88 protein-coding genes and 13 pseudogenes (2 of these 101 only partly in view) are annotated in these 115343 nt (G+C 68.2%); 53 read left to right on the forward strand and 48 right to left on the reverse strand.

Going from position 1 to position 115343, the window contains the following annotated elements; all coding sequences use genetic code 11:
* A protein-coding gene (locus ABKA17_RS42325) for a lytic polysaccharide monooxygenase (RefSeq protein ID WP_353697745.1) crosses the window boundary here: on the forward strand, nucleotides 1-836 show its 3' portion. It extends 241 nt beyond the left edge of the window; the window shows 836 of its 1077 coding nt (coding positions 242-1077); the start codon falls outside the window, past its left edge; its stop codon occupies nucleotides 834-836.
* 72 nt (nucleotides 837-908) lie between these two features.
* On the opposite strand, the pseudogene ABKA17_RS42330 reads toward ABKA17_RS42325, so the two are convergent.
* Together ABKA17_RS42330 and ABKA17_RS42335 are read right to left on the reverse strand one after the other, a co-directional pair.
* Nucleotides 909-1958 (reverse strand): annotated as a pseudogene (locus ABKA17_RS42330) (glycoside hydrolase family 10 protein); the annotation flags it as partial.
* 51 nt (nucleotides 1959-2009) lie between these two features.
* Nucleotides 2010-3623, reverse strand: a complete 1614-nt coding sequence (locus ABKA17_RS42335; protein ID WP_353697746.1) for a glycoside hydrolase family 43 protein — start codon at nucleotides 3621-3623, stop codon at nucleotides 2010-2012.
* Between the two features lie 359 nt (nucleotides 3624-3982).
* On the opposite strand from ABKA17_RS42335, the gene ABKA17_RS42340 reads away from it, so the two are divergent.
* The 4 genes and pseudogenes from ABKA17_RS42340 to ABKA17_RS42355 all read left to right on the forward strand — a co-directional run bounded on the left by ABKA17_RS42340 (nucleotide 3983) and on the right by ABKA17_RS42355 (nucleotide 8433).
* Nucleotides 3983-5626 (forward strand): glycoside hydrolase family 27 protein, encoded by a 1644-nt coding sequence (locus ABKA17_RS42340; RefSeq protein WP_353697747.1) that lies wholly within the window; start codon nucleotides 3983-3985, stop codon nucleotides 5624-5626.
* Nucleotides 5627-5684: 58 nt separating this feature from the next.
* Nucleotides 5685-6260, forward strand: a pseudogene (locus ABKA17_RS42345) (family 43 glycosylhydrolase); the annotation flags it as partial.
* Between the two features lie 146 nt (nucleotides 6261-6406).
* Nucleotides 6407-7113: pseudogene (locus ABKA17_RS42350) on the forward strand (carbohydrate-binding protein).
* Nucleotides 7114-7131: 18 nt separating this feature from the next.
* A complete protein-coding gene (locus ABKA17_RS42355; protein WP_353697748.1) occupies nucleotides 7132-8433 on the forward strand; it encodes a CE1 family esterase in 1302 nt (433 codons plus the stop codon).
* Nucleotides 8434-8523: 90 nt separating this feature from the next.
* On the opposite strand, the gene ABKA17_RS42360 is transcribed toward ABKA17_RS42355, so the two are convergent.
* Nucleotides 8524-8898: a winged helix-turn-helix transcriptional regulator gene (locus ABKA17_RS42360; RefSeq protein WP_353697749.1), complete on the reverse strand. Its 375-nt coding sequence runs from the start codon at nucleotides 8896-8898 to the stop codon at nucleotides 8524-8526.
* Between the two features lie 90 nt (nucleotides 8899-8988).
* On the opposite strand from ABKA17_RS42360, the gene ABKA17_RS42365 reads away from it, so the two are divergent.
* The 3 genes from ABKA17_RS42365 (at nucleotide 8989) to ABKA17_RS42375 (ending at nucleotide 11020) form a co-directional block, all read left to right on the forward strand.
* Complete coding sequence (locus tag ABKA17_RS42365) at nucleotides 8989-9801, forward strand: MBL fold metallo-hydrolase (protein WP_353697750.1); 813 nt, start codon at nucleotides 8989-8991, stop codon at nucleotides 9799-9801.
* 246 nt (nucleotides 9802-10047) lie between these two features.
* Nucleotides 10048-10398, forward strand: a complete 351-nt coding sequence (locus ABKA17_RS42370; RefSeq protein WP_353697751.1) for a YybH family protein — start codon at nucleotides 10048-10050, stop codon at nucleotides 10396-10398.
* Nucleotides 10399-10669: 271 nt separating this feature from the next.
* Nucleotides 10670-11020, forward strand: coding sequence for a YybH family protein (locus ABKA17_RS42375; protein WP_353697752.1), 351 nt, complete (start codon nucleotides 10670-10672; stop codon nucleotides 11018-11020).
* A 253-nt stretch (nucleotides 11021-11273) separates the two neighbouring features.
* On the opposite strand, the gene ABKA17_RS42380 is transcribed toward ABKA17_RS42375, so the two are convergent.
* Entirely contained in the window at nucleotides 11274-11513 is a 240-nt protein-coding gene (locus ABKA17_RS42380; protein ID WP_353697753.1) for a helix-turn-helix domain-containing protein, read from the reverse strand.
* 404 nt (nucleotides 11514-11917) lie between these two features.
* Nucleotides 11918-12934, reverse strand: a complete 1017-nt coding sequence (locus tag ABKA17_RS42385; protein ID WP_353697754.1) for a LacI family DNA-binding transcriptional regulator — start codon at nucleotides 12932-12934, stop codon at nucleotides 11918-11920.
* Nucleotides 12935-13217: 283 nt separating this feature from the next.
* Here ABKA17_RS42385 and ABKA17_RS42390 point away from each other — a divergent pair, with 283 nt between their 5' ends.
* The 4 genes from ABKA17_RS42390 (at nucleotide 13218) to ABKA17_RS42405 (ending at nucleotide 18087) form a co-directional block, all read left to right on the forward strand.
* Nucleotides 13218-14528 carry an extracellular solute-binding protein gene (locus ABKA17_RS42390; RefSeq protein WP_353697755.1) on the forward strand — a complete coding sequence of 437 codons (1311 nt, stop codon included), beginning with the start codon at nucleotides 13218-13220 and terminating at the stop codon, nucleotides 14526-14528.
* 101 nt (nucleotides 14529-14629) lie between these two features.
* Complete coding sequence (locus tag ABKA17_RS42395) at nucleotides 14630-15601, forward strand: carbohydrate ABC transporter permease (protein ID WP_502994532.1); 972 nt, start codon at nucleotides 14630-14632, stop codon at nucleotides 15599-15601.
* Between the two features lie 13 nt (nucleotides 15602-15614).
* Complete coding sequence (locus ABKA17_RS42400) at nucleotides 15615-16556, forward strand: carbohydrate ABC transporter permease (RefSeq protein ID WP_353697756.1); 942 nt, start codon at nucleotides 15615-15617, stop codon at nucleotides 16554-16556.
* A gap of 91 nt (nucleotides 16557-16647) precedes the next feature.
* Nucleotides 16648-18087 carry a GH1 family beta-glucosidase gene (locus ABKA17_RS42405; RefSeq protein WP_353697757.1) on the forward strand — a complete coding sequence of 480 codons (1440 nt, stop codon included), beginning with the start codon at nucleotides 16648-16650 and terminating at the stop codon, nucleotides 18085-18087.
* A gap of 691 nt (nucleotides 18088-18778) precedes the next feature.
* Here the strand turns inward: ABKA17_RS42405 and ABKA17_RS42410 are convergent.
* Nucleotides 18779-20167, reverse strand: a complete 1389-nt coding sequence (locus ABKA17_RS42410) for a M1 family metallopeptidase (RefSeq protein ID WP_353697758.1) — start codon at nucleotides 20165-20167, stop codon at nucleotides 18779-18781.
* 206 nt (nucleotides 20168-20373) lie between these two features.
* On the reverse strand, nucleotides 20374-21339 hold the full coding sequence (locus ABKA17_RS42415) for an AraC family transcriptional regulator (protein ID WP_502994536.1): 966 nt from the start codon (nucleotides 21337-21339) through the stop codon (nucleotides 20374-20376).
* A 114-nt stretch (nucleotides 21340-21453) separates the two neighbouring features.
* Here ABKA17_RS42415 and ABKA17_RS42420 point away from each other — a divergent pair, with 114 nt between their 5' ends.
* Nucleotides 21454-22134: an NAD(P)H oxidoreductase gene (locus tag ABKA17_RS42420; protein ID WP_353697759.1), complete on the forward strand. Its 681-nt coding sequence runs from the start codon at nucleotides 21454-21456 to the stop codon at nucleotides 22132-22134.
* 197 nt (nucleotides 22135-22331) lie between these two features.
* A complete protein-coding gene (locus tag ABKA17_RS42425; RefSeq protein ID WP_353697760.1) occupies nucleotides 22332-22742 on the forward strand; it encodes a PPOX class F420-dependent oxidoreductase in 411 nt (136 codons plus the stop codon).
* A gap of 635 nt (nucleotides 22743-23377) precedes the next feature.
* On the opposite strand, the gene ABKA17_RS42430 is transcribed toward ABKA17_RS42425, so the two are convergent.
* The 7 genes from ABKA17_RS42430 to ABKA17_RS42460 all read right to left on the reverse strand — a co-directional run bounded on the left by ABKA17_RS42430 (nucleotide 23378) and on the right by ABKA17_RS42460 (nucleotide 34092).
* Complete coding sequence (locus ABKA17_RS42430) at nucleotides 23378-24823, reverse strand: polysaccharide deacetylase family protein (protein WP_353697761.1); 1446 nt, start codon at nucleotides 24821-24823, stop codon at nucleotides 23378-23380.
* Nucleotides 24824-24992: 169 nt separating this feature from the next.
* On the reverse strand, nucleotides 24993-28757 hold the full coding sequence (locus ABKA17_RS42435; protein ID WP_353697762.1) for an nSTAND1 domain-containing NTPase: 3765 nt from the start codon (nucleotides 28755-28757) through the stop codon (nucleotides 24993-24995).
* 124 nt (nucleotides 28758-28881) lie between these two features.
* Nucleotides 28882-29517: a molybdopterin-binding protein gene (locus ABKA17_RS42440; RefSeq protein WP_353697763.1), complete on the reverse strand. Its 636-nt coding sequence runs from the start codon at nucleotides 29515-29517 to the stop codon at nucleotides 28882-28884.
* Nucleotides 29518-29741: 224 nt separating this feature from the next.
* Complete coding sequence (locus tag ABKA17_RS42445) at nucleotides 29742-30038, reverse strand: S8 family serine peptidase (RefSeq protein WP_353697764.1); 297 nt, start codon at nucleotides 30036-30038, stop codon at nucleotides 29742-29744.
* Nucleotides 30039-30098: 60 nt separating this feature from the next.
* Nucleotides 30099-31064, reverse strand: a complete 966-nt coding sequence (locus tag ABKA17_RS42450) for a sigma-70 family RNA polymerase sigma factor (RefSeq protein ID WP_353697765.1) — start codon at nucleotides 31062-31064, stop codon at nucleotides 30099-30101.
* Between the two features lie 18 nt (nucleotides 31065-31082).
* Nucleotides 31083-32303, reverse strand: a complete 1221-nt coding sequence (locus tag ABKA17_RS42455) for an NAD(P)/FAD-dependent oxidoreductase (RefSeq protein ID WP_353697853.1) — start codon at nucleotides 32301-32303, stop codon at nucleotides 31083-31085.
* A gap of 649 nt (nucleotides 32304-32952) precedes the next feature.
* Nucleotides 32953-34092 carry an ABC transporter substrate-binding protein gene (locus ABKA17_RS42460; RefSeq protein WP_353697766.1) on the reverse strand — a complete coding sequence of 380 codons (1140 nt, stop codon included), beginning with the start codon at nucleotides 34090-34092 and terminating at the stop codon, nucleotides 32953-32955.
* A gap of 366 nt (nucleotides 34093-34458) precedes the next feature.
* On the opposite strand from ABKA17_RS42460, the gene ABKA17_RS42465 reads away from it, so the two are divergent.
* A complete protein-coding gene (locus ABKA17_RS42465; protein ID WP_353697767.1) occupies nucleotides 34459-34743 on the forward strand; it encodes a hypothetical protein in 285 nt (94 codons plus the stop codon).
* Between the two features lie 231 nt (nucleotides 34744-34974).
* On the opposite strand, the gene ABKA17_RS42470 is transcribed toward ABKA17_RS42465, so the two are convergent.
* The 4 genes and pseudogenes from ABKA17_RS42470 to ABKA17_RS42485 form a co-directional block, all read right to left on the reverse strand.
* Entirely contained in the window at nucleotides 34975-37944 is a 2970-nt protein-coding gene (locus ABKA17_RS42470; protein ID WP_353697768.1) for an aminotransferase, read from the reverse strand.
* Between the two features lie 51 nt (nucleotides 37945-37995).
* Nucleotides 37996-38436, reverse strand: a complete 441-nt coding sequence (locus tag ABKA17_RS42475) for an Lrp/AsnC family transcriptional regulator (protein WP_353697769.1) — start codon at nucleotides 38434-38436, stop codon at nucleotides 37996-37998.
* A 171-nt stretch (nucleotides 38437-38607) separates the two neighbouring features.
* Nucleotides 38608-38827: pseudogene (locus tag ABKA17_RS42480) on the reverse strand (FAD-dependent oxidoreductase); the annotation flags it as partial.
* A complete protein-coding gene (locus ABKA17_RS42485) occupies nucleotides 38824-39201 on the reverse strand; it encodes a MerR family transcriptional regulator (RefSeq protein ID WP_353697770.1) in 378 nt (125 codons plus the stop codon). The pseudogene ABKA17_RS42480 and the gene ABKA17_RS42485, both read right to left, overlap by 4 nt.
* Nucleotides 39202-39324: 123 nt before the next feature.
* Here ABKA17_RS42485 and ABKA17_RS42490 point away from each other — a divergent pair, with 123 nt between their 5' ends.
* The gene (locus ABKA17_RS42490) at nucleotides 39325-40266 is read left to right on the forward strand and encodes an aromatic alcohol reductase (RefSeq protein WP_353697771.1); all 942 of its coding nucleotides are present in this window, start codon (nucleotides 39325-39327) and stop codon (nucleotides 40264-40266) included.
* A gap of 509 nt (nucleotides 40267-40775) precedes the next feature.
* Nucleotides 40776-41063 (forward strand): annotated as a pseudogene (locus tag ABKA17_RS42495) (transposase family protein); the annotation flags it as partial.
* A gap of 108 nt (nucleotides 41064-41171) precedes the next feature.
* On the opposite strand, the gene ABKA17_RS42500 reads toward ABKA17_RS42495, so the two are convergent.
* On the reverse strand, nucleotides 41172-42548 hold the full coding sequence (locus ABKA17_RS42500; RefSeq protein ID WP_353697772.1) for an amidohydrolase family protein: 1377 nt from the start codon (nucleotides 42546-42548) through the stop codon (nucleotides 41172-41174).
* A gap of 150 nt (nucleotides 42549-42698) precedes the next feature.
* On the opposite strand from ABKA17_RS42500, the gene ABKA17_RS42505 reads away from it, so the two are divergent.
* The 4 genes and pseudogenes from ABKA17_RS42505 to ABKA17_RS42520 form a co-directional block, all read left to right on the forward strand.
* Nucleotides 42699-43172: a transposase gene (locus tag ABKA17_RS42505; protein ID WP_353697773.1), complete on the forward strand. Its 474-nt coding sequence runs from the start codon at nucleotides 42699-42701 to the stop codon at nucleotides 43170-43172.
* On the forward strand, nucleotides 43160-43450 hold the full coding sequence (locus tag ABKA17_RS42510) for a S26 family signal peptidase (RefSeq protein WP_353697774.1): 291 nt from the start codon (nucleotides 43160-43162) through the stop codon (nucleotides 43448-43450). Before ABKA17_RS42505 ends, ABKA17_RS42510 begins: the two co-directional genes overlap by 13 nt.
* Nucleotides 43451-43578: 128 nt before the next feature.
* Nucleotides 43579-43716, forward strand: a pseudogene (locus ABKA17_RS42515) (IS630 family transposase); the annotation flags it as partial.
* Between the two features lie 54 nt (nucleotides 43717-43770).
* Nucleotides 43771-44085, forward strand: a pseudogene (locus ABKA17_RS42520) (DinB/UmuC family translesion DNA polymerase); the annotation flags it as partial.
* Nucleotides 44086-44430: 345 nt separating this feature from the next.
* On the opposite strand, the gene ABKA17_RS42525 reads toward ABKA17_RS42520, so the two are convergent.
* A complete protein-coding gene (locus ABKA17_RS42525; protein WP_353697775.1) occupies nucleotides 44431-46137 on the reverse strand; it encodes a SpoIIE family protein phosphatase in 1707 nt (568 codons plus the stop codon).
* Between the two features lie 179 nt (nucleotides 46138-46316).
* On the opposite strand from ABKA17_RS42525, the gene ABKA17_RS42530 reads away from it, so the two are divergent.
* On the forward strand, nucleotides 46317-46766 hold the full coding sequence (locus ABKA17_RS42530) for an SCO4402 family protein (RefSeq protein WP_353697776.1): 450 nt from the start codon (nucleotides 46317-46319) through the stop codon (nucleotides 46764-46766).
* A 68-nt stretch (nucleotides 46767-46834) separates the two neighbouring features.
* On the opposite strand, the gene ABKA17_RS42535 is transcribed toward ABKA17_RS42530, so the two are convergent.
* From ABKA17_RS42535 to ABKA17_RS42545, 3 genes are all read right to left on the reverse strand, one after another.
* Nucleotides 46835-47113, reverse strand: coding sequence for a hypothetical protein (locus ABKA17_RS42535; RefSeq protein WP_353697864.1), 279 nt, complete (start codon nucleotides 47111-47113; stop codon nucleotides 46835-46837).
* A 969-nt stretch (nucleotides 47114-48082) separates the two neighbouring features.
* Nucleotides 48083-49102 (reverse strand): aldo/keto reductase, encoded by a 1020-nt coding sequence (locus ABKA17_RS42540; protein ID WP_353697777.1) that lies wholly within the window; start codon nucleotides 49100-49102, stop codon nucleotides 48083-48085.
* A gap of 28 nt (nucleotides 49103-49130) precedes the next feature.
* A complete protein-coding gene (locus tag ABKA17_RS42545) occupies nucleotides 49131-50003 on the reverse strand; it encodes a helix-turn-helix transcriptional regulator (protein ID WP_353697855.1) in 873 nt (290 codons plus the stop codon).
* Nucleotides 50004-50311: 308 nt separating this feature from the next.
* Here ABKA17_RS42545 and ABKA17_RS42550 point away from each other — a divergent pair.
* From ABKA17_RS42550 to ABKA17_RS42560, 3 genes and pseudogenes are all read left to right on the forward strand, one after another.
* A pseudogene (locus tag ABKA17_RS42550) lies at nucleotides 50312-50455 on the forward strand (MFS transporter); the annotation flags it as partial.
* A 508-nt stretch (nucleotides 50456-50963) separates the two neighbouring features.
* Nucleotides 50964-51230, forward strand: a complete 267-nt coding sequence (locus ABKA17_RS42555) for a hypothetical protein (protein ID WP_353697778.1) — start codon at nucleotides 50964-50966, stop codon at nucleotides 51228-51230.
* Nucleotides 51230-51865: a Gfo/Idh/MocA family protein gene (locus tag ABKA17_RS42560; RefSeq protein WP_353697779.1), complete on the forward strand. Its 636-nt coding sequence runs from the start codon at nucleotides 51230-51232 to the stop codon at nucleotides 51863-51865. The genes ABKA17_RS42555 and ABKA17_RS42560 overlap by 1 nt, the downstream gene beginning before the upstream one ends.
* Here the strand turns inward: ABKA17_RS42560 and ABKA17_RS42565 are convergent.
* Together ABKA17_RS42565 and ABKA17_RS42570 are read right to left on the reverse strand one after the other, a co-directional pair.
* Nucleotides 51852-52316, reverse strand: coding sequence for a hypothetical protein (locus ABKA17_RS42565; RefSeq protein WP_353697780.1), 465 nt, complete (start codon nucleotides 52314-52316; stop codon nucleotides 51852-51854). The genes ABKA17_RS42560 and ABKA17_RS42565 overlap by 14 nt on opposite strands.
* Nucleotides 52317-52341: 25 nt before the next feature.
* Nucleotides 52342-52845, reverse strand: coding sequence for a hypothetical protein (locus ABKA17_RS42570; protein ID WP_353697781.1), 504 nt, complete (start codon nucleotides 52843-52845; stop codon nucleotides 52342-52344).
* 210 nt (nucleotides 52846-53055) lie between these two features.
* Here ABKA17_RS42570 and ABKA17_RS42575 point away from each other — a divergent pair, with 210 nt between their 5' ends.
* Complete coding sequence (locus ABKA17_RS42575) at nucleotides 53056-53556, forward strand: SDR family oxidoreductase (RefSeq protein WP_353697856.1); 501 nt, start codon at nucleotides 53056-53058, stop codon at nucleotides 53554-53556.
* 412 nt (nucleotides 53557-53968) lie between these two features.
* Here ABKA17_RS42575 and ABKA17_RS42580 read toward each other — a convergent pair whose 3' ends face one another.
* A complete protein-coding gene (locus tag ABKA17_RS42580) occupies nucleotides 53969-54883 on the reverse strand; it encodes an SDR family NAD(P)-dependent oxidoreductase (RefSeq protein ID WP_353697782.1) in 915 nt (304 codons plus the stop codon).
* 148 nt (nucleotides 54884-55031) lie between these two features.
* On the opposite strand from ABKA17_RS42580, the gene ABKA17_RS42585 reads away from it, so the two are divergent.
* Together ABKA17_RS42585 and ABKA17_RS42590 are read left to right on the forward strand one after the other, a co-directional pair.
* On the forward strand, nucleotides 55032-55898 hold the full coding sequence (locus ABKA17_RS42585; RefSeq protein ID WP_353697783.1) for a helix-turn-helix transcriptional regulator: 867 nt from the start codon (nucleotides 55032-55034) through the stop codon (nucleotides 55896-55898).
* 215 nt (nucleotides 55899-56113) lie between these two features.
* Nucleotides 56114-56437 (forward strand): DUF6422 family protein, encoded by a 324-nt coding sequence (locus tag ABKA17_RS42590; protein WP_353697857.1) that lies wholly within the window; start codon nucleotides 56114-56116, stop codon nucleotides 56435-56437.
* A 675-nt stretch (nucleotides 56438-57112) separates the two neighbouring features.
* Here ABKA17_RS42590 and ABKA17_RS42595 read toward each other — a convergent pair.
* Nucleotides 57113-59017 (reverse strand): rhamnogalacturonan lyase, encoded by a 1905-nt coding sequence (locus ABKA17_RS42595; protein WP_502994533.1) that lies wholly within the window; start codon nucleotides 59015-59017, stop codon nucleotides 57113-57115.
* Between the two features lie 684 nt (nucleotides 59018-59701).
* Between ABKA17_RS42595 and ABKA17_RS42600 the strand changes: the two genes are divergently transcribed.
* The 10 genes from ABKA17_RS42600 to ABKA17_RS42650 all read left to right on the forward strand — a co-directional run bounded on the left by ABKA17_RS42600 (nucleotide 59702) and on the right by ABKA17_RS42650 (nucleotide 73716).
* On the forward strand, nucleotides 59702-60760 hold the full coding sequence (locus tag ABKA17_RS42600; RefSeq protein ID WP_353697784.1) for a glycosyl hydrolase 53 family protein: 1059 nt from the start codon (nucleotides 59702-59704) through the stop codon (nucleotides 60758-60760).
* 111 nt (nucleotides 60761-60871) lie between these two features.
* Nucleotides 60872-61900, forward strand: coding sequence for a rhamnogalacturonan acetylesterase (locus ABKA17_RS42605; RefSeq protein WP_353697785.1), 1029 nt, complete (start codon nucleotides 60872-60874; stop codon nucleotides 61898-61900).
* Between the two features lie 34 nt (nucleotides 61901-61934).
* Nucleotides 61935-62819: an SGNH/GDSL hydrolase family protein gene (locus ABKA17_RS42610; RefSeq protein WP_353697786.1), complete on the forward strand. Its 885-nt coding sequence runs from the start codon at nucleotides 61935-61937 to the stop codon at nucleotides 62817-62819.
* A 466-nt stretch (nucleotides 62820-63285) separates the two neighbouring features.
* Nucleotides 63286-64569 carry an ABC transporter substrate-binding protein gene (locus ABKA17_RS42615; protein ID WP_353697787.1) on the forward strand — a complete coding sequence of 428 codons (1284 nt, stop codon included), beginning with the start codon at nucleotides 63286-63288 and terminating at the stop codon, nucleotides 64567-64569.
* A complete protein-coding gene (locus ABKA17_RS42620; RefSeq protein WP_353697788.1) occupies nucleotides 64570-65565 on the forward strand; it encodes a carbohydrate ABC transporter permease in 996 nt (331 codons plus the stop codon).
* A complete protein-coding gene (locus ABKA17_RS42625; protein ID WP_502994534.1) occupies nucleotides 65555-66391 on the forward strand; it encodes a carbohydrate ABC transporter permease in 837 nt (278 codons plus the stop codon). The genes ABKA17_RS42620 and ABKA17_RS42625 overlap by 11 nt, the downstream gene beginning before the upstream one ends.
* Nucleotides 66392-66509: 118 nt before the next feature.
* Nucleotides 66510-67853, forward strand: a complete 1344-nt coding sequence (locus ABKA17_RS42630) for a right-handed parallel beta-helix repeat-containing protein (RefSeq protein WP_353697789.1) — start codon at nucleotides 66510-66512, stop codon at nucleotides 67851-67853.
* Nucleotides 67854-67857: 4 nt separating this feature from the next.
* Nucleotides 67858-70035, forward strand: a complete 2178-nt coding sequence (locus ABKA17_RS48020; protein WP_502994535.1) for a family 43 glycosylhydrolase — start codon at nucleotides 67858-67860, stop codon at nucleotides 70033-70035.
* A 91-nt stretch (nucleotides 70036-70126) separates the two neighbouring features.
* Nucleotides 70127-72058 carry a glycosyl hydrolase 53 family protein gene (locus tag ABKA17_RS42645; RefSeq protein WP_353697790.1) on the forward strand — a complete coding sequence of 644 codons (1932 nt, stop codon included), beginning with the start codon at nucleotides 70127-70129 and terminating at the stop codon, nucleotides 72056-72058.
* A gap of 347 nt (nucleotides 72059-72405) precedes the next feature.
* A complete protein-coding gene (locus ABKA17_RS42650; protein WP_353697791.1) occupies nucleotides 72406-73716 on the forward strand; it encodes an RICIN domain-containing protein in 1311 nt (436 codons plus the stop codon).
* Between the two features lie 478 nt (nucleotides 73717-74194).
* Here the strand turns inward: ABKA17_RS42650 and ABKA17_RS48025 are convergent.
* Nucleotides 74195-75190: pseudogene (locus ABKA17_RS48025) on the reverse strand (IS630 family transposase).
* 324 nt (nucleotides 75191-75514) lie between these two features.
* Complete coding sequence (locus tag ABKA17_RS42665) at nucleotides 75515-75802, reverse strand: hypothetical protein (protein WP_353697794.1); 288 nt, start codon at nucleotides 75800-75802, stop codon at nucleotides 75515-75517.
* 59 nt (nucleotides 75803-75861) lie between these two features.
* Here ABKA17_RS42665 and ABKA17_RS42670 point away from each other — a divergent pair, with 59 nt between their 5' ends.
* Entirely contained in the window at nucleotides 75862-76143 is a 282-nt protein-coding gene (locus ABKA17_RS42670) for a winged helix-turn-helix transcriptional regulator (protein WP_353697860.1), read from the forward strand.
* An 80-nt stretch (nucleotides 76144-76223) separates the two neighbouring features.
* Nucleotides 76224-76651: pseudogene (locus ABKA17_RS42675) on the forward strand (transposase); the annotation flags it as partial.
* A gap of 79 nt (nucleotides 76652-76730) precedes the next feature.
* On the opposite strand, the pseudogene ABKA17_RS48030 reads toward ABKA17_RS42675, so the two are convergent.
* The 4 genes and pseudogenes from ABKA17_RS48030 to ABKA17_RS42690 form a co-directional block, all read right to left on the reverse strand.
* Nucleotides 76731-76868, reverse strand: a pseudogene (locus ABKA17_RS48030) (IS701 family transposase); the annotation flags it as partial.
* Nucleotides 76869-76927: 59 nt separating this feature from the next.
* The gene (locus ABKA17_RS42680; protein WP_353697795.1) at nucleotides 76928-77605 is read right to left on the reverse strand and encodes a response regulator transcription factor; all 678 of its coding nucleotides are present in this window, start codon (nucleotides 77603-77605) and stop codon (nucleotides 76928-76930) included.
* 22 nt (nucleotides 77606-77627) lie between these two features.
* Complete coding sequence (locus ABKA17_RS42685; protein ID WP_353697796.1) at nucleotides 77628-78812, reverse strand: sensor histidine kinase; 1185 nt, start codon at nucleotides 78810-78812, stop codon at nucleotides 77628-77630.
* Nucleotides 78813-78902: 90 nt separating this feature from the next.
* Nucleotides 78903-81098, reverse strand: coding sequence for an MMPL family transporter (locus ABKA17_RS42690; protein WP_353697797.1), 2196 nt, complete (start codon nucleotides 81096-81098; stop codon nucleotides 78903-78905).
* A 616-nt stretch (nucleotides 81099-81714) separates the two neighbouring features.
* Between ABKA17_RS42690 and ABKA17_RS42695 the strand changes: the two genes are divergently transcribed.
* From ABKA17_RS42695 to ABKA17_RS42715, 5 genes and pseudogenes are all read left to right on the forward strand, one after another.
* On the forward strand, nucleotides 81715-82953 hold the full coding sequence (locus ABKA17_RS42695; protein ID WP_353697861.1) for a PucR family transcriptional regulator: 1239 nt from the start codon (nucleotides 81715-81717) through the stop codon (nucleotides 82951-82953).
* A 242-nt stretch (nucleotides 82954-83195) separates the two neighbouring features.
* Nucleotides 83196-83474 (forward strand): annotated as a pseudogene (locus ABKA17_RS42700) (AMP-binding protein); the annotation flags it as partial.
* A 124-nt stretch (nucleotides 83475-83598) separates the two neighbouring features.
* Nucleotides 83599-84045, forward strand: coding sequence for an AMP-binding protein (locus tag ABKA17_RS42705; RefSeq protein WP_353697798.1), 447 nt, complete (start codon nucleotides 83599-83601; stop codon nucleotides 84043-84045).
* On the forward strand, nucleotides 83990-84838 hold the full coding sequence (locus ABKA17_RS42710; protein WP_353697799.1) for an AMP-binding protein: 849 nt from the start codon (nucleotides 83990-83992) through the stop codon (nucleotides 84836-84838). Before ABKA17_RS42705 ends, ABKA17_RS42710 begins: the two co-directional genes overlap by 56 nt.
* A 258-nt stretch (nucleotides 84839-85096) precedes the next feature.
* Nucleotides 85097-86545 carry a tannase/feruloyl esterase family alpha/beta hydrolase gene (locus ABKA17_RS42715; protein WP_353697800.1) on the forward strand — a complete coding sequence of 483 codons (1449 nt, stop codon included), beginning with the start codon at nucleotides 85097-85099 and terminating at the stop codon, nucleotides 86543-86545.
* A gap of 347 nt (nucleotides 86546-86892) precedes the next feature.
* Here the strand turns inward: ABKA17_RS42715 and ABKA17_RS42720 are convergent, their stop codons facing one another.
* From ABKA17_RS42720 to ABKA17_RS42745, 6 genes are all read right to left on the reverse strand, one after another.
* A complete protein-coding gene (locus ABKA17_RS42720; protein ID WP_353697801.1) occupies nucleotides 86893-88422 on the reverse strand; it encodes a hypothetical protein in 1530 nt (509 codons plus the stop codon).
* Between the two features lie 158 nt (nucleotides 88423-88580).
* Nucleotides 88581-90374 carry a beta-glucuronidase gene (uidA, locus tag ABKA17_RS42725; RefSeq protein ID WP_353697802.1) on the reverse strand — a complete coding sequence of 598 codons (1794 nt, stop codon included), beginning with the start codon at nucleotides 90372-90374 and terminating at the stop codon, nucleotides 88581-88583.
* A gap of 88 nt (nucleotides 90375-90462) precedes the next feature.
* Nucleotides 90463-91356 carry an ATP-binding cassette domain-containing protein gene (locus ABKA17_RS42730; RefSeq protein WP_353697803.1) on the reverse strand — a complete coding sequence of 298 codons (894 nt, stop codon included), beginning with the start codon at nucleotides 91354-91356 and terminating at the stop codon, nucleotides 90463-90465.
* On the reverse strand, nucleotides 91353-93167 hold the full coding sequence (locus tag ABKA17_RS42735) for a dipeptide/oligopeptide/nickel ABC transporter permease/ATP-binding protein (RefSeq protein WP_353697804.1): 1815 nt from the start codon (nucleotides 93165-93167) through the stop codon (nucleotides 91353-91355). The genes ABKA17_RS42730 and ABKA17_RS42735 overlap by 4 nt, the downstream gene beginning before the upstream one ends.
* On the reverse strand, nucleotides 93164-94105 hold the full coding sequence (locus ABKA17_RS42740; RefSeq protein WP_353697805.1) for an ABC transporter permease: 942 nt from the start codon (nucleotides 94103-94105) through the stop codon (nucleotides 93164-93166). Before ABKA17_RS42740 ends, ABKA17_RS42735 begins: the two co-directional genes overlap by 4 nt.
* An 8-nt stretch (nucleotides 94106-94113) precedes the next feature.
* Nucleotides 94114-95670 (reverse strand): ABC transporter substrate-binding protein, encoded by a 1557-nt coding sequence (locus ABKA17_RS42745; protein WP_353697806.1) that lies wholly within the window; start codon nucleotides 95668-95670, stop codon nucleotides 94114-94116.
* Nucleotides 95671-95943: 273 nt separating this feature from the next.
* On the opposite strand from ABKA17_RS42745, the gene ABKA17_RS42750 reads away from it, so the two are divergent.
* A complete protein-coding gene (locus ABKA17_RS42750; protein WP_353697807.1) occupies nucleotides 95944-96546 on the forward strand; it encodes a TetR/AcrR family transcriptional regulator in 603 nt (200 codons plus the stop codon).
* Nucleotides 96547-97084: 538 nt separating this feature from the next.
* Here ABKA17_RS42750 and ABKA17_RS42755 read toward each other — a convergent pair.
* Both ABKA17_RS42755 and ABKA17_RS42760 read right to left on the reverse strand, forming a co-directional pair.
* Nucleotides 97085-97237: a hypothetical protein gene (locus ABKA17_RS42755; RefSeq protein WP_353697808.1), complete on the reverse strand. Its 153-nt coding sequence runs from the start codon at nucleotides 97235-97237 to the stop codon at nucleotides 97085-97087.
* 175 nt (nucleotides 97238-97412) lie between these two features.
* Nucleotides 97413-97958: a TetR family transcriptional regulator gene (locus ABKA17_RS42760; RefSeq protein WP_353697809.1), complete on the reverse strand. Its 546-nt coding sequence runs from the start codon at nucleotides 97956-97958 to the stop codon at nucleotides 97413-97415.
* A gap of 99 nt (nucleotides 97959-98057) precedes the next feature.
* Between ABKA17_RS42760 and ABKA17_RS42765 the strand changes: the two genes are divergently transcribed.
* Complete coding sequence (locus ABKA17_RS42765; protein WP_353697810.1) at nucleotides 98058-98402, forward strand: hypothetical protein; 345 nt, start codon at nucleotides 98058-98060, stop codon at nucleotides 98400-98402.
* A gap of 589 nt (nucleotides 98403-98991) precedes the next feature.
* Here ABKA17_RS42765 and ABKA17_RS42770 read toward each other — a convergent pair.
* The 7 genes and pseudogenes from ABKA17_RS42770 to ABKA17_RS42800 all read right to left on the reverse strand — a co-directional run.
* Nucleotides 98992-99204: pseudogene (locus tag ABKA17_RS42770) on the reverse strand (family 43 glycosylhydrolase); the annotation flags it as partial.
* Nucleotides 99205-99461: 257 nt separating this feature from the next.
* A complete protein-coding gene (locus ABKA17_RS42775) occupies nucleotides 99462-99755 on the reverse strand; it encodes a family 43 glycosylhydrolase (protein WP_353697811.1) in 294 nt (97 codons plus the stop codon).
* On the reverse strand, nucleotides 99752-100477 hold the full coding sequence (locus tag ABKA17_RS42780) for a cupin domain-containing protein (RefSeq protein ID WP_353697812.1): 726 nt from the start codon (nucleotides 100475-100477) through the stop codon (nucleotides 99752-99754). Before ABKA17_RS42780 ends, ABKA17_RS42775 begins: the two co-directional genes overlap by 4 nt.
* Complete coding sequence (locus ABKA17_RS42785) at nucleotides 100474-101397, reverse strand: DUF6807 domain-containing protein (RefSeq protein WP_353697813.1); 924 nt, start codon at nucleotides 101395-101397, stop codon at nucleotides 100474-100476. Before ABKA17_RS42785 ends, ABKA17_RS42780 begins: the two co-directional genes overlap by 4 nt.
* A complete protein-coding gene (locus ABKA17_RS42790; protein WP_353697814.1) occupies nucleotides 101390-102517 on the reverse strand; it encodes a Gfo/Idh/MocA family protein in 1128 nt (375 codons plus the stop codon). Before ABKA17_RS42790 ends, ABKA17_RS42785 begins: the two co-directional genes overlap by 8 nt.
* A 276-nt stretch (nucleotides 102518-102793) precedes the next feature.
* Complete coding sequence (locus ABKA17_RS42795; protein ID WP_353697815.1) at nucleotides 102794-104509, reverse strand: substrate-binding domain-containing protein; 1716 nt, start codon at nucleotides 104507-104509, stop codon at nucleotides 102794-102796.
* Between the two features lie 89 nt (nucleotides 104510-104598).
* Nucleotides 104599-106599 (reverse strand): RICIN domain-containing protein, encoded by a 2001-nt coding sequence (locus ABKA17_RS42800; protein ID WP_353697816.1) that lies wholly within the window; start codon nucleotides 106597-106599, stop codon nucleotides 104599-104601.
* A 470-nt stretch (nucleotides 106600-107069) separates the two neighbouring features.
* Here ABKA17_RS42800 and ABKA17_RS42805 point away from each other — a divergent pair, with 470 nt between their 5' ends.
* The 6 genes from ABKA17_RS42805 to ABKA17_RS42830 form a co-directional block, all read left to right on the forward strand.
* Nucleotides 107070-108881, forward strand: a complete 1812-nt coding sequence (locus ABKA17_RS42805; RefSeq protein WP_353697817.1) for an RICIN domain-containing protein — start codon at nucleotides 107070-107072, stop codon at nucleotides 108879-108881.
* A gap of 106 nt (nucleotides 108882-108987) precedes the next feature.
* Nucleotides 108988-110073 carry a LacI family DNA-binding transcriptional regulator gene (locus tag ABKA17_RS42810; protein ID WP_353697818.1) on the forward strand — a complete coding sequence of 362 codons (1086 nt, stop codon included), beginning with the start codon at nucleotides 108988-108990 and terminating at the stop codon, nucleotides 110071-110073.
* 547 nt (nucleotides 110074-110620) lie between these two features.
* Nucleotides 110621-111934 (forward strand): extracellular solute-binding protein, encoded by a 1314-nt coding sequence (locus ABKA17_RS42815; protein WP_353697819.1) that lies wholly within the window; start codon nucleotides 110621-110623, stop codon nucleotides 111932-111934.
* Nucleotides 111935-111989: 55 nt separating this feature from the next.
* Nucleotides 111990-114050, forward strand: a complete 2061-nt coding sequence (locus ABKA17_RS42820; protein ID WP_353697820.1) for a beta-galactosidase — start codon at nucleotides 111990-111992, stop codon at nucleotides 114048-114050.
* A 31-nt stretch (nucleotides 114051-114081) separates the two neighbouring features.
* Nucleotides 114082-114993 (forward strand): carbohydrate ABC transporter permease, encoded by a 912-nt coding sequence (locus ABKA17_RS42825; RefSeq protein ID WP_353697821.1) that lies wholly within the window; start codon nucleotides 114082-114084, stop codon nucleotides 114991-114993.
* A gap of 106 nt (nucleotides 114994-115099) precedes the next feature.
* Nucleotides 115100-115343 carry the beginning of a carbohydrate ABC transporter permease gene (locus ABKA17_RS42830; RefSeq protein ID WP_353697822.1) on the forward strand. 551 nt of this gene lie beyond the right edge of the window, so the window shows 244 of its 795 coding nt (coding positions 1-244); its start codon is at nucleotides 115100-115102; its stop codon lies beyond the right edge, outside the window.

The raw sequence follows: 115343 nt of genomic DNA on the forward strand, positions 1-115343 counted from the left end.
GGTTCGCCGTGCTCGACTCCAACGCGGGCGGGCGCGGCGCCGGTTACGTCCCCGACGGCAAGCTGTGCAGCGCCGGTGACCGCTCCCCGTACAACTTCACCGGCTACAACGCCGCCCGCGCCGACTGGCCCCGCACACATCTGACCTCCGGGAAGAGCATGCAGGTCCGGTACAGCAACTGGGCGGCGCACCCGGGCGACTTCCGGGTGTACCTGTCCAAGCCCGGCTACTCACCCGGCTCCCCGCTGGGCTGGGGCGACCTGGAGCTCATCCAGACCGTCACCAACCCCGCCCAGTCCGGCTCGCCCGGCAGCGAGTCCGGCCACTACTACTGGAACCTGAACCTGCCTGCGGGCCGTTCGGGCGACGCGGTGCTGTTCATCCAGTGGGTGCGCTCGGACAGCCAGGAGAACTTCTTCTCCTGTTCCGACATCGTCTTCGACGGCGGCAACGGCGAGGTGACCGGCATCCGCGGCTCGGGCGGCACCCCGACGCCCACGCCGACCCCCACCCCGACCGACCCGCACACCGGCTGCATGGCCGTCTACTCGGTGACGAACGCATGGAACGGCGGCTTCCAGGGCTCCGTCCAGGTGATGAACCACAACACGGCACCGATGAACGGCTGGGCCGTGCGCTGGCAGCCGGGCACCGGCACCCGGCTCAGCCAGGTCTGGAACGGCACGCTCAGTACCGGGACGGACGGCACGGTCACGGTCAGAAACGTCGACCACAACCGGACCATCGCGCCGGACGGCAGCGTGACCTTCGGATTCACCGCCACCTCCACCGGCAACGACCATCCGGTCGGCTCGATCGGCTGCGTGACCCCGTAAGAAGTCCTGCCGAGACGCCGACTCCCGCACCGCCGGGAGCCGGCGTTCTCGTGTGCGCGGAACTCAGCGGGCGGATGAGGGCGTACCGCCAGTGGCAGCGGGCGTACCGCCCAGCGTCGTCAGCACCGCGTTGTACGCGGGCTTCTTGTTGCCGCCCCGGTCGAAGAGCAGCGGGTTCTCCGAGGCCCGCCAGGAGTCGCTGTCGCGGATGCCCCAGACCGTGATGCCGTTGCAGCGCGCGACGTTCATGCAGGCCCTGACGGTGTTCGTGTACGCGGTCGGCGATGCCTGCGCGATGTCCAGTTCGGTGATCTGGACGTCCACGCCGAGGGCGGCGAAGTTGGACAGTGTGCTCTGGAAACTGGCGGGCGGGCCGCCGGTGCCGAAGTGGGCCTGGAAGCCGACGCAGTCGATGGGCACGCCGCGCGCCTTGAAGTCGCGCACCATGCGGTAGACGCCCTGGGTCTTGGCGTCGCTCCAGTTTTCGATGCTGTAGTCGTTGTAGCAGAGCTTGGCCGCCGGGTCGGCCGACCGCGCGGTGCGGAAGGCCTGCTCGATGAAGCCGTCGCCCAGCAGGTTCTGGAACACCGAGGGGCGGTGCTGGCCGCTGCCGCCGTCCGCGAAGGCCTCGTTGACCACGTCCCAGGCGAACACCTTTCCCTTGTAGTGGTTCATCACGGTGGTGATGTGGTTGTTCATCACGCCGCGCAGGGTGTTCGCATCCCTGATGGAGTTGACCCAGCCGGGCAGTTGGGAGTGCCAGACGAGGGTGTGTCCGCGCAGCCGCTGCCCGCGGGCCTGTGCGCGGTTCGCGATCTGGTCGCCGGGGCCGAAGTTGAACGCGCCGCGGGACGGCTCGGTGGTGTCCCACTTCATCTCGTTCTCGGGTGTGACCGAGTTGAACTCGCGGTTCAGGATCGTGCTGTACGTGCCGTCGCCGAGCCTGCCGGCGGCCACGGCGGCTCCGAAGTACCGCCCGGACTGGGCGGCTTGGGCGCCCAGCGTGGAGGCCTTGACGGCATCTGGTGCGCCGGTCGCGGTTCCTGGCGTCAGCAGGGTGGCCGCGGTCAGGAGGGACAGCACCGTGGCTCGTCGACGGCCGAGTCGCTTCAGCGGGTTCATGGTTCTCCTCGTACGGTCGGGTGGGGGGTGGGTGTGCGAACCTCCGATCGTTCAGGGGGTGGACAGCTCGAACCGCGTGACGCGGACCGTGCCGCCGAGCGCCTGTGTGGCGTGGTTGAAGAGGGCGAACCGGTAGCCCATGAAGAACCGCCAGTCGTTGCCCAGGGAGAAGGCCGGTCCGAGGCGGGTGAAGGTGGTGCCGTCGATGCTGTAGGAGAAGGTGCCGGGGCGTGCCGTGCCGGGGCGGATGTCCGCGGCCGCGCGCAGCCAGATGCGGCTGCCCGAAACGGGCGCGCTCGCCACCTCGTTGCCCGTGCCGGTGGTGTTCCAGTTGCCGTCCATGGTCAGCCCGTTGACCATGACCACTCGCGTCTCGCCGCTGTCGCGCTTGAGGCCGATCCAGGCGGAGGAGTCACGCAGCAGCGCGAGTCCGGCACGGTCGCCGTCCCGCATCGCGGAGTGGTCGAGCTGGACCGTGGCGGTGGAGGTGGGGCCCTGGATGCGGTGCGTGAGGGTGTTGCGGGCCCAGTAGAGGTCGTTGGTGACGGTCGCGGTCCGCAGGGTCAGGCCGCCGGCGACCGACCATTTGGTGTTGTCCGGGTTGTGGTTCCACTCCCATCTCGGTTTGAGGGTCGTGCCGTCGAAGGTGTCCACGCCGGTCATGGCGGTGACCTCGCGGGGTGGCGTGGGCACGACCGGGCTGGGGTACGAGGTGCCCCATGCGCCGTCTACGAGTTGCACGACGGGCCAGCCGTCCGAGGTCCAGGTGACGGGTGCCAGGGCGGGCATCCGGCCGCCGGGGTAAGCGTCGACGAAGGCCATGTAGTACCAGGCACCGCTCTGCGTCTGCACCAGCCCGCCCTGGTGCGGGACGCCGCCGCCGGGGATCGGCCCGCGCAGGTCGAGGAGGACCTGCCGCATCGTGTACGGACCGAAGGGGCCGCTCGACGACTTCAGGATGTACTGGCCGTTCGCGGGGCGGGTCAGGAAGATGTAGTACTGCCCGTTGATCTTGTAGAAGCGGGATCCCTCGAGGGTGCCGACATTCGACGGTGTCGTGAACACCTGCTGGGTGCGGACCTGGCTGCGGCCGTCGGGCGAGAGCTGGGCCACGCTGATGGTGGTGTTCCCGTAGGCCACGTACAGGGTGTCGTCGGTGTCGACGAGCAGCCCGGCGTCGTAGTACGGGGTGCTGATCGTCGTCAGCCTGTTCCACGGCCCCTCGGCGGCGGTCGCGGTGTAGACGTACGTGCGGGCGAAGTCGATCTGGCCCAGCCAGTAGAACGTCCTGTTGCTCGGACGGTAGGCCAGTGACGACGCCCAGATCCCTCTGACGTAGCCGCGGGCGCCGTTGAGGTCGTACTTGGCGCCGAAGTCGAGGACCGGCACCGAGTGACCGGCGATCTCCCAGTGCACCAGGTCGTACGAGCGCAGGACGGGTGCCCCTGGCGAGTAGTGCATCGTCGAGGCCGAGGCGTAGAAGGTGTCGCCGACGCGGATGACGTCGATGTCCGCGAAGTCCTGCCAGATCACCGGGTTCGCGTAGGACGTGGCGGCGGCGCGGGAGGTTCCGGTCAGCGGAAGGATGGAGCCGGCGGCGAGGCCGGTGGCGGCCGCCAGCGCGCGGCGACGAGGCCAATGTTGATCAGAGCATGACAGATTCATGTGTGGCGCTCTCCGATGGTGTTCGTGGTGTCGAACATAGATCGGGTCGTCGAGCATTCTGGATGATAGGAGGCTGGTTGAATGCGTCAATCCCTCTCGCATGATTCGCAAGGGTCGTCGAAAGATTCGAAGGCCCCCGTGCCGGGTTGCTGTGCGCCGGCTGGCCGAATAGCCCAGATCGTGGGCGGTTTTCGCCATTGAGGACAGGGGTCGAACTTTGATGACCCTATGGTGTTGACATGTTCGGGCGGCTCTCTAGGATCCCTGGGGCCACAAGTTTTCCGAATGGCATTCGAAATTTTGTCGCTCCCAGAAGCCTCCCGCGTCCATGTCATGGACCTGACTTACAGGGGCCCCAAATGCTCAGACGATCGGGCAGACGACTGTTCCATCTCCTCGCGGCCGCCGCGCTGACGGTCACCGCTTCCGTGACAGCCTCCGTCGGCACGACCGCCGAGGCGGCACCGGGCAGCCCGGCGCTGACCCCTCCGCTGGGCTGGAACAGCTGGAACAGTTTCGGGTGCGGGATCACCGAGGCGCAGGTCCGTCAGGCCGCGGACGCGATGGTGTCCTCGGGCATGCGGGAGGCCGGCTACCGCTATGTCGTGGTGGACGACTGTTGGTTCGACCCGCAGCGTGACAGCGCGGGCAACCTGCGGGCCAACCCGACCAAGTTCCCCAGCGGAATGAAGGCGCTAGGCGACTACATCCACGGCAAGGGCCTGAAGTTCGGCATCTACCAAGTGCCGGGCGACCGCACCTGCGCGCAGACCACCGGCGCCTACCCGGGGTCCACGGGCAGCCGAGGGCACGAGGTCCAGGACGCCAGGACGTTCGCCTCGTGGGGCGTGGACTACCTCAAGTACGACTGGTGTTCCTCCAGCGGAACCCGTGACGAGCAGGTCGCCCGGTTCTCGCTGATGCGCGATGCCCTGCGGGCCACCGGCCGGCCGATCGTCTACAGCATCAACCCGAACAGCTTCCACGCGATCACCGGCGCCACCTACAACTGGGGTGAGGTCGCCGACCTGTGGCGGACGACCGAGGACCTGCTCGACATCTGGCAGAACGGCAACACCAACAGCTACCCGATGGGTGTGGGCAACGTCCTGGACGTCACCGCGCCGCTGGCCGCGCAGTCGGGGCCGGGACATTGGAACGACCCCGACATGCTGGTTGTCGGCCGCCCCGGTCTGACGCTGACCGAGTCCCGCTCCCACTTCGCCCTGTGGTCGCTGATGAGTGCCCCCCTCATGGCCGGCAACGACATCCGCACCATGTCCGCCGACGTGGGCGCCATCCTGCGCAACCCGCGCCTGCTGGCCGTCAACCAGGACTTGCTCGGCGCGGGCGGACGCCGGGTCCGCGACGACGGCACCACCGAGGTGTTCGGCAAGCCCTTGTCCGACGGCTCGGTCGCAGTCGGCCTGTTCAACCGTGGGAGCGGCACCGCGACGGTCACCACCACAGCCGCGCAAGTGGGCCTGTCCGGTGCCTCGTTCACCCTCACGGACCTGTGGACCGGCGGCACGTCGAGCACCTCCGGCCAGATCTCCGCCGCCGTCCCCGCCCACGGTGTCGCCGTGTTCAAGGTGACCGGTGGCAGCCCCTTGGCCTCCACCACCGCCCGCCTGCGCGGCGCCGCCTCCGGCCGCTGCCTGGACGTCGACACCGCCTCCACCGCAGCCGGGACCAAGACACTGATCTGGGACTGCCACACCGCCGCCAACCAGCTCTGGACCACCTGGGCCGGAGGCGAGATCCGCGTCTACGGCGACAAGTGCCTGGACGCCTTTGACCAGGGCACCACCAACGGCACGCCGGTCATCATCTGGCCCTGCAACGGCCAGGACAACCAGAAGTGGACTACGCAGGCCGACGGATCGATCCGCAACGTCCGCGCAGGACTGTGCCTCGACGCCAACGGCGCCACCACCAACGGCACCCCGCTGGTCCTGTGGACCTGCAACGGCCAGGCCGGTCAGAAGTGGAGCCGCGCATGAGGGACGTCGCACACCCGCCGCCGGCTCACCCGCCCGCCGACTGCCGGGGGAGGCCATGATGGTCCCGGCTCGGCCATGGCCCACCACCGGCACGGGGCTCACCCGGGCGGTCGCCTGGACCGTGGGCCTCCTGCTGGCGTTCGCCGTCGTCCCCGCCGCGGTGCAGCCCACGCAGGCGAGGGCCGACAACCCCATCGTCCAGCACGTCTACACCGCCGACCCGGCCCCGCTCGTCCACAACGGACGGGTCTACCTCTACACCGGGCACGACGAGGACGGCTCCACCTACTTCACCATGAAGGACTGGCGGGTGTGGTCCTCCGCCGACATGGTCAACTGGACCGATCACGGCTCCCCGCTCAGCCTGGCCACCTTCAGCTGGGCGTCCGCCGACGCGTGGGCGGGACAGGCCGTGGAGCGAGGCGGCCGGTTCTACTGGTACGTGCCCGTGAAGAACCGGGCGACCGGCCGCATGGCCATCGGCGTGGCGGTCTCGGACAGCCCCACCGGCCCGTTCCGGGACGCCATCGGCCGTCCGCTGGTGGAGAACGGCGAGATCGACCCGAGCGTGTTCATCGACGACGACGGCCAGGTCTACCTGTACTGGGGCAACCCGAACCTGTCGTACGTCAGGCTGAACGCCGACATGACCTCCTACTCGGGCGGCGTCAACAGAATCCCGCTCACCACCGCAGGGTTCGGCACCCGCACCGGTGACCCCAACCGTCCCACGCTGTACGAGGAGGACCCTGGGTCTACAAGCGGAACGGCCTGTACTACATGGTGTTCGCGGCCAAGTGCTGCTCGGAGTTCATCGCCTACTCCACCGCGCCGGGCCCGACCGGGCCCTGGACCTACCGCGGGACGGTCATGCCCACCCAGGGCCGCAGCTTCACCAACCACCCCGGGATCGTGGATTTCAAGGGCAGTTCGTACTTCTTCTACCACAACGGCGCCCTTGCGGGCGGAGGCGGCTTCACGCGCTCGGTCGCGGTGGAGCGGTTCACCTACAACGCCGACGGCACGATCCCGGTGATCAACATGACGAGCGGCGGGGCGCCCCAGATCGGCACGCTCAACCCGTACATACGCCAGGAGGCCGAGACGGTCGCCTGGGGGTCCGGGGTCGAGACCGAACCGGCCGGCGAAGGCGGAATGAACGTCGGCTGGATCGACAACGGCGACTACCTCAAGGTCAAGGGAGTGGCCTTCGGGGCGGGGGCGTCCTCCTTCACCGCGCGTGTGGCCTCGGGCAGCGGGGCGGCACCGTCGAACTGCGCCTGGGCTCGCCCAGCGGGACGGTCGTCGGCCGGTGCGGTGTGCCGAACACCGGGGGCTGGCAGAGCTGGACGACGGTGACCTGCCCGGTCACCGGCGGGACCGGGACCCAGGACCTCTACCTGCGGTTCAGCGGCGGCAGCGGCTACCTGCTCAACATCAACTGGTGGCAGTTCACCCCCGCCACCACCGTGACGACAACGAGGTAATCAAAGAAGGGCAGTTGCATGCGGACAAGGACAAGATCCCTCTTATGGCCCGCCGTGGTCGCGGTCCTGCTCGTCCCGAGCATGGCCGGCACGGCACTGGGCCGCGGCCAGGGCGAGAACACAGCGCTCGCCGCCTCCGGCACGGCTGCCGCGCCCCTCGGCACCGCCGCCGCGAGCCCCGGATGCGGCAAGACACCCACCCTGACGAGCGGCACGTACACGATCCAGAGCGGCGGCAAGAGCCGGACCTTCATCCTGCGGATCCCGGACGGCTACGACCGCAACCGCGCCTACCGGCTGGTCTTCGGGTTCCACTGGCTGGGCGGCACCTCCACCGACGTCGCCACCGGCCGCACCGTGGAGACGGGCACCTGGGCCTACTACGGGCTCCAGCGACTGGCGAACAGCAGCGCCGTCTTCGTCGCCCCCCAAGGCCTCAACAACGGCTGGGCCAACAACGGCGGTGAGGACGTCACCTTCGTCGACGACATGCTCAGGCGCATCGAGTCCGACCTGTGCGTCGACACGACACAGCGCTTCGCCCTGGGATTCAGCTACGGCGCCGCCATGTCGTACGCCCTCGCATGTTCCCGCGCGACGGTCTTCCGCGCGGTCGCGGTGCAGAGCGGCGGGCAGCTCAGTGGATGCAGCGGCGGCACCCAGCCGATCGCCTACCTCGGAGTGCACGGTCTCAGGGACAACGTCCTCGGTATCTCGGGTGGACGGGCACTGCGGGACAGGTTCGTCAGGAACAACGGCTGCACGCCCCAGAACCCGCCGGAACCGGCGCAGGGCAGCCTGACGCACCGGGTCACCACCTACGCGGGGTGCTCGGCCGGGCATCCGGTCGCCTGGGCGGCGTTCGACGAAGGGCACATTGCCGCACCGCAGGACGGGGCCCCCGGTGACAGCGGCAGGACCTGGGTGCCGCAAGAGGTGTGGAAGTTCTTCACGCAGTTCCAGACCTCCGACCCACCTCCGAACACGACGACCTGCCGGGTCACCGGCACGGTCAACGCGTGGAACACCGGCCTGACGTCGAACATCACGATCGCCAACACCGGCACCACCGCGATCGACGGCTGGTCCCTCGCCTTCACCCTGCCCGACGGCCAGACCATCACCTCCGGCTGGAACGCGGACTACACGGCCGCCGCCGGCCGGGTGACGGCCAGGAACGTCTCCCACAACGCCACCATTGCTCCGGGCGCTTCGGTCGACATCGGCTTCCAGGCAACCCACACGGGCAATCCCGCCCCGCCGACGTCCTACAGCCTCAACGGCACCGCCTGCGCTGTCACCGGGAGTGCACCGAACTAGCCCTGTGCTTTGCCTGCAGTTCGTGGTCAGGGCGCTCGCTCGTACGGCAGAAGCACGGTGGCGTGTGCTGTGCACGCCGAGCCTGTCTTGTCAGGGTGTTGGGTCGGTGGTGTGGGTGTGTAGGTGGTGGGCGTAGTCGCTGGTGTGTTCTTCGGCCCAGTTCTGCAGGTGTTGTAGTGCGGCGGTGACGCCGCGGGCGAGGTCGGTCAGGGCGTACTGCACCGTCGGTGGGCGGCTGGTGTGCACGGTGCGGGTGATCAGTCCGCCGGCTTCGAGGTCGCGCAGGGTCTGGGCGAGCATCTTGTCGCTGACGCCGCCGGCCCGTCGGCGCAGCTCGGACCAGCGTTGCGGGCCGTCCATGAGATCGACCAGGACCAGGGTGGCCCACCGGGCGGTGACCAGGTCGAACAGCTGCCTGCTGGGGCAGGCGGGATTGCGGACGTTGCCTCGGGTGCTTTCCTGCACGTGCTCACCTCACCTAAAGGTATGTACTTCCCTTGAGAAAGTAACTCGGTCAGAGTGAGGGAGCCACCCCCTGATCGTCAAGGAGTACCTGTGGTAACCGATGTTGCCGTGAACCGCGCCGCGCCCACCGTGACGGTGCTCGGCGGCCCCACCGCGCTGATCCGCCTGGCCGGCTGGACGCTGCTGACCGACCCGACCTTCGACGCCGCCGGCACCGAATACCAGGACGGCCCGGTCCCGGTGCGCAAGACCGCCGACCCGGCGCTGACGCCCTCCCAACTGCCCGCTCTCGACGCCGCCCTGGTCAGCCACACCGGGCATCTGGACAACCTCGACACCGCCGGGCGTACGGTGGCCTCCACTGCCCCGGAGGTGTTCACCACGGTCGCCGGCGCCACCGATCTCGGGGGCGCAGCTGTTGGCCTGGAGCCCTGGCAGACCCGGACCCTGTCGACGCCGGGCCGCACGCCGCTGAACATCACCGCCGTCCCCGCCCGTCACGGTCCCGTCGGCACCGAGGACCTCACCGGTCCGGTCACCGGCTTCCTCCTGCACACCGACGACGGCTCCACACCCAGCGTGTATGTCTCCGGTGACACCGTGGACCTGGACGCGATGAGCGACCTGGCCGGCCGGTACCGCGTCGACGTGGCGCTGCTGCACCTGGGCGCGGCCGGCTTCGAGGCATTCGGTGACGTACGGCTGTCGCTGAGCGCGGTCCAGGCCGTCGAGGCCCGCCGCCTGCTCGGCGACCCCCTCGTGGTGGCCGTGCACGCCGAGGGCTGGGCGCACTACACCGAAGACCGCGGCCACGTCCAGCAGGTCTTCGACGCCGCCGGCGTCCCGCTGCACTGGCCCACCCCCGGCGAGCCCCTCACCCTGCCCGCCCCGCACACCCGCTGACACCTCACCCGGTGCCGCCGCCGGCGCACCGGCCGGCTCCTTCCACACCACCGCAGTCGACGCGGGAGCAGCAGGCGCCACCGCACTGCACGAGGGCCCCGCCACCGTGCCGGACAGGATCATCAGCGCGCACGACAGCGCCCAGCAGTTTCTGGGGCTGACACCGCGCACCCACTAATCGCGCACGCAGATCGGCCTGCAGCCGGTCCGTCCGCAACGAAGAAACGAAGAGAAAGAGGAAAGACCATGAAGCCGGAAGTCGTGCACGAGCGTTTCGCCCAGTACCTCAAGGACCGGGACCTCGACGGACTGGGTTCCCTGTTCGCCCAAGACGCCATGTTCGTACCGGGACCGGGACAGGAGCCCGTCTACGGCAGGGAAAACATCAAGGAAGCGCTGAAGCCCTACCTCGCCTCGCCCAGCACCATGAAGGTGCTGGCCACATCGGTCCACCAGAACGGCGACCTGGCGATGGTCCAGCCGTCCTGGCGGATCACGAGCGAGAGCGGCATCGTCGAAGGAAAGGCGATCGAGGTGATGAAGAGGACGAGCGAAGGGGACTGGGTCTACATCATCGACAACCCCTACGGCGTCTGAATTCCCGCCATCCCGGCATCCCCGTCGGGCGACAGAACCTCCTCACGGCAGCGGCGACCGCATCGACGTTCTCGATGCGGCCGCCGGGTCACCGCACTGTACGAGGGCCTCGCCACCGTGCCGGACCACACCATCAGCGCGTACGACGACAGCGCCCAGCAGTTTCTGGGGCTGACACCGCGCACCCACCACCGGTCAAAGGCTCACGCAGATCGGCCTGTAGCCGACCCGCCCGTCCGCAACGAAGAAACGAAAAGAAAAAGGAAAGAACATGAAGCCGGAAGACGTGCACGAGCGCTTCGCCCAGTACCTCAAGGACCGGGACCTCGACGGACTGGGTTCCCTGTTCGACGAAGACGCCATGTTCGTACCGGGACCGGGACAGGAGCCCGTCTACGGCAGGGAAAACATCAAGGAAGCGCTGAAGCCCTACCTCGCCTCGCCCGGCACCTTTGAGATGGGGGCCGCGTCGGTCCATCAGAACGGCGACCTGGCGATGGTCCAGGTGCCCTGGCAGATCACAGGCGAGGACGGCACTCTGGAAGGAAAGTCGGTCGAGGTGATGAAGAGGACGAGCGAGGGGGACTGGGTCTACATCATCGAAAACCCCTACGCCGTCTGATTCCCGTCACCCCGGCATCCCCGTCGGGCGACGGAACCTCCTCACGGCAGCGGCGGCCGCATCGACGTTCTCGATGCGGCCCCCGCTGCACTGGCCCACCCCGGGCCGGCCCATCACCCTGCCCGCGCCGCACACCCGCTGACACCTCGCCCGGTGCCGCCGTCGGCGTACCGGCCCGCTCTTTCTAGGCCAGCGGAGCCGTGGGAGCGGCTGCGGTCACCGCACTACCTCGCCGTCGTGCCGGACAAGATCATCAGTGCGCAGCCTTGTTGCGCCGTGGTTCCCGACCGACCGTCGAGGGCGTGTGGCCCAGCCGCCTGGCCATCTCCCCGGTCGCCAGGCCGCGTTCGCGCAGCGACGCGATCCGTTGCCGCTCGAACAGGGAAGGTACCTGCCTGATTGGGAAGACTCCGGCAGGTACTCCGGTGGCAGGCCGACGTTCTCGGACCGCCACCGGTATCCGGTCTTCCTTCCGATCCCGAGCTGCCTGCATGCTTCGACCGAGTCCATCCCGGCCGCGAGCAGCCCAGTACTCCGCCTCGAGTTCCAGCCTGCGCTTGGGCCCCGCCTCGCGATCAGCCAAGCCTGGGGAACTGACGCCTCGACAAGAATTGGCTGCGGCGACCTGCCCCCGTACGGCTACCGATGGCTTCGCGTCGGCACCCCGGCGGGCGACCCCGACAGCACCGCGTCCGGCTGAGCCCCATGAGTGTGGTCCTGACCCATCGGCGGGGCCCCGAGTGCGCCGTGCCCGGGGTCCGGTAGCGGCACACCCGGCCCACCGGCACCAGAGCCGCGGTACAGACAGAGGCGGGCCGGGCACCTACGCGTCAAGCCGGAAGGGGCAGGCCGAGGTTCGGGGTGTGGGCAGGTGTTTCTGCAGCACACGTCATGGACTCAAGACGATTCGCGTACGACGAGTTCCGTGGGAAGTGTGACGCGCCTGCGCGGCATTTCGGGATCGCTGATCTCCTCCAGGAGGATGCGTCCGATCATGGCGCCGATCTCCTCGACGGGCTGGCGCACGGTGCTGAGGGGCGGATTGGTGTGCCGGGCGATGATGGAGTCGTCGAACCCGACCACGGCCACGTCGTCGGGGACGCTCCTGCCCTGCCTGCGCAGCTCCGCCAGAGCCCCCGCCGCCATGACGTCCGAGGCGACGAAGACGGCGTCGAGCTCGGGGACTCGTTCAAGGAGTGAACGCATCGCCGCCCCGCCGCCCTCCTCGGTGAAGTCGGCCGAGGCCACGAGCCGGTCCGTGCCTTGGTGGCCGGCCTTCTCGAGGGCCTCGCGCCATCCCTGGAGCCTGCTGCGGCCTACCTCCATGTCGAGCGGTCCGCTGATCGTGGCGACGGTGCGCCGCCCCCGCGCGAGGAGGTGGTTGACGGCCGTCGTGGCCCCGCCGGTGTTGTCGGAGTGCACGTGGCTGAGCGACTCGTCGGGGGAGCGGCGTCCGGCGAGCACTGTGGGCAGTCCCATGTCCTCCAGCAGCCCCGGCAGCGGGTCGTGCTCGTGCACGGAGACGAGGAGGACTCCGTCGACACGCCGTTCCGCGACCGACTGGGTGAGCTGGTCGCGCTCTGCCTGGTCGCGGATGAGCACCAGTTGGAGCTGCGTGCGGGTCTCCGCGAGGGCGGTGCTGACACCGCGGATGACGGCCGAGAAGTAAGGTTCCGAGCCCAGCTTGCTCTCCGACTCGGGGATCACGAGAGCCACGGAGTTCGTCCGGCTCGTCACCAGGCCCCGGGCAACGGAGTTCGGGACGTAGTTCAGCTCGGCGATGGCGGCGAGGACGGCGGCTCGCGCTTTCTCGCTGACGAGTTCGGAGCCGTTGATGACTCGTGAAACCGTGGTGCGTCCGACGCCGGCGCGGGCTGCCACGGTGATGATGGTCGGGCGTTGCCGTTCCCCCATGGCGCCTCCCTCGCTCGGCTCTGCCTGGACGGCTTTCACCTGCGCATTGTGCCAGATCTGAGGAGGGCGTCCGCAGGGCGTGGGTGAGGGCTCGCGACATCTCTCCGCAACGAAGTGGATTCAACTTCTTGACAGACCCCTTCCGGGGCGGCGAGGCTGCGGGCTCCTGAGTGGGCACGTTCCCACCACCAAATGGGAACGTACCCACCGAACAAATCGTGCCTTCGGAGCGGACCGCAGGGCGCGATCTCCGGTGCGTCAGCGCCGCCGCTAGGAGGATGAAATGAACAAGTTCCGAAGCGTCTTGCGTACGAAAGTCGTGGCCGCCGTGTCGGTCGCCTCGGCTCTCGGTCTGGTCGTGGGCTGCGGGGGCAGCGACGGAGGCACCGGTGGGGGCAAGAAGGACGGCAAGGTCACCATCACCATGGGGCTCTTCGGCGTCATGGGCTTCAAGGAGACCGGCCTGCTCGACAAGTACATGAAGGAACACCCGAACGTCATCATCAAGGCGGACGTCGCGGGCGACGAACAGACCTACTACACCGCCCTGCAGACCCACCTGGCCGCCGGCAGCGGACTGAAGGACATTCAGGGCATAGAAATTGGTAGGGCCAAGGAACTGTCCGACACCCAGAAGGACAAGTTCGTCGACCTCGCCGGAGTGGCCGGGACGGACCACTTCCTTCCGTGGAAGCAGAGCCAGGTCACCACCACCGACAACAAGGTCATCGGCCTCGGCACCGACATCGGCCCCATGGCCGTCTGCTACCGCAAGGACCTCTTCGAGCAGGCCGGCCTGCCCACCGACCGCGACGAGGTCGCCAAGCTGTGGGAGGGCGACTGGTCGAAGTACGTCACCGCCGGCAAGCGGTTCAAGCAGGGCTCCAAGGACGACAAGGTCGCCTTCATGGACAGCTCCAGCGGACTGTTCAACGCCATGATCTACGGCAACTCCCAGCAGTTCTACGACAAGCAGGGCAAGCTGATCTACGCCACCAACCCGGTCGTGAAGGACGCGTGGAAGCTGGCCTCCGAAGCGGCCACGTCCGACCTGACGGCCAAACTCCGCCAGTTCCAGCCCGGTTGGGACCCCGGCCTGGCCAACAGCACGTTCGCCAGCACTGTTTGCCCGGCGTGGATGCTCGCGCACATCAGTGAGAAGGCGGGACCGAAGAACAAGGGCAAGTGGGATGTCGCCAAGGCGCCCAAGGGCGCCAACTGGGGCGGATCGTTCCTCGGGGTGATGGAAAAGAGCCCCGTCAAGAAGGAGGCGCAGGACCTCGTCGCCTGGCTCACCGCCCCCGAGCAGCAGGCCTACCTCTTCGAGAAGATCGGCAACTTCCCCTCATCGCAGACTGCGTTGGAGATGCCCGAAGTCGTCGATGCCACATCGGACTACTTCAGCGGCGCGCCCATCGGAAAGATCTTCGGCGCTGCGGCCCAGGAGATCCCCGACGAGCAGGTGCTCGGTCGCAAGGACGGCACCATCAAGGACATCTTCTCGCAGGGTCTGACCTTGATCGAGGCGCAGAACAAGAGCCCGAACGAGGCGTGGGAGACCACTGACGAGCGCATCGAGAAGGCCGCCGGCTGACCTGGGGCCCCTTTCCGCCGCCCGGCGCTCCCGCGCGTGACCCGCATGGGGGCGCCGGGCCCCTGCCCGCCTCTCCAACCCCCCAGGAAGGACGCCTTCCGGTGGCCATCTCCACCTCGACACCCCCCAAAGGTGCGCCCGGTATCGCAGCGGAGCGTCAGCGCCGCCGTACGCTGCTGCACCGCCTCGACGTCCGCGGCGCCCCGTACGCCTTCGTCGCCCCGTTCTTCATCGTCTTCGCCGCCTTCAGCTTCTACCCGCTCATCTACACCTCGTGGATCTCGCTTCACCGCGTCGAACTGTCGACCCTGAACCTCATGGAGTGGGTCGGTTTCGACAACTACACGGCGCTGTGGGAGGACGACCGCTTCTGGAACGCGCTGCTCAACACCTTCACCATCGGCGTTCTGTCGACCGTGCCGCAGCTGCTGATGGCGCTCGGACTGGCGCACCTTCTCAACTACCGGATGCGCGGGTCGACGTTCTTCCGCGTCGCCGCCCTGACGCCGTACGCCACCTCGGTCGGTGCAGCCGCCCTCGTGTTCACGATGCTCTTCGAACGCGACTTCGGCATGATCAACTGGATGTTGAGCCTCGTCGGCGTGGACAACCTCGACTGGGAGAACAACAAGTGGGCCGCGCAGACGGCGATTTCCTCCATCGTGATCTGGCGCTGGACCGGCTACAACGCGCTGCTCTACCTCGCCGCGATGCAGGCGATCCCGCGCGACCGCTACGAGGCCGCGGCCATCGACGGCGCCTCGCGGTGGCAGCAGTTCCTGAAGGTCACCGTTCCCGGTATCCGTTCCACCATCGTGTTCACCATCGTGCTGTCCACGATCGGCGCCACGCAGCTCTTCGGTGAACCCCTGATCTTCGGCCAGGGCCCGAACGGCATCACGGGGGGAGCCGACAACCAGTACCAGACGCTGGGTCTGCTGCTGTACGAGGAGGGCTGGAAGAACTACCAGATGGGGCGGGCCGCCACGGTCGCCTGGGCGATGTTCTTGCTGCTCATCGTCGTGTTCGTCGTCCAACGCATCGTCAAGCGCTTCACCACGCGCAGGACCTGACCGGGAGATCTTCATGACCACAGACAGCATCCCGGCCCGGGCGACGGACGCACCTGCGGGGGCCGTGCGCAAGACCCGCAAGTCCACCCCGCCCGGTGGACGGCCACTGCGACTGTTCCGGCACCCTGGTGCCGGACGCCAGCACCACGCGGGACCCGTCGCCTACATCCTGCTGGGGCTCGCGGCGCTCGTCTCACTGTTCCCGCTGTACTGGACGATGGTGGCGGCCTCGACCGACAACACGCGCGTCACCCAGACACCTCCGCCCTTCCTGCCGGGACCCCATCTGCTGGAGAACCTCGGCAAGGCCTGGCAGGACGCCGCGCTGGGCAAGGCCATGCTCAACAGCCTGATCGTGGCCGGTGTGATCGCCCTGTCCACGGTCCTGTTCGCCACCCTCGCCGGCTTCGCGTTCGCCAAACTCCGCTTCAAGGGCCGCAACGTCCTGCTGATGCTCGTGATCGGCACGATGATGGTGCCGCCGCAACTGGGCGTCGTACCGCTGTTCATGATGATGACGGAACTGGGCTGGGGCCAGAAACTGCCCGCCGTCATCTTCCCCACCCTCGTCAGCGCCGTCGGCGTGTTCTTCATGCGGCAGTACCTGTCAGAAGCGCTGCCCGACGAACTCGTCGAGGCCGGACGAGTGGACGGCGCGCACTCCCTGCGCATCTTCTGGAGCATCGTGCTGCCGATCGCCCGGGCTCCCATGGCCGTACTGTTCATGATCACGTTCGTGCACGCGTGGAACGACTTCTTCTGGCCCTTCATCGTGCTCGACATGACCAACCCCACGGTGCCCGTCGCCCTCACCCAGCTCAGCGCGGGCTATGTGCGCGATCAGTCGCTGATCATGGCGGGCGCACTGCTCGGCACGCTGCCTCTGCTCGCCCTGTTCATCGTCTTCGGCCGCCAGATCGTCGGCGGAATCATGCAAGGCGCGGTCAAGGGGTGAAGTCCGCACCGTCCCTTTGCTGCCGCGGTTCATCGACGCCCCTTTCCCCACTTCGCCCCTCCCTGCCCGCACATCATCTGGAAGGACCCACGTGAGCACCGCAACCCGACGCCTCGCGCCCGCCCCGGAGACCAGCACCGTCCGCACCTTCCCACCGGGATTCACCTGGGGCACGGCGACCGCCGCCTACCAGATCGAGGGTGCCGCCTCCGCGGACGGACGCACTCCTTCGATCTGGGACACCTACTCGCACACCCCCGGCAGGGTGCGCAACGGTGACACCGGCGACGTCGCCACCGACCACTACCACCGCTGGCGCGAGGACGTCGAGATCATGGCCGACCTCGGAGTGAGCGCGTACCGCTTCTCACTGTCCTGGTCGCGCGTACAGCCGACCGGCCGCGGCCCGGCCGTCGAAAAGGGACTCGACTTCTATCGCGCCCTCACCGACGCACTGCTGGAAAAGGGCATCGAACCGGTAGTCACGCTGTATCACTGGGACCTGCCGCAGGAGCTGGAGGACGCCGGCGGTTGGCCCGAGCGTGCCACCAGTGACCGGTTCGCCGACTACGCGGCCCTGGCGGCTCGGGCGCTGGGAGACCGGGTGAAGACCTGGATCACCCTTAACGAGCCCTGGTGCAGCGCCTTCCTCGGATACGGCTCCGGCGTCCACGCGCCCGGCCGCACGGACCCGGTCGCGGCCCTGCGCGCGGCGCACCACCTCAACCTCGCCCACGGCAAAGCCGTACAGGCGCTGCGCGCCGAACTGCCCGCACGCGCGCAGGCATCCATCACCCTCAACATCCACCACGTCCGCGCGTTGACCGATGCGGCCGAGGACGTCGACGCGGCCCGGCGGATCGACGCCCTGGCCAACCGTGTCTTCACCGGCCCACTCCTGCAAGGCCAATACCCCCAAGACCTCTTCCAGGACACGGCGAGCCTGACCGACTGGTCCTTCGTACGGGACGGCGACACCGCCACCATCCACCAGCCGCTGGACTTCCTGGGCGTCAACTACTACACGCCGACGCTCGTCTCCACGGCCACCGGCGAGGCCAGTCACGGTTCCGACGGCCACGGCGTGAGCGAGCACAGCCCGTGGCCCGGAGCCGACAACGTCGCCTTCCACCGTCCGCCGGGCAGCACCACGGCGATGGGCTGGGCGGTCGACCCCAGCGGCCTGTACGACCTGCTGACCCGTCTCAAAGCGGATTTCCCCGCGATGCCCCTCATGATCACGGAGAACGGGGCCGCCTTCGACGACTACGTCAACCCGGAGGGCGAGGTGGTCGACCCCGAGCGCATCGCCTACCTCCACGGCCACCTGTCGGCCGTCCACCAGGCGATCAAGGCCGGTGTCGATGTCCGGGGCTACTTCCTGTGGTCCCTGCTGGACAACTTCGAGTGGGGTTACGGCTACAGCAAGCGCTTCGGTGCGGTCTACGTCGACTACCCGACCGGCAAGCGCATCCCCAAGTCCAGCGCGCGATGGTACGCCGAGGTGGTCCGTACCGGCGGCCTGCCGTAGGGGCGCGGCTGGAACCGGTGAGGGCCGGGAGCCGCATGCCCGCCCGATGCGCTCAGAGCCTGGCCGCAGATGCACAGGGGCGGCCGCCGGCGAGTGGCGGAGGAAGTCCGAGTCGAGGATCGTCTTCGGGACGAAGATCGAGAGGATGGATGTCATCGGGTGATGCTGGCGGGATGGAAAGTCGGCAGGGCCTTGTCAGGCTTGAGTTGTGGGCCAATCGTCAACCTGCTTGGGCGGGTTCGGCGTGCTCGCCACGGTCGACGCCACGGCGGTAGACGGCGAGCGCCTCGTCCTCAGTGCTGGTGACGCGAGTTCACCGCAGAGGGCCGGGCCTGGACAAGCACCGTGGTAACTGGTGCAGGTGCGCTGGGTGCACCGGCATGGCCCGTCGGCACGACGCAGGAGTGGGCGAGGCTTGTTCGGCGCCGCCGGGGCCTCGCTCCTCACCGGCCATAGCTGCGCAGCTGTCAGGGGCGCCCCGTCTCAGAGCGTCGTGGGCGGGCGCGAGCGGGCCCTGTGAGTCTGACCGGTGATACCTGCCGGTCGCGTCGGCGTCCGAACGGTCCAGCCGATGTGCCTCAGGGAACGCTCGCGGAATCGGGCAGTTCAACACTGGCGAGTATGAAGACGGCTGCGGCCGGCACACACCGCGTCCCTGAGTGATGCGTCGGTATCGCGACGACCCGTCGACTCACCGAATGCGATGCTGCGCCCAGAAGGGGGCCAGGTCGAGGTCGGTCACGGACTGCGCGGCCTGCTTGAAGTCGGCGGTGGTGGAGATGCCGTACCAGTGGTCGTGGGCGTAGAGACGAAGGAGTCGCAGCATCGTGTCCGGTCCGATGGTGCGCTCCAGGTCGGCCAGGGCGCAGGGGCCGGCCGTGTAGACGAGGTGGTACTCGCCTGGATGCGTACTCCAGTAGGCCATCGAGTTGGTGATCGCGGCCTCCTCGCTCGGCCAGTACACCTCCGGCCAGCAGTCGCGTGTGTCCCAGCCGTAAAAACGTGCGTTGGCATACTGGGCGAAACTCTCGTCCAGCCAGGGTGAGCCGTACTCGTCGTTGCCCACGATGCCGTACCACCACTGGTGCGCCACTTCGTGGACGACGGCGCTGCCCTCCTCGGTGGTGCCCAGGAGGACCAGGCCGGGGTACTCCATACCGCCGCCGAAGTCCTTGGTCATCACCAGGTCGAGCTCGCCGTAGGGGTAGCGGCCGAACTCCTCGCCGAACCGGTCGACGGCCGCGACGCCGTCCTTGCGGCTGAGGCGTACACCGGCCGCGGGCGTGTTCGGCGCCCAGTACATCTTCACGCGCACACCATGTGGCGAGGTTTCCGTTGCCGTGCGGAACGGGCCCGCTGCCCATGCGAAGTCCCGGACCCGGTGCGCGGTGCTGTGTGTGACGGTACGACCTGGCCCGCCGGGACTGGTACGAGTGCGGCCCGTAGCCGGAACCTTGAGGGCTGAGGGGTGATCGAGGCGCACATGGAAGTCGCCGGCCAGGGCATAGAAGCTCTCGCCGGTCGACACGTATGGGTCGAGGTGCCATCCGTTCGTGTCGTGCACGGCGAGTACCGGCAGCGCGTTGCCCAGGAAGCGGAATGCGCCCTCGCGGCCGAAGCGGGCGTTGCGTTGGGGCACGGATATGGACACGTCGAAGGAGAGGGACGTCCGCTGGCCGCGTGCGAGGGGCTTCGGCAAAGTGATGCGCAGTTCGGTGCAGTTCTGGGTGAGCTGGTCGGCTGTGCCGCCGTGGAGGTTGGACACGTCGACCGGTTGCGGACTGCCGGGTGCGCCACACGTGTCCTCGCCATTGCCCCACAGGCGTACGTACACCTCGCGCAAGGGCCGGTCGGAGACATTGCTGAACGACACCCGCTGGCGGCCTGTCCAGTGGGAGCCGTCGACGTCGCTGCGCAGGGCCACGTCGTAGCGAAGCCGGTCGGGTGTCGCGGCATCTGCGCTGTCTGCCGGTGCCGGCGAGGCACTGGTGGCGCCTGTCGTCACCAGCACGGTGAGGGGGACAACGAGCAGACTCCGTACGGCCTTTGACCACCACGCACGTGCACGAGTCGATGGCATGACAGCGGATCATGCCACACCGGTCCGACAATCGGCAGTTGCCGTGCAGCCCTTTGTGGTGCCGTGTCAGCGGTGTCTACGCGGGGGTGATGGTGTCGGCCGGCGTTCGGCACGGATCGTGATCTCGCAGCCAAGATCCTCGATATCGACTGCTGTGCACTGCCCGAGCCCTTGGCCGCGGGACGACCAGTACCGCGAACGAGCGATCATGAACCGAGCCGGGAGGGACGTCGCGCCCTTTCAGGGGTTGTTGCGGCGCGGAAGGCGCTGGGGCTCACGCCCCGATGGCGTTTGAAGGCGGCACTGAAGCCGAAGGCATCCGCGTAGCCGACCGACTTGGCGATCAGAGCGATGGAGGAGTCGGTGTCGGACAGGAGGGCCGCAGCCTCGTCCATACGGCATTCCGTGAGGTAGGCCAACGGTGGGCGACCCATCACCTCGGTGAAGCGTTTGGCGAACAGCGCCCGGGAGACACCGGATTCGGTGGCGAGCGTCTCTACCGTCCACCCCTTGGAGGGCCGGGCGTGGAACGCTTCCAGGGCCGGGGCGAGGACCGGGTCGGACAGTCCGCGATACCAGTGGGGGGCTTCTGGGCCCGCCCGGTCGAACCAGGTACGCAGCGTGCACACCAGGGCCCAGTCCAGCAGTCGGTCCATCAGCGCCTGGGAGCCGGCCGAGCGCAGGGCGGCATCGGCGGCGGCCGTCTCCAGCCAGGCGCAGACTTCTGTGTCCTCGTTGATCACGAGTACGGGCGGCAACGCACGGAGAAGCCGTTCATGGCGATGGCCTGAGGCACGGTAGGCGCCCACGATCAGCGCGGTTGCTCCGTCCGGTTCGTTGCCCCAACGGATGCCGCCGAGGTCTTGGGCAGTGCATTCGGCATCCGCTGCGAAGCATGCGATTTCGTACTCGATGTGTGGGCGGTCGAGGGTGGCCGGCTGGTCCACGAGGTGAAAGGTGTCGGGGCCTCGCACGATGACCGTGTCGCCGACGCCGACTGCTTGTTCGGCACCGTCGGGCAGCAACAGGACGCCGCCGCCCCGCAATACGGTGACCATCGTGAGCGGGGCGCCGTCGGCGAAGCGGATGCTCCAGGGTGCTTCCAGCACGGCGTGACTGACGACCGAGCCCTCGGCCCGGATGCCGCTGAGAAGCGTACTCAAAGGATCCACGGCTGAGATCGTAGACGAACTCCTATGCAGCGGAGCGTTTCTCCCATGGATCATCTAATTGATCACGGGTGTACTGGACTGGTCGAACTGACCGAGACCAGCCAGGAGAGACCCGTGTCGCACCGCAGCAGCGCTGCCAGGACCGCCCTTGTGGTCATCGCACATCATCGGACCGATTCCCTCACCGCGCACACCGCCCGCCGTACGGCCGCGCGACTCGAGACCGGCGGATACCGCGTCGACCTGCTCGACCTGCACGCCGAAGGGTTCGACCCGCGAATGAACGTGGCGGACCAGCCGGACTGGGGCAACCGGGAGAAGCCGTACTCGGACGAAGTACAGGCCCATATGCAGCGTGTTCTCGACGCCGATGTCGTCGTCGCCGTGTTCCCCGTGTACTGGCAGAGCGTGCCCGCCCTCCTCAAGGGCTGGATCGATCGTGTGTGGAACTACGGATTCGCCTACGGCCGCAGCAAGCCCCGCCTGGCGGGCAAACGCATGCTGTGGCTGGGCCTGGCCGGCGCCACCTCTGACGACCCCATCACCGAGGGAATGCAGACCGTGCTGGAGACCAACCTGAGCGAGGGCATCGCCTATTACTGCGGATTCTCCTACTCCTCCGTCGCCCTGCTCCCCGACGCCGAGGAGCGCCCGCAGCGCATTGACGCCGAGGGCAATCTGCTGATCGGCGACGCGGTTGCGGGAACCGAACGCGAGGCGCAGTACGCCGAGTTCGACAGCCGCGCGCGGAAGGCCCTGGAAGGGTTCCTTTCGGCGGAACTGGTGACGGCCTGAGTACGGGCGCGAGCTCTAGCGCCGCCGGTTGCCACGCGGACCCCACCTGATCGACACGACGGCTCGCATCGACGAAGCGGCGATGCGAGCCGTCGTCTCGCGGTCCGCGACCTTGGTCGGTAGGGAGCGTTGAGCGTGCGTATGGGCACGGGATATCTCGGTCGACACTGTCTGGAGGCCTGACTAGGGTCACGGGCGTGACGATTCAGTTGAACGATGCCGCCCGCAGGCTTCTTGACGATGTGAACCCCGCGGTATTGGCCACCGTCAACCCCGATGGCAGTCCGCAGAGTTCGGTGGTCTGGGTCGCCCGGGACGGCGATGAGCTGCTGCTCTCTTCGGCTGCCGGTCGCCGCAAGGTCACCAACGTGGAGCGCGACGGACGTGTCAGTCTGACGGTCTACGACCGGGCCGACCCGCTGCGATACCTGGAGGTGCGCGGCACCGCGACGGTGGTCGAGGACCTGGGCCGGGAGCTGGCCGTCGCTCTGGCCGAGCAGTATGAGGGGGCCGGTGCGGGGGAGGAGTACCTGGAACTGCCGACGGCGGTGGTGCGGGTGGTCATCAGGATCACCCCGCAGCGACTGGTCGGCACCTTCGCCGACTGACTGACCGTTCCCACGAACGTCTTCAGCGGATGTCGTCCCAGCCGTCCAGCTAAGAGCTCTGCACCGGCTCCACTCGAGCGGGTTCGCGATCGCTGTTGCCGGCCAGCGATTCCTGACCGAATGAGGCTTTCGGACCTCGGGAATGACGGTATGTCAGTTCTCGTTGAGGCTGGCCGAAGGGCGGAGCCAGTCGGACGAGGTAGACCGCTGCCGTTCCGTTTTTGGTAGAGCCAGTAGAACTACGGGTGGTGTCCGGCGCCGACGCTGGAGGCAGGCGTCCCCATCGCGGCTCGACCGAGGTCGATTCCGGGTGCTGTCAGCTGGTTCACAGCCTGATCAACGCCGTCTGACCTGGGCCGACTCGGACCAAAACAGAAGACGAATGCCTCAGACTGACTCCGAGCAGCTCGGTTCGAATCGGGGTCGAATCAGAGGGGTTTCCTCTGACTGCCTCCGGTCGCCTCTGCTACCCGACCTGGCAGGTCACAACCGATGCGCCCACGAAAGTGCAGGTCAGGAAGGTGCTCCAGGAATACCCGGCGTACAGCCCGACCCGTCTGCCATTAGAGGCTTGACCTGGGGTCATGCTGTGCGTAGCCCCTCTTTTCGGGCAGAGCCCGCCTGGCTGAGTGCGCTCAGAGGGTGGCGCGCAAGTGGCTGACGGTGACGAAGTGGTAGCCGCGGGCGGTCAGGGTGCGCAGGATCTCGGGGACCGCCGCGACCGAGGTGGGATGGATGTCGTGCATGAGGACGACACTGTTGCGCTGCGCCTTGTCGATGACGGTCCGGGCGACCTTGTCGGCGTCGCGGTACTTCCAGTCCTCGGTGTCCACGTCCCACAGCACGGGCGAGAGCGTGGTCGTGGCCTTCACCTGGGCGTTGACCGCACCGTAGGGCGGCCGGAAGAGGGTGGGGGCCTTGCCGGTGGCGGCTTTGATGGCGGCGCTGGTGCGGTTGAGCTGGGAGGCGACCTGCTCGGGGGTGAGCTTGGTGAGATCGGGGTGGTTCCAGGAGTGGTTGCCGACCTCGTGTCCGGCGCGGGCCTCGGCGCGGACCAGCTCGGGGTGGGCGGCGACGTTCTGGCCGACGGTGAAGAAGGTGACGCGCGCCTTGTACTGCGCCAGGGAGGTCAGCAAGGTCGCGGTCTCCGGCGCCGCCGGTCCGTCGTCGAAGGTCAGCGCGATGCACGTGACCTTTTTGCAGTCGGTGTCGTCGTCGCCGGAGGCGGTGTGGGTGGGGACGGCCGGTGTGGGGATGTGCTCCGCGCCCAGGTCGAGCGAACGGTCGGGCGTCATGGTCTGCCGCTGGACACGCTGGCCGAACCCGGAGAGCCAGGGGGTGATCATCTTCTTGGGGAAGGTCACCATGTAGGTCCCGGCGGCCGGGGCACCTACCTCGCCGCGGTCGAGAGTCACTCGCAGTCCGCCGCTGGTGGTGAAGGCCATGTCGTCCAGGGCGGCGGTGCGGGAGGCCGGGTCGGAGAACGTGGTGTCGAGGGCGGCGGCGTCGATGCCTTCGCGCCCCTTGAGCTGATCCTTCAACGCTGCGATGAAGTCGTCCTGGGAGCCGTCGGCGACGAGGCCGAGAGCCTTGCGGGAGGCGCCGGCCTTGCCGTCGTACCAGTAGGTGCTGGTCGACAGCCCGGACCCGGCGCCACTGTGGTCCTGGGTGCTGAGCCGGACGCCCAGGACGTCGCCGGAGGCGACCAGGAACTGATGGCTGACGTTGAGCTCGCGGCCCTCCGCGCCGCCCGAGCCTCCGTTGCAGACCCCCGAGCGGAACCCGGCCAGGCGCTCCTCCACGTCCTTCTTCATCGCGGCCGTCATCGCCTCCGCCCCGGGCACGTCCGGATAGCTCGCCGCGAAGGGGCAGGAGCTCTGCTCGCTGCTGTCGCTGACGATCTCCAGGCCCTTGATCTTCGACGGGTCGACGCTGCGGACCGGCGAGGCGGTGGGGGCGGCCCCGGGCCGGGCGTCGGCGGATGACGTACCCGAGGAGGCGTCCGATCCGGACGAGCAGGCCGCCGTGAGGGAGAGGGCGCTGAGCAGAACGAGCGAGGTGGCGAGGGTGCGAGTGCGCATGAGACCAGAACCTGACTGACCAGAGGGAGGAGGAGATGTCCGGACGCCGCCGGCGGGGCGCCGCGGTCGTTCTGGTCACTGATCGTGCAGGTCAGAGGAGTTTTTCAGCGACGTACAGAGCCACTCTGAACAATTCGACCACCAAGAATTTCTTCCTGTTTCAGTCACTTCATCCGCTTTTGGCGCACGGGTTCTCGTACGGGGCGTCAGGGACATAGGTCCGCCACTGCGCCTCGGTCAGCCCTCCGCCGGTACGGGCGCAGATGGTGCGGACGGCCTGGTCCGGTGCGATGGGGAGACGTTGGAGCGGTACGTACGGGCTGCTGACGTAGACCGTGCCGCCGTCCTCGGCGAAGGCGAGGGAGCGGATCTCGTCGCCGGACGTGGGCAGGTCCGTCCCGAGGAGCTGCTGTCCCGCGGTGTCCCACAGCCGCAGGGTCCCGTTCGTGCCGCCCACGGCCAGTGTGCCGCCGTCGGAGGAGAAGGCGAGCGCACCCACCGCCTCCGGCTCGCCCTGGGATGCCGTGTCGGAGGTACCGGTCAGCGCACCTGTACGGTGCCGGACCTCGCCGTCCCACAGCGTGACGTGCCCGGTGGAGTCACCGACGGCGAGCCGGGTTCCGTCGTGGCTGAACGCCAGCGCGGTGACCTCCCGGCCGTCGGCGAGCGCGCGCCCGGTGACGTCTCCGGTTCCCGGATCGGCGTACTGATCGTCCGAGCTCACGAGCAGACCCCCGTCCGGCCGTACGGCCAGTTCCTCCCCGGAGAGACCACGCACGACACCGGACCGCCGGTGGTCGCGGGTGTCCCAGACCTCCGTCGTGTTGTTGCCGGCGGTGGCGCGGACGACCAGCAGCGTGAGGCCGTCGGGACCCAGGGCGAGGGCGATGGCCGGGCGGTCGGCCGCGCCGGAGGTCTCGAGGACCGTACGCACCCGGTGCGTCCGTACATCCCACACGGTGGAGCGCAGCCGCAGCGAACCGTGCGAGGACACGGTGTCGGCGACGGCCAGCGAGCCGCCGTCCGGGCTGAAGGCGAGCCGGGGGACGTCGTCGTCGGACATGCTCGGCAGCGCGCCGAGCATCGCGCGGGCCCGGACGCCACCCGTGCGCGTGGAACGCAGCTCGAGACGGTAGCCGCTGCCGGACCGGGTGACGGTGGCCAGGGCGGCGCCGTCCGGGCTGAGCACGCTCGCGTCGGCCGGAGTGCTCTGCCACCGCGGGGTGAGGCGGTCGGCCAGGTCGAAGGTGTGGACCGTGGCGCCGTCGAGGTAGCGCAGGAGACGAGGTTCGCGCGGGTCCCAGGTCAGGCCGGCGGCCTCGTCCTTGGAGAGCGGTCGGCGGAAGACCTGGGTGCCACCGGTGGCCAGTCGCCACACGGCGAGTTCGTGGTCGTCCGCCGTGGCCAGGAACTCGCCGTCGGGGGAGAGCGCGGCCTGTGTGAAGCCGGTGGCCCCGCCACTGCCGAAGTCGGCGAGCGCGCGTCCGCCGGGCACGTCCCAGATCATGGCACGCGTGCCGTAGGCGGCGGCCAGCCGCCTGCCGTCCGCGCTGAATCCCAGCAGACGCGAGCCACCGTCCGCGCCGGAGCCGGTGCCGCACAGGGTCTTGTCCGCCTTCTCCCAGGCTCCCGGCAGCCGCTTGCCGGCGGTGGTGTCCCACAACTGGAGCGGCCCTTCGGCGGGACAGAGAGCGAGCAGACGGCCGCCCGGGCCGACGGCCGCCGAAGAGAGGGTGCGCGAGAGGTCGGTGCTGAAGAGGACCTTGCCGTCATCCGTCCGGTGCAGTCGGACCGCGCCCGGGCCGTCCGGCGGTCCGGTGAGATACGCGCTGCCATCGGGTGCGCGACCCTTCAGCGACGCTTCGCCCAGTTCGGCGGCGGATCTGCTCAGCGGGAGGTTCCACAGCTTTTCGCCTCCGTCCGGCCCGATGACGTCGAGGAACCGGGAGCCAGGACCGACGTCGCCCACCTCTGTCCCGCCCGGCAGGTGATAGGTGGCGGTGAGCCTGTGGGTGGCCACGTTCCAGGCGGTCACCGTGCTGCCGTCGATACTGAGCAGGGTCCGGCCGCCGTCGGTGAGGAAACGCCGGACGTCCTTTCCGGTCCGGGGGTCGGTGAAGGCATCGCGTTCCGGCTGTGCCAAGGCGCCCAGCAGCGCCGAGCGGGACTCGGTGAGCGGGGCGATCCGCCACGCTTCGACTCCGAGCAGGGCGGCGGTTCGCGGATCGGTCGAGCGCAGACTGTCGGCCACGGTGGCCAGGCGCCGGGCGGCGGCCTTGGCGGCCTCCGTCTCGCTCACCCGGTCGCGCTGCCAGGCCACCAGGCCGGCGGCCAGCGCGAGGACGAGGAACACGGACAGACCGACAGTCAGGGACCGCGTCCGTCGTGCGGTGCGGGTCTCGGCCTCCCGCTCCGTCTTCCGGGCCGTGAGGGAAGCGGTGAGGAAGGACCGCTCCAGGCCTGTGAGGTCGTCGTCCGATGGCTCAGGATCGTCGTCCGACGGCTCCAGCCGGTCCTCGTTCTCCGGCCGGGCGAACAGTTCCTCGGCCCGGTCCAGCCGTGTGCCCCGGTACAGCGCGCCGGGGTCGCGTCCCAGCTCCTCCCAGCCATGAGCCGCCTCGCCGAGCCGGCGCTGCGCGCGCAGTCGGTCCCGGCCCTCCTCGATCCACCCGGCGAGGCGCGGCCAGCCGGTGATCAGCGCCTCGTGTGCGAGCTCCACCGTGTCGCCGTCCAGGGTGACCAGACGGGCGGCGGCGAGGCGTTCCAGCACATCCCGCGCACCGCTGCCGAGTTCGGTGCGGGACGCCGGACGGCGCGTGTCGGCCGTGCCGTCGCCGGGTGCGATCAGCCGCAGCAGGATGCGCCGGGCGGCACGGCTCTGCTCCGCGGGCAGCCCTCCGTACACGCCCTCGGCGGTGGCGGCGATCGCACCTCGAACGCCGCCCGTCTCCTCGTATGCCGCGAGGGTCAGCAGCCGTCCCCGGCGGCGGTGCCAGGTCTCCAGCAGGGCGTGGGAGAGCATGGGCAGCGCACCGGGCTGGTCGACGACCTCGTCGATGATCCGGGCGGTGAGGGCGCGTTCCACGTTCAGGCCGGCGGCGGCGGCCGGGCCGGTGATCGCCTCGCGCAGCTCGTCCCGGCTCAGCGGCCCGACCAGGAGGCCGGCCCGGCTGACGGCCCCGGCCAGCTCACGGTGGTCGGCGCAGTGGCCGTAGAAGTCACCGCGGACCGCGATCACCACGCGCAGCCGGCTCTCCGGCCGTCGGGCCGAAAGCAGCAGGTCCAGGAACCGGTCGCGTTCCGCGCGGTCCGTGCAGAGGGTGAACAGCTCCTCGAACTGATCGACGATCACCCAGGTCTCCCCGTTGTCGTCGCGTGGGACGAGCGCCTTCTCGTGTGTGCGCGCGGGCCGATCCCCTGGGGTCAGCACGCGGATCACCGCTGGCCGCCGCGCACCCGCCGCCTGCCGCAACCCCGGGATCAGTCCCGCGCGCAGCAGCGACGACTTGCCGCTGCCCGACGGCCCGAAAACCGCCGCGAACCGGTGCTCACGCACAAGCTCCACCAGGTCGGCGACGAGCGTGTCCCGGCCGAAGAACAGATCGCTGTCGCCCGGCTCGAAACGGGCCAGCCCCCGGTACGGCGGTCTCTCGTCCGGCGCGGGCACCCGGACCTCGGTGTCCGCCTCCCGCCAACGCCGTTCCCACACCTCCGGGTCGGCGTCCAGCGCCTCGGCGTACGCCCGCACCACCGCCAGGGACGGCAGCTGATCGCCGGCGGCGGCCTGGGACATCGCGGTGACGGAGTAGCCCGCCCGCTGGGCCATCTCCCGGTACGGCGGCTTCCCGGCCTTCTCCCGAAGGACCCGCAGATCGTGCGCGAACCGCTGGACGGGGCCGGCGTTGGGGTCGACCGGCTTCTCACGTCGTCCCACCGGGACACCTTTCACCTGCATCAACTCGAACAACAGGCGTACAAGCTATGGATCCGCTCATCCCCCCGCAATCCTGCCCGAGCTGTGAGACTGCCTACGGGTGCCCCGGTGGCCTGCGGTCACGTCACCTGACCGTCCGGTACGCACTCGGCAGGGTCTCGGTCACCGTGTTGCCCCCGCGGTCGACGAGAGTTGCCTTGAGGCCGACTGTGGTGGGCCGGGTCGGGTGGGTGAGGGTCAGGTACCGCTTGCCGTTCGCCGCGGTGTGCACGGTGGCGGGTTTCCAGGTGCGGCCGCTGTCGTACGACACCTTCACGGTCAGGGACCTGACCGTGCCCTTCTTCGCCGCCGGCCCCTGGATGCCGACCGGGACGGTGAATCGCGTTCCCGCCTTCGCCGTGCTGGTCAGGGACAGCTTCGGGGTGAAGCGGACCACGGAGAGGGGGAGGCGTTCGACCTGGCTGTCGGCCGTGGGGGACGAGGTGAAGGTCCACTCCGCCGAGACCCGGCCGCCGACGCTCACGGAACCGGCCGGATGGGAACTGTCGATGCTGAGGTGATACGTGGCTTTGTGCGGCAGTAGGCCGGCGAGCGGGATTCCGCAGGTATCCCGCGGTATGTCGATGACGGTGGTGGAGCCGGAGGTGAGACGGAAGCGCGTCTTCGCGTCGGAGAAGTTGGCGTGGCCCGCTCCGTCGGAGAGCAGGGGGATGCACACCGCGTAGGAGGTGCCCGCGCGGACGGCACCGGGGCCGCCCACGGTGGTGGCGTGAGGGCCTTGGCGACCGGCTTGTCGTCGGTGTGCGGCCACCGCTTCTGGCCGAAGGAGAGGGACGGGGTGTCCGCGATCACCGTCTGGCGGATGGCGCGGGCCAGGTCGACCCGGCCCGTGCCCTGCTCGTACGGGGAGTACGAGCCGTCCAGCCGAACCGTCGAGCCCATCAGCGCGGCCTTGATGCGCTGTCCCGGCCAGTCGGGGTGCTCCTACGCGAGGATCGCGGCGGCACCGGAGACGTGCGGGGTCGCCATCGACGTACTGCTCATGCGCACATAGCCGGGGGAGACTGGGTCGCCCTGGTCGCCGTGTGCCGCCTTCGCTCCGACGATGTCCACGCCGGGGGCGGAGATGTCGGGCTTCAGCTCCTGGCTTGCGTCCGGGCCGCGGCTGGAGAAGTCGGCGAGTCGGTCCTGTGAGTCCACGGCGGCCACGGAGAGCGCTGCGGAGGCGGCGCCGGGCGTGTCGACGGTCTCGGGGCCCGGGTTCTCATTGCCCGCGGCCATATAGGCGGTCAGTGGCGACCAGGAAACGCGAGTACTGCGCCTGGCCGCAGTCGGCGTCGGTCACCACTGGGTCATGAGCGGGGTGTCCGTTCCGTGCTGTCGCCAGGCTTCGGTGAGACGGACGAGGCGGGCGGGGGCGGCGATGCCGCGCACGGTTGCGATCTTGCCGCCGGTGACGTCGAACGTCACGGCGCCTACGACCTGGTCGCCGAGAACGAAGAGGAGGGCGGGGGCGCCGTTGACGAGCGCGTAGTGGACGGCGGGCGTGCCGCCGGCGAGCCGTCGTTTCACGGGTGTGGGCTTGAGACCGGCCCGTGCGATGGCGGCGATGCGCTCCGGTGTGTCGTACTGCAGCAGCGTCTTGGCCAGGCCGGCACCGTTGGAGTCGGCGATCGCGATCGCGTCGTCTGTGAGCAGCGCCACCAGTCGTTCGACACAGCCCGAGGAGGCAGCGGCGAGGAATTCCTCGACGATGCGGCGGGCGGATGTCGGGTCGACTTCGCCTCCGCCGCCGCGGCGGCGTGCGGTGGTGATGCGGCGCTGGGCCCGGTGGAGGTGCTGCTGGCTTGCGGATTCGGTGATGCCGAGGATCTCGGCGATCTCGGCGTGGTTGTAGGAGAACGCTTCGCGCAGGATGTAGACGGCCCGCTGGAGGGGTGACAGGCGCTCCATCAGGGTCAGCATGGCCAGGGAGACTGATTCGCGCTGCTCGAACGTGTCGGCCGGGCCGAGCATCGGGTCGCCGTCGAGGAGTGGTTCGGGCAGCCATGCGCCGGCGGTGCGTTCGCGGCGGGCCTGTGCCGAGCGGAGCCGGTCGAGGCACAGGTTGGTGACGACCTTGGTCAGCCATGCTTCCGGACCCTTGATCCGCTGCCGGTCGGTGGCCTGCCAGCGCAGGAACGCGTCCTGTACGGCGTCTTCGGCGTCGGTGGCCGAACCCAGCAGACGGTACGCCAGGGAGGCCAGCCGGTTGCGGCTGGCCTCGAACCGGCTGGTGTCGAAGCGATCAGTGGCGGTGCTGTCCACGCGAGCCACCCTAGGCGGCTACGCGACCGTGTTTTCGGGGTACACGATCGCCTTCTCGGCTGACGCATCCGGTACGGCGGCCAGGTGGTGCTTGCGCTTGGGCAGGCCGAACGTCGGGTGCGAGGTGGTCCACAGCGACATCTTGAGGATGCCCGCCTTGATTCGCGCGGCCTTCCGGCCGCCCACATATTTCGGCTTTGCCTGTCCATCGTCATCGACCATCTGCAGGATCGCGTCCCGCCGTCCGAGGCTGATGTGGTTGCCCAGGTACTCCAGCTTCGTGGTTGCGATCTTGCGGCCGGTCAGGCGTCCCACGATCGCGGCCGTGGCCTGCATGCCGGTGTAGCCGGCCGAAGCGCAGGACATCGGCAGCGGCCGGCCGTTGTCGCCGATGGCGTAGGCGCTGTCGCCGGCGGCGTAGACGTTCGGGTGTGAGACCGACTGCATGGTGCGATCGACGACGATCCGACCGTTCTCGGTAACCTCCAGGCCGCCAGCTGCGGCGATGGGGCTGACGGCGAACCCGGCCGTCCACACGGTTGCCTCGGACGCCAGGGCTGTGCCGTCGGCGCACAGCACCTGTGCCGCTTCGACGGCTTCGACCTCGGTGTGCTCCAGGACTGTGATGCCCAGCCGGTCGCAAGCCTGGCGCAGGTGCCTGCGTGCCCCGGCGGAGAGCCGGGCGCCCAGCTCTCCGCGGGCGACCAGCGTCACCGACAGGCCGGGCCGGGATTCGGCGATCTCGGTGGCGGTCTCGATGCCGGTCAATCCGTCGCCGACGACCAGCACACTCCCGCCTTCGCCTCGCCTGTTCAGGTTGTCCAGACGCTCGCGCAGGCGCAGCGCGGAGGGCCGGCTGGCGACATCGAAGGCGTGCTCCGCCACCCCCGGGACGCCATGGGTGGTGACGCGGCTGCCGAGGGCGTAGACAAGCGTGCCGTAGCCGAGTTCGTCGCCGCCGTCGGCGTCGGCCACGGTGACGACCTGGCGCTCGGGGTGGATGGCGGTGACACGGGCCGGGCGCAGCCGTATCCCCGTGCCCGCGAAGACGTCGGCCAGCTGTGGAGCCTCGATCTCCCGACCGGCCGCGAGGTGGTGCAGCCGCAGCCGCTGGACGAAGTCCGACGCGGCGTTGACCACGGTGATCTCGGTGTCCTCCGGGGACAGCCGGCGGGCTAGGGTCCCGGCTACGTAGGCCCCGGCGTAGCCGGCACCGAGGACGACGATGCGGTGCTTCATGTGTCGCTCCTGTCTGTTCGCTTGCCCTTCGTGACTTGAGCGGAATAGCGCCCCGATTGCTGACAGGAACTGCATGTGGCGTGGGTCACAGAGGGGCAGGAGCGTTGCCCAGGGGCGCTCACGACGCCGAGGCGGCGCAGATGCAGGGCGGGAAGACAGGCCTCTGCCTGATGATGCGGCCGGGCCCATCACGGCGCTGACCTGGGGTGCCTTCGTGACCGCCGCCTCGGACCCGGAGATGGCCGCGGTGTAGGGGGCCTCGGTGATGCGGTGGCCCGCGGGCGCGGTGACGACGATCTGGGCGTCGGCTCCGGAGGCTTCGGGCAGCGTCTTGCCGAGCGTGTCCAGCGCGCGCTGTGACTCGGTGCCCGGCACGGTGAAGCGGTCGTCGAGCTTGCCGCCGAAGATGGCGGCGCACGTGATGAGCGCGGTAAGGACCGCGAGCCAGATGCCGAGCACCAGCTTGACGTCACCAACGACTTGGCGCTGGACGGGCGGCGACTTCACCAGCGGCTCGAACGTGAAGCTGTGGGGGACGGTTGACCACAACAGCCTTTCGTGGCAAGCGATCGCAGGGTCACCGCGGCGGTGAAGGAGATGCCGCACCCCGAGACCGCGGGGCCCCGGGTGCGGCACAAGGCCTGGCAGGTCAGGCCCCGGGGTGCAGGCCGAGCCAACCGGGTGTCGGGTCACCCTTGACCTCGCCGAAGTACAGGGCGAAGGTCTGCTTGAGCCGCTCGACCTTGGCGCGGTCCTCCATGAAGCGGGGGAAGCCGTCCAGGTTGGCGTTGGGGTACTCCCAGACGGGCCGGAGGCCGGTGGGTGCGGCGATGTCCGTACGCACCGACCAGCTGTTGGAAGTCTGGCGCTCGGTGGAGATCTGCCAGTTCAGGAAGAGCTTGGCCGCGGTCGGGTTGGCGGCCTGCTTGAAGATGGCCAGGCGTTGGCCCCAGGCCATGAAGGGGTGCTCGTCGGGCATGCCCATACGGATCCCGGTGGTGGCCGTCGCACTGGCTCCGGTACCGAGACCGACGACTGCTGTCTTGTTGTTGATCGCGGTGCTGGGCGAGAACGAACCACGAGCGAACTGCGGCTGCTGGGCGGCGAGGGCCGCCATCCAGTCCCAGCCGTACTTCTCCGCGTAGAGGGCGTAGAGGTAGAGGACCGCATCGTCGTCGTGCGGGTAGGAGGAGGCGACCTTGCCTTTCCAGCGTGGGTCGATCAGGTCCAGCGGAGACTGAGGCGCGTTCGCACCGGCTGCCGCGATGTCGTAGACGTAGCTGAAGGCGATGACCGCCGCAGAGATCCAGGCGCCGTCAGCGTCCCGGAACTTCTTGTACAGCTTGCTGAAGCCGGCGGGCTTGTAGTGCAGCAGCCGGCCCTCACGCTTCCAGCGGGTGAAGTCCTGCAGCGTCTGCAGCTGGGCAACGTCGGGGACGAGGGTGTCGGTCGCGAACTGGTTGTCGATCCGGACGTCGTGGTACTTGCTGTAGTCCACGATCAGTTGGAGGTCTATCTCCGGGAACCGTGCGCGGAAGGCGGTGCGCGCGTTCGCACCGCTGCCCGAGTTGGCGAGGTCGCCGCCCGCGTAGACGACGAGCTTGCCGCCCTCGGCGAGGGCGTCCTGGTACAGCTCGTCAAGGGTTCTGGTCTCCTCGGAGCCGCTGCCGGTCGCGGACTTTGCGGGGGTGGCCGAGGCGGGGGATGCGGTGGCGCCGAGTGCGCCGAGGCTGAGCGCGGCCCCCGCTCCGGTGGTGAGAAGGCGTCGTCGGCTGGGCCAGCTGGTCATGGGATTTCGCTCTCTGTGTGGGGGCAGGGTGATCTCCGGTGAGGAAGTTACCTGATGTAGCAGTATCTGACGGGTCAGTAATGCAATCAATGTGCTGTCAATCCGAGCCTCGGACAGGCACTCTCCGCCGCTCGCGGATCGTGTGCCCGGCGTCGGTCACGGGCTCGAACCCGGCCCTGCTGTACCCCGCTGTCGGTCGAGTCCGGAGGTACGGCACTCTCCCCCTTGCCGGTACGTTGCGCCGCCGCCGCGCACAGCCGGTACGTGCGGCCGGACGCATCAGGACGAACACCAGGGGAATCAGGCCGACCAGGTCGTACCGGATTCGCGCGGGCGGTCGCCGTCACCAGACAGGCCCTGCTGCGGATGGGCCCCGTCGACGCCACCCCCCGTTGGTTCATCTGCTCCAACCCCGAGCTGGCCGAGCTCTTCGAACCCGGCCCTGAGACGCCCGAGTTCATGGTCTGTGTACGCCGCGACATCAGGCGGTACGCCGGGTACCTGAAACTCGACCACGACAAGGGAGAGATCGCCGGGATTCTCGCCCCCGACCATCGAGGCCAGGGCCTCGAAACGCTGAACTGTTCCTGGCGGCCGCGGAGTTCGCCCACGGCCGTGCCGGTCTGCCGACGGTACGGGCGGGTACGGTGACGGCGAACCTCGCGTGCCGCCGCTCCCTGGAACGCGCTGGTTTCGTGTCGGCCCCCGGTCCGGCCCGCCACGTCCTGCGGGACGGCCGTGAGCTGGACAGCGTCTGGTACCGGCACGAGGGTGCCGTGTCTGTGTGCACGAGGCCTTGAGGCAGGAGTGGGAAGTGGCCGGGGGCCCGGGCGTCCGGCCGAGCCGTTGGATGCCCGTGCCTCGGCCGCAGGATGTGCGGTGTCAGTGGGAGTGGCCGAGTTGGGTGAGGGCCAGGTCGAGCATGTCGGCGAAGAAGTCCGCGGCGGTGGTGTCGATGCACAGCGGTGGCTTGATCTTGAGGATGTTGAGGTGGTCCCCGGTGGGCTGGACGATCACGCCGAGGTCGAGCATGCGCTCGCAGAGTTCGGCGGTCTCTTCTGTGGCGGGTTTCAGGTCGGTGCGGTCCCGGACGAGTTCGAGGCCGAGGTAGAGGCCCGAGCCGTGGACGGCGCCGATGATGTCGTAGCGGTCGGCCAGGGCCTCGAGCCGGCTTTTCAGATGGCCGCCGACGCGCGCCGCGTTGCCCTGGAGGTCTTCGTCGCGCAGGGTGTCCAGGACGGTGAGGCCCACGATGCTGGAGACGGGGCTGCCGCCGGTGGAGGAGAAGAAGTAGCCCTGGTCGCGGTAGCGGTCCGCGACCGCCTTGGACGTGATGACGGCGCCGAGGGGGTGTCCGTTGCCCATGGCCTTGGCGACGCAGACGATGTCGGGGACGACCCGCTGCTGCTCGAAGCCCCAGAACCAGTGGCCCAGGCGGCCGTATCCGACCTGGACCTCGTCGGCGACGGTCAGGCCGCCGTGCCGCCGTACCGCGGCGTACACCTGGGCGAGATAGCCGTCGGGAAGGGCGACTCCTCCGGCGTTGCCGTAGAAGGTCTCGCCGATGAACGCTCCCGCCGGGCGGCCGGCGGCGGCCAGTTCGTCGATCACCGCGACTGCCTCGGGTGCGTAGCGCACGGCGTCCGGCCCGCGGTGGCGGCCGCGGTAGGAGTTCGGCGAGTCCACGGTGTGCACCCAGCTCGGGCGGGTGGCCAGGGCGTTCGGGTTGTCCTGGAGGGAGGTGGAGACCGCGTCGGACGCGTAGGTCCAGCCGTGGTACGCCTCGCGCAGCGCGACGACGTCGGGCCGGCCGGAGGCCCCGACGGCCAGGCGAAGGCCCAGATCCACCGCCTCCGAACCGGAGTTGACGAGGAACACCGTGTCCAGCGGGTCGGGAAGGAGGGCGGCGAGGCGCTCGGTGAACTCCACCACGGAGGCGTAGTGGAAGCGCGAGTTGGTGTTGAGCCGCCGCAACTGCCGGGAGACCGCCTGCTCGACGCGGGGGTGGGCGTGGCCGAGTGGGGTGACGTTGTTGACGATATCGAGGTAGGAGCGTCCGTCGGTGGACAGCAGATGGTGGCGCCAACCACGTTCGATACGTGGAGGGTTGGCGTAGTAGTGCTCCTGCACGGTGGCGAACGCGGCGGCACGCCGGTCGAGCAGGTCCCTGTCGCCCGTACGGGCGGAGTCGGCGGGGAGGCCGAGCAGCGGGGCGGGGTCGGTGGTGAGCGCGAGCCAGCCGGCGGCGTACTCGGGAGGGACCAGGCGCGGGACAGCGGGGCCGTCGGCGTCGCGCAGCGCGACGTGGACCGAGGCGCCGGATCCGAGGTGGATGATGTCCTCGCCCGCCCGTACCGTCGCTCCGGTGGTGACCACGGGCTCGGCCTCGTGGGGGAAGGACAGCGACAGCGTCCGCGTGCCGTAGGTGAGTTCCACGTGGCCCGGTGCCGCCGCGAGGACCTTCCCCGTGGCGGGCGCCTGCACCACGGCGTCCCGGCCCAGCCAGAGGTCGATTCCGGTGGGCACCGTGGCGGTGGACACCGCTGACAGCGCCGATGTCCGGGTGAGTCGAGCATGGGCGTACCGGGTGGCGACGGCGGCCGCTCCGTCTGCGAGCGCGGAGGTCGCCAGCCGGGCCTCGGTAGCGGCGTCCGTCCAGGCTCCGTGGTCCATGGAATCGGCGTCGGTGGACAGGTCGAGGAGGGTGATGTCGTCGGTGGCGATGTCCCGCAGGAGAGGGCGTGCCGGCGCACCGGCCTGCGCGGTCCGGGCAGGCACGTCGGCCGTGCCGGTCGCGGCCCTGATGAGGCGGGTCATCACCGGCAGGGGCAGAGAGGTGGCCTGCTCGAATATGCGCCATTCGCGGTCGAGCCCGGCCTTGGCGTAGGCGTTGTCCTCGTCGACGGCGTCCTGGTGCTGGCCGCTGGCCACCAGGACGGCGCCACGCAGGACCACGATCGGCCACACCGCCTCGGCCTCCTCGGCGGAGAGCGGCCGAACGGCGTGGAAGGCGCGGACGGCCGGCAGCACGTGGTGAGGCTCGATACCGTCGTGGTGGAGGATCGAGGACAGGGACACGGCGAGTTCGTCGACCGCCCAGCTCGTGGTCACGTCACCGAAGTCGATGACCCCGTCCGGCATGGGCGGACGGCTGTCGGGACGGCGGACCAGATTGTCGTCGGTGAGGTCCAGGTGCACGGCCTGCGACGGCAGCGCGGCGGCGAGTTTCTGCACATGTGCCCAGGCCTCGGCGGTCGCGGTCAGGACGGCGGTGCGCCGGTCGGGTTCTCCGATGTGCCCGGCGAGCTTGGCGACGACGCGATCGGCGTGCTGCGGGTCCCACTGGAGCACGCGGTCCAGGCCCGGGTGCCGGAAGTCGCGCAGGGCGGTGCTGACCTTGCCGACGATCGTGCCCATGCCCGCCACGGCGCCCGGGGACAGGTGCCGTGGTCCCGAGAGCGTGCCGCCGGGCAGGTGGCGCAGCAGGCGAGCGAGGGCCGGACCGTTCTCGGTGTCCACCGTCGTGCGCCGCGGGGAGCCGTCAGGACGGCGCAGGACCGTGGCGATGCGCAGTTCCGGACAGGCCGAGGCGATCAGATCGGCTGCCGTGTCCTGGGCTTCGATCTCCACCGGGCCGAAGGCGGGGTTGGCGATCTTCAGAATCGCCTCGGGCGTCCCGTCTTCGGCGTGCAGCAGGAAGTTGGCGTCCTGCTGACTGCCCAGCGCCTGCGCGCGAGCGGTGAGGCCGAGGCGTTCGGCAGCGATGAGTTCGGCCTCGGCCGGCGCGATGCGGGGCACGGGAAGGGCGTCCTTGGTGAAGAAGTCGATCGTGCGGTGCTCGTCGGGCAGCATGCGGGGTTCCTCGGCTGGTGTGGGCGAACAGGGCTCGGACACTCGTACGCCTCAGTCGACGTGCCACAGGAAGCGGTGCGTGTGGATCGCGAAGTAGGGGAAGTTCTCCACGGATGCGACACCCTCGACGGGCCGCACGACGTCGTTGATGAAGTTCAGAAGATCCCGGGGCTGAGGGCACACCACCTCCGCGAACAGGTCGAAGCCGCCGGCCGTCAGGACCGTGTACACGACTTCCTCGTGCCGGGACAGTTCATCGGCGACCGCCCGGGAATCGCCGTCGACGCGCACGCCCAGGAGTGCCATCGTCTGCTGGCCCATCGTCATCGGGTCCGTCACTCCGACGACCTGGACCGCCTGGGTGTCGAGCAGCCGCTGCAGCCGCAGCCTCGCGGCCGAGGGTGACAACCCCACCTTCGGCCCCAGATCGGCGTATGGGATCCGGCCGTCGACTTGCAGCTCCCGCAGGATGGCCCGGTCGATGTCGTCCATGCGGCTCCCCTCTCTCCTGCGTGAACGGCAGACGTCTTGCTTGCTTCAAGCACCATGCCCGGTCCATGCGCTTGATTCAAGTGCGAGCACGATCGAATCGAGCGAATCGTGTGTACGGGTCACTGCTGAGCGCAACGGTCAGACGGAGTCCGCAACGGAGGACGGCGGCGGGTTACGTCCCCCGGGGCGGTCGTTCGCTTCCAGCGATCCGGCAGTCGTATCCGGCCTTGCCCAGCTCGTACGCCGTTGCCATGCCGGCTATGCCGCCGCCGAGTACGAGTATCTTCTTGCCGCCGCGCCCGGTGAGTGAGGTGTGAACGGCCTGGACGATGTCGCCCACAGGTCGGGGGCCATGCCCCTCCGCCCTCGGGTCCCGGGGGTTGCGAATCATGCTGGGGTCAGCAGGTCTGCGTGGCCCGTTCGCCGGAGGTAGTCGATCACCGCGTCTCGGCTCTTCTCCAGGCACACGATCCTGTTCTCGACGACGCGCAGTTCGCGAGCGAGCTCCTCTGCCAGGGGCTGGGTGCAGGCGCCTGCTGCGTCCTGGGCCGAGGGAGCCTCGATGTCCAGCACGATCTTGATCATTCTCGTCGACAGGCCAGCTTCGATGAGCGCCCGGACGTGACGTGCATGCTCGACCTGGTCCTCGGAGTAGTCGCGGTAACCGTTGGTCGACCGCGACGACTCGATGAGCCCCTGCTGCTCGTAGTAGCGGAGCATCCGAGCCGGGGCTCCTACCTTTTGGGCGGCCTCACTGATCTTCATCTCTCGCTCCTCCTCGTCAGCCGACGACTTGACCTTGACACTGATGTCAAAGTTTACGGTGCTTCTTGAGACCCCAGCGACCAGAACACACTGGGGAAATGCGAACACGAGAGTGACCTTCAGATGACCAACGACAGCTCGATCCCCACCTCCCGGGACATCCTCATCATCGGAGCCGGGGAGCTCGGCATGCCCGTCATCCGCAACGTCGTCCGACGAGCGAAGGACGTGGAGGGCTCGTCCGTCAGCGTGCTCCTGCGGGCCGGCGCCATCGCGTCCACGGCACCCGACAAGCAGCGCGACGTCGCTGAGATCAAGAACCTGGGCGTGAAGATCGTCGAAGGGGACCTCGTGAAGAACGCCGTCGACGAGCTCGCCTCCCTCTTCGCCGACTACGACACGGTCATCGGGTGCACGGGCATCACCGCCGGCCTCGAGACCCCCATGAAGGTCGCCCAAGCCGCCCTCCAGGCGAGGGTCCCGCGGTACTTCCCGTGGCAGTTCGGCGTCGACTTCGACGTCATCGGGCGGGGAAGCCCGCAGGACATCTTCGACTCCCAGCTGGACGTCCGTGACCTGCTCCGGTCCCAGGACCAGACCGAGTGGGTCATCATCTCCACCGGCATGTTCATGAACTACCTCTTCGAGCCCGGCTCGGGCATGGTGGACCTGCCCAACAACACCGTCAACGCGCTGGGCAGTCTCGAGACGGCGGTCACCGTGACGACGCCCGAAGACATCGGCGTCCTCACCGCGGACATCCTCTTCGCCGAACCTCGCATCCGCGACGAGATCGTCTACCTCGCCGGTGACACCATCACCTACGGCGAGCTGGCCGAGACGCTCGAGATCGTGCTGGAGCATCCGTTCCGCCGTGTGGTGTGGACGGTTCCGTCGCTGCTGGACGAGCTGGCCGCCGACCCGGACAACATGACGCGGAAGTACCGGGCGGTCTTCGCACAGGGCCGCGGCGTCGCGTGGGCGAAGGGCGACACCTACAACGCACGCCACGCTCTCCCGGTGACTGGCCTCCGTCAGTGGGTCGAGGAGAACCTCGTCGGCTGACGCATCCCCCGGCCCCTGCGCGCGCGGCATCGGCCTGCAGTTCCTCACAGGCGACCTTTAGGGCATCCATGACCCGCCGGATCACGCGCAAAGGCCCCCGCCAGGGGGGCCGCTGGGCGCAGTCGGCCTGCGGCCGCGTCTTCGATGCCAGCCGCTGTGAGGGACGGCGACGCCGATGATCCAGGTGACCCCGAAACGGTCGGTCACCTTCCCGTACAGCGGGGCGAACACCGACGGGCCGGGGTCCTGCAGCACGGTCGCCCCTCGGTCGGCTCGTTTGAGCACGTGGGGACCCCGTCAGCGCCGGTGCCGCTCAGCGAGTCGTAGAAGGGAATCGTGCCAGGGGCGCAGTCGAAGGAGTTCTGCACGTCGTAGGCCATGAGGTGGAAACCGTCGGGAGCCTGCTCCTGGCCCGCGGCATCGGCTGTCGATGCCGACCCCCACCCCAGCCGTCAACTGGATCCCCACATCAGAGCCTCTGACAACACCCAGCCAGTGAACGTCACGGAGCGGTCGTGATCCTCGACGGCACCGTGCTGCCGACCGAACGCATCACCGCCCACCGCCCGTACTACTCGGGGAAGAAGAAGCACCACCGGATGAACGTGCAGGTCCTCGCCGATCCAGCCGACCGTCTGATCTGGGCCTCGGACGCGCTACCCGGAGCCGTTCACAATCTGACCGCGGCCCGGATCCATGGCATTCCCGCAGCTCTCGCCGCCGACGAGATCAAGTGCTGGGCGGACAAGGCACACCAGGACGCGGCCCCTGCTGTCCGCGTCCCGTTCCGAGGCAAGAATCTGCGCGGCTGGCGCCGGCGTCACATCACCGCCGTCGTCGCCCTCGAACTCACCACTTGATCAAGATGGAAAAGGCTCATTCGTGCTCCGGCCGCCGCTGTCGTATCACTTCACAGGCACTTTCATTCTGAACAGTTTCTCCGCATTTCGGAACGCAATCTTTTCCTTGTCTTCGCGTGGCAAATCGACTCCGCGGAACCAGTCGGTCTGCTCCTTTATGTCCGCGAACGGGTAGTCGGTTGCGAACATCACTCGATCCACGCTTATGTACTTCAGTAGGAGATCGAGCAGTTCGGTCTGGGGGAATGCGCTGGTCGTGACCCAGAAGTTGTCCTGAAAGTATTGCCCGATGGGCTTCTCGAGCGAGTCTTTGGTCGGCTGGCCCATGTCATTGACGATCCGCTCGTAGTAGAAGGGAAGACCTTCGCCCATGTGGCCGATGATGATTTTCAGTTTGGGGAATCTGTCGAAAACCCCGTACGTGATCATCCGAATGCATTGGGTCAACACCTCCTGGTGCCAACCATATCCAGACCCACTGAAAATGTAGTCTTGGTACTCTTCCGTGTATTTAGACCGTGTGGTGCTGTAGTAGATCTTGAAGACCTCGTCGGCCGGATAGCCGGGATGTAGGTAGATCGGCACATCGAGCGCAACGGCACGTGCCAGCACAGGCTCGAAATCGGGATGATCGAGATACTTCTTCGCGATGTGTCCGTTGGTCAGTGCACCCAAGAAGCCATCTTCCCGAACCGAGCGTTCCAGTTCGTCCGCCGCTGCCTCCGGGCTCTGCAAGGGCAAGGTGGCGAAAGCCTTGAAGCGGCCTGGATATTTGGCGATCGGCCCGTCTACAAGTTGCCTGTTAAGACGATAGGCAAGGTCGATGCCCTTTTGCCCAGGGACATTTTGTACGGAGGGTGTATGAGCAGAGAGGATCTGAACGTTGAGTCCCCCCGCATCCATATCGCCGATGCGGCGTTCACCTAGATCCGAAAGACCAATTTCCTCAAGGAACGCTATGTGATCCTGATTGATGGAGTTCAGCTTCAACAACGTGGGAGTCGAAAAGGTCTCCTCCGTGCCGATGAAGGGCAGATCCTGGTCCCGCCGTGAAATGTCCAAAGCCTTGTCCGAAGTCTCGTTCTCGCTCACTTCCGAGACAATGGCGTGCGTGGACAAGCCGGCACCAATGCCAAGTGACGTGCTGGCGGCAAGAAAGCTGCGGCGTCCCATGCGCTTCATGTCAGTCCCTCTCTTCAGGCGTTTGTGCGGTGAGGTATCCGTACGGCATCCGTCTGCGAGATGCTTCAGGTGGTCTTCGCGTCCTGCTCGCGCACCACGGCGGCGCTCAGCGGCTGTGGTGGAGCTGACGACCGCCTGCGTGCGGCGACAGGGAACGCCGTCGCCAGAGCCCTGGTGGCCGCCTCGAACTGCAACCGGCCGGGCTGCGCTTTCCCCGGATGGTGCTGCGTCGACTGCCATCACTAGCCTCCTGCATACGGATTGCATTGCTTTTCCGCATGCCTACTTCCTATCGAGCAAACCTGAGACGAACGTTAAAGAGCTGCTCACGCGCTCTGCTAAATGATCAGTTGTGGGAGCTTCTCGAGCCGTTGCTTCCGCCGTGGACCGATGAAGACGCCCGGCCCGCGGCCGGTCCCGGATCGGCGGTGTGGGCAGGGCATCTTGTACGTGCTGCATACCGGGATCGGCTGGGAAAACCTTCCGCAGGAACTCGGCTTCAGGTCAGACATGACGTGCTGGCGGCGGATCAAGTGGTGGATCAACGCCGGGGCGTTCGACGATCTGCATCGGACCCTGCTTGCCCAGCTGAACGCGGAAAACGAGATCGCCTGGTCCCGGGCGGTGATCGACGGCAGCCACATCGACACAAAAAAGGGGGTCCCAGACCTTGAGTTCGCCCCCATTTCTAGTGCCGCGACCCAAGGTTCGCCGCTGGTGGAGCTCGGAGAAGAAAATCGGTGGGGTGGTGCATGGGAATCTGCCACGATCGTTGGATGGGTGCATTGGATGCAGTGGCAGGCAGAGTTGCTGGCGGGGCCACCGTGGCGTTCCGACCCAGCGGCTCCTCGATGGTCCCGCTGATACGCCGTCGGCAGCAGGTGGTCGTCGCGCCGGTCGACCCGGCGAAGTTGGAAGTCGGGGACATCGTTCTCGCCCGTGTCGCCGGGACGGTCTACTTGCACTTGGTGTCGTCAGTGGACCGCGCCAGGAAGCGGGTGCAGATCAGCAACAACCGTGGCCGCGTCAACGGCTGGACCAGCCATGATCGTGTCTACGGTAACTGTGTGACCGTCGACGGCGTCGCCCGGTCAGCAGTCGTGGGCAAAACGCTTGCAGCCGATTCCAGTGACTCCTCCTGAACCTGACGCTCCGGCGCCATCGGGCCGCCAGGCTTTGTGGGTGGCAGAACGAGTGCGCGGTGGCGAGTTCGATGACGATGAGGGCCGGCGGTTACTGCGGTCAGTCCGCAGGGGAACGGGCTCCGTAGCGGGTCGGCACCTGGGCGGCGGCGAACAACGTGGAGATCGCCTGCACCCCGACCAACTCCTCCTGGCTGAACCGGATCGAGGCCCAGTTCACGGCCCTGCGCTCCTGCACCCTCGACGGCGCTGACCACGCCGACCACCCGCGGTTGTGTCCGTGCCCGGGGCCTCACCGTCCCCCAGCGGCCGGCGCGCTGACCCTGACGCTGACGTTCGCCGGTGGCAGTCGCTGGGAGAAGCAGCGCCGCCTGGCAGAACCGTCCGCACATGATGACGACCTGTGCCTGCTTGCCTACCAGCTGATGGACGCCGCCGGCCTCCAGCGCGGCCGCCTCACCGCCCTCGCCCTGAAGGCCGAAGACCTGATCAGTGCTCACCAGGCCGCCGAGCAGATCAGCCTCGACGATGCCCGCGAGGACCGACTGATCCCAGAAGAGGCCATCGACCGCATCCGCGCCAAGTTCGGCCCGCGCGTCATAGGCCCGGCCGCCGTCTACCGCCGCGCCTCATGACTCGGCCCGCACAGGGAAGTGAGTCGTGATCCTCAATCCACCCGGACTGGGGCCCGGTGCGGCACGGCTGCTGCCGCACTGGCCTACCTCCAGGTCGTCGATGCAGCCCTTACCCGCCGGGGCATTCCGCCCGGTACGGTCCGCGCCGACCGCAGCGCCCCCCAACCTGATGCCGCGCTGTATCTCGTGCTCACGTGGGACATCAGCCGCACCGCGAGCGGGTACGGCCTTGGGATGACGCGACCGGCTGGGTCTTCGCCCGGCACAGGGCCACCACCGCTGTCACCACGCGGTTGAGGCCAATGGCCGCGCTGGAATGCTGCAAGCCCGCTGAGCTCCTCGTTCTCAACTTCTCGATCGCAGGTGTCTAGAGAAGTGGTGGCGTTGGCGGGCAGCGAGGATCGCGACGTCGTCCTCGTAAGCGCCGTTCGCAAGGCGTGCCAGGACCGTGTCGAGCATGTCGTCCAGCGGGGTGTCGGCGGGCAGGCTCAGGCCGGCGAGTTCCTGTACGGAGATGTCGATGTCGGTGCCGCGTCGCTCCACCAGTCCGTCGGTGTAGAGCACCAGTGTGAAGCCGGGGTCCATGTCGACGGCGAGTGATTCGTAGCCGCCCAGTCCGGTGCCGATGGGCGGGCCGGCCGGCAGCCACAGGACTTCGATGCTGCCGTCGGGGCGCAGAACGGCGGGCGGCAGGTGTCCTGCGCTAGCTGCCGTGCAGGCGCCCGTCTGCGGGTCCATGACCGCGAGGAGGCAGGTCGCGAGGCGGTCGAGCCCGAGCTGAGCGACTTGGCGGTCGAACTCTGCGAGGATCTCATCGACGACCGTGATGGTGGTCGCAATGGTGCGCAGCAGGGAGCGGTACTGGCTCATGGTGACGGCGGCCTGGAAGCCGTGGCCCATCACGTCGCCCATGACCAGCAAGGTCCGCGAGTCGGGCAAGGGGATCGAGTCGTACCAGTCTCCACCGACTAGGACGCTGCGTCCGGAGGGAAGGTAGCGGGCGGCCACCTCCACGCCCGGGTGAGGGGCGCGGGGTTCGGCCAGCAGGGCACGCTGGAGTTCCAGTGCCATGGTGTGCTCGTAGCTGTAGCGGCAGGCACTGTCGACAGACAGGGCGGCCCGGCCGGCCAACGCCTGGACCGTCGTAACGTCGTCCTCGGTGAAGGGCTGTGAGGCGCCGGCCCGGCCCAACAGGACGACGCCGACCGGACGGCCCGCCGTGATCAGAGGGACGATGAGCAGCGAGTGGACGCCGGCCGCGCGGAAGATCCTGGTGCGCTCGGGGTCCACGGTCACCTTCTGGAACAAGTCGTCCGAAGCCAGGTTGGCCAGCCACGGCCGCCCCACGTCCATGCAATGACGCGTGGCGACGCCCCGCGGGATGTCGACGTAGGGTCCGGGTCCGCCCATCTGGTGCAGCAGCCACTCCATCCCCGGAGGCGCGGAGCCCCTCACCTTGCGCAGCCGCACAAAGCCGGGCGGAGGTGGGGGAGCACCAGTGAACTCCTCCTCCACGATGCCCACCGCGGCCATGTCCGCCAGCGAGGGGGCCAGGAAGTCGGACAGCTCCTGGCACGTGGTCTCGATATCGAGCGTGGTGCCCACCCGCGTGGCTGCGGCATCCAACAGCGCGAGCCGTAGATGAGCGGTCTCCAGGTCGTCCAGGTAGCTGCGCAGACTGCTGATCTCCACGCCGATCCCGCACAGCCCCGCATCCTGTCCGGGCAACTCCACCCGGTGATAGACAGCCCGCCACAGCCGTTGCCCCAGCGCAGAGGAAACCCCCGTCGTTCCCGAGATGGTCGCCTCCCGGGGCTGCCCGTCCGCGAGGACCTCGGCCAGGACATCGTCCGGCCGTTGCAGATCCGGCAGCACCTCCTCGAGCGTCTTTCCCAGGAACGCGGACGCTGACAAGCCACTGACCTCGGCCCACGCAGGATTGACGTACAGATGACGCAGCTGCGCATCGAGAACCACGATGGGGGCCAAGGTCCCCTCGATCAGCTGACGCACCGGAAGACCCTCGCCCTCCGGGAAGTGCCACTGCGGCATGGCCCCATCCCCGTTCACAGATTCCCTCCCGCTGCCATCACCGGATGCCATCCATACCCGGCCAAACTGCCACTATCTCGCCTTGATGAGGATCTCTGAAATCGGCTCGGCCCGCAGTTCCGTGAACAGGCGTACCGTCCAGTGGGTGGAGTCCCTCACCCTGTCAGTAGGCTCGCGACGTGACGGATCACGGCATTGAGTTCCCGGTCTTCCGACTTCATGTTGTGCCAGCGGTTCTCGCCATTGCGAGTCCGTTGTGGCAACGCGATGTCTGGCTGCGGCCGGAGGAGTTCGAGGACCTGGACTACGTGGTCACCGTTCTGTTCGACGACTTCTGCGACGCAGACGATCCCACGCCGTGGCTGGGCAAGAGCCTGCGGACGGAGGAGGAAGTCGCGCTCATGAAAGAGCTGGGCGAGGTCTACTCGTCCGTGCAGGAAGAAATGGGCTGTGGTGCCCCGGACGAGGTCTATCTCGATGCTCCAGCCTGGGGCAACGTGATCGCAGTCGCGGGCAGGTTGGCTCAGGTGATGGTCACCAATGACCTCCGGGCTGCGGCTCTCCTGCACGAACAGCTCAACCTTCCTCGCCACCAGAGGCCCACTGAAGGGGCAGCGACGGCTGAGTGAGATGCGAGTGCGGAGGAGCTCGAACGAGGCCCGGCCATACATAGACCTCTTGAGCTTTTTCACCCGATTCACATGTCCTTCGACGCCCCCGGAGCTCCAGGGCAGGGTGAGTCCAGCGTGACAGCGTCGGGGTGCTGGCGGAGGAAGCCGGCGAAGCCCCTAACGGGCTTCGGTGCGTCCTGCTCTGCCTGCCGGATCCACTCCAGCAGCAGATATCCGCGCTGGTGGTGGACCAAGTCGGCGAACGCCCAGGCGAGGTCACAGGCCCGGGTGAAGTCCGGGCAGGCGAGCCGGACCTGAAGGAGGCGCTCGTTGTGGCTGTCGGTGAGCGTCCTACGGGGCCGCATGATCCAGGAGGTGATCTTGCGGGGGCTGGGAATGTCGGCCCGCCGGTTCTGCGGTGCCGGTGCGGAGTGCGGCGAGGTGTGTGCGGACGACCTGGCGGCTGCCCAGGTAGCCGCGGGCTTGGATTTCCAGGAACAGCCGGGTACCGCTGGCCTGGCCTTGCGCCCCGGGAAACAGGCGGGCGCGGCGGGACCGGCACACGGTGCGTCCGGCGGATGGCTGCTCGCGCGGCGGCCCCGACACGGCCGCCAGCATTTGGAAGCCACTGGGCCGCGCCGACCTGGCCCTTGCCGGGGCCGTACAGCCCGGCCTTCGCCTCCTCCAGACGGCGCCTGTACGTCCTCTCCTGCGGCGCGGGCGGTGGCGATGACGGCGTCGACGTCCGCCTCGGTGATGTTGAAGGCGTGGAAGTCCTGCTCACGGGACATGATGTGTCTCCCTTGAGGGGCGACTGTGTCCGGCGCTTTCCGGATGTGAGATCACCTTCGGGCGCCCGGTAGCCGGGGCACATGAGGCGGCGGACCCGGCCTCGCCCGCATCCCGCACCTGGTCAGCGGGCGAGGGGCACGGTGACGGGAGGGTTCAGGCGGGCGGTGAGGATGTCGGTGAGCGCGCTTTGCTCGGCGGGGTCGAGTGTCAGGTCTCAGCGGGTCTTGAGGGCGATCCAGTCGGTGGCGTAGGGCAGCGGTAGCCGGCGGCGGGCGGCTGCCAACTGACCGGGCCCTGGTCGCTCTTGGACCGGTTGGAGGTAGCGGAGACAGCGATCAGTGTCGTGTCGGGTAGTCGTGCCCCGACCGGAGATTTGTACGAGAAGCACCGGCTCTCAGTGTTGCGCGTGCAGCGCCGAAAGGATTCGAGCCCGCATGGATGCCTGTGGTCCTGCTCCGGCGCGTCGCGCGCGGCGGCTGTTCGCCGGTGAGCCGTGATCGTGCTCCGGCTCGGCCGGCTGTAAGCGGCCGAGCCGGCTCATGTCAGCGGCGTCGTTGGTCGGCACGGAGTTCGAAGTCGCCGTAGCTGTTGTCGACGGGGTTGACGGTGACGCCCGGTGCGACGATCTCGTCGATGGCGTCGAGGATGTCGGAGGACAGCGTGACGTCGGCGGCGGGCAGGAACGCCTCCCATTGCTCCATGGTCCGCGGCCCGATGATCGCCGAGGTGACGCCGGGGTGATTGATGACGAACGCGACGGCCAGCTCGATCAGAGTGAGGCCGGTCTTCTCGGCGAGGAGCGCGAGCTGTTCGACGGCGTCGAGTTTGCGCTGGTTGGCCGGGGTGCTCATATCGAATCGGGCCTGGGGGCGTGCCGCTGACGCGGGCCCGTCGGTGGCGTTCTTGCGGTAGCGGCCCGAGAGCCAGCCGCCGGAGAGCGGACTGTAGGTGAGGGTGCCCATGCCGTGGCGGCGCACGGTGGGCAGGACGTCTTCCTCGATGCCGCGGACCAGGAGGGAGTACGGCGGCTGCTCGGTGACGAACCGCTCCAGGTTCCGCTCGCGCGAGGTCCCCTGGGCTTCGACGATCTGGGAGCCGGAGTAGGACGAGGAGCCGATGTAGCGGACCTTTCCCTGGTGGACGAGGTCGGACAGGGCGCCGAGGGTCTCTGCGACGTCGGTGTCGGGGCTGGGGCGGTGGACCTGGTAGAGGTCGATGTGGTCGGTGCCGAGGCGGCGCAGGGAGTTCTCGACCGCGCGGATGATCCAGCGTCGTGAGCCCCCTCGCTGGTTGGGGTCGTCCTGGTCCATCGGCATGAAGAACTTGGTCGCCAGGAAGACGCTCTCGCGGCGGCCCTTGAGGGCCTTGCCGACGATCTCCTCGGAGGCACCGGCGGAGTACACGTCGGCGGTGTCGACGAAGTTGATGCCTGCTTCGAGGGCGCGGTGGATGATCCTGATCGAGTCGGCCTCGTCCTCATTACCCCAGGGGCCGAACATCATCGCCCCCAGACAGAGCGGGCTGACCTGGACGCCGGTACGGCCGAGCGGTCGGTACTGCATGAAGTGGTTCTCCCTGTTTCGTGGGGGGTCAGTCGTTGCCGGAGGGCACGACCGTTCCGGTGGTCGTCCAACTGGCGAGCAGGTTCAGGGCCTGCTGCTCCGTCGAGTCGGCTTCGGGTGTGTAGAAGTTGAGGCGCAGGCCGGGGTCGGACGGCAGTTCCATCGCCTCGTAGGGCAGGGCGAGGTCGCCGACCAGCGGGTGGTGGAGCTTCTTCACGCCGGATCGGTGGAACTTGACGTCGTGGCGTGCCCAGCGGCCGGCGAACTCGTCGCTCCTGGTGCTCAGTTCACCGATCAGGTCGGTCAGCGCCTTGTCGTGCGGGGCGCGGCCCGTCTCGTTGCGCAGGAACGCGACCGCGTCGTTGGCGCCCTTGGTCCAGTCGACCCAGAAATCTTGGCTGGCGGGGTCCAGGAACATGTAGCGGGCGGCGTTGACCGGCCCGCGCTGGGCGAACAGGGTCGAGTTGAAGACCGGTGCGTACAGGGCACGGCCCAGCGTGTTGCTGGCCACGATGTCGAAGCGGGCGTTGCGTACATACGCCGGTACCCCGGCCATGGAGTCGAGCAACCTGAGGATCGTGGGGCGTACCCGGGACGCGGTCACCGCGGGGCGGCGGCCCGACGGGGTCTGGGCGCGGGCCAGGTCGTAGAGGTGGGTGCGCTCGGCCTCGTTGAGCTGCAGTGCGTGTGCGAGGGATTCGAGGACCGCGTCGGAGGCGCCGCTGAGGTTTCCGCGTTCGAGACGGACGTAGTAGTCCACGCTCATGCCCGCGAGCAGTGCGACCTCCTCACGGCGCAGCCCCGCGACGCGGCGGTTGTCGCCGTAGACCGGCAGTCCGGCCTGTTCGGGGGTGATGCGGGCCCGCCGGGTGCTCAGGAACTCCTTGACGTCGGCGGCCAGGAACACGGGTACTCCTCGGTGATCGGCGTGGATCTTGTGCCGGTTTCTCCACCGTAGGCCGGTCGGTGAACGGCTGCGAGGTACTGCCAGTACCTGGAACAGCAGTGACCCCCACCTGCGGGCCCGCGCGCGTTTTGCTGGAGAAGACCGAGGCCGGGGCCACGAACCCCGACTCTGCACCGACCCGACGGGACACCGTGCGCACCGCACCCGTACCCGCCACCCCCGTCGACCGCGCAACGGACCAGAGTGCCAAGACGCCCGCCGGCGCTCCGGCCCGCGCGATGCTGGTCCTCGCGATCATCTGCCGCAGGGTGTTCGTGTACTCCCTGGTCGTCTTCTCGCTGGCCTCGCTTCTCGTGGGCGCCGCGCAGACCCCGTGGTGGCTCATCGCGGCCCGTGCCCTCCAGGGCGTCGGCGCCGCGGTGCTCGCCCCCTCCGCGCTGTCGATGCGCAGTTGGCGCACAGCGTCCTGATCGACGTCGGCTTGGTCCAGGACCGGGGCGGCCGGGGCGATGTCTTCGGGGTCGAGGGCTCCGCTGCTGTACTGGCCGAAGAGCCCGGCGCCTTCCGGCGGTGTGCCGATGTGGGGTGCTTCGCCCTTGTTCTGGTCCAGATCGGGGGTCGGGCGCCGCTGCTACCTGGGCTTTCCCGACCGTTGCGGGGTGCTAGGACCTGCTGGGTAGTCGGCTCGTCCGCAGCTCTGGCAGGCGGGTCGGGGAGGTGTATGGATGATGGGCACTGTTGCGTCGGGCACCCGGATTGCCGTTCCGCATCCTCGAGGGAACCTGTTGCCGAAGGCATTTCATATTCGAGGCGGTCACCGTACCCATCACCCCGCTGGACTCGGGCAGCTGCTCCACGATCCGCACCAGGGAAGCCAGCAAGATCAAGAAGACGGTGGTCGGTGGAGCCCACGCCGGGTGGGACTTCAAATCGACCTTCGAGTACGAGTCGTCGATGAGCACCAGCTTCGACATCGCCCTCAAGAGCAACGGCAACTGGAAGATCGGCGGCTCCAAGGAACTGGCGCACAGCATCAGCGTCAATGTGGGGTACTACAACCAGAAGTACTCCAGGCAGTACAAGGTCCCGATCGAGTACATCCGCTATAAGCACCAGCACATCTGCTCCGGCACCGTCCGCTCCTCCTGGCTCACGGTGGAGCCCAACAAGTACAAGATCGGCGCCGATGGTGCGGTCGGCGAGCCCGGCAGGGACGTCTGATGGAGGCCATGTGGATGCGCTGCAACCCCGCCAACCGCAAGGTCGTGGACCTCGTCACGAGCGGCGCGATCGGTGAACCGCGCACCCTTCACGCGGACTTCGGCCTCGCGGGCCCCTTCGCACCGACCCACCGGCTGCGCGCCCCGGAACTCGGCGGCGGCGCCCTCCTGGACCTCGGCGTCTACCCCGTCAACCTGGCCCACCTGCTCCTGGGCGTTCCCTGCGCCGTACAGGCCTGGTCGCACCCGACCCCGGAGGGCGTCGACGCTAACGCGGGCATCCTGCTCGGCTACCCCGACGGTGCCCTGGCCGCGCTCAGTTGCGGCATCGTCACGGGCTCCCCGTGCCGTGCGGCGCTGGCCGGGGACAAGGGGCGTATCGAGCTGCCGGCCCCCTTCTTCCGCCCCGACCACATCACCCTCTACGAGGGCGAAGGCGCCGAGGCCGGATTCGACCTCATCGACGTCCCGTACGAAGGCACCGGCTATGTCCACCAGGCCCGCGAGGTGATGCGGTGCCTGCGCACGGGCGAAACGGAAAGCCCCATGATGCCCTGGCAGGCGACCCTGGAGGTGATGGACGTCCTCGACCAGGTCCGCGGGCAGGGCATCACGGCCGACGTCAGCAGGCGATGACGTACCAGACCGGGGTCCAGAACACGTCGTTCCTGTCGGGAGCGTCGCTGGAGAACATCCAGGCGCCGTTCGCGTCGTAGAAGTGTGCCCTGGTACCTGGTGTCTGGTTGTTGTGGAGGGACCCCCAGCCCACGAGGTCGGGCAGGGTGTACGTCGTGTTGCAGACGGTGTAGTCGAACCTGTTGCCGTTCGCGCCCTTCCCGCACACGTAGTAGTACGCGCAGTTGAGCGAGGCGGCGGCCGAGGCGGACCTGTTCGTCTTGAGCACGACGGCGTTCTTCATCTGGGCCGCCGTCAGCGACGGCTGCCGGGCCTCCTCGGAGGTGAGGGGGCCGGGGCGGCCGTTCGAAGCGCCGGTGTCAGCCGCGACCGCCGTACCGTCGAGTGCGACCGCCGAGGTCGCCAGGGCCGCCGCCGCGAACAGCGCGGCGGCCAGTCTGCGTGGTGCCATGAGAAATCTCCTCCCGTGCGGCAGGTCAGCAATTGCGGATGGACCACACCGGGTCCCAGTTGTAGGCGACCGGGGCGCTACCGGGCGGGAAGGACGCCAGCACGTTGCCGCTCTGGCCGTAGAAGTACGACGTGACGTTGCCGGTCTGATTGTTGAAGTAGTCACCCCCGCCGTTCCAGTCGGAGAGGTAGTAGCGGTTGCAGTTGTAGAAGAAGAAGGTCTTCCAGTCGTTCGTCGTCGGGTCCCACACGTTGGTGCAGAGGTTGCCCGCTTCGCACACGTATGTGGACCCGGGCGGCCCGTGCTCGGTGCGGACCGCGGGAGACGTCGTCGGTGAAGCGGCGGCCACCGCCTTGGCGGACACCGCCGGCCCCGCACCCTCGGGTGCCGGAGGGAGGGTGACGACCCGTGCGGCGGGTCCGTCGGCGGAGGGGACGGCCGCGACCGTCGGCCCGCCGGTGGCGAACATCGCTGCCAGCAGGCAGGACAGGGCACTGCCGGCGGTGAGGAGAGAACGTTTGGAGCGCACGTTGGATTACCTCCAGTGGAAGCGAAGCGGGACAGCGTGCTGGAAGATCACCGCGTCCGGTGTGTCGGACGAGGCTTGTGGGCGTAGCGGTTCGATGTCCGAGTTCGGCGTTCTCGTGTGCGGAGGCTTCACCGTAGGAGCGGCCGGAGTGGGCGGCCAGCAATTCGAGGATCGTCAAAAAGCGTGCCGCGCCGAGGTGTTCGCTAGGGCCTGTCGGCCTACTCCGCCTCCAAGGCCGCCGTGATCGCACTCACCAAGTCGGCCGGCAAGGAAGTGGCCACCAGCGGTGTCCTCGTCAACGTCATCACCCCTGCGGTGATCGCCACCCCCATGAACGACAGCACGGCCCCCGACGTGCTGGAACACATCACCGGACTCATTCCCATGCAGCGAATCGGACGTCCGGAAGAGGTGGCGGAGCTGGTGGCGTTCCTCGCCTCCGACCGGGTCAGCTTCTCCACCGGCGCGGTCTACGACATCAGCGGCGGGCGGGCGACGTACGATCTCGGTCTGGGCCACCCGCGTGGTGGTGATCGGCAACCGTACGGCGGAAGACCGGGCCACCGCTCGGTCGAAGTGCCGGAGCTGAACGTTGGCGGCCGCCCCCTCCACAGTGCTGGCGACGGCGTTTCTCGCAGGGTTTGGCGCCTGGCGGTCGCGGCAAGACGCCGAGGCGGAGCACACCGACACGGATGCTCGTCGGGTCGCTGAGATCGCTGACTCCTGCGTCCCGTAATGCTGTTCGGCGTCGCCGCTCGGCGGATCTCTCCGTCGCCGGAGTCAGCCGGGCCCTCCTGGGCGCCCTGCTCTCCTCGCCCAGTTCTCGGCGTCCTCCTCCTCCAACTTGTGGGGCAGGAGCAGAGCTTCGGGAGGGGAGAGGGAATCGATGAAAAGAGCCGCACCCATTCCGGATCCGGGTAGGTGGAGTCGATGTCTACGCAGTGGCGCCGCAGACCGATCAGGGAAGACGGTGAACGCGTCCCCTGTTCATGATCAAAGGCTTCCCCGGCCTTGATCATCAGGGGTTGTGTTCACTGCTTCCGGTCGGGCCATTCGGTCACTGGTCGATCTGGCGGGGTGAACGGCTCACCACTTCACCTGTGAGCGCATGCGTGCTGGCTGCTCACGTGGCCGTCAACCGTTCGGCGGCATTCCAGAGTTCGCCTTCGCGCCGTGGATCGTAGGACTCTTCCGACGAGCGGTCCACACGGCTGCGGTTGACGTAGGAGCCGGTCGGCGCCTGGGGTGTGCCGAGGACGGCGTCGGCGAGGTAGCGGCCTGCGGCGTTGCGGCTGGTGGCGAACGGGGTGAGGGTCATCACCGGCAGGATGCGCCGCATCGCGAACCGGGAGACGAGGTCGGCGTTGCGGGCGAGGCCGGTGCCGGGGACGAAGCCCGGGTTGTAGGCGATGGCGTCGATCCCGGCCGGAAGACGGCGAGCGTACTCGTGCACGAGGTAGATGGCCGCCAGCTTGCTCGTCGAGTACGCGGTGCGCCCGGCGACCACGGTGTCCGGGTTGGGGAAGGCGCCGGTGCGGGCGAGGACGTCCGGGGGCTTCCAGGCCGGGCCGGGCACCATGCCCATGTTGTGCTTGAAGTCGCCGAAGTGGGTGTCGCTGGCGGTGATCACGATCCGGGCGGGAGCGGCGAAGCAGTCCTGGAGCAGGCGAACGAACAGGTGGTTGGCGAGCACGTTGACCGCGAAGGTGGACTCGAACCCGTCGGGTGTCTCGGTGAGCGCGTTCGTGTACTGCATGCCCGCGTTGCCCGCGAAGCCGCGCAGCGGTGGGAGGTCACCGCGATCGAGCTGGTCACGGATCTCGGTGGCGGCTGAGCGGACGCTGTCCAGCGAGCCGAGGTCCGCTGAGACGTGCGAGACCGTGTGCCCGCCGGTGGCGAGTTCCGCAGCGAGTTGTGCGCCGCAGGATCCGCGGGCGACGACCAGGAGGTGCACGTCCGGCGACTGCCGCAGGATCTGCCCGGCGGCGACACGGCCGATCCCGCGGCTCGCTCCCGTCATCACGATGGTGTGCTGCATGGAAGGCTCCTTGACTGCTTCGCCGATGGCGTCCGGCTTGGACACACGTCCACGTTCGCCGCTCGCGCCACCGCCAACCAGTGCCGTCCCCGTCACTAGGACTGGCAGTACCCATGCTGGTCCTGGGTCGCGCGGCGAGAATGACCTCATGGCTTCCTCCCGCTCCGCTTTCGGGGCCCTCGTGCACGCCTGGCGAGACCGTCTCGCTCCGGCCGACGCCGGCTTCGCCGTGACGCACGGCCGTCGTGCCCCAGGACTGCGCCGCGAGGAGCTCGCGCAACTGGCCGGGCTTTCCGTCGACTACGTCCTCCGTCTGGAACAGGGACGCGCGCAGAACCCCTCGGCCCAGGTCGTCGGCGCCCTGGCACGGGCCCTTCAGCTCTCCCGCGTCGAGCGCGACCAGCTGTACCGAAGCGCCGGGCTCCTGCCGCCGCAGGACGGGACGGTCAGCACCCACGTGCCTGCGGGCATCCAGCGGCTCGCCGCGCGTCTGGGCGACGTCCCGGTCGGCGTGTTCAGCGCAGACTGGACCCTGGTGTGGTGGAACAGTATGTGGAGCGCCGTGTTCGGCGACGCTTCCGTCGTCCCGCCCGTCGAACGGAACCTCGCCCGTGCGCTGTTCGGCAACGGCGTTGCACACGCCTCGATGCTGCCCGTCCGATCCGAGCGCGGACCAGACACCTTCGAGGCGTCGATCGTTGCAGACCTCAAGGACGCGGTGTCTCGCTATCCCAGGGACGCCCAGCTCGATCGTCTCGTGCACGAACTGCGGGGCGTGTCCGACGCCTTCGCTCATCACTGGGCCGCTCAAGCGACCGCCGCTCAACACACCAGCGACCGCAAGACGATCCGACATCCGCAGATCGGCGACATCCAGCTCGACTGCGACGTCCTCATCGTCCCCGGCGCCGACCTGCGCATGGTCACCTACACGGCAGCGACCGGAAGCAGCGACGCGGGGAAATTGGACCTTCTTCGCGGAACACGTAGCCGTAGCGCCATCGCACTCCCCTGACCGGCGACTGCGGGGAGGCTAAGCAAGTCGTCCGGGGCGAAACCACACCAGGACTGCCACGAGGCCGTGCCGGTATGGCTGGTCGGGACGGGGAGCCGTCGGAGGGAAAGTGCCGGCATGCGGCAGCCGGCGTGCGCGTCGTGCGGGGAGCGTGCGGGGGGTTTGGTAGGACGGCAGTCTCGACAACTCTGAGGAGGCTGTAGGTGTCTGAGTCCATGCGGAACGCCAGGACCGACGAGCAGTCGCGGATGCTGACCGAGGCGGCCTTGCTGCTCGTGGACGCGCGGTGGAAGGCGGCGCAGCTGGTGCGCGAGTCGGGGGCGGAGCTGGGGGAGGAGGAGCGAGACTTCGTCGGAGATCTGTGCACGGCTAGTCGGCCGGAGCCGCCCACTCCTCACCGGTGCTGTTGCCCTCGCTATCGGGGCTCGGGTGGCGACGATAAGTGCCGGACTATGTTTCCCGATCCCTACACCGGTGGCTGGGGCGGGGAGCATCCGATGGTGCGGTGCGGGCACTTGAAGGTGGCGCACGGAATCTGACGCCACCTGCCGGAAGGCAGACGCCAGCGCTTGCGGGGGCATCAACAAGGCGCTGCCGCCTCGGGTGGTCTGCCGTGGCGGGACCTGTTGCACTCGCTTTTGCTTGTTTCAGCAGAGCCGGCCGACGGTGCCTTCGCGTTACTGATCTGCTCGCCGGGCCTCTGCGGTGGCGGGTGGCAGAAGGCGAGGTGGCGGTGGAGCCAGCGTAGGTAGACCTCGTATGGCTCGTGGCTTCGGGGCATCGCGCGCTGGCTGGTTGCGAACACGCCGTCGACGGAGCCGGATCCGGCGCGGCGGCAGGGGGTGTTGAAGGGGGGCGGAGGCCCCTATGGGGCTGGTAGGTGAAGTGTTCGTGGTGTCCGGCCCATCGGCGGCTGCTTGCGTGTTGCGCGAGGAAGATGCGGGTGGCGTCGGGGTCCGGTACAGGGGTGGTGAGGACGAATGTGGTCACCTTGATGGCACGGTTCCTGACTGCGGCAATGGCGTCTGCGAGGACGCTGCGGCGCAGGTCGGCCAGCCGGGCGTGCTGTGGTCGGCCGGAAGCGGAGTTGTCGGGTTTCAGCCACGGGCCGCTCGGGGGAGGGCGAACCGGCACCGGTTTGATCCCGTCGCTGGGTGGGATACGTGCCCTGATGCTTGAACTCGCTCAAGCATCAGGGAAGTTGGCTGTCCAGCTCAAAGGCTGTTCGGCAGCGAGACGGTGGGGCGGGGCGGGTTCGGCATGTTGCCGCCGATGAAGAAGCTGGGGTGCGGGGGCTGGTTGTAGGCGGTGTTCTGCCAGGCCAGGGCCGTGCGGTACTGGGTGTCGTGGAGGAGGGTCGTGATCCGCGTATTCGTCTGGTACGGCGTGGAGTAGATCCGCAGGGCCGTGTTGTCGGATGTCGGCCAGATGACCTCCTCGCGCCAGTCGCCGAGAAGGTCGCCGGACAAGGACGGCGTGGACTTGGTGCCGTTGTTGGCGCGGACTCCGGAGCCGGTGAGCAGGCGGGTGTCGCCGGAGGTGCCGTACTTGTCGATGTGCGTGCCGTCGAGGAGTTCGCGTGTGGTGTCGCCGTCCCACCACGTCAGGAAGTTGCTGGACCCGGGCTTGCGACTGGCGACCACCGCGCCCTTGGGGTTGCGGACGCCACTCACGAGCGACGACCACGACTCGGCACCCGCGCTGCCGGACCAGATGTCACCGGACACCCCACGGCCGTTGTCGCCGCCGCCCGGGGTGGACCAGAGGATCTGGCCGGTTCTGGCGTCCGCCATCCAGGAGGACGGCTTGGAGCTGTCCTCGTCGACCTTGAACTCCTCCAGACCCGGCCGGGACGGGTCGAGGTCACCCACGTGCATGGCGTCCCCGTGGCCGTTCCGCGTCGTCCACAGGCCGTTGCCGTTGTCGTCGACGGCCATCGCGCCGTAGACGACCTCGTCCTTGCCGTCCCCGTCCACATCCGCGACCGACAACTGGTGGTTGCCCTGGCCGGCATAGCCGCTGTTGGCGTTGGAGTCGAAAGTCCATCGGCGGGTGAACTGCCCGTTCCGCCAGTCCCAGGCCGCGATCACCGTGCGGGTGTAGTAGCCACGAGCCATGATCACCGAGGGTCGGGAACCGTCCAGGTAGGCCGTGCCTGCCAGGAACCGGTCCACGCGGTTGCCGTAGGAATCCCCCCAGGACGACACCGTGCCTCGGCCTGGGACGTAGTCGACAGACTGCATCGCCTTGCCCGTCTGCCCGTTGAACATCGTCAGGTACTCGGGGCCGGACAGCACGTATCCCGAGGAGTTGCGGTGATCGGCCGAGGAACTGCCAATGACCGCGCCGGTTCCGTCCTTCGTGCCGTCGGCGGTCTTCATGGCGACCTCGGCCTTGCCGTCGCCGTCGTAGTCGTAGACCTGGAACTGTGTGTAGTGCGCGCCGGAGCGGATATTGCGGCCCAGGTCGACACGCCACAGGCGAGTGCCGTCGAGCTTGATCCCGTCGAGGATCGTGTTGCCGGTGTAGCCGGACTGAGAATTGTCCTTGGCGTTCGTCGGCTGCCACTTCAGAACGAAGTCCAGGGCGCCGTCGCCGTCGAGGTCGCCGACGGAGGCGTCGTTGGCCTCGTAGGTGTACGGCGAGTTGCCCGGTGAAGTGCCCCCGGGCGGCGGGGAGATGGGCACGTCCCTGTACCCGGTGCGGAACTGGAGCGCGCGCTCGGACGGTGCCTGCTCGATGCCGTTCACCACCGCGCGCACCGTGTAGTCCGCCGAGTCCGCGGCGCCGGCGTCCAAGTAGTTCGTCGACGTGGTCAGGGGCGAGGAGTTGAGTCTGGTGCCGCCACGATAGACGTTGAAGGCCACGTCGTTCGGGTCAGTGGCCAGCCACCGCCACGCCACCAGGTTCCCGCTGCCGGTGTGGACGCTGGTCAGGCCCCGGTCGAGGCGTTCCACCTGCCGCGTAGTCGCGGCGTGCGCGGTCTGCGCCAGTCCGGTGAGTGCGCAGAGGGCCAGTGCGGCGGCGGCCGCCGGGCCGCCGAACAGCCGATTGCTGGACCGGCATTGGATTCGCCATGGGTGCGATGCGGTGCGCGGATGCCGGTGCGGGTCGGTCACTATGACCTCCGATGTGGGGTTGGCCTGAAGATCGCAGAGATGGCGGTCTGACCACAGATCTGGGAACGCTCCCATTCGCTGCGAGGGTAGAAATTCGCCCATAGTCCGTCAAGTATTCTGTTGGCCTTTTTTGTTCGAGCGTGTTCGGATGCGAGCCCGCGAGGTGTCGCGTGCACAGCCTCGCCCCGTCGCTGAAGTCCTCCTAGAGGGACCCTTGAGCTGCAGTTACTTTCCATCGTTTCAGTCTGCTCACGACCGCGGAGTGGTGGGCTCCCATCCACAGGATCACACTGCTTCTCCCAAGAATTGGTGAGCAATGGTTGACAGCTTCGTGTCCGATCGAGAAGCTGCGTGATGCACCTCAAGTTCGTTGTGATGCGATTGTGTACTTCCGTCGCAAACACCCCTGTGATCGCTCACAGATCCGACCTGGAGGAGCGTCCCTGGCACGCCGAGGCCGCCCCCTTCGACTCGACACGCGCCGCTCATCAGCACTCCTGTCGTAGTTGTTGCCGCACAGAGGGAGGCGCATCGGCTGGATCGCTCCACGGCCCCCACCAACTCCGCGAGTCTGAGGGCCAGTTGCTCCACCCATCCCCCCGCTCCTCGGAATCTCTTTCTCGCCGCCCTCTCTCCGCCGATCGCGACGGCTCACTCGCGGCCGACGGAAGGAAAGGACCGACCATGTCCCCGCAACCCCCCACACCAGTTGCCGGACGCATCAGCCGACGAACCCTGCTCAAGGCCACCACCGCCACCGCCGGAGCGGTCGCCACTGCCGTCGCGTTAGCCGAACTCGAGACACCTGCCGAGGCCGCGGCGAGCTTCGTCAAGGGCGTCGACATCAGCTGGGCACCTCAGATGGAGGCGCGCGGCTACTCCTGGAAGAACGCCGGCGGCCAGACCCAGGACCTGCTGACCATCCTCAAGGGATACGGCATCACAGCGGTCCGGCTGCGCACGTTCGTCAACCCTTCCAACGACCCGGCCAACGGGCACTGTGCCATCAACGAGGTCGCCGCCTTCGCCAAGCGGGTCAAGGCCGCCGGCATGTCGATCATGCTCGACTACATGTTCGGCGACACCTGGAATTCCGTCGGTGTGCAGAACCCGCCCGCGGCCTGGCGGAGCATGACCTACGGCCAGATGCTCACCGCGATGAGCACGTACGTGAACCAGACCATGACCGTCATGAGGAACAACGACGTGCTGCCCACCTGGGTGCAGATCGGCAACGAGATCAACAGCGGGATCTGCCGCCCGGTCGGCGGCGTCTCCAACGGGGCGCAGATGACAGGGCTGCTCAACGCGGCGTACACGCAGGTCAAGGCGGTGTCCCCGAACTCGGTGGTGTGTATCCATCTGGCCCAGCCGCAGAAGTACGACGTGTTGACGACGTTCTTCAGCCGCTTCGCCGCGAGCGGCGGCAAGTGGGACATGTCGGTGTTCTCGTCCTACGGCAGCGCCGACCTCGCCCCCGGGATCGTGGCGAACATGAAGAGGATCTCCGACGCCTACGGCAAACCGTTCCTGCAAAGCGAGTTCGGTGGCCGGGTGGACCGGGTCTCCGCCACCCAGGCCTCGTTGGTCGCCTACATCAAGGCGCTCAAGGCCAACGGCGGACAGGGAATCTTCTACTGGGAGCCGGAGTGCATGTCCCCGTTCACCGGCTACAACATGGGCGCCTGGGACTCCTCCGGTAAACGGCCCACCGCGATCATGAACGGCTTCACCCAGGCCTGAGCGACGGGCCATGGACCTCAACCCGGGCAACTCTCCGGTCAAGGACTGGGATTGGTGATTGTAATGGGCATGACATTGGATCTAGAAGGGCACGGGGTCAGGCTGGGAGCAGTGGGTCTGCTGACCCTAGCGACGCTGGTCGGCACCGGTGCGGCGCATGCGGATGCGACCACGCGGGCACTGCCGGCCGGTTGTTCCGGCACTGCGCCGATCAAGTGTCACTATGCGCTCTCCCCCGGCAACTACGACGTGACGGTCTCCGTCGGTGGTACCACCGCCGCCGAAACCGACATGTGGGTGGAGGCGCGGCGCCTGATGCTTCCGGCGACGAAGACGGTGGCCGGTGCCACCGCAACGTACTCGTTCACGGTCAACGTGCGGCAGCCGGAAGGGCAGCCAACCGGCCAGGGCGGCACAGGAAACCCCGGTCTGGACATCCGGTTCGCGGGGTCCAGCCCGCAGGTGTCCGCCGTCTCCGTGAGAGAGGCGGCCCAGCCGCTGGTCGCCTACCTGGCCGGTGACTCGACCGTGTGCGACCAGCCCGTGGCCCCGTACACGGGATGGGGTCAGATGATCACGCCGGCTGTGGGGCCCGGAGCGTCGGTCGCCAACTACGCCGACTCGGGGGAGAGTTCGGGCAGCTTCTTGAGGAATTCGGCGCTCTTCCCGGCGCTGTTGTCGAAGGTCAAGGCAAACGACGCGGTGTTCATCCAGTTCGGCCACAACGACAAGCAGACCAGCGCGTCGGCCTTCCGGAGCAACCTCACCTCCATGATCACGCAGGTCCGTGCCAAGGGCGGCGTCCCGGTCCTGGTGACCCCGCCGGTCCGTCGGCTGTTCGACGGCAGTCGGCTCACGTCGACGGCCCTGCACGTCAACGGCGTCGGTGTGAACCTGCCCGCCGAGATGCGCTCGGTCGGGACGGCCCAGAGGGTTCCGGTGATCGATCTGACCGCCAGGAGCAAGGCGCTCGTCGAGTCCCTCGGCCCCTCCGCCTCAGCGCAGCTCTTCCTGCGCTCCTCCGTTGACGGTGTCACGGACAACACCCACTTCTCGCAGTACGGCGCGAGCCAGATGGGCGGGCTGGTGCTCCAGAGCATCCGCGAGCAGCGCCTGTCCTTGGCCGCATATCTGCGCTGACCGCCCCCCGGCGCCAGTCCCAAGGAGGGACCCGTTGAGGAACTTACGGATTCTCATCACGACCGCGCTCATGATCGCCTTGTCGAGCTTCGGTGTCAGCGCCGCTTCCGCGGCGGACCCCGTCGCCACGAACTGCACCAGCGCCTCCCATGCCCAGGCCCAGGCGGCCCCGGTCCCTGCCGCACGGACGGCCGCCGCACCGGTCACCGTATGGCTGGCCGGCGACTCCACCATGGCCAACCCGAGCTCCGGCGGGTGCCCGGTCGGCTGGGGCAGCCAGTTCGACGCCCTGTTCAACAGGGACGTGACTGTCAAGAACCAGGCGGTCGGAGGCCGCAGCATCCAGACCTGGCTGTACGAAGGGAACGTGAGCAGCACCAAGGGCTCGGACGGTGAGTGCCGCCTCACGTCCACCACGTACTCGTCCCGCTGGCAGGCGATGCTGAACTCGACCACCGGAATGAAGGCCGGTGACTACCTGTTCATCCAGTTCGGCATCAACGACTCCTCCTCGACCTGCCCGCGGCACGTCGGCCCGGCCCGGTACCAACAGCTGATGACCACGATGGCTCAGGCCGCCCTGGCCCGGGGCGCGCACCCGGTGCTGCTCACCCCGGTGGCCGCCATCACCTGCTCCGGCGGCACAGCGACCAAGAACCGCGGCTTCGTGGGCGAGACGTTCGCCGCCGGATCCGCCACCAGGGCGCCCGTCATCGACCTGCAGACGCTCAGTGTCTCGCTCTACAACAGCCTGCGCTTCTGCCCGAACATCGGCGACTACGGAGGCAGCGGCCCCCTGGGCACCTTCTTCTGCAACGACCACACACACTTCGACACCTACGGCGCCCAGCGGGTCGCGGGGCTCGTCGCCGGTGACGTTCGCCGCCAGAACCTCCCGCTCGCCGCGTATCTCAGGTAGCACGCGGCGGTGGGCGCGAACCGGGGCCGGTCGGTTCGCGGGTGCCCTCAACGACGGCGGTGCAGCACACCGAGGACGCCGTCGTACCCGCCTGAACCTGACGGCGGCGTACGGAAGCGGCTTGGCTCCGGCCGGGCCGCGGCGTGCGACGAAGAAGGAGGCCGGGGCGACGGTGCGATCGGGCACACGCGAGACGCCCGCCAGTTCGCCGCTTCGGGCCTGGGCTGCCTCAGGTACGACTGGTGCTCGCCCAAGGCCATCATCGGCGACCGCAGGGGCCGCGTCCGCGTAGATCACCGGAATTGGTCCGCACCGGCGTTCGTGGGCAGCGTGTCGGCGGCGGTGCTGAGCCTCCTCGAACATGCCGCCCCCCGTTCAACCAGAGCAGCAGTTCGCGATGTCTGTGGGGCCACCGCCTGAGCGATCAGGGGGTGAGCCGCTCGCTCGGAAGGTGGTACACGCGTTCATGGCAGTGTCACGAAGACGGTTTCTGACGCTCGGCGCCGGAGCGGCGGCCGGAGGGTTCGGGTCGGCCGGCTGCGGGTCGCAGCGCTCGCTCGGCAACCCGGATGAGATCACGCTGTGGACCTGGGACCGGTCGGTGAGCGACGAACTGATCACCCGGGCGGAGACGAAGGGCATCCCCGGGGCTCAGGGCTTCAGACTCAGCCGCACCAACATCGGTGGTCACTTCAACACCAAGGTGCGTACCGCGCTCGCCGGCAAGTCCCTGGTGCCGGACATCATCGGCATCAACTCCGACGTGGCCACCTACTTCCCCAACCAGGACGTGTTCGTCGACCTCAACGACTTCGGCGCGGCCGGGCTGAAGAGCCGGTACCTGGACTGGAAGTGGAACGAGTGCGTCACGCCCGAGGGCCGGATGATCGCGTTCCCCATGGACACCGGCCCCACCGGGCTCTTCTACCGCGCCGACCTGCTTCAGGAAGCCGGCATCACCACCGACCCGAAGGAGCTCGCCGCCCGTGCCCCGGACTGGGACGGCTTCATCGCCCTGGGCAAGGAACTGCGGAAGTCCCAGGAGCGCGCGGTGATCTGCCCCAACATCCGCCACGTCTGGAGCATCCGGCTGGGCCAGCTGGGCCGCAAGTTCATGACCGAGGACGGCCGGTACATCGGCGACCGGGACGAACTGCGCGAGGCATTCGAACTGGCCTACCAGATCGGCAGGGACGGCTTGTCGGCCGGCGCCCCGGAGGGCTCCCCCGACCTGTACGGAGTGATCACCAGCGGCCGCCAGCCGGTCGGTATCGGCGCGGTGTGGTGGGGCCTCGCCTTCCCGGAGTCGGCCGCGCCGAAGACCGGGGGCAAGTGGCGGGTGGCCGACCCGCCCGGCGGCTCCGGCAACGTCGGCGGGTCCTTCCTGGCGATCACCAAGTACTCCAAGAACCCCGAAGCGGCCTACAAGTTCATCACCTGGCTGCAGTCGCCGGAGAACCAGGTCAAGGCGTTCACGGAGATGTCGCTGTTCCCGTCCGCCCCGCGCTCCTTCACCAGGCCGGAGATGCGTGAGCCCCGTCCCTTCTACGGCGGACAGCGCACCATCGAGGTGTTCGGACCGTCGGCGCGGCAGGTCAGGACCGTCTACAAGAGCCCGTACGACCGCGTGATGGACCCCGTCTTCGCCGCCGAACTCACCAACGTGGAATCCGGCAAGAACGTCGACACGGCCTGGAGGGACGCCCAGAACACCATCGAGCGCGAACTCACCCGCGAGGGGGCGATCTGAATGCGCCTCGCCGATGCGCCGCGCGGGAGGATCGCCACGCCGCAACCGGACGGGTCCCGACCGCTGCCCGGCTGGCGCCGCTACTGGCCGATGTACACAGCGGTCTCCCCGTTCTTCATCCTCTTCGCCGTATTCGGCGTCTTCCCGGTCGGCTTCTCCATCTACCTGTCGTTCATGTCATGGGACGGCATCGGAGAGACGCGGCCGATCGGCTGGGAGAACTACGCGTACCTGGTGACCGACTCCGACTTCTGGCAGTCGATCGGCAACACCCTGGTCATCTGGATCCTGTCCACCGTCCCGATGGTCTTCCTGGCGCTGGTCATCGCGTACGCCCTGCACACCACGGTGCGGTTCAAGGCGTTCTACCGGGTGGCCTACTTCGTCCCGAACGTCACCTCGATCGTGGCGATGACCCTGGTGCTCGGCTCCGTCTTCAGCGACAGCTCCGGGCTGCTCAACAGCGCGCTGCGGGCGATCAACTCCGGCGAGGTCGGCTGGCTGTCCGACCCGTGGGCGATGAAGGCCTCCGTGGCGGTGATCACCATCTGGCGGTGGGTCGGCTACAACGCCATCATCTGCCTGGCCGGCCTGCAGGCCATCTCCAGCGACGTGTTCGAGGCCGCCAAGGTCGACGGCGCCGACAATCGCCAGACCTTCTTCCGGATCACCATCCCGATGCTCCGCCCGGTGATCCTGTTCGTCGCCGTAACCTCCACCATCGGCGGGCTGCAACTGTTCACCGAGCCGCAGGTGCTGTTCCCGGTGGACGACAACGGGAACGTCGGAGGGCCCGGCGGCGAGGCCACCACCATCGTGCTCTACCTGTACCAACAGGCGTTCGTCTTCAACCGGTTCGGCTACGGCGCTGCCGTCGGCTGGGCGCTGTTCCTCCTGATCGCGGTGTTCTCCGTCATCAACTGGCGGCTGATCGGCGGTCGGGACGAGGACACGATCGGCACCGGCAAGCGGAAGGGGGAGTCCCGTGCGCGCTGAGACCGCCGCCCGGTCACGGACCATCATGGGCCACGCCGTGCTCCTGCTGGGCGTGCTGGTCACGATCTTCCCGTTCTACTGGATGTTCGTGATGGCCTCGAACACCACCGGGGACATCTTCGCCTATCCGCCCAAGCTGATCCCGGGCTCCCACCTGTGGGAGAACATGAACAAGGTGTTCGACGGGATCGACTTCTGGGGGTCGATGGGCATCACCGTCGTGGCCGCCACATCCGTGACGTTCCTGGTGCTGCTTTTCGACTCGCTGGCCGCCTTCGCCTTCGCCAAATACGACTTCCCCGGGCGGAGGGTGCTGTTCTGGATCGTGCTGGCCACCTTCATGATTCCGATGCAGCTGGCGCTGGTGCCGCAGTTCGTCACCCTGGCCTGGCTCGGCTGGGTCGGCTCGCTCAAGGCGCTGATCATCCCCGGTGCGGCCAACGCGTTCGGCATCTTCTGGATGCGCCAGTACGCGCAGGGGGCGATCGCCGACGAGCTGATCCAGGCCTCGAGGGTCGACGGGGCCGGGTTCTTCCGGCAGTGGTGGACGGTAGGGCTGCCGGTGCTGCGCCCAGGGCTGGCCTTCCTGGGGATCTTCACCTTCTTCCACATCTGGAACGACTACCTGTGGCCGCTGATCGTGATGACCGACCCGGGCAAGGTGACACTGCAGGTGGCCGTGCAGCAACTGAACGGCGTCTACACCACCGACCAGTCGATGGTCATCGCCGGAGCGCTCATGTCCGTGATCCCGCTGATCGGGGTCTTCCTGATCGGCTCGCGCCACTTCATCGCCAACCTGGCCGCCGGCGCCATGAAGTTCTGAAGAAGCAACCGCTCGGTCCCACCCTTCGAAAAGCAGCTTTCGCACCTGCGCTGAGTTCTTCAGGCAGGCACGAACCCTACTGCCGCACGGGAAATCACCTACCCCGGGAGATGACGCAGTGAGAAACGCGAAATCCGCCGCCCTCTTGTTGTCGGCGGTCACGGTGTGCTCCGTCTCGATGGTCCCCGGCCCGGCGTCCGCGAGCGTTCCGGCGGCCGGCGACACCTACTACGTCGCCCCGAACGGAAATGACGGCGCAGCAGGCACGCAGGCCGCCCCGTGGGCATCGGTCGCTCGTGCGCAGACCGCCGCCAAAGCCGGTGACACCGTCTACTTCCGAGGCGGAACCTATGCCTACACCCGCGCCAACAGCGCCTGCTCGAGCCAGACCGCCAGAGTCGACGCGATCACCCTGAACAAGAGCGGCAGCTCGGGCAACCCGATCCGCTACTGGGCCCAACCGGGCGAGAAACCGGTCTTCGACTTCTCGCGCATGCGGGACGACTGCCGCATCAAGGGATTCGACGTCACCGGCAGCTGGATCCACCTCAAAGGACTGGAAGTCACCGGCGTTCCCCAGAACAACAACCGGAACGCCGAGTCCTGGGGGATCTGGGTGTTCGGCAGCGACAACGTCTTCGAGCAGATCAACACCCACCATCACATGGGGACAGGCCTGTTCATCAGCGGCGGGAGCGGCAACCTCGTTCTCAACTCGGACGCGCATGACAACTACGACCCGCGCAGCAATGACGGGCCCGGCGAGAACGCCGACGGCTTCGGCGCGCACTACACGCCGGCCGGCCGGTCCGCGAACGTATTCCGGGGGTGCCGCTCGTGGTGGAACGCCGATGACGGATTCGACCTCATCTCCACCTATTCGCCAGTGACCATCGAGAACTCGTGGGCCTGGCGCAACGGGTACGTGCCGGGGACGACGACGTCCGCCGGCAACGGGGCCGGCTTCAAGTCCGGCGGCTACGGGGGTGACTATGAGGCCAACGCGCCGAAACACACCGTTCGCTTCTCGGTGGCGTTCCTCAACAAGGCGGCCGGCTTCTACGCCAACCACCACCCGGTCGCCAACGACTTCTTCAACAACACCGGCTACGGAAACCGCCCCAACTTCAACATGCTGGGAATCGACTCGCGCGGTGCCGCCGTCGGGCGGGGCAACCTGCGCAACAACATCGCCTACACCGGGACGGCCACGTCGAACATGACGGGCACGAACGCGGCGTACAACTCCTGGAACCTCGGCGTCCCCCTGTCGGACTCCCAGTTCCGCAGCGTGTCGACGTCCGGCTGGGACGCGCCCCGTCAGAGTGACGGAAGCCTGCCCGCGCTGCCCCACCTCCGTCTCGCGGCGAACAGTGCGCTGATCGACAAGGGCACCGCCGTGGGACTGCCCTTCAGCGGAAGTGCGCCGGATCTCGGCGCCTTTGAGAACGACGGAAGGTGACCTCGTGAGGCACAGACCGCGTGTCGTCTCGAAGTACTGGAAGCCGGCCGCAGCCGCGTTGCTGTCCGTGGCGTTGGCGGCACCGCTGTCGGCGAACACCGCTGCGGCGGAAACGCATGCAGTGGGGGCACCGGCAACCGCTCCCTCACACCAGGGTGCCGCTGCTGCGCCGACAGTGCATCGCGGCCTCGAGTACCTGGTGTCCGACTACCAGACGCGCACTCCGACGAAGTACACGGCTGACTCCTGGAAGCCCTTCGCCAAGGCGTTGACCGCCGCGGCTGAGGTCGCGGACGACTCCTCGGCCACCGCGTCGGAGGTCGCCGACGCGAAGACGGCACTGATGACCGCCGCCGCCGATCTGAAGGCCGCTGACGAGGGCACGTTCCACACCATCACGAACAACACCTTCTGGAACGACACCAGCGGCAACCCCATCTACTCGCAGGGCGGCGGGGTCTTCAAGTTCGGCGACACGTATTACTGGTACGGCGTGCACTACACCGGCGCCGAGCTCTACCGTGCCAATCCGACGAAGAAGTACGACGGCAACGTCAGCTTCGTCTCGATCCCTGTGTACTCGTCGAAGGACCTGGTGAACTGGAAGTTCGAGAACAACGTCGCGACGCGCTCGACCAGGATCCAGAACGGGGCCACCCTCGGCCAGGCGGGATGGGTCGGACGGCTCGGGGTCGCGTACAACGAGAACACCGGCAAGTACGTGCTCGCCACCCAGGCATACGTCGGAGGCGGTCACGGGGTCCTGCTGCTACAGGGCGACTCGCCCACCGACACCTTCGACTACGGCTACTTCCAGACCCAGATCACCAACTCGCCCACGACCGGCACAGGGGATCAGACCGTCTTCACCGACGACAACGGCAAGGACTACCTGATCTTCTCCAACCGGGAAGGCCGGTCGCGCGGCTTCGTGGCCAAGTTCCGGGAGTCCGACTCGCTGCGGATCGAGCCGGCCGTGCAGATCCGCAGCGGCTCCGGTCGCGAGGGCAACGCCATGTTCAAGCTCGACGGCAAGTACTACCACGCGGCGTCGGACCTGCACGGCTGGAACACCTCTGTCAACTACGTCAATGAGTCGACCAGCAGCAACGTCCAGGGCTCCTACAGCAGCGAATACGTCCTTGCCGGCACCGAGATGGACTACAGCCACGTGACCCAGACCGGGTTCTTCGTGACGGTCAAGGGCACCAAGCAGAACACGGTGCTCTACGCCGGCGACCGCTGGGCCGACTTCGCCTGGAACGGCATCGGGTACAACCAGTGGGTGCCGATCACCAAGACCGGCGCACGGCCGCAGTTCCACTCGGTGAGCCAGTGGCAGTTCAACGCCACGACCGGGGAGTGGCGCGTCGGGCCGGCGAACAACTACATCCTCAACCCCGACATCCAGGCCGACCGCGTCATCGTCTCCAGCGTACGGGGATGGCGGAACCTCGGCGGTTCGGTGACCAACGTCAACGGTGGTGTGAACGGGTCTCGCTTCGCCCTCCAGGTGAGCAACAGCGGCGGCGTCGAGCAGCGGATCGAGTCGGTGCCCGCAGGCACCTACACCCTGTCCCTGCACGCTCGGGGCAGCGCCGGACAGGTCGTGATCACCGGCGCCAACGGCAGCCAACGCACCCTCGGCATCCCGTCGTCGAGCGGCTGGGCCAAGCGCGAGCTCACCGGCATCGAGCTGCCCGGTGGGGCCGCCACCGTCACCGTGCGGGCGTCGGGTTCGGGCAATGTCACCGTCGACCAGCTCTCACTCGTGAAGACCTCTGCCGACACACCAGCGCCTCAGGGGCGTTACGAGGCAGAGACCGCTCCGGCACAGTGCCAGGGCACGATCGACTCGAATCAAGCCGGCTATTCCGGCAGCGGGTTCTGCAACGGCACCGCCGATGTGGGTGCCTTCGCGCAGTTCACGGTGACCCCGCAGGCCTCGGGTTCGGCCACCGTGGGGATCCGGTTCGCCAATGGCAGCAGCGGTGCGAGGCCGGCGAACCTGGTCGTCAACGGATCATCGGTGGGGACGATTTCGTTCGAGCCCACCGGTGCGTGGACGACATGGACGACCAAGACGGTGACCGTCTCGCTCAACTCGGGCGGTAACACCATCCGGTTGGATCCCACCACGGCCGCCGGACTGCCCAACGTCGACTACCTCGATGTCGGCTGACTGACATCCCGTGCTCTGCCGGACTGTGCGACCCGGCAGAGCGTAGGGAACAACCCGTGCCGCTCGTACGTGACATCTTCAGGAGAAGGACATGAGCAGAACGCGTCTGCCCCGCGCCATCGCGGTCATGACGACGTTGGCCACCCTGGTGTCCGCGAACCTACTCATGGTGCCCGAGTCGGCCCACGCGACCTTCGGAACCGCGGACATCAAGCCGATCGAGAGCAACATCGCCGCCAAGGCCTGGGCCTCGGCGACAGCCGGCAGCGGCTCGTCGAGCGCCGGACTGGCCATCGACGGCGACCCGGCGACGTCCTGGTACCCCGGACAGGCCGGCGCCCGGCAGTGGCTCACCGTCGACCTCGGCGGAACCTACGACAACCTGCGCAAGGTCAAGGTGCTGTTCCCGGACCGTGGGGTGGCCTACCGGTACGTGGTCGAGGCTTCGTCCGACGGCCACCGGTGGAAGACCATCACCGACAGGTCCCACAACCGATCCGTGTCGCGAGGAGAAGTGCACCTGTTCACCCGGCCCGGAACGCGCTTCGTCCGGCTGAAGTTCACAGGAAAGCAGGACCACGCCCGGGCCGGGGTCAGCGAGCTCCAGGTCCTCAACTACCTACGCGACGACCTCACTCTGGGCGCCGACCTGTCCTGGATGGACGACGTCCAGGACCAGCAGTACTGGGTCGACCCGCTGGCCGAGCACCGCGGCGCCGGGCCACACCTGCTCGACGTGGTCAAGGATCGCGGCATGCAGCACACCCGGCTGCGGATATGGAACGAGCCGCGCAGCGAGAACACCGGTCAGCCGACGCCGATACCACGCCAGGGTCCGGAGCGCTCACTGGTCTCGGCGCAGCAGATCAAGAAGCGGGGCATGGGCCTGGGCATCGACTTCCACTACGCGGACTCATGGGCCGACCCGAGCAAGCAACCCAAACCCCGCGCCTGGGCCGAGTTGGAGTTCGCGGACCTGTCCGAGGCCGTGTACGACTTCACCGCCGACTATCTGAAGCGGTTGATCCGGCAGGGCACCACGCCGGAGAAGGTGGCCGTCGGCAACGAGATCATCAATGGCTTCATGTACGGCAGCGAGGCGGCCCTCATCGGCACCACGAATCCGCCCTACTTCGTCGACCAGGCCGACATCTACCAGTCCAAGCCCGGCGGCGGCCTGCTGTGGCGGTACTGGCGGTCGACCGACCCGGCGGAACAACAGCTCTACAACCAGGCGTGGGACCGGTTCACCACCCTGGCAGCGGCCGGGATCAAGGCCGTCCGCGACGCATCACCGACGTCCAAGGTCGAGATACACGTGATCGTCGACAAGGACAAGCTCGACAAGACCATGGAGTTCTGGCACCAGTTCCTCACACGTGTGAAGGCGAAGGGGCACAAACCCGATGTGCTGGCCATCTCGTACTACCCGGAGTGGCACGGTACGCCCGAGGCACTGGAGCGCAACCTGAACACCATGGCCACCACCCATCCCGGCTACGAGATCGACATCGCCGAAACCGCCTATCCCGCCTCGGGCGGCGACGGCTCGCCGCTGCCCAACTCGCCCTACCCGCGCACGATTCAGGGGCAGGCGGATGCCATCAGGAGGGTGTTCCAGGCCGCCAACGACGTGGTCGACAACAGAGGTTCGGGAGTGCTGGTCTGGGAGCCGGCCGGTTATCAGCCCATGTTCCGGGCCGTGCCCGGACTGGCGAACACGTGGGAGCCGCACGCGTCCATCAACGTCTTCAACGCCAGCCGCGCCAAGCACATCCTCCAGGACACGGTCTACACCGCCACCCCGGTGGGAGCCGCGCCGAAGCTGCCCTCCACCATCCGCATGCTCACCACCGCGGACGACACGACCACACGTGTGCCCGTGCGCTGGCAGCCGTTGCCACCTGGCGCGACCGACAAGCCGGGTGAGGTGACGGTGACCGGCAAGACCGCCAAGGGACCGGTCACGGTGGTCATCGACGTCATGCCCAGTCACGGCGAACACGACGTGACCACCTCATAGGCTGCTTCACCGACGTCGCACCGCCGAGACCACGACGGCACCGGCGACATCATCACCGCTTCACAGCAGTGCGCCGCTCATTCGGTGGCCGACGGCAGCAACTGCGGCAGTGCCTGGGAGAACCAGGCCGTGTTCTACCGGAACGCCCACACGCACCCCGACATCCAGTGCACCCGACCAACCGCACACCGCTCCTGCCGCCCCTCTCAGGTGGCAGGAGCACCGACACCCGCTGTTGCGCCATGCGCCCCGTCGACCTGTCGGCCTCTGTCGCCGACGGGGGCCCGGCACCGGCACCCAGCCGAACGTCAAACGTTCCGCCCATCCCCGCACCCAAGGAGTCATCCATGACGATGCGACGACGGACCTTCCTCAGCGTGAGCACGGCCGGAGCGACGGGCGTGGGCCTGTCCCTGCTCGGGGCAGGACAGGCACCCGCCGCCGCGCCACTGGACACCGCGCCGACCACGCCGTTCGCGGTCGGCGTGCGCCGGTACGACTGGACCCGTGGCAGCCGCCCCTGCACCACCTACGTCTACTATCCCGCCACCGGCACCCCCGGCGGCAGTCCGGTGACGAACGCCCCGGTCGCGGGAGGTGTCTTCCCCGTCTTCAACTTCACCCACGGCTACGGGAGCAGCCCGCAGAACTCACTGTTCATCATCCGGGCCCTGGCCTCGGCGGGCTTCGTCGTCCCCGCCCCGCACTTCAACCACAACTTCAACGACGTCAACAACGGCAACTCCTCCAAGGACGTCTCTCAGGTCCTCACCAACACCCTCGCGCTCAACGCGAGCGGACCGCTGGCCGGGCACATCAACACCGGCATCGGCGTCGGCGTCTCGGGCCACTCACTGGGCGGCATGGTCACCCACGGTCTGCTGACCTCTTGGCCCGACAGCCGGATCATCTCCGCCAACCCCCAGTCCTGCGTCGACATGGGCAACCCGTCCGGCTCAGTCTCGGCGAAGGTGCTGTTCGTCCACGGCGATCGGGACTCGACCACGCAGTACTCCTCGGCCCGGCAGGCGTACTCGGAGATCACCTGGCCCAAGGCGTTCCTCACCTTCGTCGGCGGCAGCCACACCAGTTTCTGGAGCGACCAGCGCTTCCCGAGGACCGTCGTCGACTGGGCCCGCTGGACCATGTACGGCGACACCGCCGCACGGGACCGTCTCCCGGCTGACGCGTCCGGGTCCAACACCAGGTGGGAAGCCCAGCTGGGCGACTCACCAGGCGGCCCGGGCCTCTACACCCTGCTGGCCCAGCACAGCGGCAAGGCCGCCGAGATCAACGGGGCCTCGACCGCCGTCGGCGCGCAGCTCGTCCAGCGGGCCACCAGCAGCCGTCCCAACCAGCAATTCGAGTTCGTCGAGGCCGGCGACGGCCACGTCCGCATCAAGGCACTGCACAGTGGTTTGTTCCTCCAGCCCACGGGCACCGCGACCGGAGGGGATGTCGTCCAACAGGCCGACACCGGCGCCACCAGCCAGCAGTGGCGCGTGGTCGACCACGGCAGTGGCGTGATCAGCCTCGTCAACCGGGAGTCCGGCCTGGCGATGGATGTCTGGGAGTACTCGACCGCCGACGGCGCCCGCGTCTCCCAGTGGACCTACACCGGCAACGCCAACCAGCGTTTCACCCGCCGCCGCGTCTGACCGGAACTCCGTGCAGCCCGGATGCGGTTCTCGTTCTCAGGCTTCTGGGCTGCGGAGATCCTCATGCAGACTCCTCGCTCATGCTGGTGCTGGCGGCGTCGATCTCCGCGACGACGCGGACGGCCCGGTCGAAGTCGGCTTGGAGCCGGGTGCGTTGGGTTTTGCGAGTGGTGTCGAGCTGGCCGATGAGATCTGCGTCTTGTCGGCAAGCTCGGCCCAGACAGGCCGGTGCTACATGCGCTTCGACAAGATCCCATGGCAGCGGCTCTTCGGTTCCGGCACGTCCGTGATGATCCCGCACGTCGTGATCGACGAGATCAACAAGACGTTGTACGAGACGAACGACAACGGCGTCCGGAAGCGGGCACGCGGCGTCCCGCGCTTTTTTTTGGGGCAGACCTGGCCCGGATGGAGGCCGAGGGCTACGCGTTGGTGCACGACGACAGCCGGACCCGGATCCCCGCGGGGGAGTGTAAATCTACTGATCTTTTCGGGTTGCCTCCGGGTGGTCTGGTGTGAGGGCCAGTCCGGTTTCGCTGAGGCAGCCGTCGATGAGTTCGGGATGGCGCTGGATGTGGGCGAGGCGCCAGCGGAGGCTGCGGGTGAGGCGGTCGGGGGCGGTGAATGCGGTGTTGGCCTTCGGCCCGCGCCGCAACAGCGACCAGATGTCTTTCACCGGGTTCAAGTCCGGGCTGTAGGAGGGAAGTTGGATGACGGTGAGCCATTCGTGGTCGGCGATTGATGTCGCAGACGACGACGATCGGGGTGCCGGGCTGTAGGTGCGCGCGGACCAGCAGGTCGCGGTAGTCCTGCCAGGCGAAACTCTTGCGTGCGCCTTTCAGGAGCGAATGGAAGCGGGGCGGGTAGATCAGCCGGGACCTCTCACCGGGCCGGTGGCAGCACAGTGCGGTGACCGAGACCCGTCGCCGGGACCGCCCCCGCACTGTGATCACGGGAGTCTGTCCGCGCCGGCCCCACGTGCGGGCGCGTGGCGGCGTCACCGCGAACCGGGCCTCGTCCTCCAAGGCGACCCAGACGTTGAGCGCCGTCGCGGTCATTCCACCTGCGGCCACACGTCCTTCTTCCACAGCGCGAGCGCGTGTTCGTCACGTTCCAGCGCGCGTCGGGCCGGGCTCTGCCAGGACCAGCCGTGGCGGTGCAGGAGCCGCCATACTCCCGCGATGGAGCAGTCGATCCGGAACTGGCGGCCGATGAGAGTTCTGACGCGTTCCAGCGTCCACCGCTCGTCCGACAGTTTCGGCAGGTTCGCCGGTCCCCTGGACTTCAGCCCCTCCATGCCGCCTTCACGCCAGTTGCGGCGCCATTGCTCCACCGAACGTTCGCTCACCCGCAGGTCTTTGGCGATGTCAGAGGTCCTGTCACCTCGTGCGAATCTCTGCCCGGCGTCCAGCCGGATCCTTTCACGCGCAGCCCGCCGCTCAGCCGTCAGGCCCCCGCCGTCCGCGTACCGCATAGCACCGGCATACCGCAGGGAACACCCAACGTCACCATCCGAAGGCAACCCGAAAAGATCAGTAGCGACGCTCCATACGGCCAAGAAGGCCGCGGTGCCCTGTGCGAACGAGTTCGGTGACCACCCGCACACGAGTAGGTGGCCCGCTCTCGTCCGTAGCGCCCTGACCGGGAAACGGTGACGGTCGTGCGAGGCACTTGACGCTGTCGGGGATGGCCTCGTTGTCGGCGGACTTGCCGGAGACATCGCGTGTGCCGCGTCCCTCCGGACGGCCCGTACCGTTGGGCGGCCATCAGTGATGGCCGCCCAACGGGTGCTGTTCAGCTACCACGCAACTCGGTGAGCTGTAGCCGATGGGCTGTGCAGCTGCGTTGGGATTGGCCTGCCCGGCGACCGTCGTACGGTGGTCCATTCGGTACTGCCGCCGGGCCGGGTCTGGATGGTGAAGTCGACCGGGAAGCCGGCATTGCCGCCGCCGGGGTATTCGGTGCCGGCGGCGTCGAAGGTCGGGTCGCTCAGCAGCGTCCAGCCGACCAGGCGGATCAGCGCGGTGGGGCCGCCGAGCACCGTCACGGTGTGCACGGCGCGGGTCACGGCAACATCGGTTACCACAGGTACTCCTTGACGATCAGGGGGTGGATCCCTCACTCTGACCGAGTTACTTTCTGGTCCTGGTCGATCTCATGGATGGCCCGCAACGCTGGTCCGAGCTGCGCCGACGGGCCGGCGGCGTCAGCGACAAGATGCTCGCCCAGACCCTGCGCGACCTCGAAGCCGGCGGACTGATCACCCGCACCGTGCACACCAGCCGCCCACCGACGGTGCAGTACGCCCTGACCGACCTCGCCCGCGGCGTCACCGCCGCATTGCAACACCTGCAGAACTGGGCCGAAGAACACACCAGCGACTACGCCCACCACCTACACACCCACACCACCGACCCAACACCCTGACAAGACAGGCTCAAAGCACACACCACCCTGCCTCCACCGCCTGAACCAGCACCCTGACCAGCATGAACCGCACGCACACGCTGATCTACGGGCCGCGCCGCCACCGCAAGCATCGGGGCAAAGGCCGCGACGCCTTCGCCTGGAGCGACTACCGCGATCTGATCGTCCGCGCCCACATCCAACTCCAGGCCCCCATCGTGCTGATCTGGAATCATCTCAACACCCACCGGGCCGCCGGGATGCGTGAGTAAGCGGCCGCACACGACTGGCTCATGATCATCCAACTGCCCTCTTATGCCCCGGACTTGACCCAGTAGAGGGCATCTGGTCACTGTTACGGCGCGGGCCGCTCGCCAACGTTGCCTTCACCGACGACGAGCACCTCGAACGCACCCTCCGCCGAGGCTTACGTCATATCCAGCTCCGGCCCGACCTCATCGATGGCTGCCTGGCCGGCACCAGACTGACCCTCACCCAACGGCCGACAGCAACCCGAGGAAGTCAGTAGGTCTATCTGGATCTTGGAGTGGTGGGTGGCCTGGCGGGCAGGGCTTCGTGGCAGGTGCTGCAGACGCCGGTCCAGTACCTCAGGATGCCTTGGAGGGTGTCGAGGATCTGGTAGAGGGTGAGACCGGTGTGGGCGCTTTTGGGGTCAGGCGCTGTTCGGTGAGGAGGGCGTGGGCGGCGGTCAGGAGGGTGACGTGGTGGCGCCGGCTGGGCCATGACCCGTCCCTCCCGCGTGTTCCCCGGGAGACCTGGGAACCGGTCGTGGTCGGCCGGTGTCTCAGCCCTGTCGTTGTCCCGCGCGTACCAGGCCGGTCTCGTAGGCGATGACGACCAGCTGGGCCCGGTCGCGGGCGCCGAGTTTGGCCATGGCCCGGTTGGCGTGAGTCTTGACGGTGACCGGGGTGACGAAGAGGCGTTCGGCGATCTCGTCGTTGGCCAGGCCGATGCCCACAAGTGCCAGTACCTCCCGTTCCCGGGGAGTCAGCGTGGCCAGGCGACGGGGGTCGACGAGGTCGCTGGGTGAGGGCTGGGCGAGAACCCGGGAGATCAGGCCCTTGGTGGCTGCCGGGGAGAGAAGTGCCTCTCCACCGGCCACCAGGCGGACGGCGTCAAGCAGTTGCGCCGGTTCGACTCCCTTGCCCAGGAATCCGCTCGCGCCTGCCCGGAGGGCCTCGATGACCAGGTCGTCCTCCTCGAAGGTGGTGAGGACGAGGACCTTGACCCCGGCCAGGTCCTCGTCCTGGGCGATCAGCCGGGTCGCCTCGATGCCGTCGACCTCGGGCATCCGGATGTCCATCACCACCACGTCGGCGCGCTCGGACCGGGCCAGTTGGGCTGCCTCCCGCCCGTCGGAGGCCTCCGCGACGACCTCCATGTCCGGTTGTGCGCTGATGAGCAGCCGGAAGGTGCCGCGGAGCAGAGCCTGGTCGTCGGCGAGCAGGACGCGAATGGTCATTGCGGTGTTTCCTCACGGGGTGTCAGGCAAGTACGGGAGAGAGCGAGACCGGCAACTCGGCGACGACCTGGAAGCCGCCTTCGGAACGCGGGCCGGCGGTGACGGTACCGCCGATGGCGGTGGCCCGCTCGTGCATGCCGATCAGTCCGTGGCCGGTGCCCGCGCCCTTGGGCGCGCCCGGGCGTCCGTCATCCGTCACCGTGACCCGGAGTGAGTGCACGCCGTAGTCCAGGACCACCGAGGCCGAGGACGTGGACGCGTGCTTGTGGGTGTTGGTGAGGGCTTCCTGGATGATGCGGTAGGCGGTCAGGTCGGTTGCGGGCGCCAGTGGCGAGGGGCCGCCCGTGCGGGTCACCGACACGGACAGGCCGCTAGCCTCGAAGCCGGTGACGAGGGCGTCGAGATCGGCCAGGCGCGGGATGGGGGCCCGCGAGCCGGGTGCGTCGTCGGGCTGGCGCAGCAGGCCGACGGTGGCGCGCAGTTCGTCGAGGGCGGCGCGGCTGTTGTCCTTGATGTGGGCGAGCGCCTCGTATGCCTGGTCGGGGTTGGCGCGCATGAGGTGGTGGGCCACGCCGGCCTGGGCGTTGACCAGGGTGATGTGGTGCGCGACGACGTCGTGCAGATCGCGCGCGATGCGCACGCGTTCCTCGGTGACCCGGCGCCGGGCCTCTTCCTCCCGTGTGCGTTCGGCGTGTTCCACGCGTTCCCGGGCCGCCGCGAGGTTCTCACGGCGGCTGCGGACGGTGCGGCCGAGCGCGGTGGCCGCGATCGCGAAGTCCAACCGCAACAGACTGGCCCCCGCCACCAGGGACTCGGAGTGGGTGGCGGCGTAGACACCGGTGATCGCCACGGCCGAGGCTACCCCGACCGTCCACGCGGTGCGCCGGCTGCTGAGGAGGGCGAGGGTGTACAGGGCGATCAGGCTCGCTCCCGGAGCCGGCGAGATGTGTGAGGCGACGGCCATCAGCGTGAGGTCACCCGCCAGGGTGAAGAGGGCGACGCCCAGGGGCCAGCGGCTTCGGAAGGCCAGCGGCACGCACGACAGCGTCGTCCACATGACCTCGTGCCAGCGAGGCTCCTGCCAGCCGTCCTTGCCGACGGCGGCGGTCGCCGCCGCGGCGATAACGATCAGCGGTACCGCCGGCAGCGCGTCTTTGATCCGGTCATGACGGGCCAGCCACTGTCGCCACACCATGGGCAGTTCCATTCCCTCACTCTAAGCAGCGCCGACCGGTGGAAGGCGAGGTCACCCCCCTGCCACCGGCCCGCATGCGATCTCGGTCCGTCGTGGTGACGGTCAGTTGGCCAGGCCGGAGGGCTCCGGTTCCCGCACGGCGTACGGCGGATGCGCGGGCTCGTCGGCGGGGCCTTCCACGGACACGTTGGGCAAGGCCTTGTCCAGTCGGCGGGGCAGCCACCAGTTGGCCCGTCCGCACAGGTGCATGAGCGCGGGGACGACGATCATGCGGATCAGCAGGGCATCCACAGCGACCGCCACTGCGAGGCTGACGCCGAACTCGGAGATGACCCGCATGCCGCCGAAGACGAAGGAGCCGAAGACACAGACCATGATGGTGGCGGCGACGGCGATGACCTTGCCGGTCTCGGCCTGGCCGACCCGGACCGCGCGGCGGTTGTCGCCGGTGTGGGCCCACTCCTCGCGCATGCGGCTGACGAGGAAGACCTGGTAGTCCATGGAGAGGCCGAACATGATGCCGACGACCAGGATCGGCACGAACGACTCGATCGGTCCGCCGGCGCCGAGACCGAGCAGTCCGGCACCGAAGCCGTACTGGAAGACCACCACGATCGCGCCGAAGGCCACTCCGATGCTGAGGACGTTCAGCAGTGCGCCGACCGCCGGGATGAGCAGGCTGCGGAAGGCGACGGTCAGCAGCAGGAAGCCGAGCGCGGCGATCACCAGCACGAAGACGGGCAGCTTGCCCATCAGGACCGAGGCGAAGTCGTCGTTGCTCGCGGTGACGCCTCCCACGTAGACCTTCATCGACGTGCCCTGCTCGGCTTGCGGGATCACGTCGTCACGCAGGTGGTGGATCAGGTCGGAGGTGGCCTCCGACTGCGGGGAGGTCGTCGGGACGACGGAGACCACCCCGACGGTCTGTCCGTCCTTCATGGGGGCGGAGTTGGCACTGGCGACACCGTCGACCTTCTCGAGGGCGGCGACCAGTTTCCCCACGGCGGCCTTGCCGGCGGTGTCGGGGGCCTGGACGGCCAGGACGAGCGGGCCGTTGAAGCCGGGCCCGAACCCGTCGGCGATCATGTCGTACGCCTGACGGTTCGTCGAGTTCGTCGGCAGGTTGCCGTCGTCGGACGCGCCCAGACGCAGCGACAGCGTCGGCAGCGCGAGCGCCGCGAGCACGGCCAGGGCGACGAGGGCCAGCGTCTTGGGCCTGGCCTGCACCCGCTCGGCCCACCGGCCCCACAGCCCGGCCCGGCCCGAGGAGTGCGGCCGGGTCCAGCCGGACATCTCGCGGCGCTCCTTGCGGCCGAGGACGCGCGGGCCGATCATGCCGAGCAGCGCCGGAAGCAGGGTGATGGCGGCCAGCACGGTCAGTGTGACGGTGATCGCCGCGCCGATCGCCATGCCGTTGATGATGCCGACGTTCAGGGTGAGCATGCCGAGCAGCGCGACGACGACGGTCAGCCCGGCGAACAGCACGGCCCGGCCGGAGGTGTTGAGGGCCTTGGCTGCCGATTCGGCGACGCTCATGCCCACCATGAGGTTGGTGCGGTGCCGGTTGACGATGAACAGCGCGTAGTCGATGCCCACGCCCAGACCGATCAGCGAACCCAGGGTGAGCGTGGTGTCGGAGAGTGTGATGACGTGGCTGAGCAGGATCACCGTGACCGCGGAGGTGCCGACGCCGACGATGGCCGTGATGATCGGCAGCGCGGCCACCCAGACGGCCCGGAAGACGAACAGCAGCACGATGAAGGCGAGGGCGATGCCCATGACGTCGGCGACCGGGTTGGGAGCGGGATTGACGGTGAAAGCCTGCCCGTTCAGCGCGATGTGCAGGGTCTCCGACTCCGGGCCAGTGGCGATTTCCTTCACGTGCTCGACCTGGGTGTCCTCGACCTCCCGATCGAATGCGACCGAGGCGTAGGCCGTCTGGCCGTCCTTGCTGATCTGCCCCTTGCCGAGCGGTGTGTAGGGGCTGGTCACCTCGGCGACGCCCGGTGCCTCGGCTATCTCCTTCAGGGTCCGGGTCATCACCTGTCTGGCGGCGGGCTCGGTGACCTCACCGCCGTTCACCTGCCAGACCACCCGGCCGCTCTTGCCCGCCGCACTGTTGGAGGCTTGCTGGAGCAGTGCCGTCGCCTTGGCCGAGTCGGTGTCCTGCGAGGTCGGGCTGTTACCGAAGGCGCTGCCGGCCGCACCGACTCCGGCGCCGAGAGCGAGCAACAGGCCCACCCAGACCAGGACGACGGCGAGCCGGTGCCGGTGGCACCAGCGGGCGAGAGGGGACATCGACGAGCCTTTCCAGGGGACTGTCATGCGTGCGGGCCGACGATCACGGCCCACTCGAACACTCGCAGTTCTCCGGTCTCTCGTCATTGGCCGTTCGCAGACACTTGCGTCTACTGCGATCGCAGCAGAGAGGGGGCAAGCGTCTGCCGTCGACGGCTCCGATCGGAGCGCCGGAACGGCTCCTGCCGTGCGGTCGATTACGCAGGTGATGCCACTGCTGGGGATGTGAGGTCGCCGACGAGTCGGCGTTGCCGGATCTCCTCGTCCGGTCGGCGCGACAGTGATCGTGGTGAGCTGGTGTACGGCCGCTTACGAGGCGAGGTATGCCGATTGCCGGTGCGGCCGGTTGACGGATCGAACTCCGTCGGCTCCACGGCTCCCGCAGGGTCGACGACCCCATGGTGACCCCGCACAGCCGGCTCCGTTCGTGCGAGGGGTCAGGTCGCCGCGGGCAGGACTCGGGCACCGCGAACCGCTACAGCATCCGCTCGTCGACCGGGAGCGAGCCGCTGCCGACATACGCCCCCCCGCAAGGCGTCGGGCCCTGCCGGGCGCCGGTTCATCTCAGTGATCTGCCGGCGCAATGACGCCATGGCTCCCCTAGGCTGAGGCCGTGATGCGCCGATCAGGTCAGGTGGCCGCCCTCAGCGAGGTGGCCGACGTCATCGCCGCTCAGCGGCAGTCGCTGGCCGAGGCGGCTCTGGAGGCCATGCGGGCAGAGATTCCCGGCTACGCCGCCCTCGCGAACGAAGCGCTGCTGGCCGACGTGGTGGCCCACGTGACGGAGGCGGTCGACGCGCTGAGCATCAGCCTGGCCCGCGGCCGTCCGGTCACGGACGACGACGTGGCGTTCGTCCGCCCGCATGCCGCGCGGCGGGCCCGGCAGGGCATGCCCCTCGTCGATTTCATGCACGCGCTGCGCATCGCGCACCGCCTGATGTGGGAGACGATCGCCGACTGGGCGGTGCACACGGCCGGCGGGCGCGACGTTGCGCTGGAAGCGGGCGGACTGGTCATGGAACTGATCAACCGGGGCAGTACGGTCGCTGCCCGGGCTTATCTGACCGAGGAACAGTTCCTGGCCGTGGAAGGCGACCGGGTGCGTCGGGATCTGCTCGAAGATCTGATCGCAGGACGGGAACCGACGCCGGGACCACGACTGACCGCGGCCACGAAGGCCGGGCTTCATCCCGACACGGCGTGTGCCGTGGTGGTCGCCGTCCCCGTGGGTTCCGTCGACGACCCCTACAGCCTCCGCTCAGCCGCCTCGCTTCTGGGGCAGGCCACAGGCGACCCGGCTCGTGCGCTGACCGTGCTGCGGCAGGACGAGATCGTGATTGTGCGGGCCCTGCGTGACGGCGCCGGCAGCGTGTCCGGGGAGCCCGTGAGGACGGCCTGGCGGAGGCTCGCCGACCGGGGGACACGGCTGGCGGTGGGCATCAGCACGCGGTACGACACCGTCATCGACTTGGGGAAGGCGTACCACGAGGCCGTCTCCGCGCTGGGCACTCTTCCGCCGGAGGGTGGTGTTGTCTGTCTGTCCGATCTCAGCGTGCTCGACTATCTGACGCTCCGAGCGGACGAGACCGCCGCACGGATCGTGCCGGCGGCGCTCCGCACCTTCGTGGCCGAGGACTCCAGGGCGGACGGGACCCTGATCAGGACCGTGGAGGAGTACGCGGCCAGTGATCTGAACGTGAAGGCCGCTGCCCAGCGACTCGGTGTCCACATCAACACCGCACATCACCGTCTGGCTCGTGTCGAGGAACGAACGGGGTGCGACATGCGCAGACTCACCGACCTCCAGCAGTTGCTGATCGCGATCAAGCTGCTCGGGCGCGGCTCCGGAAGGTGACCCGATCACCTCAACCGGCGGAGGCTCGATCACTTTCCTCCACAGAGGTGTGATCCGATCACAGCGCATCGGCCGCTTTGTTGGGTGTCATGCCCGATGCCCCGCGCTCCACGGATGCCTAGCGTTGCCGTCGTCGAACCCGCGCTCTCACGCCGCGGCATTGCCGGCGCCGCCGTATGCGTGCGCGTCGGGCCTGTCGAGCGTGAGTTCCGGTACGAGCCGATCGACGGGAACCGAGCCAGATGACCGACCCCACTTCCGTACCCGCCTCGCTGCGCGATGCCCTCCAGCGCACGGCAGCCGTCGCGCCCGGCACGGTGGCTCTGCGCGCCGTGGGCGCGACGCTGACCGTCACCCGGCGGGCCCTCGCCGAGGACGTACGCCTCCTGGCGGCCGGCCTGGCCGGGCTCGGAGTCAGGCGAGGTGACACCGTCGCGCTGATGATGACCAACCGGGTCGAGTTCTTCCCCGTCGACCTCGCGGCCCAGCATCTGGGTGCCATTCCCTTCTCCGTCTACAACACACTGCCGGCGGCCCAACTCGCCCACGTGCTCCGCAATTCCGGAAGCAGGGTGCTGGGCGTGCGAAACCCAGTACCGTCCCGTCCTCCGGGAGTCCGGCACAGCCGTCGAGCACCTCATCCTGGTGGACGGCGAAGAGGCGAAGCCGGCGGACGGCACCCTCAGGTTGGAAACCCTCCGCGCCCGGGGCCGGACGAACACCGCCTTCGACTTCGACGCAACCTGGCGCTCCATCCAGCCGGACGACGTGCTCGCTCTGATCTACACCTCGGGAAGGACCGGCCCATCGAAGGGCGTCGAGATCACGCACGCCGACGTGCTCGCCCAAGCTGCGGGAGTGGCACAGGTACTGGACTTCCGCTTCGGCGACCGGACCACCTCCTACCTCCCTTCCGCGCATGTCGTCGACTGCTTCACCTGCCTGTACGCACAGGCGATTTCCGGCGTGCAGGTCACGGTGGTGTCCGAATCGCGAGCGAGCCGGACGCGGCCCAGCGGGGGCTGTCGGGGAGGCGTTGGAGACCGGCCTCAGACGTACGCGCCTGCTTCAGGCGGGCAAGCCGGTCGATGACGAGCTCGCCGCGTCATACCCGGGAGCAGATGTCGGCGTCCTGTCGGCCCTGCGGTCCCGTCTGGGGCTGGACCAGGTGCGGTGGGCGGTGACCGGCGCGGCACCCACGCCGCCGGAGACCCTCGAATTCTTCGCCGCGCTCGGCGTCCCCATCTGCGACGGCTGGGGCATGTCCGAGCAGAGCTGCTTCGGCGCCGTCAGCCCGCCCGCGCAGGCACGTTTCGGCACCATCGGCACGCTGCTGCCCGGTCTGGAAGCACGCCAGGCCGCCGACGGCGAACTCCTGGTGCGGGGGCCGTCGGTGACGAAGGACTACCGCAACGACGCCGACCGGACCCGCGAAGCCTTCGACCGGGAGGGCTGGTTCCACACCGGCGACGTCATCGTGTCCGACGCGGACGGCTACCTGACCGTCGTCGACCGCAAGAAGGTCCTGATCATCAGTGAAGGGGGTAAGCACATCTCGCCCGTCACGGTCGAGACGGCACCCACCACCGCCAGTCCCCTGATCGGCACCGCTGCGGTCATCGGCGACAGCCGTCCCTACATCACTGCACTGCTCGTCCTGGACGCCGAGGCGGCAGCGGCCTTCGCCGCCGAGTGCGGGTTGCAGCGGGACCCGCGCTTCCTGGCCCGCAACCCCCTGCTGCTCGACGCCTTGCGAGCCGCGGTGGCCGAGGGCAACAGCCGCCTGGCACGCGTGGAGCAGGTCAAGCGCTTCCGGGTGATTCCGGCGTACTGGGACGCAGCCCCCTCCCGGGTGCGACGAGCGATGAACTCACCGCCACGTTGAAGCTCAAGCGGCAGAAGGTCGCCGAGAAGTACGACGCGGACATCGCCGCCTTGTACGCCGACCCGATCCCCTCCGACATCCACGAGCCGGCCGACCGTTGACCGGCCCCGTTCGCACAGCCAAGAAAGAAGGAGGTAAGCGGGCATGAGGTGGAAGCCTTCAGCCGGCAGCGCCGAACATGCACCACCCCCGCGAGGCCCGGTCCGGCGCCGGCTCGCGATCTCCGCATCTCTGCTCCTCGCGGCAGGCTTCTGCGCCATGCCGGTCAACGGGGCGAGTGCGGCAGCAACCCCAGCGACCGGCCGGCCGATCCGGTCCTGCGAGAGCCTCACGGCTCTGCGCTTCCCGGACGGCACGACGGTCACCAGCGCCTCGCAGACCACCACCACTCCGGTGATCTGCAACGTGGAACTGCTGGTTCCGAAGAGCATCCACATGCGCGTGTCACTGCCTGTCGACACCTGGAACGGGCGCTTCCAGGGCGTGGGAGGCGGTGGCTTCGACGGCTCCGTCCCGGACACGGAGAGCGCGGCGAAAACCGGTTACGCCGCCGCGGGTTCCGACTCCGGTCATAGCGCCGACTCCAGCGACGCCTCGTGGGCCTGGTCTCCGACCGGCATGAACTCGTCCCTGATCCATGACTTCATCTCACGTGCGCTGCACGAGACGACCGTCAAGGGCAAGGCCGTCACCCAGGCGTTCTACGGCACGTCGCCCACCTACTCCTACCGGAACGGCTGCTCCAACGGCGGCAGGGAAGGTCTGCAGGAAGCGCAGGTCCAGCCTCGCGACTACGACGGCATCCTCGCAGGTGCGCCGGCGATCCAGGCTGACCGGTTCCTCCCCGCTGCGATGTGGCCCCAGGTCGTGATGCACGAACTCGACGACTTCGTGCCCTCGTGCAAGTTCGACGCGTTCAGCAAGGCAGTCACAGCCCAGTGCGACAGTCGCGACGGCGTGACCGACGGCGTCATCACGGACCCCCGGATCTGCCGCTTCAACCCCGCCTCGCTGGTCGGCACCGCGACCCCCTGCGGCACGATCACGGCCAAGGACGCGGCGGTGGTGAAAAGGATCTGGGACGGGCCGCGACGCCCGAACGGCACCCGCCTGTGGTATGGAATCCTGCCCGGCGCCTCGTTCGCCAGACTCGCCGCCACCGCCAACGGCGACGGAGTCCCGACGCCCCTCGCATCAGGCTGGTACACGTACTGGCTGGCGAAAAACCCGTCCTTCGACTGGCACAGCCTGACCATGACCAACTTCAACCGCTCCTTCGACCACTCTCGTCAGGAGTGGGGCCCCGTCGTCGGCACGGACGACCCCGACCTGCACGCCTTCCGCGCTGCCGGCGGCAAACTGCTCCTCTGGCACGGCCTGGCCGACCAGCTGATCCCTCCCCAGGGAACGACCAGCTACTACGCGCAGGTCACTGCCGCGATGGGCGGCAGGGCGAAGACCGAGAGGTTCGCCCGCCTCTTCACCGCTCCAGGTGTAGGGCACTGCAGGGGCGGGGCCGGCGCCGCCCCTGCCGACCCACTGGCGGCCCTGGTGAAGTGGGTCGAACAGGGTAAGGCCCCCACCACGCTGCGCGCCGAGAACGGGCCCATGAGCCGACCGTTGTGCCTGTGGCCGGCCGTCGCCCGCTACGACGGACACGGCAGCACGAACGACGCCGCCAACTTCCGCTGCACCGGCCGCCAGTGACGCGCTGACCGTCTCAGCCGGGGCAGACCTCTGGAAGGCCACGATGAAACCCCACGTCTTCGGCCTGGGTTTCATCGTGGGGCGCGTGACGCGAGTCGAACACGCGCTCTCGGACGGGCAACCGATCGTCCCGCTCTGGTCCCTGCCACGAGCCGTCGGGCTGGAGACTACGCTGCGCAACTCCGCGTGTGGGGCGTTGAACCCGGGCGAGGCGACAGCGGGCCGGCAACACCGGCTGACACCTGAATCGGCCGAAGATCAACAGGGCCTCGCTTTCGTGCGGTGTGGATACGGTGATTCACCAGCCCGAGCGAGGCCCTGTGTCGCCTCAGGACGATCCTTGTTCGTCAGGCGCGTTCGAGGAGAATCAGGTAGATCGCGTTGGGCGCGAGGTCGACCGTCTCGGTGTAGGTCCTGCCCAGCCTGACGATCTTCTCCTCGACCAGTTGGAGGTCGGCCTTGGCCGGGTCACCGAAGTAGTTGCTCGTCGTCTGGTCGATCCGGTACACGCGCTCGCGGACCTGGTTTTGTCGGAGCTCCGACGGTATCCGGGACATGTTGAGGGTGGCCCGATAGCTGCGGTCGCCTACGTGCTGCCAGTTCCAGACCATCAGCGACGCGCCCGTGCGGTCCTTCGACGCCATCGTATAGAGGCCGTTGTCTTTCTCGAGAGCATCTTCCGCGACGGCGGACACCCTGGTGTCCTTCATCTTGGACTGCATCAGCATCATGTTCCCGTAGGGGGTGAAGGTGTCCTTCAGCGGCCCGTTCGGGGTGCGGGTCACGAACTGGTCCTTGCGTTCCTCGACCCTGTGTCGGACGCACCAGCTGAACAACTGAGTGTCGGGCTGGTTCGCGTACAGGTATCCGTACGTGGCCATGGCGGCTGCCTGCCGGATGTAGTCCTTCTTCGGGTCGGTGTCGTCGTAGCTCGGTCCGGGGTAGATGCCTGTTTCGGTGATGAAGGCCGGGAGGTGCCGGTCGAGTCGGCGCTCCGCCAGCCATCCCCGGAGGACCTTCCGTTGTGACGCCACCACTCGGAGGTCGTCCTTGTACAGCTTCGCCGCCTGATAGGCGTCGTCCCACTCGAGGTAGGAGTGATAAGAGAGGAAATCCAGACGCTTGCGCGGGTTCCGGTCGGCCGCGTACGCGTCGAGGAAGGGCTTCACCCACTTGGGGTCCATCAGGGAGAGACTCGGCCCGCCGACCTTGATCCGGTCCGCAGGCCGCAGTTTCTTGTTGACCTTGTTGACGGCCTCGTAGAACGGCATGTAGTAGCGATACAGACCGTCGGGCTGCAACGTCGTCTCGTTCGCGGGGTGTCCGTTGTGGCGCTGCTCTCCGTAGAACTGCCAGTCCGGTTCGTTGAACGCTTCGATGTACTTGACGCGCGGATACTTCTCTTTGAGGCTGCGGATGATCAGCTCGAGCGTCGGTGCCAGGTCTTTCCAGGGCTTCTTGCCCTCGACGAAGGCCGTGGGGTTCACATTCACCAGCAGCTCATCGGACACGGTGCTCGCGTCGGTGAGGTAGTCGTCCAGTATGGACAGGTCGCAGGACTGCGTCTCCAGGCGGCACAGGTTGAAGACGTTGCTCTCGGGCGGCGCCTTCGGGCTGCTGACCCACACGCGGTAGATCTCGCCGTGCAGCCCCTTCTTGTTGAGGAACGCAACATCGTCGGCACGCTGCTGAGGCCATGAGTTGAGGCTCCCGAAGTTGTTGTGCTTCTCCGGTCGCGGCAGTTTGCCCTCCGCCGAGCCGAAGTCGACCCGAACCCCGGCGGGCGACTCAGGCGCCTCTGCCGCCAGAACCGCATCGGGTTGGGTGGAGATGAGGAGGATCGCTGCTATGCCTCCGGCCAGCGGTACTCGTTTCAAGGGGCGTCGGGTACGTAAGGGCATCGGTCGAGAACCTCGCTTCTGTGAACGGTGAAATCGCTCTGTCCGGGGAGGACAGACTGGTCGATGGTGGGATCTCCGGCTCCGTGCGAGTAGACGAACACCGGGGCTGATGGCGGCAGTGTCCGGCAGGCCTGTCAGGCGTCGTTCGACGGTTTGTGGCCGGAGAGAGAGATCCAACGCGCCCGCAGTGCGTGAGCGGCGGCCTTGGGACGGCGGTCGCGGGTGAAGACGCCCTTGCGGTTGCCGTCGACGCGGTGGATGCCGGGGGAGGTCTGGAAGTCGGCGAAGTTCCATACGTGTTCGCCCACGACGGCGTCGCAACGGTCGAAGGCACGGTGGTGGGCCGCCAGATAGGCCACCTGATACTCCTCTGTCCACGGCTGGTCCCAGACCGAGTGAAGGCCGGGCAGCGTGTCGGCGCCGTACTCGGTCATCAGGATCGGCTTGCCGAGCTTCTCGACCCAGGCCCGCAGCTCTGAGTCCATGAGCGCTTCCGCGGTGACAAGGTCGCCGTTGGCGATGTACCAGCCGTAGTAGCGGTTGAGACACACGACGTCGAACAGGTCGGCGATACGGTCGTTCTCGTGCGTGGTGAGCAGAGAGGCCGTGCTGCAGACGGGACGGGTCGGATCGAGCTTGCGGGTGAGTTCGACGAGCGGTTCGAAGTAGTCGCGTGCGCCGTCCTCGTGGGTGGACGGCTCGTTGGCGACGCACCACATGACCACACTGGGGTGGTTCTTGTCGCGGCCGATCAACTCTCGGATGGCTTGGGCGTGCGCCGCACGCGTGTCGTCGTTGAGGGTGTCGTCCGAGTAGGTGGGCGGGTGAGGCCGGCCGGTGAGTCCTCCTTGAACGGCGAGGTTGAGGCCGACGGCTGCGGTTTCGTCGATGACGACGATCCCGTGCCGGTCCGCGAAGTCCAGCATCTCCTCGGCGTACGGATAGTGCGTCGTACGGAAGGAATTGGCGCCCGTCCACTCCATGAGCTGGAAATCGTGCACCAGGTATGCGTCGTCGTGCCCCTTGCCGCGCACAGGGGTGTCCTCGTGCTTGCCGAAGCCCGTGAAGTAGAAGGGCTCGCCGTTGATGAGGAACCTGGTCCCCTGGACCTCGACGGTGCGGACGCCGAACGCCTGGTGATAAGTGTCGCGGACCGCTTCGCCGTCCACGATCTCGGCGACCAGGTGGTACAGGTACGCGGCCCCCGGCCGCCACGGCGTCACGTCCTCGATGCTCAGAGTGCCGCTCGCGCCCTCGCCGGCGGCCACCTCGGTGCCGGCGGCGTCCAGGACGCGGGCGCGCACGGCGGCGGGGGCGTTGGTCCCGATCTCGTACTCCACCATCGCGGTCGTCGAGTCGAGGCCGGTGACAATGGTGATGTCCTCGATGTGGACCCGCGGCACGCTGTGCAGCCACACCGAGCGGGCGAGGCCGGCGTAGTTGTAGAAGTCGTGATGGTACTTCTGCTGCCGACGGCCGTCCTCGGTGACGGTGATGGTGCCCGGGGGGATCGTCAGGTTGGTGAGTTCGTTGTTGACGCCGATCGTCAGGCGGAACTCTTGCCCTGCGGCGACGTGTTCGGTGATGTCGGCCTCGAACGGTGTGTATCCGCCGACGTGTTCGGCGACCAGGGTGTCGTCGACGTACACCCTGCCCTCGTGCGTGGCTGCGTCCAGACGCAGCATCACCCGTTCGTCCGACCAGCCACGGGGCACACGCACCAGGCGCTGATACCAGACCCAGCCGACGTGGTCACGGATCGCGCTGTCGGTGAACAGGTCGTTGTAGCTGGCGGGCACGGCGGCTTCCAGACGGGTGTCGAGCGGCCCGGTCCAGGGGTGTTCGCCCGCGGCGGTGCCGACGGCGAAGTCCCACAGGCCGTCGAGGTTCGCCAGTTCACGGGTGGCGGTGGAGAGGGGCTTCAGCATGGGTCCTCCGAATTTCTTTTCCTTGTCCGCGCCGGGCCGTCTCGCGGAGATGTCCGCAGGCTGGGTGAGCCATCACTGATGTCCCCGCTCATGGACCGAACTGCCCCGGATCGGTGCCTTGCTCGACGTGCTGAACCGCGGCCGTTTCCGTCCGTTCGCGCGCCAGAAGCCGGTGACGCTCCTGGCGGCGCTCGCGCTGTGCGGCAGGGTCGGGGACGGGTGCGGCGAGCAACAGCATCTGGGTGTAGGGGTGTCGGGGCCGTGAGGTCACCTGCCCGGCGTCTCCGGTCTCGACGATCTCACCGCCTCGCATGACACTCACGCGATGGCTGACGTGCCGGATGACGGCCAAGTCGTGCGAGATGAACAGGTAGGCGACCGAGGTACGTCGCTGGATGTCGACGAAGAGGTCCAGCACGCGGGCCCGGGTCGTCAGGTCAAGGGCGGAAACGGGTTCGTCGCAGACGATCAGGCTCGGCTCGGGGGCGAGAGCACGGGCGATCGCCACCCTCTGCCGCTGTCCGCCGCTGAACTCGCGCGGCAGCCGCCGGGCGGCGTCTTTGGGCAGACCCACCTGATCCAGCAACTCCGCGATGCGGGCCCGCGCTTCGCGCGTCGTGGCACCTTGTGTCGTCAGCGGCTCGCTGAGGATGTCGCCGACGGCGAGAGCCGGGTTGAGTGAGCTGTACGGGTCCTGGAAGACGACCTGGATGTCCCGGGCGAGCGCGCGGCGTTCCTTGCGGGAGGCGTGGGTGATGTCTCGGCCCCGGAACCGGACGTGTCCGCCGCTGGGTGTCACCAGTCCGAGGACGGCCCGCCCGAGGGTCGTCTTCCCGGAGCCGGACTCGCCGACGAGCCCGAGGGTCTCGCCTTCGCGGGCCAGTAGGGACACCCCGTGCAGCACCTCGTGGGGGCGGGCCCTGAAGCCGCGGCCGGGATAGGTGACCCGCAGGCCGCTCAGGTCGAGCAGTGGCGCCGTCATCGAGCCTCCTTCTGCCTGGGCTCGTCGGTGACGCCGGGCTGATCGGTGCGCGCCGAGTTCTCCTCGAGGAGCGAGTCGAGCAGCGTGCGGGTGTAAGGGTGCCCGGGCGTGCTGAACAGGTCGAGCACGTCCCCGGTCTCGACGATCTCGCCCTGCTGCATGACGGCGACGCGGTCGCAGCTGTCGGCGATCACCCCGAAGTCATGGGTCACGAGCAGCAGCGCCATGTTCAGTTCCTTGCGCAGGTCGCGCAGCAGGTCGAGGATCTCCGCCTGCACGGTCACGTCCAGGGCGGTGGTCGGCTCGTCGGCGATGAGCAGCAACGGCCGGCTCGCGACGGCGCCCGCGATGAGGACGCGCTGCGCCATGCCGCCGGATATCTGATGCGGATAGGACGCGAACACCCGCCGGGGATCGGAGATTCCGACGCGGCTGAGCAGGGCATGTGCGCGTTCGCCGGCCTCTCGTCGCGACATCGGTGTCGCCGTGCGGATCCCCTCGACCAGTTGGGAGCCCACGGTGGAGGAGGGGTCGAGGTTCGACATGGGCTCCTGGGGCACGTACGCCACGGCTCTTCCGCGCACACCGCACAGTTCGCGCTCGCTCAGGCCCAGGAGTTCGCGCCCGTCGAGGCGGACCGAGCCGCGGGTGACGACCGCTTCCGCGGGCAGTACACCGAGGATCGCGAACGCGGTCTGTGTCTTGCCCGACCCCGATTCGCCCACGAGCCCGAGCGTCTCTCCCGCCTCCAGGCTCAGGGCGACCCCACTGACCACCTCTTTCAACTCGCCCGAGGAAGTCGGGTAGGCGAGGGCGAGGTCCTCGACGGTCAGCAGCCCTGAAGGCCCTGCCCCGGTCGTGAGTCCGGTCGTCGGCCGAGGCGCCGCCGCGGTGATCCTTGACGGCCCTGGCCGTCCGCCCTCCAGTATGTCCCGCAGCGAGTTGCCGAGCAGCACCAGAGAGGCGGTGATGACACCGAGCGTCAGACTCGGCCAGAGGAACTGGAGCGGTTCCTCGTAGAAGTTGGTGAACCCGTCGGCGATCATCGCGCCGAAGCTGGGGACCGTGCTCGGCCCGACGCCGAGGAAGGCGAGGCCCGACTGCACGCCGATGGACGCTCCGGCGAGAAACGCGGTGGCGATGACGACCGGGCCTCGGACCGTGTAAAGGATGTGCCGCGAGAGGATGCGCCGGTCCGGCAGACCCGAGACCCGGGCGGCGTCCACATACAGCTCGTTCCTGACGCCGAGGACCAGGTTGCGGACCAGGCGGTAGACACCGGGTGACAGCAGCACCCCGAAGATCATCATCGTGACGCGGTAGTCGCCCTTGGTCACCGGGAGCAGCACGATGAGCAACAGCAGCCCCGGGAAGGTCATGACGAGGCTGAACACCCACTCGGTGACAGCCCGCAGGCGCCGGTCGTAGTATCCGCCGATCAGCCCGAAGGCGACGCCGATGGCGAGGGCGATGCCGGTGCCGATGAGTGCCGCGACGACACTGGTGTTGACGGAGTGGAGGAGCCTGGCGAAGATGTCGCGGCCGCTCTTGTCGCCGCCGAGGAGATAGCCGTGGCTGCCGGCGTCGGCGTTGATCGCCTCGAGCGAGGCTTGGTTGGGTCCGTGATCGGTGATCAGTGGGGTGAGCAGGCCCAGCGTGACGATGACCAGCAGGATGCCGGCGCTGATGACCGCCTGCGGGTCCCGCAGCAGCCGGCGTAGGGGTGACCTGCCGCTCGCTGGGGCCTCCGCCGGGTCTGGCCGGTCTCCCTGGTCGCGGGCGGGGGTGTCGTTGCTCGGTGCGGTGCTCATCGAATCCTCGCCTTCGGGTTGAGCCATCCGTTCGCGAGGTCGACGAGCAGGTTGACGCAGACCACGAGCAGAACCGCGAAGAGCGTGATGCCCATGATGATCGGGATGTCGCCCTGAAGAGACGCGTTGAAGGCGTACGAGCCGAAGCCCGGCAGTGCGAAGACCTGCTCGATGACCAGCGCCCCTCCGAGCATCTGTACGAACTCAAGGGACAGGACCGTCAGTGCGGGACCCGCGGCGTTGCGCAGGGCGTGGCGCAGCAGGATCGAGCGGGGGCGGATCCCGCGTGTCCGGAGGGTACGGACGTAGTCCTTGCGCAGTTCGTCGATCATGGCCCCGCGGACCTGGGATGTGAGACTGGCGGCCCCGGCTGCCGTCAGGGCCAGTACGGGGATGGTGATCGAGGCCGCCCAGCGGGCGGGATCCTCCCCCAGCGGCGTGTATCCCGTGGCTGGGAACCAGTGCAGGCGCAGGGCCAGGAGCCATACGAGCCCGATGGCGATCAGGAGGTTCGGCACGAGGTGGCCGAACAGCGAGGCACCCTGTGCGATCCGGTCGACGACTCCGCCACGGCTGGCCGCCAGCACACCGAGCGTCACACCGACGACGGCGGTGAGGAGAAGCGCCGCAAGCACCACGGACAGGGTGACACCGAGGCGCGCGGCGATGGCCGACCGCACGGGCTCGCTGGTGAAGTAGGAGAGTCCGAGGTCGCCCCGCACGGCGTGGGACAGCCAGTCCAGGTACTGCACGAGCACCGTGCGATCCAGTCCGAGCTGCGCCTTCTGCTGCTCGATGCGGGCCGGCGTCGCGGAGCTTCCGAGGATGCTGCCCGCGATGTCGTCGAACGAGGTGCTCAGCAGCAGAAACGTGATCATGGTCACCAGGACCGCCAGTACCAGTCCCGCGGTCAGGCGGCGCAGCACATAGAGGATCATGCCGGGGCTCACCCACCGGCCTGGTCGGCGAGACCGAACTGCCGCAGACTGTTCTGTGTCGAGGAGCCGTCCCCGCGGAAGACGATGCCCTTCTTGGTCACCCAGTGGACGCCGATGTAGAAGACGGGCGCCGTCCAGGCGTTGTTCACCGTGAACGCGTCGATCTGCTTGTACACCTCCGCCGCCTTCGAGGCATCGGTTTCGCCGTTCGCCTTCAGCAGCAGCCGGGTCAGCCGGGGATCGGAGGAGGCGAACACGTTGCGGTACCCGTTCGGGGAGAAGTAGTCGCGGGTCTGCACCGGGACGGGGTCCAGCCCGTCGATGACCAGGGCCATGGGGTATTTCCTGGTGGCCAGTGCCGAGATGGTCTGCTGGGCGGGTACGGGATCCCAGGTGACCTTGATGCCGATGTCCGCGAGCGACTGCGAGATGGTGGGCTCGAAGGGCTTGGTGAAGTACAGGCTCGGCATGCTCACCGAGAATCCGTCCGCGTATCCGGCCTCGGCCAGCAGCTTCTTCGCTCCGGCCGGGTCGTGGGAGTAGGTGTGGTCGAGTGCGGGATCGTGGCCCTCGTCCAGGGGGTGGTACAGCTGTTCCGTCGCCTTGCCGGAGCCCTTGAGGAAGAGCCGGACCATCTTCTCCCGGTCGAAGGCCATGTTGATGGCCTTGCGCACCCGTAGGTCTCCGAGCGGCTTGAGCACGTCGCCCTTGCGGTCGAACAGCAGGAGCGTGGCCACCGAGGTCGCCTCGATGCGCTTGGTGGTGAAGCCGGCTGCCTTCAGCGAGCTCAGCTGCTGCACCTCCACGGACCCGGCGTTGATCTCACCGGCCTTCAAGGCGTTGACCGAGGCGGCACGGTCGGAGATCACCTTGATCTTGACGGTGGGGAACGGATAGGCCTGTTTGTTCCAGTAGTCGTCGCGCCGCTTGAGCACGTAGACCGACCCGTTGACCGTCGCGCCCTTGTCCAGGGTGTAGGGCCCCGAGGAGACCGGATTGAGCGCGGAACCGCTGGTCCTCATGGTCTGGGGATCGGCGATCACCCCGCCGGCTCCGGTCAGGGCGTGCAGGAGCGACGCGTCCGGGTTGCGGAGTTTGAGCACCACCGTCCGGTCGTCGGGAGCATCGATGGACTCCACGGCGGCGAGTTGCGTCTGGTTCTGGCCGGACGTTCTGATCAGGTCCAGGGTCGCCTTCACGGCGGCCGCCGTCACCGGGGAACCCGAGCTGAACTTCATGCCCGTGCGCAGTGCCAGGGTCAGGGTCCGGCCACTGTCGGAGTATGTCCAGCGCTGCGCCGCGCCCGGCCGGAGTTCGCCGTCGTCGTCGACGAGGAGCAGCGTGTCGTAGAGGGAGCTCCAGACGTAGGCCTGCTGCCCCTCGGTGAGCTGGGCGGGAGCGAACGAGTTCGGGGTGCCCATGATGGCCAGGGAGAGCGTCGAGGTCGTGGACGACGAGGATGCCGCCTGGCCGTCGCACGCCGTTGTCGTGAGCAGCACGGCCGTGGTGGCCAGGGCGACCAGAGCGAGAGACCGGGGTGAGGTGTGCGGGGGTCGAATACGCATGGTTGCTTCTTTCGTCCGCCGACCGGAGGTTCGGAGGCCATCGCCGTCGCCCTCAGCGGGGTTGAGCGCGCAGCGGTGATCCCGAGAGGGAGCAAATTCCTAACACCCGTTTGACTTTCGATCGGACGCTAGGGTCGCAAAGCAAGGACGAGAAGACTGTGGACATCCTTCGTTATCGAAGTGTTATATTGCAGGCTTGGCTCGATGCGTAAGGTGAGGCGAAGTCCGCCGGACCGCTGTCGCGGACAGTTCGCGAGAAGGGGTGACCACACCGTGAGTGAGGCGAAGGCACGCGGGCCGTACGCCAAGTCGGCGGCCCGGCGGGAGGAGATCCTGCGCGCGGCACGCGAGAGCTTCGCCGAGCACGGGTACGCCGCTGCTTCCCTGCGTGACATCGCCGAACGCGCCGGCATTACGGCCGCTGGGCTGCTCCACCACTTCCGAGGCAAGGAGGAACTCCTCGGTGCGGTTCTCGCGCAGCGCGACTCCGAGGAGTGGGCGGAGGGTACGGCTCGGGTCGCAAGCCTGGAGGATCTCGCACCCTACTTCAGCGCCCGGCTCCACAAGCACCAGGAAAACCCCGAGCTGATGTGCCTGTGGATCGAGCTCGCCGCCGCCGCCTCACGTCCGGACCACCTCGCGCACTCCTATTTCGTCGACCGTCAGGCCCACGGGCTCGCGCACCTGACGGAGGGGCTGCGGGAGTACGCGGAGCGCGGCGGGCTGCGCAAGGGCATCAGCCCCGGAAGCGCGGCCCTGATGATCGAGGCCATGCTCGGCGGCCTCCAGGGGAAGTGGCTGCTGAATCAGGACTTGGACATCATCGAGCCCCTGAACGACCTGCTCCGCCTGCTCTTCGAGACGGATGACGCGTAGGCGGTCTGGGCCTCGGTCAAGTTCTCGATGAGCCCCGGCGTGCCTCTCAGGCTCCGTACGCCACCACGGCGCCCTCGTGGAGTCGGCGACGTGGCAGCGTACGAGGTCTTCGGGCCGACGGGAAGCCGAAGACCTCGACGAGGCCGAGCGCCGCCGGATCGCCGAGTGGACGGCTCGCGCTGTCGGCTGAGCCTCGGCGGGCGGTTTCTCAGTGCCGGATGTATGGAAGCGGCGTGCACGCGCCATCCGGCCCACAACGTCTGGTCGGCTCTTACCTAGGTCGCCGAGCACGGCGGCCTGCCGCACCCGGGGGTGGGCGCCCAGCGCCGCCTCGAGGAAGGAGTCGGTGAGCAGCAGTCCCACGGCGCCGGACTTGGGGAGAGCACATGCTCGAGTTCGGCGTCGCACAGTGCCGGATTAACGGTGACCAGGATCAAACCCGGCCAGTGCGGCGCCGTACTCGGCGTCGTCCAGGAGCCGGGCGTAGGTCCAGGTGTGGTCGGCGCCGGGCGGGGCGATCTCGACCAGCGCCAGGCGGTCAGGGGTCGTCGTTGGCCCGTCGGACAGCCGCGGCGATGTCACCGGGCATCCGGAAGTCGATGGCGTTGAGGCGGTCGGGCCGGTTGAGGGTGAGGTACGTCTTGCGGTCCTTCACCTCGTAGAGGACGGTGGACTGCTGATCGTCGGTCATGTGAACTCCGTACGGTGTCGGCCGGCCCGGCGGGCCGGGAGCAAGGGCAGGTTCAGGGCCCCGGAGGCCTGGGGCGTACGAGTGGAGTGCGGTGGTCGGTCAGAAGTTCGCGACCCTTCCGGTGTCAACCTGCGCGACCTCACCACCACCATCAGCGGGAGTGGATGAGGGGCTCTCAGCTCGTGGGCGGGGTCGATGCGTCAGCTGGGGATCCTGACGATCCAGTGAGCAGCGGTCGCACGATCCGGCCCCATCCCTCCAGCAGCGCGTCGCGGTCCGTGTCCTCCCGGTACAGCACGTCGGAGGTCGCCATGCCGCGCAGCAACTGCACGGTCAGCTCGGCGATCGCCGGGTAGGCGGCCGATGCCGTGAGTTCGGAGCCCATGACCTCGTCGACCACCCGGTACAGGTCCCGGCGGGCCGCCCCTTCGGCACGGCGCAGCACGTTCCGCAGCCGAGCGTTGGTGCGGGACACCGCCCACAACTCCATCTCCGCACCGAACGAAGGCCCGCACATGACGGACCGCAGTACGCGCAACGAGCGGGACAGCGGGTCACCGTCCGGCCGTGCCGCCGCCAGTTCCTCGTGCACCGCCTGCTCGTTCCGCGCGACCAGCAGCTCGATCGCGGCCCCGAACAGATCCTCACGGGTGGGGAAGTGATGCAGCAGCGCGCCCCGGCTGACACCGGCCCGCCGCCCGGTCGCGCCCTTCGCTGCCATGCGAGAAGCCGCGACGGCCGACGCCGTGGCCGAGTTTCGCCGCCGAATGGAAGTCAGCTCCAGAGCACGTCATTTGCGGCCTGCATCCGCTACCGGGTGGTGTCATACACGCCGTTCGGCGAACCGGACCCGGCGGACAAGGACCTCCCGCGACTCGGTCCACACACCGACCAGGCGCTCAGTGAACCCGCCCGCCACTTCGGTGGAGAGATAGCGTCCGTCGAGGCGGGCGAGGACGTCCGTGCCGGTTCCGTCACCGATGCCCAGTTCGATGTCGTCCGGTCCGTTCCAGGTCGGCTCCGTGGAGCGGACGCGGAGGGTGACGGGGGAGTCGGGCAGCGGGCGGGAGCCGAGAACCGACCGGACCTGTCCGATCCGTGCGGCGGCGGTGACTTCGCCGCCGGCGACGTGCAGGCCGTACCAGTGGGCACCATCGAGCCGTAGGGCAACGGTGAACGCACCCTCGCCCGGGTCGACGACGAAAGTCGGCCTCCCAGCGGTCTCCGCCGACCCGAGTGAACAGTCCCGACGGCTCGCCGGTCTCGCTCAGTGCGTGACCCACGACCACCCCTTCCGGCGCGCCGTGCACGAACCGGTCGGGACGCTGCCCTGGTGAGACCCACCTGGGATCCAGTCCGGGCGCGGAGAAGTCGTCCTCGAAGTCCCGCTGTCCAGTCGGGGCATGGCATCTCGCCGGTTCGAACTGTGGCCAGTCGTCCACCCAGGAGACATCGGCCAGGAACGTCTCACGCCCGTTGACGTGGAAGCGGGGACTGCGGCCTTGTGGCCGCGTGCCGAGATACAGGTGGTGTCCCGCGGCGTGGTGTAGGGGATCAAGCGTTACGTGTTCCGGTACGGCACCCCTGACGGTCTTCGCCGAGGCGGTGGTCCAAGAGGCACCCTGCTGGGGCGACTTGAACCCCCGGCCCGGCGGAGCCGCCGCCCCCGACCTGCGGATTCCGGCACCTTGATCGGCTACACCACGAAGCGGGACACCACCGAGATACACCGCTGCCCACGACCCGTCGGGACGCTCGACCAGATCGGCATGACCGATGTTCTGGGCGGGATGAGCCGTGCTGCGGTGGGTGAAGACCGGAGTGTGCGGGGTGGCCTCGAGGGGCCCTCGGGGGCTCCGGGAGCGTGCGACCGACACCACGTGGCCTCGGTCGGTGCCGACTTCGGCGATGACCAGATACCACCAGTCGCCGCGCCGGTACAGGTGCGGCCCCTCGGAATGGGCCAGGCCGGTGCCCTGTCAGATCCACCGCGGCTTCTCGAGGACCAAGCGCCGCTCCAGATCGACCGCGACCTGTCGGATGCCGATCTCGGTCTCCGACCACGAGCAGTACGTGACCAGTCACGTTCCCTCGTCGTCCCAGGCCAGGTCCGGATCCATGCCGTCGAGTTCGGGGAGGCACACCGGCCCGGACCACGGCCCGGCCGGGTCGTTCGCGTGGTAGATCTGATGGCCGCCGCGAGCGTCGTCGACGTTCGCGGTGATCAGCCAGAACCGGCCCCGTGGTGGCGCAGCGTCGGGGCGTAGATGCCGCGGCTCGACGGTGAACAGCCCGCGGGGAACTGCTCGTCCCTCGTCAGGGCGTTGCCGATCTGGCGCCAGGAGACCAGGTCCCGGGAATGCCAGATCGGAACGCCGGGGCTGTCCTCGAACGAGGACTTCGCCAGGAAGTACCCCTCGCCGACCCGGCATACCGAAGGATCGGGATACATCCCGGAAAGGACCGGGGCGGTCGCCGCGTCGGCGTACCCACGGCCTTCCGGCGACATCGAACTCATTGGGTACCAGCTTCCGCCACATAGGCGCGCAGGAAACCGCACATGCCCAGGGTCTGCCGCGGCGGTTGGGTGATACGCGACACGTCCGCCTCGAAGAGGTGGTCGAAGTCGTCGCGTCGCAGCGCGTTGATCTGCCGTAGTGCCGTGTGCGCGGCGGCCAGCGCCCCGTGGTTGACCGTCTTCTCCCAGGTGTCCAGCCGGGGTTGGACGAGTCGTACCGCTGCCGCGCAGAAGTCCTGGTACGCCGAGCGGTTTCCGCGCCGCCACTGCCGCTTCAGCTCGGTGAATCCTTCGACGGCCAGATCCCTGCGCGCCCGCGCGCGCTCGGGGCTGGGGCTGCCGTCGGGGTCGAGGAGCGAGGCCGCTTCCGGGTAGGTGTCGGGGGAGAGGTACTCGGGCGGGAAGGTCATGACCGCGTCGCCTGCTTCGGGGAGGCCGCTGTTCTGCATGACGACGATCACGCGGAGGTCCTCGTCGTTGACGGCGCGGTGGATCGTTCCGGGGGTGAACCAGACCGTGTCTCCGGGGTGCAGCTCGGTCGTCGCGTGCCCTTGGTGGTTGAGGGTTTCCAGTCGGCCGTGGCCGCTGACGACGACGTAGCACTCCGCGCAGGTGAGGTGCATGTGGGGCGAGCCGCCGTGTTCGTCGTCCGCCGCGGGCCAGGGGTACACCTCGAGCTGGCTGAGTCCCACGGCTCCGGGAAAGTCGGGGACGGAGGTCACAGCGCGAACTCCCGTGCGATCGGCTCGAGTTCGTCGCGAGTCACCATGCGGTCGAGGAACACGAAGCGGTGGGTCAGGGACAGGGTCTCGCCGGGTTCCAGTTTGATCTCCGTGTCGAAGGCGGGAGAGGGGTTGAGGCAGGCGAAGGCGCTGCTGCGGGCGAACCACGTCAGCGGGGTCGAGGCATTGGTGGTGCCGGCGTAGGCGAGTACGGTGGCGCCGCCGTCGATCTCGTCGTGCTCGCCGATGATGGCCGCCCAGGCGCCCCGGGTACCCATGACGGCGTCGCCTTCGTGGCCCCCGTCGGCGATGACGTCCGCGCCTGTCCAGGCCCGGGGCCCGCGCCAGAACAGTCCCGTGTAGCCGGCGTTGGGGCGGCCGTGTGTGGTGGGGCTGCCCATCTCCAGGGGCTCGAGGTGCACGTTGGTCAGGGCGGTGGTGAAGTCCAGCGCCCAGACACCGTCGTCGGCGTCGGCGCTGTGGAAACGCAGGGTCCGGGTCTCGTCGATCCACACCTCGTCGCTGGAGGCGAACCAGTCCAGGCCCTGGACTACCGACACCTCGCTGCCGCCGGTCTCCTGCCGGTCGAAGGCGCGGTGCACCTGCTGGCCGTGGTTCTCCCGCCAGACGTAGCCATGGCCGGGCGCGCCCTGTTCGAAGGTGGGCCCGCCCCAGAAGTTGTCGCCGGACAGATGTGACCAGGTCATCTGCAGGCCCTTGTGCCAGCGGTGGTCCCAGGGCCGGTAGACGCCCACGGGCGCGCCGGAGATGGTCTGGAGCGGGTAGAGGTAGGGCTTGGGGGATTCTTCGAGCGGGGTGTCCGGCCGGTACACGTACGTGGCGACGTCGGTGCCGGCGGCCGACACCACGAACTGGGTCTTGGCGTCGTCGTGGTCGATCGTGAAGCGGGTGTCAGACACCGGTCTTCTCCTTGACGTCGTTGTCCCGGGCGGCGCCGGGGCGACCGCTCATGCAGTGGTAGAAGGGATTGGCCGGGTTGATCATGTCCGGGGTGACGGGGCGTCCGGCCATCGCCGAGTCGTACAGGGCGGCGATGAAGGCCAGGACGCGGCGGCCGTCGTCGCCGCTGGCCTCGGGGCGTTCCCCGGCGCGCAGTGACCGCAGCAGCGCGCGCAACTGCGCGGCATGCGAACTGGGCTCGTCGTCGAGTGGCGCTCCCAGCTCCGTGGCCGTGGCGCCGGCCCGATGGGGCGCGGGAGTCCACGTCCAATGGGAGTTGTCGTAGCCGTAGAGGTGGTCGAGCTCTACCGTGGCTTCGGTGAAGTCGAAGCGCAGATAGCTGGTCTCGCGGGGGGAGAGGAGGCTGTTGACCATGGACACCATGGCGCCACTGGCGAAGCGGACCATCGCCATGGAGACGTCCTCGGTCTCCACGTCGCGGGCCAACGTGCCCATGGCGGCGCGGACTTCGGTCCATTCGCCCATCAGGGACAGCATGAGGTCCATCTGGTGGATGCCGTGGCCCATGGTGGGACCGCCGCCCTCGGTCTCCCACCTGCCGCGCCACGGGACCTCGAAGTAGGCGTCGTCCCGGTACCACAGGGTGTGACAGACGCCGACCAGGGGAGCGCCGAGGCTGCCGGTGCGGATGTGCTCCCGCAGGGCTCGGGCGGCGGACCCGAACCGGTGCTGGAAGACATAGGAGACGTACGGGCCGCCCTCGCGCTCGTGGGCGGCGACGGCGTCGTACTCGGCCACTGAGAGCGTGGGGGGCTTCTCGCACCACACCCACACGCCGGCATCCAGGCAGGCGGTGATCGCCTCGCCGTGGGCGATCGGGGGCGTGCAGACGATGGCCAGGTCGGGGTGCTGCTCCTGGAGCATCCGGTCGAGGCTGTCGTAGGCGGCGGGGATGTTCCAGCGGGCGGCGAAGGCCTCGGCGCGCTGTTGGTCGACGTCGACGACGGCGATGACGGTGGCCTCGCCGCCCTGAGCCTGGACGGCGGGCATGTGGCAGCCGTCGGCGATGTTTCCGGCGCCGACGATCGCCACCCTCACGGGCTGGCTGTAGTCAGTCATAGGGCTCTTTCGTGGAAGCTCGGGCGGTGCCTGGCCGCGACCCTGAGGGGTCGTCAAACCGCTGACGAGGAAGGTTGGTTCGACCTGCTCAGCTCTGGGCGCGCACGCGTGGCCGTGCGCGGTTGAGGGGAATGCACCTGTCGGACGAACGCGGCTCGCGCTGATGTGAACCGCGGGCGGCAGCATGAACTTAGTGAACGGTCACCTTTGTGGTCAAGAGTTACGCAGTGATCGTTCACATTTTGCATGACGCGCTGACGGGAACACCGGAGGGAGTCAGCGGGGGACCGGGCCGCTCGACCCGCGCGGCACGAGGTGGAACAGATCCTCGACCTCGGACTCCGGCTCGGGCTCGCCGCGCAGAAGGGCGAGCAGCGACAGCATCGACTGGCGGCCGACTTCTTCCTTGTTGATGTGCACCGTCGAGATGCTCGGTGCGAAGTACCGGGTGAACTCCTCGTCGTCCCAGCCGAAGACGCTCATCTCCTCGGGCACCCGCACACCGCGGTCCTGGAAGCCACGCAGTACCCCCAGGGCGACGTAGTCGTTGGCAGCCAGCACAGCCGTCACACCGGAATCAGCGGGCAGGTCCCGGGCGGCCTCGTAGCCGGAGCGTACGGACCAGTCCCCGTCGACGACGCCGTAGGACTCCAGGCCCAGCCGCTCGACCGCCTCCAGGTAGACGGCGCGACGGTTGCGTGCCGAGGCCCAGTCCTGCGAGCCGGCGACGTGGAGGAAACGGCGGTGCCCCTGGTCCGCGAGGTGGCGCAGGATCTGCTCGGCGGGTCGCCCGTCGGCCAGCCGTCCCCGGGACTGGAGCTTGTCGTCGTACTCGCCCAGCACCACCACCGGGCGCCGCCCGGCGCCCTGGCCGTCGGCGAGGTCCCCCAGCGGCACCAGCGACAGCACCCCGTCCGCCTGCCGGGTGTCCAGCAGGGACAGCACGCTGCGGGCGCGCCGCGACTCGCCGCCCTCCAGTCCGACGACGTCGGTCATGTACCCGGCCTCGTGCGCCGCGGCCGAGGCGCCCCTCAGCAGTGGGATCGGAACGAAGCCGCTCAACTCGGGCAGCACGATGGTGATCCGGTGGGACCGCCGGGTGCGCATCGACCGCGCCATCAGGTTGGGCCGGTAGTCCAGCTCGGCGACGGCCCGCTCGATCCTCTCTCGCGTCGCCGGTTTCATGCCACCGTCGTTCTTCAGGAACCGGGACACGGTCTGGTGCGACACACCGGCCCGCTTGGCGACCTCCCAGATGGTCGGCCGCTTCCTCTCCGGGTCGGAGGCGGCCCCCGGGCCGGCGGTCCTCGCGACGGGCCGACCGGCCTTCCCCGCCCGCAGCGGACGGCCCGCCCGCGCGCACAGCAACTCCAGCAGCTCCGCGCCGGACGCCTCCTCGGGCAGCCCGTAGGCACCGGCGAAGCCCGCGACCCGTGGCGCGAGGTCGTCGACGCGCACCAGGCCACGGGCGGCGGCCTCGGCGACGAACGCGCCCGTACGGGCCGCGTCGGCGCGGGCTTGCAGCAGATCGACGACGGTACGCGGCATCGTGGTGACGGGTAGTCCGTCGACGACGGTGATGTCCTCGGCGGCCGTGGCCGCGCGGTGCAGCACGACAGTCCCGTCACGTGCGGTGCGGCGTGACGCGACCGTCAGCTCCACGGGGTCGGCGGGCCGGCCGCCCAGGCCGTGCACCGCACACGCGGAGGCGTGGGAGACGACGCCCGACCTGGAGCCGTCGGTACGGCGGTCCCGAGCCGGGGTCCTGGGATCCAGCCGCAGCCACGCGACCTTGATCCTCAGGTGCTCCGGTGAGGGGGAGGCGACCAGGCGGTACACCCCGTGGCCCACACTCTCCAGCACTCCGGACCGCTCCAGCCGCAGGAGCTGGACGCCCTGTACGCCGTCCAGCTTCGCCTGTGCGGTGGTCACCAGACCCCACTGACCGGCGGCCCTGGCGTCCAGAGCCCGCAACACGTCGGCCTGCGTCATGCGGCAATCATTACACGGGCACCCTGCGCCGTCCCTTCCCCCGCGTGGACCGACTTCCGGCCTCGCGGGGGAAGGGACGGCGGGCGCGGCTACCTGGGCTGGAATTCCCAGACCGTGCTCGCGTCCTGCGTTCCCGTGTTCCACTTCGCCTCACCCGCGGAGTTCCCGTACAGGTAGGCCCTTCCCGTGTGGGTGTTCCTGACGCGGAGCCCGCCTGCCGCGACCCCTTCCAGGCTCCAGAGCGAGGCGTCCGCGACGGTGCCGGTGTTGTAGATGACGTTGTTGTCGGTGGCGACGGTCTCCAGATACAGGCGCCCCGTTCGCACGTTCTTGATGGTCCAGGCACCGGACGCGTCCTTGGCCACGATCCAGTCCTGGTCGTCGTAGACGGTCCCGGACGCGACGATGACCGCGCCGTCCGCGTCGGTGTCGAGGTACTTGCCCGAGGAGGTGTTCCTCAGCTTGTACTTCGCGCCGCTGACGAGGTACGAGACCCGGACGCACTCCTCGGTCGCCAGGGTGATCTCGGTGTTCCCGGACACGGTGCTGTACGCCTTCGTGCCGGACTTCACCCAGATGTCGTTCGCGTCGTAGTGGCCCACCTCGACGGACCGTACGACACCGATGGTTCCCGGCAGCGTGAACGTGGCCTCCGTCGTGGTGGCGAAGGCGAACTCGGCCGGACCGCGCCGGACGCCGAACGCCTGCGCACCGATGGACGTCGTGAAGGTGATGTCGACGCCGCCCAGGGGCTTGGTGGTCGTGGCGCTCGCGGTCGCGCTCCGGTTGAAGGTCTGCAGGGTGGTTCCCCCGCGTTCCACCGGAGTCCTGCTGGCGAGGTCCCGGTGGATCTTCTTCAGCGCGCGGTTGAGCCGGGCGACCTGGTGGGAGGGGGTCTTGCGGGTGACGACCTTGGTGTCGGGCCTCCAGTTGTACAGGCCGTGGTCGCTGATGCCGGTGCTGGAGTCCGGGTCCAGCGCGGCGTACAGATTGTGGACGGCGTTGCCGGCGATGGCGTTGAACTTCTCGACGTCCACCGTCGAGGAACCTCCGAAGTTCTCCATGATCATGGGGAAGTTCTTCCCCCGGGCCCAGGTGCCGTCCTGCCCGTAGTCGTAGAGCGTGTCGAAATTCTTGGTGTACGGGTCTTTTCCGAAGAAGTCGATGGTCGCCGTTCCCTGGCTCCTGAGGACCTCGTTCTCGGCGACCGGCACCGTGTCCGCGCTGCCGGCGAGGTTGGTCCGGGTGTAGACCGAGTAGTCGGACTGCTTGATCACCTGCCCGAGCTGGGTCAGGTAGTTCAGCAGCACGTCCTTGCGGAACTTCGTCGTGTCGGTGTATCCGCCGCTGTTCCACAGGTCGGTGCTGTACGTACTGAAGCTCCGGGCGATGGCCTGGCCGCCCTGCTGCTTCGACACGTTCGGCTCGTTCAGCACCTGGATGCCGACGACGGTGTGCGCGGTGTCGACGGCGGCGAGACGGCTCATGAGCCGGCCGAGCACGAACTTCTCCCTGGCGAGCATGTTCGGGTCGGTCTTGTCCAGGAGGGGGTTGCCGTTCAGGGTGAGCGGGGTGCCGTCGGACTTCACCACGACCTGGTAGTCGTTCATCGCGTAGGCCGGAATTCTGGCCGCCATGGACTGACCGGTCGATTCATGGCTGAACCACAGCAGTTCCAGCTTCAGGCCGTACTCCCCGCACCATGCCAGGTACTTGTCGAGGTCGGTCCAGTCGAAGGTGTCCTTCGAGGTCTCGATCTGCGACCACCAGAGCGGGATGTTCACCACGGTGAAACCGTCGTCCCGGATCATCCCGAGCACCGGCTTCAACTGGGCGTCCGTCCAGCCGTACGTGTACTTGTGCTTCTCGTACCGGAACTGGACGCCACTGTGGTAGAAGGGCTTCCCGTCGACCATCAGGGCGATCTTGTCGTACGTGGACCTCGATGTGTCGACGTAGGACACCACGCCGCCGGCCGCGGCGGCCCGCGGGAGGCCGCCGACGAGGTTCAGTGCCATGCTCCCGAGGGCTGCCGCCCCGCTCGTGGCGAGGAATCTGCGGCGCGACCAGGAGCCGGTGTTCGACTTCATAGGGACTACCTCCGTGTCGGGTGGACTTCCGCCGGTTGGTGAACGATCACAATTGAGGGGTCGACGGCGCCGTCAGGAACCTTCGAGTCGGGGGGTGTCGGGCGCAGCGCGATCGAGCCGACAGGCGATGGCGGGGCCCTGGCGATCAGATGTTGACCGAAACCAACGATGGCGCACATAAGACTGGCTGTAACGCTTGCGTGTCAATGGTGTGGACGGGAAGATTTCGGCCGCGGTCCAGAGCGGGTCAGCGTAGGTATGTCGCGGACGTCCTCGCGTAGTGAACGATCACCTGCAGACCTCTTGACCGCTCGGGTGAACGATCACTACGTTGCCCCTGCTGTTGTCGGACACCTCATCCTTCCCGGTACTTCGTGGCATTTCCGTGCGGCCTTCGGGCCGCGCCGCTGCCGCGCTCTCTTCCTCCCGCCGGGCATCGGTCGGTATCACCAGAGATCAAGGGAGATCACGTGTATACGGTCATGCGCAGAACGGGCCGTCGGCCCCGAAGATGGGCCGGCTCTCTGGTCGCCGGCTTCCTTGTCGTCTCGGCCCTTCTCGTGCCCCCGGCCGCCTCCGCCGCCGAAGCCCCGGGCGCGACGCTGATCAACGAGACGTTCGACGCTCAGACAACCCCCGCGAACTTCGGTTTCCCGGTCGGGGCCGCCATCGGCAACGGCGTACTGGAGGTCACGAAGGGCATGGGCAACTACACAACGTCCGTGCGGCCGTTCGCGTCGTCGATCACCCAGGAGAAGACGCTCGACCTGCGGTTCGACTGGAAGACGGCCATCACCAGCACCGGGATGAAGACCGGTCTGGAACTGCGCGACAGCGCCGGACGCCTGGTCTTCGGCATGGCCGCGACCGGCGCGGAGTTCCGTCACGCCGCGACCGGTCCCGACTCGGACTCCACCTCCGCCCCGGACTCGCTCAATCCCACCTGGACCAAGATCAGCTTCGACCGGGCCAAGACGTACATGGTCGATCTGCACATGGACTTCACGCTCGGCAAGATCCAGTACACGGTCACCAGCAAGGAAGCCGCTCCGAAGGTGCTGGTCTCCACCACCAGAAGCATCACGGGGCAGAACCTGGCGAAGCTCGTCGCCTGCAACTACTACGGCACCGGTGTGCAGTCGATCGACGACTTCCGCCTGACCCGCCCCGCGGATCCCGCCTACGGATCCCTCTCCGGCTCGTCCGTCTACGCCTTCGGTGACAGCATCGTCTACGGGCACCAGTACGCGCGCAGCTTCGTGAACTTCGTCGCCGAACGCGAGGGCATGACGCTGACGAAGTACGCACGCAACGGCGCGACCGTGGGTCCGGCGCCCACCGCCAGCGGCGGACAGATTTTGAACCAGGTGAAGTCGGCGAGCTCGCAGGCGCCCGACTTCGTCGTCTTCGACGGTGGCACGAACGACGCGATCGAGATCCACGACCTGCACACCTACGAGGTCGGCACCGTCAGCGGCTCGCAGGACCCCGCCACCCTCGACCCCGGCACCTACGCGGGGGCGCTCGAGACCACCATCCACACGATGCGGCAGAAGTGGCCGACCGCCCAGCTGGTCTACGTGGCCGCCCACAAGATGGGCTCGCGCGACTGGGACACCCAGCTCGCCCTGCGCCAGGTGCAGTTGCAGGCCGCCCAGAAGTGGGGCGTGGCGGTGGCCGACGTCTTCGGGGACGCGACCCTCGACACGCGTGTCGACGCCCAGCGGGTGGCGTACACCTTCGACGGACTCGTGGGCGGCTACCCGGGCAGCGGCGGCAGCGGCACGCATCCGAACATCGCCGGGATCACCGACTTCTACGTCCCCGTGCTCTCGTCGGAACTGTCCCGGCTGTCCGACACGACGACGCTCAAGGCGCGGCACTCGGGCAAGTGTGCCGAGGCGGTCGGCTCCTCGACCGCGGCCGGGGCCGCGATCGAGCAGGCCGGCTGCTCGGGCGGCGACGACCAGCGGTGGCAACTGCACGAAGTCGGCGGGGGCTACTACCAGATCCTCTCCCGGCATTCGGGACTGTGCCTCGACGTGGCCGGCTCCTCCACGGCGAACACGGCCGCGATCGTCCAGCAGACCTGCGACGGCCGCACCAGCCAGCAGTGGCGGCTGAGCGACACCGGCACCGGCTACGTCGAGATCGTCGCCCGTCACTCCGGCAAGTGCCTCGACGTGGATCGGGCCTTCACGACGGACGGGGCCCGGCTGCTGCAGTACGCCTGCTGGAACGAAGAGGCGCATACGAACCAGCACTGGACTGTGCAGGTCTGACATGACGTACGGGTGCCGCCCGGTGTCGGCGGAGGCAAGAGGATAGGGTCCGGCCTGCCATGGCGAACTCGGCAGTAGAGTACCGATGGGCGTGCGGTGCGTGGAGATGCGGCGGGGGGGCGGCACGGTGGAGGCGGACACGGGACCGGAGAGATCGGAGCGGGACGTGAAACGTCCGAAGCCACCCACCAGGAAGCGTCCCACCATCCTCGACGTCGCGGCGCACGCGGGGGTGTCGCATCAGACCGTCTCGCGCTTTCTGCGGGGCAACGGAGGCATGAAGCCGCAGACGCTGGCCCGCATCGAGCAGGCCGTGGCCGAGCTCGACTACCGGCCCAACCTGGTGGCGCGGTCGATGCGCACCCGCAAGTCGAACCGCGTCACCGTGGTACTGCCGGCCATGACGACGTTCGTGCCCTCGCAGATCCTTCGGGGTGCGTCTGCGGAGGCGCAGGCGGCCGGTTATCTGCTGGACATCGTCGGTCTGGAAGGCGACGAACGGGTCAGGGGCGACCGTGTCCGTGCCCTCCTCGACTCCGGTCAGGCAGACGGGGTGCTGAGCTTCACCCCCATCGGCGATCTGGAGAAGCTGGGGCTGGAGCACACTCCCACCGTCGTCATAGGCGAATACGACGACCAGATGCGGTCTCACGGGATCACGGCTGACGGTGAGCCGGCTGCCATGATCATCGATCACCTCGTCTCCCTGGGCCATCGGCGTTTCGTCCATGTCGCCGGCAGCACGGACTGGATGTCCGCACGCAAACGGCGCGAGGTCTATCTGCGGACGGTCGCAGAGCGGGGCCTGGAGAACTACGCCGTCATCGACGGCGACTGGTCGGTGCGGTCCGGATACGATGCGGCCCAGGGCCTGTCGGCGGACTCGGGTGTCACTGCGGTTCTCGCCGCCAACGACGACGTCGCCATGGGCGTCATCCGTGGCTTCCAGGACCGCGGGTGGCGGGTCCCGGAGGACGTGAGCGTCTTCGGCTGGGACAACCAGGAGTTCACCGCGTACTTCAACCCGTCCATCTCCACCGTGGATCTCGATCGCGAGGCGATGGGTCGGCGGGCCATGCAGGCCCTGCTCGCCCGCATCCGCGAAGAGACCGAGCCCGAGCTGCGTCTGGACCTCGACTGCCGCCTCGTGCTGCGCGAGTCGTCCGGACCGGCGAGAAACCACACCCTGTAGCCCGTCGGCCCCACCAACCGGCCGTGCAAGGGGCGTTCGGGCGGACGCAGGCGCCCGAACGCTTCGCCCGCACCGGGCGGAACGCGCTGACCCAGTACGTTCCCCCGTGGCCCGTTCCGCTTCCATACCGGACCGGAACCGGTGAAGTGCACCAAATACCCAAGTGTTACGTAGAGAACTCTTGACCGAGATGTGGTCGGTTACTACGCTCACCGCGTGAACGTTCACTATTGCTGACGCACACAGCCTCAACTCGGCGCGATGCTCGCGGTCAACCCCGCAGATCAGCTCGGCATGTCGACCCAAGGCTCCAGCGTACGTTCACAACAACCCCTGTCAGAGCCGCTGCAGTCGACCCGGGATCCCGATGAGCCGGGCCGGCTGCCGACAACCGGATCGCAGGTAACTTTCGCGGACCGCAAAGCAGCCGAGTTGCGAGTCGGCAGCCACGCGCGGCGAGACGGCCGGCGTCCTGCGTCGACTTTCTGAGACGACGTTTCCCCCGTCTGGGCGCACCGCCCAGTGATGGCAGCAGAGGAGCCCCAACATGAACCACTCGTCCCGTCCGAGCAGACGCTCTCGACTCCGGGCTGTCGGACTGACCTGTTCGGTCTTCGCCCTGGTCCTGTCCGCGGGCTGCGCCGGAGACTCCTCCGGGAGCGGTGGCAAGACCGTCATCCGGTTCAACTGGTGGGGATCGGACTCCCGGCACGAGATGACCAAGCAGATGATCGCGGTGTTCGAGAAGGAGCACCCGAACATCGACGTGCAGCCCGAGTACTCCAACTGGGACGACTACTGGAAGAAGCTGTCGACCAGCGCGGCCGCCGGTGACATGCCCGACGTCCTGCAGCTCACGGACCCGTTCATGTACTCCTACATCGACAACGGGCAGCTGATGGACCTGAAGAAGGTCAAGGACGTGCTGCACACGGACAGGCTGCCCGTGAACTCGATGGCGATGACGACCGTGAAGGACGGTCTCTACGGAGTCCCGGCCGGCGACAGCGGCTTCGGCATCGTCGCGGATCCGGTGGCGTTCAAGCAGGCCGGCGTGCCTCTTCCGGACGACACCAAGTGGTCGTGGGACGACTATGTGAAGACCTCCGCGGCCCTCTCCAAGGGGAAGAAGGGTCTGGTCGGCACTGCGATGCCGCTCTACACCAACGACCTGGGCACGTGGCTGCGGCAGCATGGCGAGGACTACTGGACCAAGGACGGCAGCAAGATCGGTTTCTCTGAGGAGACCGTGGCGGCCTACTGGGAATGGGTCGTCAAGCTGCGTGACAGCGGTGGCACGACCAGCCCGGAGGCCGCGATCGAGCAATTGTCGTCGGGAGCCGGTGTCGAGCAGGGCCTGGTGGCCCAGCACAAGGCTGCCATGAGCGACCTGTCCGTCACCCAGCTCGGCGCGATCGAGGGCGCCGGCGGACGCGAGACCAAGCTGCTCCTCTTCCCCGGCGAGGACGGAGCCACCCAGGTCGGCGCCTACACCAAGCCCGGCATCTTCTACGGCGCCTCCGCGCGGACCGAGCACCCCAAGGAGGCCGCGCAGCTGCTCGACTTCCTGGTCAACTCGCCCGAGGCGGCCAAGATCCAGAAGTTCGACCGCGGTGTTCCCAACAACCCTGACGTGCTCAAGGCGATAACGCCCGAGCTGTCTCCCGTGGAGAAGCGGATCGCCGACTACCTGAACCGGGTCAACGCCCTGAAGCCGACCGCACTGCACATCCCCAACGCGGAGGCCGGCCCCGCCGTCCCGGAAATCTTCCAGCGACTCAACGAGGACGTGCTGTTCGACCGCGTGTCGCCGCAGGAGGCAGCCGAGAAGTTCATCTCCGAGATCAAGTCCCAGCTCTGAGCCGCCACTTGTAGCAGCGCTTCCGGAAGGAATCCCCGCCGTGCCCGATCCGCGCATGAACACCTTTCGCCGTCGACTGCCGGGAGTCGTCTACGGCGGGGACTACAACCCGGAGCAGTGGCCGAAGGAGGTGTGGCAGGAGGACGTCCGGCTCATGCGAGCCGCAGGAGTGCGGCTCGTGAGCCTGGGCATCTTCTCCTGGGCCATGCTGGAGCCGGCCGACGGCCGGTTCGACTTCTCCTGGCTCGACGAGATCATCGACCTGCTGTGGGCGAACGGCATCCATGTCAACCTGGCGACACCGAACGCCGCACCGCCACCGTGGCTCGCCACGGACTTCCCCGAAACGCTGTCGGCCGACCGGCAGGGAGGGCGGCACGGCATCGGTAGCAGAGGACACTTCTGCCCCTCCTCCCCGGTGTACCGGGACCGCAGCCGGCGCATCGCCACCGCGCTGGCCGAGCGGTACGGGAAGCATCCCGCCCTGGCCATGTGGCACATCGGCAACGAGTACCACTCCGACTGCTACTGCGACCTGTGCGACGACCGCTTCCGCACCTGGCTGCGGCAGCGTTACGGCACGCTGGACGAGTTGAACAACCGGTGGGGAACGGCGTTCTGGAGCCAGCGTTACAGCGACTGGTCCCAGGTGCACCTCCCCGGGCCCGTGCGCGGCTCGGTCAACCCCTCCCGCGAGCTGGACTTCTCCCGCTTCACCTCCGACAACTTGCTGGAACTTGTCACGGCCGAGCGTGACCTCCTCCACGCGATCACACCGGACGTACCGGCGACCACCAACTTCTTTCAGTGCCGGCTGACCGACAGCCACCGGTGGGCGAAGGAACTCGACGTCGTCGCCTTCGACTGCTACCCCGACCCCGGAAAGCCCCACTCGATGGCAGTCGCCGCCTTCCAGTACGACCTGATGCGCTCACTGGGCGGCGGCCGGCCCTGGATGCTGATGGAACAGGCGGCCGGCGCGGTCAGCCAGTGGACGACCAACCAGGTCAAACAGCCCGGCCGGATGCGCCTGGGCTCCTACCAGGCCGTCGCGCACGGCTCCGACGCGGTGATGTTCTTCCAGTGGCGGGCCTCCAGCCAGGGACAGGAGAAGTTCCACTCGGCGATGCTCCCGCACGGCGGTGAGAAGACCCGGACCTGGCAGGAGGTCAAGGCACTCGGCAACGAGTTGCGGACCATCGACGAGGTCGCCACGGCCCGTAGCGGCGCACAGGTCGCGATCGTGTGGGACTGGCAGAACTGGTGGGCGGTGGAAGGCTGCGCCCACCCCGACAACACCTTCGACTACCGGGACACCGTCGCCCGGCACCACCGGGCCCTGTGGAACAGCCAGGTCGCCGTCGACGTCGTGAGTCTCGACGACGACCTGTCGTCATACCGGGTCCTGGTCATCCCCAACCAATACCTGATGTCCCGTCAACAGAGCTTCGCATTGCGGCAGTTCGTGGAGATCGGCGGCCAGCTCGTCGTCTCGTACTTCTCCGGGATCGTCGACGAGGACGACCGGATCGTCGAAGGCGGATATCCGGGGGCCCTGCGCGAGATCATCGGCGCGCACGTCCAGGAGTTCTCTCCGTTGCCCGCCGAAGCCAGGGTGCCGGTCCAGGCCGCAGCCGACCAGTCCGCGCTGAACGGCTTCCTCGCCTCCGCCTCCGCGTGGCAGGACGACGTCGACCTCGAGACCGCCCGACCGCTCGCCGTCTACCGCGAGGGCCATCTCGCCGGCAAGGCCGCTGTGGTCGAGCACGAACTCGGCCGGGGCCGTGCCGTGTACGTCGGCACACGTCTGGACGACGACGTCCTTGAGGCCCTGGTACGGCACGTCCTGGACCGCGCCGGGGTACGACCGGTGCACGCCGCACCGCGCGGCGTGGAGGTCACCGAGCGACGTTCGGACACGAACGCGTACCTGTTCCTGCTCAACCACCGGCAGGACAAGGCGACCGTCACTCTCGACCGCTCCGGCACCGACCTCATCACCGGACGCCGCCTTGAGGCCGGGGAGACGCTCATCCTCGACGCGGCGGACGTCGCCGTCGTGCGCAGCCCTCTGGCCCCGTCGCAGCACGCCGAGCCGTCGTCGAGCGACTCCTGAATCCCGCACCCGATCCAAGAACCCGAGGACGATGACTGTGCTCCGCAGACCCCTCAGCCAGGCGGCCAGAAAAGAAGAACGTGCCGCGTGGGTCTTCCTCCTGCCGTGGTTCGTCGGCATGGCCGGCGTCACGCTCGGTCCGATGATCGCCTCGCTGTACTTCTCCATGACGGACTACAACCTGCTGAGTTCTCCGAAGTGGGTGGGGTTCGAGAACTACAGCAAGATGCTCGACGACCCCCGGTTGCGCCAGTCCCTGACCGTGACCTTCACCTACGTCGCCCTCAGCGTGCCGTTGCTGCTGGCGGTCGCCCTCGCCCTGGCGATGGTCCTCAACCGGGGCATCAAGGGACTGGCGTTCTACCGGTCCGTCTACTACCTGCCCTCGCTCCTCGGTGCCTCGGTTGCGGTGGGCATCCTATGGCGACAGGTCTTCGGCACCGAAGGTCTGGTCAACAAGTTCCTCGGTCTGTTCGGCATCCATGGGACCGGCTGGATCTCCAACCCGGACACCGCGCTGTACAGCCTCGTCGTCCTGCACGTGTGGACCTTCGGGTCCTCGATGGTGATCTTCCTGGCGGGCCTGCGGCAGATTCCCGAGCAGTACTACGAAGCCGCCGCTCTGGACGGCGCCGGCCGCTGGACCCAGTTCCGGCACGTCACCGTGCCGCTGCTCACCCCGATCATCTTCTTCAACCTCGTCCTGCAGGTCATCAGCTCCTTCCAGTCCTTCACCCAGGCATTCGTCGTCAGCGGCGGGACGGGAGGCCCCTCGGACTCGACCCTCTTCTACTCCCTGTACCTCTACGACGAGGGCTTCGGCCGACTCCACATGGGCTACGCCTCCGCCATGGCCTGGCTCCTCGTGGTGATCGTCGGCGTCCTGACCGCAATCAACTTCTACTTCAGCAAGAGATGGGTGTTCTACGGTGACGGTAAGTGAGATGACACTCCTGAAGGCCGAAGACACTCCTTCGCCTGCCCCCGCTTCACCTGCCGAGCAACGCCGCAGGCGGGCAGCTCGCATACGTGCCCTCCTGAAGCACGTCGTGCTGATCACCTTCGGACTCGTGATGATCTACCCGCTGCTGTGGATGATCGCCAGCTCGATCAAACCCGACGCCCTGATCTTCCGTGAGCCCTCCCTGCTGCCCACGGATACCGACTTCGGCCACTACGCCGACGGCTGGAACGCGCTGTCACACCCCTTCGGCGTCTATCTGCTGAACTCGGCGATCGTTGTCCTGGGGGCGCTGCTCGGCAACCTGGTCAGCTGCTCCATGGCGGCCTACG

It is taken from the genome of Streptomyces sp. RG80 (assembly GCF_040446465.1).
In the GTDB taxonomy this organism is placed as follows: domain Bacteria; phylum Actinomycetota; class Actinomycetes; order Streptomycetales; family Streptomycetaceae; genus Streptomyces.

Bases quoted from the DNA above. Each gene is read 5' to 3' on its own strand.
- ABKA17_RS42335 (WP_353697746.1), bottom strand. From the start codon at position 3,623: ATGAATCTGTCATGCTCTGATCAACATTGGCCTCGTCGCCGCGCGCTG.
- ABKA17_RS42340 (WP_353697747.1), top strand. From the start codon at position 3,983: ATGCTCAGACGATCGGGCAGACGACTGTTCCATCTCCTCGCGGCCGCC.
- ABKA17_RS42355 (WP_353697748.1), top strand. From the start codon at position 7,132: ATGCGGACAAGGACAAGATCCCTCTTATGGCCCGCCGTGGTCGCGGTC.
- ABKA17_RS42370 (WP_353697751.1), top strand. From the start codon at position 10,048: ATGAAGCCGGAAGTCGTGCACGAGCGTTTCGCCCAGTACCTCAAGGAC.
- ABKA17_RS42375 (WP_353697752.1), top strand. From the start codon at position 10,670: ATGAAGCCGGAAGACGTGCACGAGCGCTTCGCCCAGTACCTCAAGGAC.
- ABKA17_RS42380 (WP_353697753.1), bottom strand. From the start codon at position 11,513: ATGCAGGCAGCTCGGGATCGGAAGGAAGACCGGATACCGGTGGCGGTC.
- ABKA17_RS42385 (WP_353697754.1), bottom strand. From the start codon at position 12,934: ATGGGGGAACGGCAACGCCCGACCATCATCACCGTGGCAGCCCGCGCC.
- ABKA17_RS42390 (WP_353697755.1), top strand. From the start codon at position 13,218: ATGAACAAGTTCCGAAGCGTCTTGCGTACGAAAGTCGTGGCCGCCGTG.
- ABKA17_RS42400 (WP_353697756.1), top strand. From the start codon at position 15,615: ATGACCACAGACAGCATCCCGGCCCGGGCGACGGACGCACCTGCGGGG.
- ABKA17_RS42410 (WP_353697758.1), bottom strand. From the start codon at position 20,167: ATGCCATCGACTCGTGCACGTGCGTGGTGGTCAAAGGCCGTACGGAGT.
- ABKA17_RS42430 (WP_353697761.1), bottom strand. From the start codon at position 24,823: ATGCGCACTCGCACCCTCGCCACCTCGCTCGTTCTGCTCAGCGCCCTC.
- ABKA17_RS42445 (WP_353697764.1), bottom strand. From the start codon at position 30,038: ATGGCCGCGGGCAATGAGAACCCGGGCCCCGAGACCGTCGACACGCCC.
- ABKA17_RS42455 (WP_353697853.1), bottom strand. From the start codon at position 32,303: ATGAAGCACCGCATCGTCGTCCTCGGTGCCGGCTACGCCGGGGCCTAC.
- ABKA17_RS42460 (WP_353697766.1), bottom strand. From the start codon at position 34,092: ATGACCAGCTGGCCCAGCCGACGACGCCTTCTCACCACCGGAGCGGGG.
- ABKA17_RS42465 (WP_353697767.1), top strand. From the start codon at position 34,459: ATGGGCCCCGTCGACGCCACCCCCCGTTGGTTCATCTGCTCCAACCCC.
- ABKA17_RS42470 (WP_353697768.1), bottom strand. From the start codon at position 37,944: ATGCTGCCCGACGAGCACCGCACGATCGACTTCTTCACCAAGGACGCC.
- ABKA17_RS42475 (WP_353697769.1), bottom strand. From the start codon at position 38,436: ATGGACGACATCGACCGGGCCATCCTGCGGGAGCTGCAAGTCGACGGC.
- ABKA17_RS42485 (WP_353697770.1), bottom strand. From the start codon at position 39,201: ATGAAGATCAGTGAGGCCGCCCAAAAGGTAGGAGCCCCGGCTCGGATG.
- ABKA17_RS42490 (WP_353697771.1), top strand. From the start codon at position 39,325: ATGACCAACGACAGCTCGATCCCCACCTCCCGGGACATCCTCATCATC.
- ABKA17_RS42500 (WP_353697772.1), bottom strand. From the start codon at position 42,548: ATGGCAGTCGACGCAGCACCATCCGGGGAAAGCGCAGCCCGGCCGGTT.
- ABKA17_RS42505 (WP_353697773.1), top strand. From the start codon at position 42,699: ATGAAGACGCCCGGCCCGCGGCCGGTCCCGGATCGGCGGTGTGGGCAG.
- ABKA17_RS42510 (WP_353697774.1), top strand. From the start codon at position 43,160: ATGGTCCCGCTGATACGCCGTCGGCAGCAGGTGGTCGTCGCGCCGGTC.
- ABKA17_RS42525 (WP_353697775.1), bottom strand. From the start codon at position 46,137: ATGCCGCAGTGGCACTTCCCGGAGGGCGAGGGTCTTCCGGTGCGTCAG.
- ABKA17_RS42535 (WP_353697864.1), bottom strand. From the start codon at position 47,113: ATGCGGCCCCGTAGGACGCTCACCGACAGCCACAACGAGCGCCTCCTT.
- ABKA17_RS42540 (WP_353697777.1), bottom strand. From the start codon at position 49,102: ATGCAGTACCGACCGCTCGGCCGTACCGGCGTCCAGGTCAGCCCGCTC.
- ABKA17_RS42555 (WP_353697778.1), top strand. From the start codon at position 50,964: ATGAGCACCAGCTTCGACATCGCCCTCAAGAGCAACGGCAACTGGAAG.
- ABKA17_RS42560 (WP_353697779.1), top strand. From the start codon at position 51,230: ATGGAGGCCATGTGGATGCGCTGCAACCCCGCCAACCGCAAGGTCGTG.
- ABKA17_RS42565 (WP_353697780.1), bottom strand. From the start codon at position 52,316: ATGGCACCACGCAGACTGGCCGCCGCGCTGTTCGCGGCGGCGGCCCTG.
- ABKA17_RS42580 (WP_353697782.1), bottom strand. From the start codon at position 54,883: ATGCAGCACACCATCGTGATGACGGGAGCGAGCCGCGGGATCGGCCGT.
- ABKA17_RS42585 (WP_353697783.1), top strand. From the start codon at position 55,032: ATGGCTTCCTCCCGCTCCGCTTTCGGGGCCCTCGTGCACGCCTGGCGA.
- ABKA17_RS42590 (WP_353697857.1), top strand. From the start codon at position 56,114: ATGCGGAACGCCAGGACCGACGAGCAGTCGCGGATGCTGACCGAGGCG.
- ABKA17_RS42600 (WP_353697784.1), top strand. From the start codon at position 59,702: ATGTCCCCGCAACCCCCCACACCAGTTGCCGGACGCATCAGCCGACGA.
- ABKA17_RS42615 (WP_353697787.1), top strand. From the start codon at position 63,286: ATGGCAGTGTCACGAAGACGGTTTCTGACGCTCGGCGCCGGAGCGGCG.
- ABKA17_RS42620 (WP_353697788.1), top strand. From the start codon at position 64,570: ATGCGCCTCGCCGATGCGCCGCGCGGGAGGATCGCCACGCCGCAACCG.
- ABKA17_RS42645 (WP_353697790.1), top strand. From the start codon at position 70,127: ATGAGCAGAACGCGTCTGCCCCGCGCCATCGCGGTCATGACGACGTTG.
- ABKA17_RS42650 (WP_353697791.1), top strand. From the start codon at position 72,406: ATGACGATGCGACGACGGACCTTCCTCAGCGTGAGCACGGCCGGAGCG.
- ABKA17_RS42680 (WP_353697795.1), bottom strand. From the start codon at position 77,605: ATGACCATTCGCGTCCTGCTCGCCGACGACCAGGCTCTGCTCCGCGGC.
- ABKA17_RS42685 (WP_353697796.1), bottom strand. From the start codon at position 78,812: ATGGAACTGCCCATGGTGTGGCGACAGTGGCTGGCCCGTCATGACCGG.
- ABKA17_RS42690 (WP_353697797.1), bottom strand. From the start codon at position 81,098: ATGTCCCCTCTCGCCCGCTGGTGCCACCGGCACCGGCTCGCCGTCGTC.
- ABKA17_RS42695 (WP_353697861.1), top strand. From the start codon at position 81,715: ATGCGCCGATCAGGTCAGGTGGCCGCCCTCAGCGAGGTGGCCGACGTC.
- ABKA17_RS42715 (WP_353697800.1), top strand. From the start codon at position 85,097: ATGCCGGTCAACGGGGCGAGTGCGGCAGCAACCCCAGCGACCGGCCGG.
- uidA (WP_353697802.1), bottom strand. From the start codon at position 90,374: ATGCTGAAGCCCCTCTCCACCGCCACCCGTGAACTGGCGAACCTCGAC.
- ABKA17_RS42730 (WP_353697803.1), bottom strand. From the start codon at position 91,356: ATGACGGCGCCACTGCTCGACCTGAGCGGCCTGCGGGTCACCTATCCC.
- ABKA17_RS42735 (WP_353697804.1), bottom strand. From the start codon at position 93,167: ATGAGCACCGCACCGAGCAACGACACCCCCGCCCGCGACCAGGGAGAC.
- ABKA17_RS42740 (WP_353697805.1), bottom strand. From the start codon at position 94,105: ATGATCCTCTATGTGCTGCGCCGCCTGACCGCGGGACTGGTACTGGCG.
- ABKA17_RS42745 (WP_353697806.1), bottom strand. From the start codon at position 95,670: ATGCGTATTCGACCCCCGCACACCTCACCCCGGTCTCTCGCTCTGGTC.
- ABKA17_RS42755 (WP_353697808.1), bottom strand. From the start codon at position 97,237: ATGACCGACGATCAGCAGTCCACCGTCCTCTACGAGGTGAAGGACCGC.
- ABKA17_RS42760 (WP_353697809.1), bottom strand. From the start codon at position 97,958: ATGGCAGCGAAGGGCGCGACCGGGCGGCGGGCCGGTGTCAGCCGGGGC.
- ABKA17_RS42775 (WP_353697811.1), bottom strand. From the start codon at position 99,755: ATGAGTTCGATGTCGCCGGAAGGCCGTGGGTACGCCGACGCGGCGACC.
- ABKA17_RS42790 (WP_353697814.1), bottom strand. From the start codon at position 102,517: ATGACTGACTACAGCCAGCCCGTGAGGGTGGCGATCGTCGGCGCCGGA.
- ABKA17_RS42795 (WP_353697815.1), bottom strand. From the start codon at position 104,509: ATGACGCAGGCCGACGTGTTGCGGGCTCTGGACGCCAGGGCCGCCGGT.
- ABKA17_RS42800 (WP_353697816.1), bottom strand. From the start codon at position 106,599: ATGAAGTCGAACACCGGCTCCTGGTCGCGCCGCAGATTCCTCGCCACG.
- ABKA17_RS42810 (WP_353697818.1), top strand. From the start codon at position 108,988: ATGCGGCGGGGGGGCGGCACGGTGGAGGCGGACACGGGACCGGAGAGA.
- ABKA17_RS42815 (WP_353697819.1), top strand. From the start codon at position 110,621: ATGAACCACTCGTCCCGTCCGAGCAGACGCTCTCGACTCCGGGCTGTC.
- ABKA17_RS42820 (WP_353697820.1), top strand. From the start codon at position 111,990: ATGAACACCTTTCGCCGTCGACTGCCGGGAGTCGTCTACGGCGGGGAC.
- ABKA17_RS42825 (WP_353697821.1), top strand. From the start codon at position 114,082: ATGACTGTGCTCCGCAGACCCCTCAGCCAGGCGGCCAGAAAAGAAGAA.